107 protein-coding genes (2 of these 107 running past the window's edge) are annotated in these 115,343 nt (G+C 52.8%); 64 read left to right on the top strand and 43 right to left on the bottom strand.

Annotated elements, in window-relative coordinates; genetic code table 11:
* Positions 1–1,128, bottom strand: partial view of a diguanylate cyclase gene (locus OGX66_RS11750; RefSeq protein WP_088902683.1) — the 5' portion only. Its footprint begins 261 nt before the window's first position; 1,128 of the gene's 1,389 nt are visible here — the first part of the coding sequence; it begins with the start codon at positions 1,126–1,128; its stop codon lies off the left edge, out of view.
* 79 nt (positions 1,129–1,207) lie between these two features.
* Positions 1,208–1,840 (bottom strand): LysE family transporter, encoded by a 633-nt coding sequence (locus OGX66_RS11745; RefSeq protein WP_003838673.1) that lies wholly within the window; start codon positions 1,838–1,840, stop codon positions 1,208–1,210.
* Positions 1,841–2,112: 272 nt separating this feature from the next.
* On the opposite strand from OGX66_RS11745, the gene yahO reads away from it, so the two are divergent.
* Positions 2,113–2,388, top strand: a complete 276-nt coding sequence (yahO, locus tag OGX66_RS11740) for a DUF1471 family periplasmic protein YahO (RefSeq protein ID WP_003021310.1) — start codon at positions 2,113–2,115, stop codon at positions 2,386–2,388.
* A 32-nt stretch (positions 2,389–2,420) separates the two neighbouring features.
* Here yahO and prpR read toward each other — a convergent pair whose 3' ends face one another.
* Positions 2,421–4,031, bottom strand: a complete 1,611-nt coding sequence (gene prpR, locus OGX66_RS11735) for a propionate catabolism operon regulatory protein PrpR (RefSeq protein WP_088902682.1) — start codon at positions 4,029–4,031, stop codon at positions 2,421–2,423.
* Between the two features lie 252 nt (positions 4,032–4,283).
* Between prpR and prpB the strand changes: the two genes are divergently transcribed.
* The 4 genes from prpB to prpE all read left to right on the top strand — a co-directional run bounded on the left by prpB (position 4,284) and on the right by prpE (position 9,957).
* On the top strand, positions 4,284–5,165 hold the full coding sequence (gene prpB / locus OGX66_RS11730) for a methylisocitrate lyase (protein WP_003021316.1): 882 nt from the start codon (positions 4,284–4,286) through the stop codon (positions 5,163–5,165).
* 80 nt (positions 5,166–5,245) lie between these two features.
* Positions 5,246–6,415, top strand: a complete 1,170-nt coding sequence (gene prpC, locus OGX66_RS11725; protein WP_003838667.1) for a bifunctional 2-methylcitrate synthase/citrate synthase — start codon at positions 5,246–5,248, stop codon at positions 6,413–6,415.
* Between the two features lie 163 nt (positions 6,416–6,578).
* Positions 6,579–8,030, top strand: a complete 1,452-nt coding sequence (locus OGX66_RS11720) for a bifunctional 2-methylcitrate dehydratase/aconitate hydratase (RefSeq protein ID WP_016149668.1) — start codon at positions 6,579–6,581, stop codon at positions 8,028–8,030.
* Positions 8,031–8,070: 40 nt separating this feature from the next.
* Positions 8,071–9,957, top strand: coding sequence for a propionate--CoA ligase (gene prpE, locus OGX66_RS11715; RefSeq protein ID WP_003847671.1), 1,887 nt, complete (start codon positions 8,071–8,073; stop codon positions 9,955–9,957).
* A 44-nt stretch (positions 9,958–10,001) separates the two neighbouring features.
* Here the strand turns inward: prpE and OGX66_RS11710 are convergent, their stop codons facing one another.
* From OGX66_RS11710 to OGX66_RS11695, 4 genes are all read right to left on the bottom strand, one after another.
* Positions 10,002–10,274 (bottom strand): YceK/YidQ family lipoprotein, encoded by a 273-nt coding sequence (locus OGX66_RS11710; protein ID WP_003838662.1) that lies wholly within the window; start codon positions 10,272–10,274, stop codon positions 10,002–10,004.
* A gap of 154 nt (positions 10,275–10,428) precedes the next feature.
* Positions 10,429–11,682 (bottom strand): MFS transporter, encoded by a 1,254-nt coding sequence (locus OGX66_RS11705; protein WP_174329526.1) that lies wholly within the window; start codon positions 11,680–11,682, stop codon positions 10,429–10,431.
* A 51-nt stretch (positions 11,683–11,733) separates the two neighbouring features.
* Positions 11,734–14,817, bottom strand: coding sequence for a beta-galactosidase (locus OGX66_RS11700; RefSeq protein ID WP_213709158.1), 3,084 nt, complete (start codon positions 14,815–14,817; stop codon positions 11,734–11,736).
* Positions 14,818–14,938: 121 nt separating this feature from the next.
* Entirely contained in the window at positions 14,939–16,021 is a 1,083-nt protein-coding gene (locus OGX66_RS11695; protein WP_057101206.1) for a LacI family DNA-binding transcriptional regulator, read from the bottom strand.
* 164 nt (positions 16,022–16,185) lie between these two features.
* Between OGX66_RS11695 and OGX66_RS11690 the strand changes: the two genes are divergently transcribed.
* Positions 16,186–16,794: a class I SAM-dependent DNA methyltransferase gene (locus OGX66_RS11690; protein ID WP_088902679.1), complete on the top strand. Its 609-nt coding sequence runs from the start codon at positions 16,186–16,188 to the stop codon at positions 16,792–16,794.
* On the opposite strand, the gene OGX66_RS11685 is transcribed toward OGX66_RS11690, so the two are convergent.
* Positions 16,791–17,741: a GlxA family transcriptional regulator gene (locus OGX66_RS11685; RefSeq protein ID WP_087879018.1), complete on the bottom strand. Its 951-nt coding sequence runs from the start codon at positions 17,739–17,741 to the stop codon at positions 16,791–16,793. The genes OGX66_RS11690 and OGX66_RS11685 overlap by 4 nt on opposite strands.
* An 18-nt stretch (positions 17,742–17,759) precedes the next feature.
* Positions 17,760–18,536 (bottom strand): MBL fold metallo-hydrolase, encoded by a 777-nt coding sequence (locus tag OGX66_RS11680; protein WP_200011612.1) that lies wholly within the window; start codon positions 18,534–18,536, stop codon positions 17,760–17,762.
* A gap of 377 nt (positions 18,537–18,913) precedes the next feature.
* On the opposite strand from OGX66_RS11680, the gene OGX66_RS11675 reads away from it, so the two are divergent.
* Positions 18,914–19,159 carry a YmjA family protein gene (locus OGX66_RS11675; protein WP_003021350.1) on the top strand — a complete coding sequence of 82 codons (246 nt, stop codon included), beginning with the start codon at positions 18,914–18,916 and terminating at the stop codon, positions 19,157–19,159.
* 86 nt (positions 19,160–19,245) lie between these two features.
* Positions 19,246–19,722, top strand: a complete 477-nt coding sequence (locus tag OGX66_RS11670) for a cold-shock protein (protein ID WP_003838649.1) — start codon at positions 19,246–19,248, stop codon at positions 19,720–19,722.
* Between the two features lie 136 nt (positions 19,723–19,858).
* On the opposite strand, the gene OGX66_RS11665 is transcribed toward OGX66_RS11670, so the two are convergent.
* Positions 19,859–20,200 (bottom strand): hypothetical protein, encoded by a 342-nt coding sequence (locus OGX66_RS11665; RefSeq protein ID WP_054528128.1) that lies wholly within the window; start codon positions 20,198–20,200, stop codon positions 19,859–19,861.
* A 418-nt stretch (positions 20,201–20,618) separates the two neighbouring features.
* Between OGX66_RS11665 and OGX66_RS11660 the strand changes: the two genes are divergently transcribed.
* Positions 20,619–21,341, top strand: coding sequence for a hypothetical protein (locus OGX66_RS11660; protein WP_032948651.1), 723 nt, complete (start codon positions 20,619–20,621; stop codon positions 21,339–21,341).
* 22 nt (positions 21,342–21,363) lie between these two features.
* A complete protein-coding gene (locus OGX66_RS11655; RefSeq protein WP_088902676.1) occupies positions 21,364–22,437 on the top strand; it encodes a hypothetical protein in 1,074 nt (357 codons plus the stop codon).
* Between the two features lie 165 nt (positions 22,438–22,602).
* On the opposite strand, the gene OGX66_RS11650 is transcribed toward OGX66_RS11655, so the two are convergent.
* Positions 22,603–23,415: a DNA-binding transcriptional regulator gene (locus OGX66_RS11650; RefSeq protein ID WP_003838640.1), complete on the bottom strand. Its 813-nt coding sequence runs from the start codon at positions 23,413–23,415 to the stop codon at positions 22,603–22,605.
* A 191-nt stretch (positions 23,416–23,606) separates the two neighbouring features.
* Between OGX66_RS11650 and OGX66_RS11645 the strand changes: the two genes are divergently transcribed.
* The 9 genes from OGX66_RS11645 to mmuM all read left to right on the top strand — a co-directional run bounded on the left by OGX66_RS11645 (position 23,607) and on the right by mmuM (position 33,768).
* Positions 23,607–25,271: a bifunctional 3-(3-hydroxy-phenyl)propionate/3-hydroxycinnamic acid hydroxylase gene (locus tag OGX66_RS11645; protein ID WP_049002701.1), complete on the top strand. Its 1,665-nt coding sequence runs from the start codon at positions 23,607–23,609 to the stop codon at positions 25,269–25,271.
* A 1-nt stretch (position 25,272) separates the two neighbouring features.
* Positions 25,273–26,217 (top strand): 2,3-dihydroxyphenylpropionate/2,3-dihydroxicinnamic acid 1,2-dioxygenase, encoded by a 945-nt coding sequence (gene mhpB / locus OGX66_RS11640; RefSeq protein WP_071684854.1) that lies wholly within the window; start codon positions 25,273–25,275, stop codon positions 26,215–26,217.
* A 28-nt stretch (positions 26,218–26,245) separates the two neighbouring features.
* On the top strand, positions 26,246–27,112 hold the full coding sequence (gene mhpC, locus OGX66_RS11635; protein ID WP_016149676.1) for a 2-hydroxy-6-oxonona-2,4-dienedioate hydrolase: 867 nt from the start codon (positions 26,246–26,248) through the stop codon (positions 27,110–27,112).
* A gap of 9 nt (positions 27,113–27,121) precedes the next feature.
* Complete coding sequence (gene mhpD, locus OGX66_RS11630) at positions 27,122–27,931, top strand: 2-keto-4-pentenoate hydratase (RefSeq protein ID WP_286511541.1); 810 nt, start codon at positions 27,122–27,124, stop codon at positions 27,929–27,931.
* Positions 27,928–28,878 (top strand): acetaldehyde dehydrogenase, encoded by a 951-nt coding sequence (gene mhpF / locus OGX66_RS11625; protein WP_003838629.1) that lies wholly within the window; start codon positions 27,928–27,930, stop codon positions 28,876–28,878. Before mhpD ends, mhpF begins: the two co-directional genes overlap by 4 nt.
* Positions 28,875–29,888, top strand: coding sequence for a 4-hydroxy-2-oxovalerate aldolase (mhpE, locus tag OGX66_RS11620; RefSeq protein WP_003021379.1), 1,014 nt, complete (start codon positions 28,875–28,877; stop codon positions 29,886–29,888). Before mhpF ends, mhpE begins: the two co-directional genes overlap by 4 nt.
* 68 nt (positions 29,889–29,956) lie before the next feature.
* Complete coding sequence (mhpT, locus tag OGX66_RS11615; RefSeq protein ID WP_088903372.1) at positions 29,957–31,171, top strand: 3-(3-hydroxy-phenyl)propionate transporter MhpT; 1,215 nt, start codon at positions 29,957–29,959, stop codon at positions 31,169–31,171.
* A gap of 274 nt (positions 31,172–31,445) precedes the next feature.
* On the top strand, positions 31,446–32,849 hold the full coding sequence (mmuP, locus tag OGX66_RS11610) for an S-methylmethionine permease (RefSeq protein ID WP_088903371.1): 1,404 nt from the start codon (positions 31,446–31,448) through the stop codon (positions 32,847–32,849).
* Entirely contained in the window at positions 32,836–33,768 is a 933-nt protein-coding gene (mmuM, locus tag OGX66_RS11605; RefSeq protein WP_086550913.1) for a homocysteine S-methyltransferase, read from the top strand. The genes mmuP and mmuM overlap by 14 nt, the downstream gene beginning before the upstream one ends.
* Positions 33,769–33,876: 108 nt before the next feature.
* Here the strand turns inward: mmuM and fbpC are convergent, their stop codons facing one another.
* From fbpC to OGX66_RS11575, 6 genes are all read right to left on the bottom strand, one after another.
* Complete coding sequence (fbpC, locus tag OGX66_RS11600; RefSeq protein WP_003838618.1) at positions 33,877–34,923, bottom strand: ferric ABC transporter ATP-binding protein; 1,047 nt, start codon at positions 34,921–34,923, stop codon at positions 33,877–33,879.
* 11 nt (positions 34,924–34,934) lie between these two features.
* Entirely contained in the window at positions 34,935–37,013 is a 2,079-nt protein-coding gene (locus OGX66_RS11595; RefSeq protein ID WP_048216772.1) for an ABC transporter permease, read from the bottom strand.
* A gap of 69 nt (positions 37,014–37,082) precedes the next feature.
* On the bottom strand, positions 37,083–38,114 hold the full coding sequence (locus OGX66_RS11590) for an ABC transporter substrate-binding protein (protein ID WP_003021397.1): 1,032 nt from the start codon (positions 38,112–38,114) through the stop codon (positions 37,083–37,085).
* Entirely contained in the window at positions 38,111–39,415 is a 1,305-nt protein-coding gene (gene uhpC / locus OGX66_RS11585; RefSeq protein ID WP_044714438.1) for an MFS transporter family glucose-6-phosphate receptor UhpC, read from the bottom strand. Before uhpC ends, OGX66_RS11590 begins: the two co-directional genes overlap by 4 nt.
* Positions 39,416–39,500: 85 nt before the next feature.
* Positions 39,501–41,042, bottom strand: a complete 1,542-nt coding sequence (locus OGX66_RS11580; protein WP_057101214.1) for an MASE1 domain-containing sensor histidine kinase — start codon at positions 41,040–41,042, stop codon at positions 39,501–39,503.
* Complete coding sequence (locus OGX66_RS11575) at positions 41,032–41,670, bottom strand: response regulator transcription factor (RefSeq protein ID WP_270921795.1); 639 nt, start codon at positions 41,668–41,670, stop codon at positions 41,032–41,034. Before OGX66_RS11575 ends, OGX66_RS11580 begins: the two co-directional genes overlap by 11 nt.
* Before the next feature lie 298 nt (positions 41,671–41,968).
* On the opposite strand from OGX66_RS11575, the gene tauA reads away from it, so the two are divergent.
* From tauA to tauD, 4 genes are read left to right on the top strand one after another with little or no spacing between them, the layout of a single operon-like run.
* A complete protein-coding gene (gene tauA, locus OGX66_RS11570; protein ID WP_003021410.1) occupies positions 41,969–42,931 on the top strand; it encodes a taurine ABC transporter substrate-binding protein in 963 nt (320 codons plus the stop codon).
* 14 nt (positions 42,932–42,945) lie between these two features.
* Complete coding sequence (gene tauB / locus OGX66_RS11565) at positions 42,946–43,713, top strand: taurine ABC transporter ATP-binding subunit (protein ID WP_088902673.1); 768 nt, start codon at positions 42,946–42,948, stop codon at positions 43,711–43,713.
* Positions 43,710–44,540, top strand: a complete 831-nt coding sequence (tauC, locus tag OGX66_RS11560) for a taurine ABC transporter permease TauC (protein WP_088902672.1) — start codon at positions 43,710–43,712, stop codon at positions 44,538–44,540. Before tauB ends, tauC begins: the two co-directional genes overlap by 4 nt.
* Positions 44,537–45,385, top strand: coding sequence for a taurine dioxygenase (tauD, locus tag OGX66_RS11555; RefSeq protein WP_088902671.1), 849 nt, complete (start codon positions 44,537–44,539; stop codon positions 45,383–45,385). The genes tauC and tauD overlap by 4 nt, the downstream gene beginning before the upstream one ends.
* 59 nt (positions 45,386–45,444) lie before the next feature.
* Here the strand turns inward: tauD and hemB are convergent, their stop codons facing one another.
* Positions 45,445–46,419, bottom strand: a complete 975-nt coding sequence (hemB, locus tag OGX66_RS11550) for a porphobilinogen synthase (protein ID WP_003021420.1) — start codon at positions 46,417–46,419, stop codon at positions 45,445–45,447.
* A 508-nt stretch (positions 46,420–46,927) separates the two neighbouring features.
* Here hemB and ehaB point away from each other — a divergent pair.
* Both ehaB and iprA read left to right on the top strand, forming a co-directional pair.
* Positions 46,928–49,852, top strand: coding sequence for an autotransporter adhesin EhaB (gene ehaB / locus OGX66_RS11545; protein WP_046669804.1), 2,925 nt, complete (start codon positions 46,928–46,930; stop codon positions 49,850–49,852).
* An 89-nt stretch (positions 49,853–49,941) separates the two neighbouring features.
* Entirely contained in the window at positions 49,942–50,565 is a 624-nt protein-coding gene (gene iprA / locus OGX66_RS11540; protein ID WP_003847633.1) for a hydrogen peroxide resistance inhibitor IprA, read from the top strand.
* 1 nt (position 50,566) lies between these two features.
* Here iprA and ampH read toward each other — a convergent pair whose 3' ends face one another.
* A complete protein-coding gene (gene ampH, locus OGX66_RS11535) occupies positions 50,567–51,724 on the bottom strand; it encodes a D-alanyl-D-alanine-carboxypeptidase/endopeptidase AmpH (RefSeq protein WP_270921562.1) in 1,158 nt (385 codons plus the stop codon).
* A gap of 384 nt (positions 51,725–52,108) precedes the next feature.
* On the opposite strand from ampH, the gene sbmA reads away from it, so the two are divergent.
* Together sbmA and OGX66_RS11525 are read left to right on the top strand one after the other, a co-directional pair.
* Positions 52,109–53,329 carry a peptide antibiotic transporter SbmA gene (gene sbmA / locus OGX66_RS11530; RefSeq protein ID WP_003836023.1) on the top strand — a complete coding sequence of 407 codons (1,221 nt, stop codon included), beginning with the start codon at positions 52,109–52,111 and terminating at the stop codon, positions 53,327–53,329.
* Positions 53,330–53,344: 15 nt separating this feature from the next.
* Positions 53,345–54,448: a DUF1615 domain-containing protein gene (locus OGX66_RS11525; RefSeq protein WP_088902668.1), complete on the top strand. Its 1,104-nt coding sequence runs from the start codon at positions 53,345–53,347 to the stop codon at positions 54,446–54,448.
* On the opposite strand, the gene OGX66_RS11520 is transcribed toward OGX66_RS11525, so the two are convergent.
* Entirely contained in the window at positions 54,433–54,756 is a 324-nt protein-coding gene (locus OGX66_RS11520; RefSeq protein ID WP_003021437.1) for a DUF2755 family protein, read from the bottom strand. The two genes, OGX66_RS11525 and OGX66_RS11520, sit on opposite strands and share 16 nt — an antisense overlap.
* A 263-nt stretch (positions 54,757–55,019) precedes the next feature.
* On the opposite strand from OGX66_RS11520, the gene OGX66_RS11515 reads away from it, so the two are divergent.
* Positions 55,020–55,238: a DUF2754 domain-containing protein gene (locus tag OGX66_RS11515; protein ID WP_003021440.1), complete on the top strand. Its 219-nt coding sequence runs from the start codon at positions 55,020–55,022 to the stop codon at positions 55,236–55,238.
* 23 nt (positions 55,239–55,261) lie between these two features.
* On the opposite strand, the gene ddlA is transcribed toward OGX66_RS11515, so the two are convergent.
* Positions 55,262–56,356, bottom strand: coding sequence for a D-alanine--D-alanine ligase (gene ddlA / locus OGX66_RS11510; protein ID WP_003847629.1), 1,095 nt, complete (start codon positions 56,354–56,356; stop codon positions 55,262–55,264).
* 301 nt (positions 56,357–56,657) lie between these two features.
* Between ddlA and OGX66_RS11505 the strand changes: the two genes are divergently transcribed.
* From OGX66_RS11505 to adrA, 5 genes are all read left to right on the top strand, one after another.
* Positions 56,658–57,854 carry a multidrug efflux MFS transporter gene (locus tag OGX66_RS11505; protein ID WP_003021445.1) on the top strand — a complete coding sequence of 399 codons (1,197 nt, stop codon included), beginning with the start codon at positions 56,658–56,660 and terminating at the stop codon, positions 57,852–57,854.
* A 248-nt stretch (positions 57,855–58,102) separates the two neighbouring features.
* The gene (locus tag OGX66_RS11500; RefSeq protein ID WP_003021448.1) at positions 58,103–58,345 is read left to right on the top strand and encodes a sigma-S stabilization anti-adapter protein IraP; all 243 of its coding nucleotides are present in this window, start codon (positions 58,103–58,105) and stop codon (positions 58,343–58,345) included.
* Between the two features lie 104 nt (positions 58,346–58,449).
* Entirely contained in the window at positions 58,450–59,865 is a 1,416-nt protein-coding gene (gene phoA, locus OGX66_RS11495; protein WP_088902666.1) for an alkaline phosphatase, read from the top strand.
* Between the two features lie 97 nt (positions 59,866–59,962).
* Positions 59,963–60,283, top strand: coding sequence for a phosphate starvation-inducible protein PsiF (psiF, locus tag OGX66_RS11490; protein WP_003021454.1), 321 nt, complete (start codon positions 59,963–59,965; stop codon positions 60,281–60,283).
* Positions 60,284–60,374: 91 nt separating this feature from the next.
* Complete coding sequence (adrA, locus tag OGX66_RS11485) at positions 60,375–61,490, top strand: diguanylate cyclase AdrA (RefSeq protein WP_085954043.1); 1,116 nt, start codon at positions 60,375–60,377, stop codon at positions 61,488–61,490.
* Between the two features lie 17 nt (positions 61,491–61,507).
* Here adrA and proC read toward each other — a convergent pair whose 3' ends face one another.
* Complete coding sequence (proC, locus tag OGX66_RS11480) at positions 61,508–62,317, bottom strand: pyrroline-5-carboxylate reductase (protein ID WP_003021462.1); 810 nt, start codon at positions 62,315–62,317, stop codon at positions 61,508–61,510.
* Positions 62,318–62,506: 189 nt separating this feature from the next.
* On the opposite strand from proC, the gene OGX66_RS11475 reads away from it, so the two are divergent.
* The 5 genes from OGX66_RS11475 to ppnP all read left to right on the top strand — a co-directional run bounded on the left by OGX66_RS11475 (position 62,507) and on the right by ppnP (position 65,192).
* The gene (locus tag OGX66_RS11475; protein WP_003021467.1) at positions 62,507–62,962 is read left to right on the top strand and encodes a YaiI/YqxD family protein; all 456 of its coding nucleotides are present in this window, start codon (positions 62,507–62,509) and stop codon (positions 62,960–62,962) included.
* Positions 62,963–63,148: 186 nt separating this feature from the next.
* Positions 63,149–63,694: a shikimate kinase AroL gene (aroL, locus tag OGX66_RS11470; protein ID WP_032948673.1), complete on the top strand. Its 546-nt coding sequence runs from the start codon at positions 63,149–63,151 to the stop codon at positions 63,692–63,694.
* 26 nt (positions 63,695–63,720) lie between these two features.
* Positions 63,721–63,912, top strand: coding sequence for a protein YaiA (gene yaiA / locus OGX66_RS11465; protein ID WP_003021472.1), 192 nt, complete (start codon positions 63,721–63,723; stop codon positions 63,910–63,912).
* Positions 63,913–64,158: 246 nt separating this feature from the next.
* The gene (locus OGX66_RS11460; RefSeq protein ID WP_088902665.1) at positions 64,159–64,836 is read left to right on the top strand and encodes an AroM family protein; all 678 of its coding nucleotides are present in this window, start codon (positions 64,159–64,161) and stop codon (positions 64,834–64,836) included.
* 71 nt (positions 64,837–64,907) lie between these two features.
* Positions 64,908–65,192 (top strand): pyrimidine/purine nucleoside phosphorylase, encoded by a 285-nt coding sequence (gene ppnP, locus OGX66_RS11455; protein WP_003021477.1) that lies wholly within the window; start codon positions 64,908–64,910, stop codon positions 65,190–65,192.
* A 49-nt stretch (positions 65,193–65,241) separates the two neighbouring features.
* On the opposite strand, the gene rdgC is transcribed toward ppnP, so the two are convergent.
* On the bottom strand, positions 65,242–66,153 hold the full coding sequence (gene rdgC / locus OGX66_RS11450; protein WP_003021479.1) for a recombination-associated protein RdgC: 912 nt from the start codon (positions 66,151–66,153) through the stop codon (positions 65,242–65,244).
* 91 nt (positions 66,154–66,244) lie between these two features.
* Between rdgC and mak the strand changes: the two genes are divergently transcribed.
* Positions 66,245–67,153: a fructokinase gene (gene mak, locus OGX66_RS11445; RefSeq protein ID WP_088902664.1), complete on the top strand. Its 909-nt coding sequence runs from the start codon at positions 66,245–66,247 to the stop codon at positions 67,151–67,153.
* Positions 67,154–67,160: 7 nt separating this feature from the next.
* Here mak and araJ read toward each other — a convergent pair whose 3' ends face one another.
* The 3 genes from araJ to sbcD all read right to left on the bottom strand — a co-directional run bounded on the left by araJ (position 67,161) and on the right by sbcD (position 72,868).
* The gene (gene araJ, locus OGX66_RS11440) at positions 67,161–68,333 is read right to left on the bottom strand and encodes an MFS transporter AraJ (protein ID WP_270921796.1); all 1,173 of its coding nucleotides are present in this window, start codon (positions 68,331–68,333) and stop codon (positions 67,161–67,163) included.
* A 192-nt stretch (positions 68,334–68,525) separates the two neighbouring features.
* The gene (gene sbcC, locus OGX66_RS11435) at positions 68,526–71,669 is read right to left on the bottom strand and encodes an exonuclease subunit SbcC (RefSeq protein WP_270921563.1); all 3,144 of its coding nucleotides are present in this window, start codon (positions 71,667–71,669) and stop codon (positions 68,526–68,528) included.
* On the bottom strand, positions 71,666–72,868 hold the full coding sequence (gene sbcD, locus OGX66_RS11430; RefSeq protein ID WP_286511533.1) for an exonuclease subunit SbcD: 1,203 nt from the start codon (positions 72,866–72,868) through the stop codon (positions 71,666–71,668). Before sbcD ends, sbcC begins: the two co-directional genes overlap by 4 nt.
* Before the next feature lie 190 nt (positions 72,869–73,058).
* Between sbcD and phoB the strand changes: the two genes are divergently transcribed.
* The 5 genes from phoB to malZ all read left to right on the top strand — a co-directional run bounded on the left by phoB (position 73,059) and on the right by malZ (position 80,230).
* Positions 73,059–73,748 (top strand): phosphate response regulator transcription factor PhoB, encoded by a 690-nt coding sequence (phoB, locus tag OGX66_RS11425; protein WP_003021496.1) that lies wholly within the window; start codon positions 73,059–73,061, stop codon positions 73,746–73,748.
* A gap of 50 nt (positions 73,749–73,798) precedes the next feature.
* Positions 73,799–75,094 (top strand): phosphate regulon sensor histidine kinase PhoR, encoded by a 1,296-nt coding sequence (gene phoR / locus OGX66_RS11420; RefSeq protein ID WP_003021498.1) that lies wholly within the window; start codon positions 73,799–73,801, stop codon positions 75,092–75,094.
* A gap of 405 nt (positions 75,095–75,499) precedes the next feature.
* Entirely contained in the window at positions 75,500–76,819 is a 1,320-nt protein-coding gene (gene brnQ / locus OGX66_RS11415) for a branched-chain amino acid transporter carrier protein BrnQ (RefSeq protein ID WP_003021501.1), read from the top strand.
* Between the two features lie 81 nt (positions 76,820–76,900).
* The gene (gene proY / locus OGX66_RS11410; RefSeq protein ID WP_032948680.1) at positions 76,901–78,274 is read left to right on the top strand and encodes a proline-specific permease ProY; all 1,374 of its coding nucleotides are present in this window, start codon (positions 76,901–76,903) and stop codon (positions 78,272–78,274) included.
* A gap of 138 nt (positions 78,275–78,412) precedes the next feature.
* Positions 78,413–80,230: a maltodextrin glucosidase gene (gene malZ / locus OGX66_RS11405; RefSeq protein WP_270921565.1), complete on the top strand. Its 1,818-nt coding sequence runs from the start codon at positions 78,413–78,415 to the stop codon at positions 80,228–80,230.
* Here malZ and OGX66_RS11400 read toward each other — a convergent pair.
* Positions 80,224–81,126 (bottom strand): LysR family transcriptional regulator, encoded by a 903-nt coding sequence (locus OGX66_RS11400; RefSeq protein WP_049002390.1) that lies wholly within the window; start codon positions 81,124–81,126, stop codon positions 80,224–80,226. The genes malZ and OGX66_RS11400 overlap by 7 nt on opposite strands.
* Positions 81,127–81,399: 273 nt before the next feature.
* Between OGX66_RS11400 and OGX66_RS11395 the strand changes: the two genes are divergently transcribed.
* The 5 genes from OGX66_RS11395 (at position 81,400) to OGX66_RS11375 (ending at position 87,034) form a co-directional block, all read left to right on the top strand.
* The gene (locus OGX66_RS11395; RefSeq protein ID WP_003021513.1) at positions 81,400–82,041 is read left to right on the top strand and encodes a hydrolase; all 642 of its coding nucleotides are present in this window, start codon (positions 81,400–81,402) and stop codon (positions 82,039–82,041) included.
* Positions 82,042–82,214: 173 nt separating this feature from the next.
* Positions 82,215–82,760, top strand: a complete 546-nt coding sequence (locus OGX66_RS11390; RefSeq protein ID WP_003021516.1) for an antibiotic biosynthesis monooxygenase — start codon at positions 82,215–82,217, stop codon at positions 82,758–82,760.
* A gap of 21 nt (positions 82,761–82,781) precedes the next feature.
* Complete coding sequence (locus OGX66_RS11385; RefSeq protein ID WP_071684866.1) at positions 82,782–84,650, top strand: amidohydrolase; 1,869 nt, start codon at positions 82,782–82,784, stop codon at positions 84,648–84,650.
* Positions 84,651–85,169: 519 nt separating this feature from the next.
* Positions 85,170–86,006: a hypothetical protein gene (locus OGX66_RS11380; RefSeq protein WP_044712861.1), complete on the top strand. Its 837-nt coding sequence runs from the start codon at positions 85,170–85,172 to the stop codon at positions 86,004–86,006.
* Positions 86,007–86,059: 53 nt separating this feature from the next.
* A complete protein-coding gene (locus OGX66_RS11375) occupies positions 86,060–87,034 on the top strand; it encodes an SEL1-like repeat protein (RefSeq protein ID WP_048233177.1) in 975 nt (324 codons plus the stop codon).
* A 165-nt stretch (positions 87,035–87,199) separates the two neighbouring features.
* Here OGX66_RS11375 and OGX66_RS11370 read toward each other — a convergent pair whose 3' ends face one another.
* Both OGX66_RS11370 and acpH read right to left on the bottom strand, forming a co-directional pair.
* A complete protein-coding gene (locus OGX66_RS11370; RefSeq protein ID WP_003021524.1) occupies positions 87,200–87,802 on the bottom strand; it encodes a peroxiredoxin in 603 nt (200 codons plus the stop codon).
* 168 nt (positions 87,803–87,970) lie between these two features.
* Positions 87,971–88,552, bottom strand: coding sequence for an ACP phosphodiesterase (gene acpH / locus OGX66_RS11365; protein WP_016149694.1), 582 nt, complete (start codon positions 88,550–88,552; stop codon positions 87,971–87,973).
* A 90-nt stretch (positions 88,553–88,642) separates the two neighbouring features.
* On the opposite strand from acpH, the gene queA reads away from it, so the two are divergent.
* The 7 genes from queA (at position 88,643) to OGX66_RS11330 (ending at position 95,358) form a co-directional block, all read left to right on the top strand.
* Positions 88,643–89,713 (top strand): tRNA preQ1(34) S-adenosylmethionine ribosyltransferase-isomerase QueA, encoded by a 1,071-nt coding sequence (queA, locus tag OGX66_RS11360; protein ID WP_003021529.1) that lies wholly within the window; start codon positions 88,643–88,645, stop codon positions 89,711–89,713.
* A 55-nt stretch (positions 89,714–89,768) separates the two neighbouring features.
* Complete coding sequence (gene tgt / locus OGX66_RS11355; RefSeq protein ID WP_103771098.1) at positions 89,769–90,896, top strand: tRNA guanosine(34) transglycosylase Tgt; 1,128 nt, start codon at positions 89,769–89,771, stop codon at positions 90,894–90,896.
* A 22-nt stretch (positions 90,897–90,918) separates the two neighbouring features.
* Positions 90,919–91,251: a preprotein translocase subunit YajC gene (yajC, locus tag OGX66_RS11350; RefSeq protein WP_003021544.1), complete on the top strand. Its 333-nt coding sequence runs from the start codon at positions 90,919–90,921 to the stop codon at positions 91,249–91,251.
* Between the two features lie 27 nt (positions 91,252–91,278).
* On the top strand, positions 91,279–93,126 hold the full coding sequence (gene secD / locus OGX66_RS11345) for a protein translocase subunit SecD (RefSeq protein WP_286511527.1): 1,848 nt from the start codon (positions 91,279–91,281) through the stop codon (positions 93,124–93,126).
* A gap of 10 nt (positions 93,127–93,136) precedes the next feature.
* Positions 93,137–94,108: a protein translocase subunit SecF gene (secF, locus tag OGX66_RS11340; protein ID WP_003021550.1), complete on the top strand. Its 972-nt coding sequence runs from the start codon at positions 93,137–93,139 to the stop codon at positions 94,106–94,108.
* Positions 94,109–94,276: 168 nt separating this feature from the next.
* Positions 94,277–94,642 carry a VOC family protein gene (locus tag OGX66_RS11335; RefSeq protein ID WP_054528147.1) on the top strand — a complete coding sequence of 122 codons (366 nt, stop codon included), beginning with the start codon at positions 94,277–94,279 and terminating at the stop codon, positions 94,640–94,642.
* Positions 94,643–94,665: 23 nt separating this feature from the next.
* Complete coding sequence (locus OGX66_RS11330; RefSeq protein ID WP_003835974.1) at positions 94,666–95,358, top strand: helix-turn-helix transcriptional regulator; 693 nt, start codon at positions 94,666–94,668, stop codon at positions 95,356–95,358.
* 45 nt (positions 95,359–95,403) lie between these two features.
* Here OGX66_RS11330 and OGX66_RS11325 read toward each other — a convergent pair whose 3' ends face one another.
* Positions 95,404–96,267, bottom strand: coding sequence for a nucleoside-specific channel-forming protein Tsx (locus OGX66_RS11325; protein ID WP_003021561.1), 864 nt, complete (start codon positions 96,265–96,267; stop codon positions 95,404–95,406).
* Between the two features lie 298 nt (positions 96,268–96,565).
* A complete protein-coding gene (locus OGX66_RS11320) occupies positions 96,566–97,105 on the bottom strand; it encodes a SadB/YajI family lipoprotein (protein ID WP_088902662.1) in 540 nt (179 codons plus the stop codon).
* 153 nt (positions 97,106–97,258) lie between these two features.
* Between OGX66_RS11320 and nrdR the strand changes: the two genes are divergently transcribed.
* The 6 genes from nrdR to pgpA all read left to right on the top strand — a co-directional run bounded on the left by nrdR (position 97,259) and on the right by pgpA (position 101,366).
* Positions 97,259–97,708, top strand: coding sequence for a transcriptional regulator NrdR (nrdR, locus tag OGX66_RS11315; RefSeq protein WP_003021571.1), 450 nt, complete (start codon positions 97,259–97,261; stop codon positions 97,706–97,708).
* 3 nt (positions 97,709–97,711) lie between these two features.
* The gene (gene ribD, locus OGX66_RS11310; protein ID WP_003021573.1) at positions 97,712–98,815 is read left to right on the top strand and encodes a bifunctional diaminohydroxyphosphoribosylaminopyrimidine deaminase/5-amino-6-(5-phosphoribosylamino)uracil reductase RibD; all 1,104 of its coding nucleotides are present in this window, start codon (positions 97,712–97,714) and stop codon (positions 98,813–98,815) included.
* Between the two features lie 90 nt (positions 98,816–98,905).
* Positions 98,906–99,376, top strand: a complete 471-nt coding sequence (ribH, locus tag OGX66_RS11305; protein WP_003021575.1) for a 6,7-dimethyl-8-ribityllumazine synthase — start codon at positions 98,906–98,908, stop codon at positions 99,374–99,376.
* A 19-nt stretch (positions 99,377–99,395) separates the two neighbouring features.
* Positions 99,396–99,815 (top strand): transcription antitermination factor NusB, encoded by a 420-nt coding sequence (gene nusB / locus OGX66_RS11300; RefSeq protein WP_000801129.1) that lies wholly within the window; start codon positions 99,396–99,398, stop codon positions 99,813–99,815.
* Between the two features lie 77 nt (positions 99,816–99,892).
* Positions 99,893–100,870 (top strand): thiamine-phosphate kinase, encoded by a 978-nt coding sequence (gene thiL / locus OGX66_RS11295; protein WP_003835968.1) that lies wholly within the window; start codon positions 99,893–99,895, stop codon positions 100,868–100,870.
* Positions 100,848–101,366, top strand: a complete 519-nt coding sequence (gene pgpA / locus OGX66_RS11290; protein ID WP_003021578.1) for a phosphatidylglycerophosphatase A — start codon at positions 100,848–100,850, stop codon at positions 101,364–101,366. The genes thiL and pgpA overlap by 23 nt, the downstream gene beginning before the upstream one ends.
* Before the next feature lie 103 nt (positions 101,367–101,469).
* Here the strand turns inward: pgpA and yajO are convergent, their stop codons facing one another.
* The 4 genes from yajO to xseB are packed head-to-tail and all read right to left on the bottom strand — an operon-like array spanning position 101,470 to position 105,530.
* Positions 101,470–102,444 (bottom strand): 1-deoxyxylulose-5-phosphate synthase YajO, encoded by a 975-nt coding sequence (gene yajO, locus OGX66_RS11285; protein WP_088902661.1) that lies wholly within the window; start codon positions 102,442–102,444, stop codon positions 101,470–101,472.
* Between the two features lie 56 nt (positions 102,445–102,500).
* The gene (gene dxs / locus OGX66_RS11280; protein WP_270921573.1) at positions 102,501–104,363 is read right to left on the bottom strand and encodes a 1-deoxy-D-xylulose-5-phosphate synthase; all 1,863 of its coding nucleotides are present in this window, start codon (positions 104,361–104,363) and stop codon (positions 102,501–102,503) included.
* A gap of 24 nt (positions 104,364–104,387) precedes the next feature.
* Complete coding sequence (ispA, locus tag OGX66_RS11275) at positions 104,388–105,287, bottom strand: (2E,6E)-farnesyl diphosphate synthase (RefSeq protein WP_270921574.1); 900 nt, start codon at positions 105,285–105,287, stop codon at positions 104,388–104,390.
* Entirely contained in the window at positions 105,288–105,530 is a 243-nt protein-coding gene (xseB, locus tag OGX66_RS11270; protein ID WP_003021586.1) for an exodeoxyribonuclease VII small subunit, read from the bottom strand.
* A gap of 196 nt (positions 105,531–105,726) precedes the next feature.
* Between xseB and thiI the strand changes: the two genes are divergently transcribed.
* Positions 105,727–107,175, top strand: coding sequence for a tRNA uracil 4-sulfurtransferase ThiI (thiI, locus tag OGX66_RS11265; RefSeq protein WP_003835961.1), 1,449 nt, complete (start codon positions 105,727–105,729; stop codon positions 107,173–107,175).
* Positions 107,176–107,240: 65 nt separating this feature from the next.
* On the opposite strand, the gene OGX66_RS11260 is transcribed toward thiI, so the two are convergent.
* Genes OGX66_RS11260 through panE form a run of 3 tightly spaced genes read right to left on the bottom strand, consistent with a single transcriptional unit; the run spans position 107,241 to position 109,820 of the window.
* Positions 107,241–108,323: a hypothetical protein gene (locus tag OGX66_RS11260; RefSeq protein ID WP_270921575.1), complete on the bottom strand. Its 1,083-nt coding sequence runs from the start codon at positions 108,321–108,323 to the stop codon at positions 107,241–107,243.
* Between the two features lie 32 nt (positions 108,324–108,355).
* A complete protein-coding gene (yajL, locus tag OGX66_RS11255) occupies positions 108,356–108,946 on the bottom strand; it encodes a protein deglycase YajL (protein WP_057063754.1) in 591 nt (196 codons plus the stop codon).
* Positions 108,909–109,820 carry a 2-dehydropantoate 2-reductase gene (panE, locus tag OGX66_RS11250; RefSeq protein WP_003021593.1) on the bottom strand — a complete coding sequence of 304 codons (912 nt, stop codon included), beginning with the start codon at positions 109,818–109,820 and terminating at the stop codon, positions 108,909–108,911. The genes yajL and panE overlap by 38 nt, the downstream gene beginning before the upstream one ends.
* 174 nt (positions 109,821–109,994) lie before the next feature.
* Between panE and OGX66_RS11245 the strand changes: the two genes are divergently transcribed.
* Positions 109,995–110,486, top strand: coding sequence for a YajQ family cyclic di-GMP-binding protein (locus OGX66_RS11245; protein ID WP_003831002.1), 492 nt, complete (start codon positions 109,995–109,997; stop codon positions 110,484–110,486).
* Between the two features lie 80 nt (positions 110,487–110,566).
* Here OGX66_RS11245 and OGX66_RS11240 read toward each other — a convergent pair whose 3' ends face one another.
* The 5 genes from OGX66_RS11240 to cyoB form a co-directional block, all read right to left on the bottom strand.
* Entirely contained in the window at positions 110,567–111,931 is a 1,365-nt protein-coding gene (locus OGX66_RS11240; protein ID WP_139935156.1) for an MFS transporter, read from the bottom strand.
* A gap of 221 nt (positions 111,932–112,152) precedes the next feature.
* Positions 112,153–113,043: a heme o synthase gene (gene cyoE / locus OGX66_RS11235; RefSeq protein WP_003835956.1), complete on the bottom strand. Its 891-nt coding sequence runs from the start codon at positions 113,041–113,043 to the stop codon at positions 112,153–112,155.
* Positions 113,044–113,054: 11 nt separating this feature from the next.
* On the bottom strand, positions 113,055–113,384 hold the full coding sequence (locus OGX66_RS11230; RefSeq protein WP_003021607.1) for a cytochrome o ubiquinol oxidase subunit IV: 330 nt from the start codon (positions 113,382–113,384) through the stop codon (positions 113,055–113,057).
* Positions 113,384–113,998 (bottom strand): cytochrome o ubiquinol oxidase subunit III, encoded by a 615-nt coding sequence (locus tag OGX66_RS11225; RefSeq protein WP_003831007.1) that lies wholly within the window; start codon positions 113,996–113,998, stop codon positions 113,384–113,386. The genes OGX66_RS11230 and OGX66_RS11225 overlap by 1 nt, the downstream gene beginning before the upstream one ends.
* Positions 113,988–115,343: the 3' portion of a cytochrome o ubiquinol oxidase subunit I gene (cyoB, locus tag OGX66_RS11220; protein ID WP_003021610.1), read on the bottom strand. It continues 636 nt past the right edge of the window; the window shows 1,356 of its 1,992 coding nt (coding positions 637–1,992); its start codon lies beyond the right edge, outside the window; it ends in the stop codon at positions 113,988–113,990. The genes OGX66_RS11225 and cyoB overlap by 11 nt, the downstream gene beginning before the upstream one ends.

The following is a 115,343-nucleotide window of genomic DNA, read 5'->3' as shown; positions in this document are numbered from 1 at the left end:
GCGGAACACGTAATCGCTGCTACGGATATGTTCATAAATGACCGCTGCGACATTTTTGAGCGTCAGATCGCCGATATTATGCCCGAAGTTATCGTTAATTTGCTTGAAGTAGTCGATATCCAGCATCGCCAGGCTAAAAGGCTTACACGCATGTAACGCCAGCGAGATTTCACGTCGCATGATGGTCGGAATAAAGCGGCGATTAAGCAACTGGGTCAGCGAATCTTTACCATTTTCCTGCTTAACCAGCGCCTCAAACATTGAAGCGAGCAGGAAATGGATTTTTGCCGACAGCTGGCGAACATCCTGTAATAAGCTCATCCGCTCGGGTTCTGTGGGCTGATGCTGAGGTGACAGGGTTGTCGTCAGACGGGTGTCGATCTCTGCAATCAGTGATTCCATTTCTTTGAGCAAATTGCTGTTGCCAAGAATATGTTTTCCCTTATGTGAGAACCACATACCAAAATCAGAGTTCGCCAGAAACACCATTTCACCGAAAGGCATTCCGGTAGCAATGTTATAGATAAACTGGTTTTCCCAGTCGGTAAACGAACGGATTTGCCGCTCGCGCTCGACGTTAACGTCATCGTAAATAGTCTGCAGACGATACTGCTCTTGTGTATGCAGGGAGTTTTGGTAGCTTGGGGAATAGGAGACGGTCATGGCCTCCAGCGCAGTATCCATTGCCAGACTGCTGAAACAGATAGCATTGCTCAGCAGGGAAGACGAGTCGTCAGCTTTGGTTTTCAACACCCGATACAGCTCATCTTTGAGCTTACGCGCGCCGCGGTTCACCAGATCGATGGGCAGACCGATACGGGCATGCACTACGCCAATTTTGCGTTGTTTGGCCAGCAGCTGTGAGAGATCTTCGTGCGCGCTGCCGAGCACGCTGCGTAACCAGTCAAACATACTGCCGCTGAGGCGGGTACTGACCTGTTCTGTATTGAGGAACAATGCACTCTGGGCATGAGAGAGCATATAGTCATAAAAAACGGTCACTAAATGGTGGATCTCTTCATCGCTTAACGATGTGAGGAGCGTGTGAACGTCAGGCGATGTTTGTCGTATCAGCGCCTGCCATTCTGTAAGGAGTAATGTGTCGTTTACCGGTTCAATCTGTTCCATCTCGCTGCCACTCAACGTGCGATTAAAAATTCAGGCAGTATTACGGACAATTACCTCACGATGGTCAAGTTAAACTCTTTTATCGATGGCTAATACCCTCATAAATAAGCCTGAGCGCGAAGACACCTATTATTGCGCCAATGATTCGGCTGGCAACGCATTGGATGCGACCATACGCCCGTCGCACTGCAGGCAAAGAAAATGCCTGGCTGAGAAAAATACGCCAGATAACGGAAGACAACACAATACCTGCCCAGGCCATCAGTCTGGCCCACGTAGGTGTGTCTGCGCTTAAGGTGACCGAGAAGATACTAATAAAAAACAGTACGGTTTGCGGGTTCGATAAATCCGTTAGTAATCCTCGGCGGAAAAATACATACCAGGGGGCGGAAATCGGCTGCTGTAGCGTGGGCATTTGCGGCGTGGCCTGATGGCGGATGCTGTTCCAGGCAAACCACAGCAGATAGACGCCGCCGACAATCTTAATCAATGAAAATATCTCTTCACACTGGGTGATTAGCGTTGCCATACCAAAAAGCCCAAGGCCGGAGTAAAACGCATCACCTAAGGCGACCCCCAGACCGGTCATCACACCTGCGCGTCGTCCGGATGCCAGGCTAGTTTGTACCACTACGAACAGATTTGCGCCGGGGTTAAAAAAGGTTAAAACAAACAGGCTAACAGTGAGCATGACGGCGTGTAACGGTTCCATAGGCAACCATTCCTCAAATATTCATAAAGTTAACACTATAATTTCAGCGAGCTGGCTGTTCTGAGGATCAACTCACACTGGCTATTGAAACTTTGATCTGGTTGATGTGCTGATACTCGACGGCCGGTTTTTCTGCGCTGCAAAATTTCTATATATTTCTGCTGAGTGTGGATTTTTTATCCAGGCTGGACTAGTTATTAATCATCCTTGAATCGCGTTATCTCATGTTCAGGGATCGATGATGGCGTCATAACAAAACCTGGAGCTGGTCTATGAAAACTGGAATTAAAGTACTTATTGGTGCGTTAGCTTTTGTCGTGACCAACGCATATGCCGCGGAGTTTATGACAAAGCTTGAGTTTGAAAAGGTTGAGTCGCAGTACACAAAAATCGGTGATATCTCAACGAGTAATGAAGTTTCTGTCGCAGATGCCAAAGAAGAACTGCTGAAGAAAGCCGAAGAGAAAGGTGCCGATGTTGTGGTATTAACTTCCGGTCAAACGGATAATAAAATCCATGGCACAGCCAATATCTACAAGAAAAAATAATACGCTGCTGTAAAAATCACGATTCCCGCCGGTCATTGTACCGGCGGGTTTTCTTTTAATCTGCGCCAGAACGTGGTTCTGCTAATTCCGAGATAGCGTGCAGCCGCGGTTTTATCACCATTGCATTGTGCCAACACCTGCTGCGGCGTCAGCAATGACGATGATTGTGGTGAGTTTGCAACAATGGCCAGTTCTGGTAATAGCTGTTGTAAAAAATCCACATTCAGCTCCGGCTGCGGCTCGACGCTTAAAAATAGCGCCAGGCGCTCCATCATATTACGCAGTTCGCGGATATTCCCCGGCCAGCCATAATTCAGTAACGTCGACTGACTTAAACCCAGCCCCTTGCGTACTGGCTCAGAAAACGGCACATCCAGTTCTGCCAGCGACTGTTTTAAAAAACCTTCCGCCAGCGGCAGGATATCGGGCAACCGCTCGCGTAGCGGCGGCAGCTTGAGGCGTAAAATGCTCAGGCGATAAAACAGATCGGTACGAAACTCCCCCTGTTTCATCTCCTGCTCCAGATTACAGTGTGTGGCGCTAATCACCCGGACATCGACCGGAATAGGCTGATGCCCACCGACTCGGGTGACCTCTTTTTCTTCCAGTACGCGCAGCAGCCGGGTTTGTAACGGCAGCGGCATCTCGCCTATCTCATCAAGAAAAAGGGTTCCGCCATGAGCAATTTCAAACAGGCCCGCGCGTCCTCCCCGACGAGAGCCGGTAAAGGCGCCATCTTCATAGCCGAACAGCTCCGCTTCCAGCAATGATTCGGTGATTGCTCCGCAGTTGACGGCAACAAACGGCGGCGAGGGTTTACCGCGCCGATTCTCCTGACGAGTGAAAAACTCACGGTGAATGGCCTGTGCCGCCAGCTCTTTGCCCGTACCGGTTTCACCCTGAATTAGCACCGGTGCACGCGAGCGGGCGTAGAGCATAATGGTGTGTCGCACCTGTTCCATCTGCACAGAGTGACCGCGCATATCACCGAGCGCGTAGCGGGTGCGCAACGTATCGCCAGAAGCATACTGACCGTTTCTACGCAGCGTCAGGCGGGTCATATCAAGCGCATCGACAAAGGCCTGGCGCACGGTGGCCGCCGAATAGATAAAGATGCCGGTCATACCTGCTTCTTCTGCCAGATCGGTAATCAATCCCGCACCAACTACCGCCTGCGTGCCGCCGGCCTTCAGTTCGTTGATTTGCCCGCGGGCATCTTCCTCGGTGATATAGCTGCGCTGTTCAAGCTGCAAATTAAAGGTTTTTTGAAAGGCGAGAAGCGCAGGAATGGTTTCCTGATAGGTAATGACGCCAATCGACGAGGTGAGCTTTCCTGCTTTTGCCAGCGCCTGTAGCACGTCAAATCCGCTGGGTTTAATCAGGATCACCGGGATTGATAAACGGCTTTTCAGATACGCCCCGTTGGAGCCCGCCGCAATAATGGCATCACAACGCTCGGTAGCCAGTTTTTTGCGGATATACGCCACCGCTTTTTCGAAACCAAGCTGAATGGGGGTGATGGTCGCCAGGTGGTCGAACTCCAGGCTGATGTCGCGAAACAGTTCGAACAGGCGCGTGACAGAAACCGTCCAGATAACCGGTTTGTCGTCGTTCACCCGCGGTGGAAGATGCGTATCAGCCATAACTAACCCAAAAAGTAAGGAACCGAGTATTAGGGTTTAGTTGTGTTTCATAAATGTTGCAATGAAACATGAAGGAACGTTTCATGAAACGATAGCTGACACGCTTTTGTGCAATAAAGATACAGTAACTTATATTAATATATTGTTTTTTAAGGGAAATATATAAATTAATTAAAAATTAAGGTCTTTGGCATACCCCTTGCTTTAAGTAAATCAACGAATGCTAACAAGTTGATAACAAGAGGACGGGATATGTCTCTACACTCCCCAGGGCTGGCGTTTCGCGCCGCGCTCAGCAAAGAAAATCCATTACAAATCGTGGGCACCATCAACGCCAATCACGCTCTGCTGGCCCAACGTGCCGGGTATCAGGCGATTTATCTCTCCGGCGGCGGCGTCGCGGCAGGGTCTCTGGGTCTGCCGGATCTTGGTATTTCTACCCTTGATGATGTGCTGACCGATATTCGTCGCATTACTGATGTTTGCCCGCTGCCCTTGCTGGTGGATGCGGATATCGGGTTTGGATCGTCAGCGTTCAACGTGGCGCGTACCGTGAAGTCGATTTCCAAAGCGGGTGCTGCAGCGCTGCATATTGAAGATCAGATCGGCGCTAAGCGCTGCGGCCATCGCCCGAACAAAGCGATCGTCTCTAAAGAAGAGATGGTCGACAGGATCCGCGCCGCGGTGGATGCACGTACCGATCCCAACTTTGTCATCATGGCGCGGACCGATGCGCTGGCGGTGGAAGGGTTAGAGGCAGCCATCGATCGTGCCCAGGCGTACGTCGAAGCAGGCGCGGACATGCTGTTTCCGGAAGCCATCACCGAGCTTGCGATGTACCGCCAGTTTGCCGACGCGGTGCAGGTGCCGATCCTCGCCAACATTACCGAATTTGGCGCTACGCCGCTGTTCACCACCGATGAACTGCGCAGCGCAAACGTCGCGATGGCGCTGTATCCGCTGTCGGCTTTCCGCGCTATGAACCGCGCTGCGGAAAAGGTTTACAACGTGCTGCGTCAGGAAGGAACGCAAAAGAGCGTGATCGACATTATGCAGACGCGTAACGAGCTGTACGAAAGCATCAATTATTACCAGTTCGAAGAGAAACTCGACGCGTTGTATAGCAAAAAGTAACCGTCGTAGGCCGGATAAGGCACAGCCGCCATCCGGCAATAAATTTGTACCCTACATATTATAAAAATGACGAGGACAACATGAGCGACACAACGATCCTGCAAAATAGTACCCATGTCATTAAACCTAAAAAATCGGTTGCGCTGTCAGGTGTTGCCGCCGGAAATACTGCGCTGTGTACCGTAGGCAAAAGCGGTAACGACCTGCACTATCGTGGCTACGATATTCTCGACCTGGCGCAGCAGTGCGAATTTGAAGAAGTCGCGCATCTGCTGATCCACGGGAAATTACCCACCCGCGATGAACTCACCGCCTATAAAAGCAAACTCAAAGCGCTGCGCGGACTGCCCGCTAACGTACGCACCGTGCTGGAAGCGCTGCCTGCTGCCTCGCATCCGATGGATGTGATGCGCACCGGCGTCTCCGCGCTGGGCTGTACGCTGCCGGAAAAAGAAGGTCATACCGTCTCCGGCGCGCGCGATATTGCCGACAAGCTACTGGCATCGCTCAGTTCAATCCTTTTGTACTGGTATCACTACAGCCATAACGGCGAGCGTATTCAGCCGGAAACTGACGATGATTCCATTGGCGGTCACTTCCTGCACCTGCTGCATGGCGAAAAACCGTCGCGAAGCTGGGAAAAAGCGATGCATATTTCGCTGGTGCTGTACGCCGAGCACGAATTTAACGCCTCCACCTTTACCAGCCGCGTGATTGCCGGGACCGGCTCCGATATGTATTCCGCTATTATCGGCGCGATTGGCGCACTGCGTGGACCGAAACACGGCGGGGCGAATGAAGTGTCGCTGGAGATCCAGCAGCGCTACGAAACGCCGGACGAAGCCGAAGCGGATATCCGTAAACGCGTGGAAAACAAAGAAGTGGTGATTGGCTTTGGTCATCCGGTTTACACCATCGCCGACCCGCGCCATCAGGTGATCAAGCGCGTGGCGAAACAGCTTTCTCAGGAAGGTGGTTCGCTGAAAATGTACAACATCGCCGACCGTCTGGAAGACGTAATGTGGGAAACGAAAAAGATGTTCCCCAACCTCGACTGGTTCTCGGCGGTCTCTTACAACATGATGGGCGTTCCCACCGAAATGTTCACCCCGCTGTTTGTCATCGCCCGCGTCACCGGCTGGGCGGCGCACATCATCGAACAGCGCCAGGACAATAAAATTATCCGTCCTTCCGCCAACTATACCGGCCCGGAAGATCGCGAATTTGTCCCGATTGAAAAACGTTGCTAATTCAAAACCTCATACCCTAAATAATTCGAGTTGCATGAAGGCGGCAAGTGAGTGAATCCCCAGGAGCATAGCGAACTATGTGACTGGGGGGAGCGAGCGTAGCCAACGCGCATGCAGCTTGAAGTATGACGGGTATAAAGATAAAAAACAGGAAATGTACCCTATGTCCGCACATATTTCGAACGTCCGCCCCGAATTTGACCGTGAAATCGTTGATATCGTTGATTACGTCATGAACTACGAGATCACCTCGAAGGTGGCGTATGACACTGCGCATTATTGCCTGCTTGATACCTTAGGCTGCGGCCTCGAAGCGCTGGAATATCCGGCCTGTAAAAAACTGCTGGGGCCGGTCGTCCCAGGCACAGTGGTACCGAACGGCGTACGCGTACCAGGCACCCAGTTCCAGCTCGACCCGGTGCAGGCGGCGTTTAACATCGGTGCGATGATCCGCTGGCTGGACTTCAACGATACCTGGCTTGCCGCTGAGTGGGGTCATCCTTCTGATAACCTCGGCGGTATTTTGGCCACGGCTGACTGGCTGTCGCGTAATGCGGTGGCGGTGGGGAAAGCGCCGTTGACCATGAAAACGGTGCTGACCGGGATGATCAAAGCTCATGAGATTCAGGGCTGTATCGCGCTGGAAAACTCGTTTAACCGTGTTGGTCTCGATCACGTCCTGCTGGTAAAAGTGGCCTCCACGGCGGTGGTCGCTGAGATGCTTGGCCTGAACCGGGATGAAATTCTCAACGCCGTATCGCTGGCGTGGGTCGACGGCCAGTCGCTGCGTACTTATCGCCATGCGCCAAATACCGGCACGCGTAAATCCTGGGCCGCAGGCGATGCGACCTCGCGCGCGGTACGTCTGGCATTGATGGCTAAAACCGGTGAGATGGGGTATCCGTCTGCGCTGACGGCGAAAACCTGGGGCTTCTATGACGTCTCTTTCAAAGGCGAATCTTTCCGCTTCCAGCGCCCGTACGGCTCTTATGTGATGGAAAACGTGCTGTTTAAAATCTCCTTCCCGGCCGAGTTCCACTCGCAGACCGCGGTAGAAGCGGCCATGACGCTGTACGAGCAGTTACAGGCCGCAGGTAAGACCGCTGCCGATATCGAAAAAGTGACCATTCGTACGCACGAAGCCTGTATCCGCATCATCGATAAAAAAGGCCCGCTGAATAACCCGGCGGACAGGGATCACTGTATCCAGTATATGGTGGCTATTCCGCTGCTGTTCGGGCGCTTAACGGCGGCAGATTACGAAGACGGCGTGGCGCAGGACAAACGCATTGATGCACTGCGCGAGAAGATCAACTGCTTCGAAGATCCGGCCTTTACCGCCGATTACCACGACCCTGAAAAACGCGCCATCGCCAACGCCATCACTCTGGAATTCACCGACGGCTCACGCTTTGAAGAAGTGGTAGTGGAATACCCAATCGGCCATGCGCGTCGTCGTACTGACGGCATGCCGAAGCTGGTCGAGAAGTTCAAAATCAACCTGGCGCGTCAGTTCCCGACCCGTCAGCAGCAGCGCATCCTGGATGTCTCCCTGGACAGAACTCGCCTGGAGCAGATGCCGGTCAATGAGTATATGGATCTCTTCATTATTTAAACCAGCGTGCAGCAAGGCGTAAGTTCAACAGGAGAGCATTATGTCTTATAGCGAGTTTTATCAACGTTCCATAACGCAACCGGAGTCGTTCTGGGCCGAGCAGGCCCAGCGTATTGACTGGCAGCAGCCGTATACGAAGGCACTGGACCACAGCAACCCGCCGTTTGCCCGCTGGTTTTGCGGCGGCACGACCAATCTGTGCCATAACGCCATCGACCGCTGGCTGGAGAAACAGCCTGACGCGCTGGCGCTGATTGCTGTGTCATCAGAAACTGAAGAAGAACGCACTTTTACCTTTCGTCAGCTGTATGACGAAGTGAACGTCGCGGCGGCGATGCTATTGTCGCTGGGCGTACAGCGTGGCGATCGGGTGCTGGTGTATATGCCGATGATCGCCGAGGCGCACATTACGCTGCTGGCCTGCGCACGCATTGGGGCAATTCATTCGGTGGTGTTCGGTGGTTTCGCCTCGCACAGCGTGGCGGCGCGCATCGACGACGCCAGACCGGTGGTTATCGTCTCGGCGGATGCCGGGGCGCGCGGGGGCAAGATCCTGCCGTATAAAAAGCTGCTCGATGATGCGATCGAACAGGCGCAGCACCGACCGCGTCATGTGGTGCTGGTCGATCGCGGTCTGGCGAAAATGGCGCGGGTCGAGGGACGTGACCTCGACTTTGCCGCCCTGCGCCAACAGCATCTCGGCGCGCGGGTACCAGTTGTCTGGCTGGAATCAAACGAAACATCCTGCATTCTCTATACCTCCGGGACAACCGGTAAACCGAAAGGCGTCCAGCGCGACGTTGGCGGCTATGCGGTCGCGCTGGCGACCTCGATGGACACCATTTTCGGCGGTAAAGCGGGCGGCGTGTTCTTCTGCGCGTCGGATATCGGCTGGGTAGTTGGGCATTCGTATATCGTGTATGCCCCGCTGCTGGCGGGGATGGCGACGGTGGTTTACGAAGGTCTGCCAACGTATCCGGACTGTGGTGTATGGTGGAAAATTGTTGAGAAATATCAGGTCTGCCGGATGTTCTCCGCCCCGACCGCCATCCGCGTGCTGAAGAAATTCCCGACCGCGCAAATCCGTAATCACGATCTCTCCTCGCTGGAGGTGTTGTATCTGGCGGGGGAACCGCTGGACGAACCAACCGCCAGTTGGGTAACAGAAACGCTGGGCGTCCCGGTTATCGATAACTACTGGCAGACCGAATCCGGCTGGCCGATTATGGCAATTGCCCGCGGGCTGGACGACAGGCCGTCGCGTCTGGGCAGTCCCGGCGTGCCGATGTACGGCTACAACGTACAACTGCTCAATGAGGTGACCGGTGAACCTTGTGCGGCGAATGAGAAGGGCATGCTGGTGATTGAAGGGCCGCTGCCGCCGGGCTGTATCCAGACTATCTGGGGGGATGACGCGCGGTTTGTGAATACCTACTGGTCGCTGTTTTCTCGCCAGGTGTACGCCACCTTTGACTGGGGCATTCGTGACGCTGACGGCTATTACTTCATTCTGGGGCGTACGGATGACGTGATAAACGTGGCAGGGCACCGGTTGGGGACGCGCGAGATCGAGGAGAGTATTTCCAGCTATCCGAACGTTGCCGAAGTGGCGGTAGTCGGCGTGAAGGACGCGCTGAAAGGGCAGGTAGCGGTCGCGTTTGTTATTCCGAAACAGAGCGACAGCCTTGAAGATCGCGACATCGCACATTCGGAAGAGAAGGCGATTATGGCGCTGGTGGACAGCCAGATTGGCAACTTTGGCCGTCCGGCACACGTCTGGTTTGTGTCGCAGTTGCCGAAAACACGTTCCGGTAAAATGCTCAGACGGACGATCCAGGCGATCTGCGAAGGCCGCGATCCAGGCGATCTGACGACCATTGACGATCCCGCGTCGTTACAGCAAATCCGTCAGGCGATCGAAGAGTAACATCGTGTGATGCCCGGTGGCGCAATGCTTACCGGGCCTACGTTCTAATCCACTTTCTTATACGGCCCGTGGTAGTAATCAAACGGCGCATAAACCGTATCGGCCACGAACGATAACGGCACATCAACAAACAACAGCGCTAAATCGAAATAGTTATAATCGTAAGCGCCTGGGTTTTTTAGTTTATCAATATCATGATGCATACCCACGTAATAGGTATCTGAATTCTCGCCTGCCGTGCGTGCATCAATGCTGCCACATCCTGAAAGTAGTGCGCTGATAAAGAGCGCCGTTACCGCAATTGTCTTTCTGCTCATGCTATGACCTGGCTTCTCACGCCGTTTTACCATAACGGTAAAAAAGCGGTTTGTTGCCCGCAGAACTTAAACCTCCAGGTCAGGATGGTCATGTGAAGATGACGCGTTGTAGGCCGGATAAACCACGTGAGTGGTGCATCCGGCAAAGATGCTTTTACAGCGCGACGCTTTCGCGACGACGCAGCAGGGAAAACGGCCCCGGCCCACTTAGGGTAAATACGGAAATCAACGTGAAGCTCAGCGCAATAATCCCCAGCACCAGATAAGCTCCCTGGAAACCAATACTTTCATACATTTTCCCGGCCAGAACTGACATGAAAATCATTGCTAACTGTTTGAAGAAGCAGAAACACACCAGATAAATCGTCGCCGAGAAACGCACTTCAAACTGACTGGTGATGTATTTGAAGCAACCGACGATCAGGAACGGTATCTCAAACATATGCAACGTTTTGAGAATAACGACTTCCAGCGCAGTGGTGGCGAATGAGGAGCCAATAATCCTTACCGACATGATCGTACCAGCCAGCAGCAGGGCGTTCTTGCCGCCGATGCGATTCACAATCAGCGGCGCAAAGAACATGATTGAGGCGTTGAGTAATTCTCCCATCGTCGTGACGTAGCCAAACACGCGGGTACCCTGTTCGCCGGTGGCAAAGAACGAGGTAAAGAAGTTGGCGAACTGCTGGTCAAACACATCGTAAGTACAGGAAACGCCAACTACGTACAGGGAAAGGAACCAAAGTTTTGGTTGTTTAAATAACTCCAGCGCCAGCTTCAGGCTGAATGCCGAGTTATTGGCGCCTACCGCATCCGCGACTTTTGCAGAAGAGGGGACATCTGTTTTTGAAAATAACAGCAGCAATGCCAAAATGACCGCGCATCCGGAGCCTAACCAAAAGACAAATTGGTTATTGATGGTGAACATAATGCCGGCAATCGAGGCGCACAGCGCCCAGCCCACGCAACCAAACATGCGCGCGCGACCAAATTCAAAGTTGCTTCGGCGGCTGGCTTTTTCAATATAGGCTTCAATCGCCGGAGCGCCGGCATTGTAAATAAAGCCAAGGTAAATCCCACCGACAATTGAACCCAGTAAAATATTAACTTGTAATAACGGACCAAAAACGTAAATAAAGAATGGGGCAAACATTACCAGCATGCCGGTAATTACCCACAGCAGATGTTTACGCAGGCCAAGCTTATCGGATAGTAGTCCGAAAACTGGCTGAAATAACAAAGAAAACAGTGAGATACAGGCAAATATGATGCCGGTATCGCCTTTGCTGATATGGTTTACCTCGTGTAACCAGATAGGGAAGAAGGGGAAATACGCACCCATAATAAAAAAGTAAAAGAAGAAGAAAAAGCCGAACATCCAAAAGTTAGTGTTTTTTAAATAATACATAACAGACTTCCTATAAATGCGGGCAGGTTTGGGCCTGCCCAACTTATATTATTATTTTTGGCCCCAGACGAACTGGAAGTGGTAGCGTCCGGCGCTCAGCAGAAATTCCGACGACACGGAAGGGCTCCACGAATCATCGCCGCCAACGCCCATATGGAAGCCATCAATATTGAGCCAGGTGCCCGCCTCAGGTTGCAGCAAATGGCGGTGGCTGGTTGCCATCAGTTGCTGCTGGCTAAAGCGGCTGATGTTGAACAGGAAGTCCCCACGCCACTGGTGCGCGCCGTAGTGCAGTTCGCGCGTGCCGCAGCGCAGACCGTTTTCACTTGGGAAAACATACGGGGTGTACATCTCATCAAGCGACAGATCCCAGCGATCAAAACAGGCGGCGCCCAGACGGTCCGGGTAGTTCTCATGTGGACCGAGACCTAACCAGTTCACTCGCTCTGCGACCTGCACTAACTGGCAGCTAAGGCCGATGCGGGCCGGATGCGGCGTACCGCTGGCAACGTCGACATCCACCGTTATCTGCATTTCACCCTTGCCGTCAATGCGGTAGCTTTTTCGGCTGATGAACAGCGTTTCGCCCTGATACTGCCACGCATGTTCAGTGGTGATCAGTACCGCATCGCTCAGCGTATTGGCAGCACAGTGCAGTAACGTTGCTTCAGCCTGATAGTGACCGGCGGCCTTCCAGCGTTCGACCCAGGCGTTAGGGTCGATGCGGGTTGACTCGCTCACGCCGATGTCGTTGTCCAGCGGGGCGCGGGTGAACTGGTCAGTAAGCGGAGTCAACAGTTGGGCTGAATCGCCAATCCAGTACTGTGTCAGCAGGCCAGACTGACGGTCGAATTGCCAGCGCTTGTTGTCGTTCTCAACGGTAAAGACGTTTTCGCTCACATTGAGCTGTGGCGCGGTGTGGGCAGACGGCAGTTGCGTCAGGCTGAGCTTCTCTTGAAGCTTCCATTGCTGCCAGGCGCTGATGTGCCCGGCGTCTGACCACGCGGTTGCCTGAGGTTGTTCTACGCGTACCGTCAGCCACAGCTGACCTGCGGTTTCCGGCATCGGGACATCTGGCAGGGTAATCACCTGGCGACCCTGTGGAGCGATATCCAGAACGATTTCTCCGGCGGCCAGCGGGTTGCCGTCCTGGGCAATAGACCAGTGCAGAACTTCGTTATCGCTGCGGCGGAACAGATATTCGCTGGTCACTTCAATCTGGCGTTCAGTGCCCGGCAGTAACGTGAACTGGAAAAACTGCTGTTCATGTTTGGCCTCGTATAACGCCGGGTGTGGGGTGCGATCGGCGAACACCAGCCCGTTCATGCAAAACTGACGATCGTTAGGTGTGTCGCCAAAATCGCCACCGTAGGCTGACCATGCTTTGCCGTTCTCATCATATTTGGTTAGCGACTGATCCACCCAGTCCCAGACAAATCCGCCCTGCAGGCGCGGATACTGACGGAATGCTTGCCAGTATTTGGCGAAGCCACCGAAACTGTTGCCCATGGCGTGGGCATATTCACAAAGGATCAGCGGACGGTGCTCGCCGGGCATCGACAGCCACTTTTTAATCGACCATTTGGGGACGGCGGGGAAGGGCTGATCTTGATCGACGCGGGCGTACATCGGGCAAATAATATCGGTCGCTGCGGTATTTGCGCCGCCGCCTTCATATTGTACCGGGCGTGACGGGTCTTCTGATTTTATCCAGCGGTAGAGCGCGTCGTGATTGACGCCATGGCCGGATTCATTGCCCAGAGACCAGATAATAATGCTCGGATGGTTGCGATCGCGCTGCACCATGCGCGTGACGCGCTGGCTCATGGCAGGCAACCATGCGGGATCGTCGGTGAGGCGATTCATCGGCACCATGCCGTGGGTTTCAATATTGGCTTCGTCGACGACATACAGGCCGTAACGATCGCACAGGGTGTACCACAGCGAGTGATTTGGGTAATGGGAGCAGCGCACGGCATTGAAGTTATTCTGCTTCATCAGGATGATGTCTTGCACCATCGTCGCCTCATCCATCACCTGACCGTTGATCGGATGGTGCTCATGGCGGTTGGTACCGCGAATCAACAGCGGCTTACCATTGAGTAACAGCAGTCCGTTTTCAATGCAAACCTGACGAAAGCCGACGTCACAGGCCTCCGCTTCTATCAGCGCTCCGTCCGCGGTGCGCAGCTGCACAACGGCGCGGTACAGATTGGGCGTTTCGGCACTCCACAGAGCCGGTTTTTCGACGTTCAGACACAGAGTCACCCGGTCATGATAAGCACCGCGTTCATCAATAATCTCACTGCCGAGTGGGGAATTCGTTTCGGCTGTGAGCGTTTCTCCCTCCCACAATTGCAGGGCTACGCGTAAATCTTCGCTCTCGTTGCTCGCTACTCTGACTTCCACTGCCAGCATGGCGCGGCTGAAGTCGTCGTTAAACCGGGTATTAATGCGCAGGTCGCGAATTTGCGTTGTGGGCTTATGCAGCAAAGATACGTCGCGAAAAATACCGCTCATGCGCCACATATCCTGGTCTTCCAGATAGCTGCCATCGCTCCAGCGCAGCACCATCACCGCCAGACGGTTTTCGCCATGCTGCAGATAATCGCTAAGATCGAATTCAGATGGCAGGCGGCTGTCCTGTCCGTAGCCGACCCAGCGGCCGTTGCACCACAAATGAAATGCGGAGTTCACGCCGTCAAAAATAATGCGCGTCTGACCCTCATCTAACCAGGCATCGTCAATATGAAATGTGAGCGAGTAACATCCCGTCGGGTTCTGTGCCGGAACGTACGGAGGGTTAACCGGGATTGGGTAGGTGACGTTGGTATAAATTGGCGCATCGTAACCGTCCATCTGCCAGTTCGAGGGGACGTTGACAGTATCAGCTTGTGGCAGATCGCTTGTCAGCCAGCTTTCCGGCACAGCCTCCGGCGCGGCAAACCAGGCAAATTGCCACCGGCCATTCAGCGAGCGTAACTGACTTGAACGCTGATTCGTACGTGCGTCATCTGCTGAACGCCAGCTACAGAACGGTGGATGCGCCTCCAGGCGGTTGAGCTGCGTGACGCCGGGATTTTCCCAGTCACGGCGGGCCAGAACAGCGGAGAGTGAATCTGTGTTCAGGTTCATAACGGTATCCTGTTTGAATTTGTTATTCGCTCACAATTTCAATCAAAATACGGATAAGCGATCCCAACTGTAAAGGCTGGGGCGTTCAATGAGTGAACTGACTCACACAATTGTTGTGCGTTCACAATTTGGGTGCGAGCTGAGAAACTTGCCGCGCGAGCTGGATCAATGAATCGGCCAGCGCCTGGGGTGAGGTGGTTTGGGTGTTGGGTGGCAGAACCGTTTTGCGCTTAACCAGGGTGACGGGCAGCAGTTGGTTGCCCACGGTTGATTCGCCACGGGGAAGTTGCAGCAGCCTGTCGACGCTGGTTTCACCCAATAACGGAAAATCTTGCCTGATGGTGGTCAGCGGTGGAATGTAGCAGGCGCTGTCTTCGGTATCATCGTAGCCAATCACCGAGATATCTACCGCCACCCGCAGACCGAACTCGCTGATTGCGCGCATCGCGCCCAGCGCCATTTGATCGTTAGCGACCAGCATGGCGGTAGGGAGGTTACCGTTATTCAGCATATGCATCGTTTGCTGAAAACCAGACATCGCGCTCCAGTCGCCTTCCAGCTCCACAACGGGTTGTAGCTGGTAATGTGCCAGATACTTGTGCCAGCCCGAACGGCGAAGCCTTGCCGAAACGGAAGTGTGCGGTCCGCTCAGCAGGGCGATACGCTGATGTCCGTACTGCACCAGATGTTCAACGCCGAGGCGCGCGCCGTCGTCATGCGAGAAAATCACGCTGTTAATTGGCGTCAGGTCAGAGACATCGAGAAACAGCACCGGCACCGTACCGCAGGCGGCGGCCACGGCAATGGCGTCTTCTTCATCCAGTGGATAGTTGATGATAAGCCCGGTTACGCGCTGAGAAAGCAGGTTGTGGACCGCGGCTTTACATGCCTCAACGCCGCTGCGCTCGACCATGGCGATCACCACGCTGGCACCGGACTGGTCGGCACGGGATTTTATGGCGGCAACGATTTGTGAGGGGGCATGCAGGGCAAGGTTCGCCGTCACAACGCCAATCAGCGGCGTCTGTTTGCCAGCCAGCTGCTGTGCGACGCGGTTAGGGATGTAATTGAGTTCCGCCATCGCGGCCTCAACTTTTTGTCGGGTTTTTGCGGAAACGTGGCTGGCCTGATTAACGACGCGCGAGACGGTCTGGTAAGAGACACCTGCATGGTCTGCCACATCGTATAGCGTTACCGGTTTCACGTTTATCACCCCTGTCATGACGTTATCTGCGCGCTATGATGCCACAGCGGGACGGTTTTGGGGGATTTACGCATAGGTTCTGCGAGGCGCATTCCAGGGTTGCGGATCGTGTGCTGGAGCATTTATCGTCGTTCTTCTTAACAGAAGAAAAAAGTGAGGACATTGTGAGCGACTCTGCGGCAAATAATATTCTGTCCATCTACCGACGTCATGCGGATGCCTTTGCCAGCCAGCGCTCGCGCACCTTGTTCGAGAAAAGCTGGCTCGATAAATTCATTTCCGTGATGGGCGGGCAGGGCAGCATTGTGGATATTGGCTGCGGCAACGGTCAGCCGATTGCCGGTTATTTTATCCAGCAAGGTTTTCAGCTTACCGGCGTTGATGGTTCCCCGGCGATGCTGGCGCGGGCCCGAAACACTTTTCCCGCACAGCGCTGGCTGGAGCAGGATATGCGCGAACTGGCACTCAATGAGACTTTCGATGGTCTGATCGCCTGGGACAGTTTTTTCCATTTAACTCAGCAGGACCAGCAAAAGATGTTCCCGATTTTTGACCGCCTCAGCCATCCCGGCAGCGCGCTGATGTTTACCAGCGGTACGGACAATGGCATCGCGATGGGGCAATTTGAGGGTGAGCCGCTGTTTCACGCCAGCCTCGCGCCGGACGAATACCGCGCATTGCTGTCAGCGCATGGCTTTGCGGTGGTCGAGATGGTGATGGAAGATCCGCACTGCGCTGGGCACACTGTCTGGCTGGCGCAAAAAAGAGGCTAATCGCCGCGAAAGGTTTTACGCCATTCAGCCGGGCTAACACCAAAGTGGGATTTAAAATGCTGACGCCAGGTGACAGGCGACTGAAAACCAACCTGTTCTGCAATGCGTTCAACGGGTAACTGGCTGGACTCCAGCAACGTCTGGCTACGGCGCAGGCGCTCGGCAATCAACCATTCGGCTACGCTTGACCCGGTGGCCTTCATAAAATGACGAGTGAGGGTACGACGGCTCATCATCACTCGCTGCGCCAGCTCGTCGAGATTATGCGGTTCGTGGAGATGCTGGCGCAAATAGTCGAGCAGGGCGTTGATGCGCTGATCCTGGGTATTTTTCGCTACCGGTTGTTCGATAAACTGTGCCTGGCCGCCCTCGCGATGTGGCGGCACAATCATCCGTCGGGCAATCTGATTCGCCACCGTGCTGCCAAAACGCTGGCGGATGACGTACAGGCAGCAATCCAGCGCGGCGGCGGTCCCTGCCGAGGTAATAATACCGTCGTCATCCACGTATAGCGCGTTGATATCCAGACGGGCCGCCGGAAAGCGCGCCTGAAAATCCTGCTCGAACTCCCAGTGCGTAGCTGCCCGTTTGCCATCCAGCAGACCGGCATAGCCGAGAACAAACGCGCCCAGACATAACCCAACAATTTGCGCGCCGTTTTGTCGTGCGCGGTTGAGCGCATCAAGCAGGCTTTGTGGTGGTCGATGTGCCGTGGTACCCCACCAGGGGATCACTACAATGTCGGCGGCCTCAACTGCTTCATAGCCGTAGGCTGCGGTAATGGCGAAGCCATCCTGCGAGGAAACTATGCCCGGCTGTTCGGCGCACAGTTGCACCTCAAAGCGCTTTTTCGACGCCACTTTGTCACTGAAAATAATGCACGGCACTGAGAAGTGAAACGGGCTGAAATCTTCCACGGCGACAATGGCGACGTTAAGCGGTTGCATACGATTCCTCTGTGGAGTTTAAAACGTCAGGGTTTTGCCATCTTCCGGCACGTTAATGAATTGCGCAATCTGGTTGTCGCGGGCGTACTCTTTCAAGGCCGCGCGGGTCAGCAGACAGTGGTTAATCGCCTCCATGTGGGTCGCCACAATTTGTGCCTCAGGTAGTACGAAGTGGGTTTTTAGCACATCTTCCGCGCCCATGATAATTGGGCCAAACCCGATAACGTGGGCAAAGCCTGCGTTCAGAATGACCACGCCTGGTTGAAAAGTCCGCATGTTGGTTTCCACCTCGTCGCGCCAAATGGTGTCCCCGACCAGATACAGCGTTTTTTCCGCCGGATGCTGGAAGATAACCCCGCAGGCATCACCCAGACGCTCAGCCATTTGCGGGATGGCGTAAGCGCGATCCGAACCGTGCTGGCCGCCGGTTTTACGCAGGGTGATATCACCAAGCGCGGTGTTTTGCGTCAGTACGGTCAGTTGCGTGAAACCTTGTTCCCGCAGTACCTGCGCATCGCGATCGTTTTGCACATAAATCGGTTTGTCTTTCGGCACGACACGAGCCGCTGCTTCATCCCAGTGGTCTTCATGCAGATGGGTCACGATCAGCGCATCAACGTTGAGCAGCCTGTCGATATCGACAGGCAGATCAACGGTCGGGTTGCGGATCTCGGCGCGAGCCGTTCCGGCAAAGCCCGGATAAGTACCTTTATCCGCCAGCATCGGATCAATCAGAAAAGTTTTACCGCCAAAGGTGATGTGCTGCGTGGCGTTACGGATTTGTGTGATGTTCATGATGTTTGCTCCACGTGTTGGATCAGTGGTGTCATCGTAGAGTGTTGTCCAGAAGATGAATGTGGGCAAATGGGCGACTAGCGATGGGATTGGGCCAATAGCAGATTACATATATCAATTATGTAATTAAAGTAATTTAATATTTCCTTTGTGACTCGTTATTTAATTTGCTGCCATTATATCGAAATGAATAAGAGTGCTGTTACTTAAATACGGAAAAATTTATTAAATACGAAGCGGTGCCAGAAAACATTATTGATATATGTAATGCATAGTGACCAATAAAACAGATCGCGAACCATGAAATAAGAATGCTATCATTCACATCAGACGCGGCAGGCAACTGCTGGCACACGCATATCCCCCCGGAGCAACTGATGAACAACGACATTCCGCTTAAATATTATGATATCGCCGACGAGTACGCGACCGAGGCCGCAAAGCCGGTGAGCGACACAGAACGTGACGCGCTGGCGCACTACTTCCAGCAGTTGATTACCCGTTTGATGAACAACGAAGAGATCAGCGAAGAAGCGCAGCAGGAGATGGCAACCGTGGCCGGTGTCGACGCTCAGCGTATCGATGATATCGCGGAGTTCCTCAATCGTTGGGGTAACGAGTAGCCAAAGGTATGGCCTGTGTTTTACACTGCGCGCAAATTGAGTCGGTATACTCTACGAGTAATAGGTTTAATCAGGCGGAAACAGCAATGAACGGAACAATCACAACGTGGTTTAAAGATAAAGGCTTTGGATTTATCAAAGATGAAAACGGCGACAATCGCTATTTTCATGTGATTAAGGTTGCTAATCCTGAGCTGATCAAGAAAGACGCGGCGGTGACTTTTGAGCCCACCACCAATAACAAAGGCTTGTCTGCCTACGCGGTAAAAGTCATACCAGACAGCAAGTACATCTATATCGCAGGCGAGCGTCTGAAGCTCACCTCGATCAAGTCATTTCTGGTCTACAGCGAAGAAGTCCCTGCCGAGACCCGTATCGACAAAGAAAATGCAGTGCTGTCTGTCGGCGTGCTGATGAACAGCATCCGACCAAAATCAGACGTGAAGCCTGGTGAAATGCGCACGCTGAAAAAGCTGGCTATCACCACCTTCCAGGGCACGACGCTGATTTTCTCTGAAGATGAAATCGACATTGACGAGACGGTGAAACTGCTTAAGGTCTGAAGCCCTTCAGACTGAATAAAAACCGGAACGCTGCTCTTTTCAGGAGCGGGGTTTCGGTTTTTTTATATTCAGTATGTGATTGCTGTGAGTCTGGAGTAGATATGCGGCGGGTCTGGGCTTCTTTGTTAAACTGTCATTAGCCCGAGGATAAAGGATCGTATTCCCACTGTGATTCGTCATTGTAAATTGTACCATCATCATCCATTACCTGGGCGTTGAGGCTTTTTGCAATCCCCAACATCTTTCTGTAAAGATATGTGTCTGGCCATTTTGTATAAATATTACCTGCGCTCCAGTCAAGCCATGGCTCTGCGTATAACGAGGGGCCTGACCACAAGGCGTGATAATCGCCATTTATAATATATCTGCTTAATTCATTATCGCTATTAATGTAGTGAAGCCATTCATCAGATGTTATCTGCGCATCATCATTATCTGCCCAAAATTCAGCTCTTGTTATATGAAACTCAACACCCATGACATCTCCTTTAATGATAAAATAATCTGTATAAACTAATATAGCGCCTTATGACAACCCACTGCTAAACATCAGCGCTCCTGAAAGAGGCATTGAAATCCGGCTACTTTAACTTCCCTCTTAACCCTCTATAGACATCCAGCACCTAAGGATTTAGATAATCTGGCAAGAGTGAAAGAATGCATTGCGACATATGTAAGAAAATTTCTTCAGCATCTTAAAAATTCTTAATAATTCCAAATATCAACTAAATTTGGTAGTTACTTATAGCCGCTTTGACCCTACAAGCTATTGTAAAAAAATACTAGTAAAGTAACATAGGAAGCAATCTACGTGGATGGTTATATTTAGCTTGAAACAGAATTCATATTACAACTATTCATCTATCAAGTTCAGAATATTAGGGTGATAATTACAAATGGCAAGGAATAACAAACAAAGGCCTCCTCGTTCCAACACATCCAAAAAGAATTCTAAGGATAAGACTGTTCGTATACCATTTCACAAAAAAATTAATGGTTTTATTTTATGGCTTGCAGCTACTGGTTTGCTTGCATTCCTTGGCAACTATATTTTCGATTTTTTGACAGGGGATGTACAAGTTAAATATGTTAAATCCTCGGGTAGGAATTATGAATTTAACTTAACGAATAAAAGTTCGACCGATCAGGTTATAGAACAGTTCAGAATAGTCCCTGATCTGACACAAAAAGTAATATATCGGATTACTAAAGACGTCACGGGAGTGTTCACTAAAAATGGTGTTTCAATACCCGGCGGAAATACATCCTCTATGCCTGCATATGAGTATAAGGAAATGAATGGCTACATATTGGATGCCAGGTCTGAAGTGAATTTTCTTGTTCCTCCATTGGTAGCGAGAGATTATGCAGAACCTGAATATGCTGTGGTATTTGCAGAATATAAAACCAAATCAAATAATAAATATATGGAAAAGCTTGAATCTGTATTAATAAAGTTAAATGTTAGAGATGGAGTTAAACGTCAAAAATATCTAATTGTTAATAATTTCTGGACTCCCATCAGTAATGATAATCTTGTCGATGCTATTAGAATAGCTTGTCGAGATGATGATTTGTTTGCAAGATCTGATGAATGCAGAAATTATATAAATAATTGAATTTATTGTAAAAAAACTTGACATGAATATAGGCTTGATTGTCTATATAACCAGAGCTGATTATATGCTTGGGGATATTATGGGAAACTTAATATTTATTGTGGATGAAGATCTTCAGGATGAACCTTCGACTGAAGAAATAATAACGACGTTAATTTCCGAAGGGGAAGAAATACCGCTTGAAAATACAGTGAAGAAGGGTAAGTCATTTTCGTCTTCTAAGAGTGGAGGTGAACCAGAAAATAGTGACCGTAAAATGATAAATCCCCTGGTGGCAAATATTGCTCTTGAGATGGCTGCAAGATTACTGCCTTTGCCTGTGGCAGTTCTTGTTAATGCAGCCCCTGCCGCCTATTCTTTATATCAATTATTTTCGAAAAAAGATGAAGAAGATGTTTCCGTTGCCAGCTTGAGACAGTCTGCGAGTTCATTTGATAAATATTTAAAACGTATAAGTATGTCCATAGAAACGGCCATCGGGGCAAATTATCGTTTTCAACCTGGCCATCCGCAGATAAACCAGGCTTACATCAGACACCCTCTGTCAGAGGATAATGAGTCTAAAAAGGATCTCTATATTCTCAGTGATAGCTTAGATGATATCCTACTTCAGGAACGAGAAGCTGAGATGATCAGGGTCTTTGTAAATCTGGGGGCGACGAAAATAGAGTTTCGCAAGGAAAATAAGTCGAATTTATTAAGTGCTGCGAAAGCAGAAATAGACGCGGAACTTCCTGTTAGTTCAGTTGAGGCTAACATAAGTTTAAAATCAGCTACGACGAATATCGGTAGTGATAAACGAGTAATTACTTTAGCGGGGCGCGAATGGGTAAAAGGTATGACTCTGGAACGAAAAGAATTCAGTTGGTTACCGTATGAACCATCATGGGAAAGCATTGTATTTGCCAGAGAAATAGGTGGCTGCTTAAGTGCGGAACTGGAACTGAAAAAGAAGAGTGTATTTTCCTCAAACAAAGAGAGTCGTTTAGGATTTGGCATGAATGGGTTTAAAGGCTCAGCTGGCGCGAGTGTGGATCTCAATCGAGAGCAAGATGAAAACTATACGGTTTATGTCGAATTTAATCAGCCTGTGTAATGCATCGTTATGATTTTAATCCCAATGGCAATCCTCGAATGTTTCAACGATGATTGCCGTTTATGTACCAATTGCAGCGTAAACGAACCAGAAATGACCTCAAGCTGATCTTCGTACCAACCCATATCCTGCGCGGATTCTCACCGCCAACAACTGTGATCCACTTCACCTCCCGGCCACCAAAATCTCCTGCGACTCGACGCCGTCCTCTATCTGTTTCGCCACCTTTTGTAAGGCTGGAAGATGCTTTTCCGCGGCCTGTTCGATGGTCATGGCGCTGGCCATATACACCAGATTCAGGCAGCCGATCACTCGCTGTTCGCTGCGGATGGGGACGGCGATAGAAGCGATTTTCTCCTCCTGATCCCAGCCGCGAAAGTTCTGGCCAAAACCGTCTTTTCGCGCCCGGGTTAAAATGGCATTGAGCTTCAGCGGTTCGCGCGCAAGCTGGAACTCTTCTCCTGGTCGGGAGGCCAGCATTTCAATCAGTTCCTGACGTTCATTCTCCGGACAGAATGCCAGCCAGGTCAGGCCGGATGCGGTTTTCAGCAATGGCAAACGACGCCCGACCATCGCCCGGTGAAACGACAGGCGGCTGAAGCGGTGGGTTGTTTCACGTACCACCATCGCGTCCACATCCAGCGTGGAAACGTCGGTCGGCCAGATGACCTCGCGCAGCAAATCCCCCAGCAGCGGGGCGGCGAGTGCGGAAATCCACTGCTCGTCACGAAATCCCTCGCTGAGCTGGCGGACTTTAATGGTTAAGCGAAAGCTGTCATCGGACAGGCTGCGCCGAACATAACCCTCGTCCTGCAGGGTTTCCAGCAGCCGTCTGACCGTGGTGCGATGCAGGCCGCTTAACTCAGCAAGTAAGCCAACACTGGCCCCACCATCGAGCCGGTTTAACATATTTAATAACATTAATCCGCGCGTTAATCCGCGTACGGTTTTGTACTCAGTGCTCTCGTCATTTTTCATATTCATTGACAAATCTACAGGTAAAACAACGTTGTGCACTTAGTGCACATCCAGGCATGTTTTGATTGTAGCGCAAAAACTCACTCCTATACTGACCGCACAACAAAAAATTATTCACATATTTTTAACAAAACAAATTGCGCCTCACCAGGGTCCGCAATTGCGTTTTGTCCGAGTCGTGAGGTTCTGAAATGACAACAAAAAACCCGGATATCCAACCCGCTGTGCAGCACACCGTTCAGGTGGCGATTGCTGGTGCCGGCCCGGTGGGGCTAATGATGGCCAACTATCTTGGCCAGATGGGCATTGACGTGCTGGTGGTGGAGAAGCTCGACACGCTGATCGACTATCCCCGAGCCATCGGCATTGACGATGAAGCGTTGCGCACCATGCAGTCTGTGGGGCTGGTCGAGCGCGTTTTGCCGCACACCACGCCGTGGCACGCGATGCGCTTTCTCACGCCGAAAGGCCGCTGCTTTGCTGATATCCAGCCGATGACCGACGAATTTGGCTGGTCGCGCCGCAATGCTTTTATTCAACCACAGGTGGATGCGGTGATGTTGGAAGGGCTGTCGCGTTTTCCCAACGTGCGCTGCCTGTTCTCCCGCGAACTGGAAGCCTTTAGCCAACAGAACGGTGAAGTAACGCTGAATCTGAAAGCTCCGGACGGCCAGCGCGAAACGGTGAAGGCCCAGTGGCTGGTGGCATGCGACGGCGGCGGCAGCAACGTCAGACGCTCGCTGAATGTGCCGTTTGAAGGCAAAACCGCGCCGAATCAGTGGATTGTGGTGGATATTGCCAACGATCCGCTCAGCACACCGCATGTGTATCTGTGCTGCGATCCGGTGCGCCCGTATGTCTCCGCCGCGCTGCCGCACGCGGTACGCCGCTTTGAATTTATGGTGATGCCGGGAGAAACCGAAGCGCAGCTCAGCGAGCCGCAAAATATGCGCCAGCTTTTGAGCAAAGTGCTGCCGAACCCGGACAACGTCGAACTGATCCGCCAGCGTGTGTATACCCATAACGCCCGTCTGGCCGAACGTTTTCGCATTGACCGCGTGCTGCTGGCGGGCGACGCGGCGCACATTATGCCGGTCTGGCAGGGGCAGGGGTACAACAGCGGCATGCGCGATGCCTTCAATCTGGCGTGGAAACTGGCGCTGGTCATTAAGGGCAAAGCCGGTGATGAGCTGCTGGATACCTACCAGCAGGAACGCCGCGACCACGCCAAAGCGATGATCGATCTCTCCGTGACCGCTGGCAACGTGCTGGCGCCGCCAAAACGCTGGCACGGCGCGGTGCGCGACGGGGTTTCCTGGCTGCTGAATTATATTCCGCCGGTCAAACGCTACTTCCTCGAAATGCGCTTTAAGCCGATGCCGCAATACCATGTTGGAGCACTGGTGCGTGAGGGTGACGCGAGAACGTCTCCGGTCGGCAAGATGTTTATCCAGCCGAAGGTGACGCTGGAATCGGGCGAAGTGACGCTGCTCGACAACGTTATTGGACCGAATTTCGCGGTGATTGGCTGGGGCTGTAACCCGCTATGGGGCATGAGCGAGTCGCAGATCCAACAGTGGCAGGCGCTGGGGACGCGTTTTATCCAGGTCGTGCCGGATACGCAGATACATACCGATCAGGATAACCACGACGGCGTTACCCGCATTGGTGATACGCAAAACCGCCTGCGCGCGTGGTTTGCCCAGCATAACGCCGCGCTGGTGGTAATGCGCCCGGACCGCTTCGTGGCCGCCATCGCCATTCCGCAAACCCTGGGCAGCACCCTGAATAAACTGGCGTCGGTGATGACGCTTACCCGCGCTACTGCCGATATTCCTGTTGAAAAGGTTGCCTGATATGCACGCTTATCTTCACTGTCTTTCCCACTCGCCGCTGGTGGGCTATGTCGACCCGGCTCAGGCTGTGCTTGACGAGGTTAACGGCGTGATCGCCAGCGCCCGGGCGCGTATTGCGGCGTTCGACCCGGAACTTGTAGTGCTGTTTGCCCCCGATCACTACAACGGTTTTTTTTACGATGTGATGCCGCCGTTCTGTTTAGGCGTGAGAGCCACGGCGATCGGCGATTTCGGCAGCGCGGCGGGGGAACTGCCGGTGCCGACAGATCTCGCTGAAGCCTGCGCCCACGCGGTGATGAAAAGCGGCATCGATCTTGCCGTGTCCTACAACATGCAGGTCGATCACGGCTTCGCGCAGCCGCTGGAGTTTTTGCTCGGCGGTCTGGATAAGGTGCCGGTGTTGCCGGTGTTTATTAACGGCGTCGCCACGCCGCTGCCGGGCTTTCAGCGTACCCGCATGCTCGGTGAAGCGATTGGCCGTTTCGCCAGCTCGCTGAATAAGCGCGTGCTGTTTTTAGGCTCCGGTGGTCTATCGCATCAACCGCCGGTCCCGGAGCTGGCGAAGGCTGATGCCCATATGCGTGACCGCCTGCTCGGCAGCGGCAAACAGTTACCTGAAAACGAGCGCGAGCTGCGCCAGCAGCGGGTGATCAGCGCCGCCGAGAAGTTCGTGGCCGATCAAAACACGCTGCACCCGCTGAACCCTGTCTGGGATAACCGCTTTATGAGCCTGCTTGAGCAGGGGCGTTTGCAGGAGCTGGACGCGGTCAGTAACGAAGAGCTGTCCGCGATGGCGGGCAAATCAACGCACGAAGTTAAAACCTGGGTTGCCGCCTTTGCCGCCATTTCTGCCTTTGGTAGTTGGCGCAGCGAAGGTCGTTATTACCGCCCGATCCCGGAGTGGATCGCCGGATTCGGCTCTCTGAGTGCCACTACGCAGAACTAAAACAGAACTGAATATGCAGGAGAACATCATGACTTACCAACCGCAAACCGAAGCCGCTACCAGTCGTTTTCTGGAGGTGCAGGAAGCAGGCGAAACACTACGCGTGCATTTCAATGACTGTGGACAGGGTGAAGAGACCGTCGTGCTGCTGCACGGCTCCGGTCCTGGCGCGACGGGCTGGGCAAACTTCAGCCGCAATATTGATCCGCTGGTACAGGCCGGATACCGGGTGATCCTGCTGGATTGTCCTGGCTGGGGCAAAAGCGATGGGATCGTTAACCGCGGTTCGCGATCTGATCTCAACGCTCGCATTCTGAAAAGCGTAGTCGATCAATTGGATATTCAAACAGTCCACCTGCTGGGTAACTCGATGGGCGGTCACAGTGCTGTGGCGTTTACCCTGAGCTGGCCGGAGCGCGTGGGCAAACTGGTGCTAATGGGTGGCGGAACGGGCGGCATGAGTCTGTTTACCCCGATGCCGACCGAAGGTATCAAGCGCCTGAATCAGCTATACCGCGAGCCGACCATCGAGAACCTGAAGCTGATGATGGAGATCTTTGTCTTCGACACCAGCGACCTGACCGAGGCGTTGTTTGAGGCACGCCTGAATAACATGCTGTCGCGTCGCGATCACCTGGAAAACTTTGTCCAGAGTCTGGAGGCCAACCCGAAACAGTTCCCGGATTTCAGCCCGCGTCTGGGTGAAATCAAAGCCCAGACCCTGATTGTCTGGGGACGCAATGACCGCTTTGTGCCGATGGATGCCGGTTTGCGCCTGCTCTCCGGAATTGCAGGTTCTGAGCTGCATATCTACCGCGACTGCGGACACTGGGCGCAGTGGGAGCATGCGGATGCCTTTAACCAGCTGGTGCTGAACTTCCTCGCACGCCCTTAAGGAACGGACATGACGAATCATAATCTTGAGCAGCTGGCCGCCGATTTACGTCAGGCTGAAGAAAAAGGGGAAGCCATCGCCCCAGTGCGTGAATTGATTGGTGTGGATAACGCCGAAGCGGCCTACGCCATTCAACGCATCAACGTGCAGTATGAAGTGGCGCGCGGGCGTCGCGTGGTCGGGCGCAAAGTAGGGCTGACACACCCGAAAGTGCAGCAGCAGCTTGGCGTCGATCAGCCGGACTTCGGTACGCTGTTTGCCGACATGTGCTACGGCGATAACGACACCATTGCGTTTGAGCGCGTGCTGCAACCGCGTATTGAAGCGGAAATCGCGCTGGTGCTGAACCGCGATCTGCCCAATGCCGACACTACTTTTGACGAGCTGTATAACGCCATCGAGTGGGTGCTGCCCGCGCTGGAAGTGGTCGGCAGCCGTATCCGTGACTGGTCAATCAAGTTTGTTGATACCGTGGCGGATAACGCCTCCTGCGGGGTGTATGTGGTCGGCGGCCCGGCACAGCGTCCGGCAGGATTAGATCTGAAAAACTGCGCGATGAAAATGACGCGCAATACCGAAGAAGTGTCCAGCGGGCGCGGCAGCGAATGCCTGGGACATCCGATCAACGCCGCCGTCTGGCTGGCGCGCAAAATGGCCAGCCTCGGCGAGCCGCTACGTGCCGGAGATATCATTCTCACCGGAGCGTTAGGCCCGATGGTGGCGGTGAATGCGGGCGATCGTTTCGAGGCCCATATCGACGGTATTGGTTCAGTTGCCGCCACTTTTTCAGCGGCGGTTACAAGAGGAAGTCAGTCATGAGTAAGCGTAAAGTCGCCATTATCGGCTCCGGCAACATCGGTACCGATTTGATGATAAAAATTCTGCGTCACGGGAAGCATCTGGAAATGGCGGTGATGGTCGGTATCGATCCAGATTCTGATGGTCTGGCGCGTGCCCGACGCATGGGCGTTGCCACCACCCATGAAGGGGTGACAGGGCTTATCGCCATGCCGGAATTTGCCGACATCGACATTGTTTTTGATGCCACCAGCGCAGGCGCGCATGTGAAAAACGACGCCGCGCTGCGCGCCGTTAAACCAGCGATCCGCCTGATCGACCTGACGCCCGCGGCAATCGGCCCGTACTGCGTGCCTGTGGTGAATCTGGAGGCCAACGTTGATCAGCAGAACGTTAATATGGTGACCTGCGGCGGGCAGGCGACTATCCCGATGGTGGCGGCAGTTTCTCGCGTGGCAAAAGTCCATTACGCCGAAATTATCGCCTCGATAGCCAGTAAATCTGCGGGTCCTGGCACGCGCGCTAATATCGATGAGTTTACCGAAACCACCTCGAAGGCGATTGAAGTGGTTGGCGGGGCGGCAAAAGGTAAAGCGATTATCGTCCTTAACCCGGCCGAGCCGCCGCTGATGATGCGCGACACGGTGTATGTGCTGAGCGAAGCGGCCTCTGAGGTTGAAGTTGAAGCATCGATTAATGAGATGGCGGCGGCGGTGCAGGCTTACGTGCCGGGCTATCGTCTGAAACAGCGTGTCCAGTTTGAAGTCATCCCGCAGGATAAACCGGTCAATCTGCCGGGCATCGGTCAGTTCTCCGGGCTGAAAACCGCGGTGTATCTGGAAGTGGAAGGCGCGGCGCACTATTTACCTGCCTATGCGGGCAACCTCGACATTATGACCTCCAGCGCGCTGGCGACCGCTGAGAAAATGGCGCAGTCACTCACTCGTCAGGCAGGAGAAGCAGCATGAACGGTAAAAAACTCTATATCTCTGACGTGACCCTGCGCGACGGCATGCACGCCATTCGTCATCAATATTCGCTGGAAAACGTGCGCCAGATTGCCAAAGCGCTGGACGACGCGAGGGTGGATTCCATTGAGGTGGCGCACGGCGACGGTCTGCAGGGTTCCAGTTTTAACTATGGCTTTGGCGCGCACAGCGACCTGGAGTGGATTGAAGCGGCGGCGGACGTGGTCAAGCACGCCAAGATCGCCACGCTGCTGTTGCCGGGCATCGGCACGATTCATGACCTGAAAAATGCGTATCAGGCTGGGGCGCGCGTCGTACGCGTGGCGACCCACTGCACCGAAGCGGACGTGTCGGCCCAGCATATTCAGTATGCGCGTGAACTGGGCATGGACACCGTCGGCTTTCTGATGATGAGTCATATGACCACGCCGGAAAACCTCGCACAGCAGGCGAAACTGATGGAAAACTACGGTGCGACCTGTATCTATGTGGTCGATTCAGGCGGGGCGATGAACATGTCTGATATCCGTGACCGCTTCCGCGCCCTGAAAGCGGTGCTGAAGCCGGAAACAGAAACCGGGATGCACGCCCACCACAACCTGAGCCTTGGCGTGGCGAACTCGATTGCTGCGGTAGAAGAGGGTTGTGATCGTATCGATGCCAGTCTGGCCGGTATGGGCGCAGGCGCAGGCAACGCGCCGCTGGAGGTGTTTATCGCCGCGGCGGATAAGCTTGGCTGGCAGCACGGCACCGATCTGTATGCGCTGATGGACGCCGCCGACGATCTGGTGCGTCCGCTGCAGGACCGCCCGGTGCGGGTGGACCGCGAAACGCTGGCGCTGGGCTATGCCGGCGTGTACTCCAGCTTCCTGCGCCACTGCGAAGTGGCGGCGGCGCGTTATGGCCTGAGCGCGGTAGATATTCTGGTTGAACTGGGCAAACGCCGGATGGTGGGCGGCCAGGAAGATATGATCGTCGACGTGGCGTTGGATCTGCGCAACAGAAAATAAAAATGATTACGCGGCTGGCAACGTATCAGCCGCGATTCACCTGCATCGTGACCTCAGAGGTACATCTTATGACTACCCGTACCCCCGCATCCTCATCCCGCCTGACGTTGACCGTCGGGCTGTGTTTTTTAGTCGCCCTGATGGAAGGGCTGGATTTACAGGCCGCCGGGATCGCTGCCGTCGGTATCGCCAATGCGTTTGCATTGGATAAAATGCAGATGGGCTGGATCTTCAGCGCGGGCATTCTTGGGCTGCTGCCCGGCGCGCTGGTGGGCGGCATGCTGGCCGATCGCTATGGCCGCAAACGCATTCTTATTGCCTCCGTGGCGCTGTTCGGCCTGTTCTCACTGGCGACGGCGATATCCTGGGATTTCTCATCGCTGGTGTTTGCTCGCCTGATGACCGGTGTTGGGTTGGGTGCGGCGTTGCCGAATCTGATCGCGCTGACTTCTGAGGCGGCGGGCCCGCGTTTTCGTGGTACGGCGGTGAGCCTGATGTACTGCGGTGTGCCGATTGGCGCGGCGCTGGCGGCAGCGCTCGGGTTTAGCGGTCTGGCCTCTGCCTGGCAAACCGTGTTCTGGGTCGGCGGGGTGATCCCGCTGCTGCTGGTTCCGCTGTTAATACGCTGGCTGCCGGAATCACAGGTTTATACCCAACAAACGCAGGTGGCTGCCGCGCCGCTGCGGGCTCTGTTTGCGCCAACCACCGCGACAGCCACGCTGCTGCTGTGGCTGTGCTATTTCTTTACCCTGCTGGTGGTGTATATGCTGATCAACTGGCTGCCGATGCTGCTGGTCGAGCAGGGTTTTCAGCCCTCGCAGGCGGCAGGCGTGATGTTTGCCCTGCAAATCGGTGCGGCCAGTGGGACGTTAATTCTCGGGGCGTTGATGGACAAACTGCGTCCGGTGGTGATGTCACTTTTGATCTACACCGGGATGCTGGCATCACTGCTGGCGCTGGGCACGGTATCGTCATTGAGCGGCATGCTGATGGCGGGATTTGTGGCGGGGATGTTTGCCACCGGTGGGCAAAGCGTGTTGTATGCGCTGGCACCGTTGTTTTACAGCACGCAGATCCGCGCCACCGGCGTGGGTACCGCTGTCGCCGTCGGGCGTCTGGGTGCAATGAGCGGTCCGTTGTTGGCAGGGAAAATGTTAGCGCTCGGCACCGGAACGGTAGGGGTGATGGCGGCTTCTGCGCCGGGGATATTGCTGGCAGGGCTGGCGGTATTTATCCTGATGAGCCGCAAATCGCAGATGCCGATCCCTGCCAGCGGTGCTTAAGCGCTCATTCGGTAGTATGAGCAGGGAGATACGGTTCCCACTTCCGGGTGAACGCCAGTCGATGAGGACGTTGCCAGAGTTTACATAAAGCCTGGCAACGGAGGCGTTATGAGCTGGCGGCCCTTTTTGTATTTGATTATTAATCCCCACCCGATATTAAGCGCCCGGCGCGGGCATTTGCGCCTGGTGCAGGGTTGACTTTGCATTCTGTTAACAAACACGGTATAACAAACCTTCTTCGGATGTTTAGATGTCCATACGTTTAGAAGGTTATATGCAAACAACACAACAAAATGCGCCACTGAAGCGCACAATGAAAACGCGTCACCTGATAATGCTCTCCTTAGGCGGCGTGATTGGCACAGGGTTATTCTTCAATACCGGGTACATCATCTCCACCACCGGGGCGGCGGGAACGCTACTGGCCTATCTGATTGGCGCGCTGGTGGTCTGGTTGGTTATGCAGTGTCTGGGCGAGCTGTCGGTCGCGATGCCGGAGACCGGGGCGTTTCACGTTTATGCTGCGCGTTATCTCGGCCCCGCAACGGGATATACCGTGGCCTGGCTCTACTGGCTGACCTGGACTGTAGCGCTGGGTTCGAGTTTTACCGCCGCCGGATTCTGTATGCAGTACTGGTTTCCACAGGTGCCGGTTTGGGTCTGGTGTGTGGTGTTCTGCGCGATTATTTTTGGCCTGAACATCATCTCCACGCGCTTTTTTGCCGAAGGGGAGTTCTGGTTCTCGCTGGTAAAAGTGGTCACTATCATCGCCTTTATCATCCTCGGCGGGGCGGCGATTTTTGGTTTTATCCCGATGCAGGATGGCTCACCCGCGCCTGGACTGAGTAATATCACGGCGGAAGGCTGGTTCCCACACGGTGGCTTACCGATCCTGATGACGATGGTGGCGGTGAATTTTGCTTTTTCGGGAACCGAGCTTATCGGCATTGCCGCCGGAGAAACAGAAAACCCGCGCAAGGTCATTCCGGTAGCGATTCGTGCCACTATCGCGCGGCTGATTATTTTCTTTATCGGCACCGTGTTTGTGCTGGCGGCGCTGATCCCGATGCAGCAGGCGGGCGTGGAGAAAAGCCCGTTTGTGCTGGTGTTTGAGAAGGTGGGTATTCCTTACGCCGCCGATATTTTTAACTTCGTGATCCTGACGGCTATTCTATCCGCGGCGAACTCCGGGCTGTATGCCTCCGGGCGCATGCTGTGGTCGCTGTCGAATGAACGTACGCTACCGGCCTGTTTTGCGCGAGTAACGAAAAACGGCGTGCCGCTGACGGCGCTGTCGGTCAGTATGCTCGGTGGTGTACTGGCGCTGTTTTCCAGCGTGGTGGCCCCGGATACGGTATTTGTCGCGCTGTCGGCAATCTCCGGGTTTGCGGTGGTGGCGGTGTGGCTGAGCATTTGCGCTTCACACTTCGTCTTTCGCCGCCGTCATCTGCAGCAGGGTAAGGCATTGAGTGAATTGCATTATCGCGCGCCGTGGTATCCGCTGGTGCCGGTACTGGGATTTGTGCTGTGCCTGGTGGCTTGTGTCGGGCTGGCATTCGATCCAGCGCAGAGAATTGCGCTGTGGTGCGGGTTACCGTTTGTGGCAGTGTGTTATGGTGCTTATTTCCTTACTCAACCGCGTAAAACCAAACAGGAGCCCGAACATGTCGCAGAATAATCCGTTAAGCGCCATCCTCGATAAACAGGATTTCCTGCTGCTCGATGGTGCGATGGCGACGGAGCTGGAAGCGCGTGGCTGTAACTTAGCCGATAGTCTGTGGTCAGCCAAAGTGCTGGTCGAAAATCCGGAGCTTATCCGCGAAGTCCATCTCGATTACTACCGGGCGGGGGCGCAGTGCGCGATCACCGCCAGCTATCAGGCGACGCCGGCGGGCTTTGCCGCGCGAGATCTGGATGAAGCGCAGTCGAAAGCGCTGATTGGCAAAAGCGTGGAGCTGGCGCGTAAAGCCCGCGAAGCGTATCTGGCAGAGAACCCGCAGGCGGGCACGCTGCTGGTAGCAGGATCGGTCGGGCCTTACGGTGCGTATCTGGCGGATGGTTCTGAATACCGTGGTGATTACCAACGTAGCGCTGAAGAGTTTCAGGCGTTTCACCGCCCGCGCGTGGAAGCCTTGCTGGATGCCGGGGCCGATCTTCTGGCCTGTGAAACCCTGCCAAATTTTGCCGAAATTAGCGCGCTGGCTGAGTTATTGACTGCATATCCGCGTGCGCGGGCGTGGTTCTCATTTACCCTGCGCGACAGCGAGCACCTGAGCGACGGTACGCCGCTGCGTGACGTGGTTGCGTTGCTGGCGGATTATCCGCAGGTGGTGGCGCTAGGTATTAACTGCATTGCGCTGGAAAACACCACCGCTGCGTTGCAGCATTTACACAGTTTAACGGCGCTGCCGCTGGTGGTGTATCCGAACTCGGGCGAGCAGTATGATGCCGTGAGCAAAACCTGGCATCATCACGGTGAGCATTGTGCGCATCTGGCGGATTATCTGCCGCAGTGGCAGGCCGCTGGCGCACGGTTGATTGGCGGGTGCTGTCGCACCACGCCTGCGGATATTGCCGCGCTAAAAGCGCGAAGCTGAGAGTTTATCGGGCCTGCATCGTTCAATGTAGGCCTGATAAGCGCAGCGCATCAGGCATTGCCGGATGGTGGCACAAGCGCCTTATCCGGCCTACAAAGCCACAAAACGTTATGCTGCATCCGCCAGAACAAACATGCCGTACGGATGGATTTCGAGATAATACTGCTCGCCGACGTCCGGCTGTAAACGCGTAGCGTTGACCTGCAATAAGATCTCCTGCCCGTGCCATTCCACCGTGACTTCATACTGGGGGCCCATATAGGCCACGTGGCGGATCACGCAGCGCTGACTCTCTTCGCCGCGATCGCTGAGCGTGATCGCTTCCGGGCGCACGCCGACCATGCCTTCGCCTTGCGTATCAAAGTGCAGCGGGCGCGGCAGGTGGTAGCCGTAGATATCAACGTATTGGTCACTGAAGGTGGCCGGGAACAGGTTGGCGTCACCCATAAAACTTGCCATAAAGCGCGAGGCGGGCTGGCGGTAAAGATCCTGCGGTGAACCGATCTGCATGATGTGTCCCTTGTTCATCACCAGCACGGTATCGGAAACCGCAAAGGCTTCGCTTTGATCGTGGGTGACGTACAGCGAGGTGATATCAAACTGCTTTTGCAGTTCGCGGATCTTGTCGCGCATGCTGCGACGCAGGTTGGCGTCGAGGTTACTTAACGGCTCATCAAACAGCAGCACTTTCGGCTTGAGGATCAATGCGCGGGCCAGCGCTACGCGCTGCTGCTGACCGCCGGAGATCTGATCGACATAGCGCTCTTCGAATCCTTCCAGATCGACCATCGCCAGTGCCTCTTTGACACGGGCTTTCACCTCAGCGCGGGATACGCCGAGCATCTTCAGACCGTAACCCACGTTCTCTCCCAGCGACATATGCGGGAACAGGGCATAGGACTGAAACACCATACAGATATCACGCTGCTGAATTGAGCGATGGGTGACGTCTTCGCCATCAATGAAAATCTGCCCTTCGCTCGGTTTTTCCAGCCCGGCGACCAGGCGCAAAATGGTGGTTTTGCCACAACCGGACGGGCCGAGCAGCGTCACCATTTGCCCCTGCGGGATGGTGAGGTTGATATTGTCGATTACCGTATTACTGCCAAATCGTTTGGTGACGTTGCGCAGTTCAACGAAATTTTTCTGAGTCATAGTGCGCTCCATTACGCCTGGTTTTTGGCTTTTGAACGGGAGGTACGTGATTCACCGATCAGCCAGTCAAAGATGAAAATAATCGCCAGCATCACCACGATCAGAATGGAACCGTAGGCAATCGCCACACCGTATTCGCCGTCTTCCACTCGGTTAAGGATGTAGGCCGTCGCTACGCGGGTATCCGGCGTGACGAGGAACACAATGGCGCTGACGGTGGTAATGGCGCGCACAAAGCTGTAAATCAGCGCCGAAAGGATCGCCGGGCGTAGCAGCGGCAGCAGGATATGCGTAATGGTACGCAGCGAACCGGCGCGCAGGCTGAGCGAGGCTTCATCCAGTGATTTATCGATCTGGCCTAAGCCCGCGATACCCGCGCGAATACCGACCGGGACGTTACGCATTACCATCGAGATAATGACAATCGCCGCCGTACCAGTGAGGTAAACCGGGGCGCTGTTAAAGGCCAGAATGTACGATACGCCCGCGACGGTGCCTGGAACGGCAAAGCACAGCATGGTGGTGAACTCGATGGTCTTCTTGCCCTTAAACTGTTGGCGCACGACTACCCAGGCGATCAGCAGACCGAAGATGGCGGTGATCGGCGCGGCAATACCGGCGTAGAGCAGGGTGTCGAGCAGTGAAGGCCATGCGCCGTCGCTCATCCCCTGACCGAACAGTTTGGTAAAGTTCGCTAACGTCAGGGTGTAGTCCACGCCCCAGTTAACGGTGAAACTGCCGTAGAAAATGCTGCCGTACAACAGGGCGTTAAAGGCAATCCACACCGCCAGCAGCGCGACCACGCTCCATACCAACGTCACAGGTAACGGTTGCACGTCGCCCCGGTAGGATTTACCGGAAACGGTGACGTATGAGCGTTTACCAATCCACATATATTGCACGCAGAACACCAGCAGCGAGAACAGCAGCAGGAAGGCACCCAGCGTACTGGCGGCCTGGTAGTCGAGCTGCGAACCGGTGATGTAGAAGTAGATTTGCGTTGCCAGCACGTCGAAGTTACCGCCGAGCACCAGCGGGTTACTAAAGTCAGCCAGCGACTGCACAACCACAATCAAAAAGGCGTTCGCCAGCGCTGGTTTCAGCAGCGGGACAAACACGCCGTTAAAGGTCTGCCAGCGGCTGGCACGCAGGGTGTACGACGCTTCTTCCAGCGATGGATGAATGGTTTTGATTGCTCCGTCGAGGATCATAAACGCCATCGGGGTGAAGGCCAGCACCTGCGCCAGCCAGATGCCGGTAAAACCGTACAGCCAGTTGGTGTTGGTTAAGCCAAACCATTCGACCATAAATTCGGTGATGTAGCCGGAGCGTCCCATCATCAGCGTGACGCCTAAACCCACGACAAACGGCGGGGTGACGATCGGCAGAATCGAGAAAATTCGTCCGATAATAGCGCTGCGTCTGGCGATACGGGTGGTATAGATAGCCAGTACCAGACCAAAGAAGGTACAGCCGACGCCGACGGCAATCGACAGCATAATCGAGTTGAGGATCACCTGAATGATATGTGCCTGCGACAGCACATTCATAAACGCCAGCGGGGCAAATTCCCCGGCGTCGTTGGTGAACATCGGAATAAAAATAGCGATACTTGGCCAGACGATAAAAATACCGATCAAGGCGACAATCGCGGTGAGCGAGCCGATGACGAAACGGTCGCCGCCCAGCCATTCCAGACGGGTGAGCGCCAGGGTCATGATCGCGCCAAGTGCCACAAACAACACTATGGTGGCATAGCCTAAGCCGCGCCCCTCAAGAGTCGCGCTGGCGACGATAAACGCCATACAGAAAAAAGCCCAGCCCGCATCAAGATAATGGCGGCCGCGCTGTTCGCGCCTGGCCTCATGGAACGGGCGCACCAGTAGCAGGCTCGGCAGCAGATACCATAACCAACTGATATTGAACTGTGACCAGCCGTAGGCGGCGAGTATTTCCTCGCCTGTCGACTCCAGCAGACCGTAGTCCAGGCTCCAGCTTGGCAACAGGGCAAACGCCAGCCAGCCAAGCAAAACCCAAAGAAATATCGCATCCCGTTTTTTCACGGGATGGAGTGCAAGTGTGTGTGACATAGCGGTTCCGGTATTCCAGGCCGGATGCAGTATTTACGCCGCACCCGGCAAATGATCGCCGATGTAGGCTTATTTACCCATCTTCACTTCGCTGACCCACTTATTGATCAACGCTTTACGCACGTCGGTCGAGCCGTACTTATCCATGTCGTAATTGATAAGTTTCAGGTCGTCGAGCTTCAGCGAGTTAGGAGACGTCTCGGCGGTGGTGTTGGTCAGAATCTGATAGGACTTACCTTTCTTCCACGCCAGTTCCTGGGCATCTTTTGACAGTACCCAGTCAACGAACAGTTTGGCGTTATCGAGGTTGCGCGCGCCTTTCAGAATGCTAACGCCGCCGATCTCATAGCCAGTACCTTCGCACGGTGAAATTAGCTCCAGCGGTGCGCCCTGTTCTTTTTCCAGCGAGTAGTCGTGCAGGAAGCCAATGCCAATCGCCGTTTCGCCACGGGCGGCGTTACGCGCTGGGGCAATGCCTGATTTAGTGTATTGAGAGACGTTGGCGTTGAGCTGTTTCAGGTAGTCAAAGGCCTGATCTTCACCCCACAACTGGGCAAAAGTCGCCAGCGCGGTATAGGCGGTACCGGAACTTTGCGGGTCAGCAATCTGGATTTCACCTTTGTATTCCGGTTTGGTCAGATCCTTCCAGCATTTTGGCACAGGCAGGTTTTTCTCTTTCAGGCGCTGGGTATTGACGCCAAAGCCCAGAATACCGACGTAAACCGCCGAGGACAGGTTGCCTTTCACCTTCGCGGGATCGCGGAATTTCTCCATGATCTGTTCGAGATTGGGTGATTTATACGGCTGCAGCAGGCCCATTTCACCGGCCTGGGACTGCGGATCCAGCGTACCGCCGTACCAGACATCCGCCTGCGGATTTTTCTTCTCGGCATCCACTTTCGCCAGCGTACTGCCCGAGCCGTTGCGAATGAATGAGGTTTTCACATCATATTTTTCACCGAAGGCTTTGGTTTCGGTTTCGCACATCTCGTTAGTGGCGCTGCAATACACCACCAGACGGCCCTGCGCCTGAGCTGCATTGCTGAAGGCTGCCAGCGTCAGAGCGGAGGCAATTAGTGTAGAGGTAAGCGTCAGTTTCATTGTTTTATCCTTTGACTGAGAGAAGGGGTAATGCCTGCAATGAGCAGTGGCATCAGCAATAAACCCATAAAGACAGCGGCGACCGAGAGCAAACTGAACATTCCCGACCAGCCGTAGTGTTCTATGACCAGCGACAGCGGCCAACCCGCCAGCGCGGCCCCCAGATAGGCGAACAGCCCGAGAAAACCGGTAATTGAACCTGCTGCCGCTTTGTGTCCGCACTCCACTGCCGCGAGGCCAATCAGCATCTGTGGGCCAAACACAAAAAAGCCCACCGTAAAGAAACACATTGCCAGTAGCGCGTAGTGGTGCACTGGCGCCAGCCACAGCGCGGCGACGGAGACCATCAGCCCCAGCGTGAACAGCAAAATCATCGGCGCACGCTGACCGCTGAACAGCAGATCCGATCCCCATCCGGCAAACAGCGCCCCCAGCAAACCGCCAACTTCAAACAGCATCACCGTGGCATTGGCGCTGAGCAGATTCACGCCGTGGCTTTCCGTCAGCCAGATGTTGCCCCAGTCGTTGAGCGCAATGCGGATCAAATAGACCAATACATACGACACGCCTAGCAGCCAGATCATCGGGTTTTTCAGCATGGTGGTACGTAACATTTGCCACAGCCCCATCGGCGGACTTTGCTGTTCCTGACGCAGCTCCAGCGGGTCATGCCGCCATTCCCCAACCGTCGGTAATCCCTCTTCCCGGGGCGTGCCTTTCAGTTGCAGAGTGAGCCAAATGCCTAACGCCATGCTGATAATCCCCGGTGCCAGCATCGCTGCCTGCCAGCCCCACCAGTGGGCGGCAAAGGCGCTAATCAGTGGGATAACTGCCCCACCAATGTTGATCGACATATTCCAGCAGCCCCACCAGAATCCGCGTTCGTTGCGCGAGTACCAGTGGGTCAGTAGTCGGGCGCAGGGCGGCCAGCCCCAGCCCTGAAAAAATCCGTTCAGCGTCCAGACCACCAGCAGTAGCGTCAGCGATTCACCAAAGGCGAACAGCACATTCAAAACACCGGTGGCGAAAAGGCCAATGCCCATAAATGCGCGTTGTCCGTGGCTGTCGTGCCACAGGCCGGCGGTAAATTTCGACAGACCATAGGTCAGGTAAAACAGCGACCCCAACAGACCGATATCGCCTTTATCCAGACCGAGGTCCGTTTGTAGCGCCGGGAGGACGTAGTTAACGCTTTTGCGCGTCAGATAAAACGCTGCGTAACCAATGACCATACACATCAGCAGCCGAGGGCGTAGCGCCCGGTATTGTTGGTCTGTTTCGCTGGCTGGGCGTGCGTGCATGGCTGTCTCCGTTTGTGCTGACTATAGGAAAGTGAAAGCAAAAGAGGATGAGAGAAAGTCCAGAGTGGCTAAGACTTTTTCCTGGTTAGCGGCTGATTTGTTGCAAATTTGTGGGCAGGTTAACAATTACCCGCGTGCCGCCGTTTGATTCGAGCGTCAGTTCGCCGCCAAGAGCGCTGACCCGCTCACGCATTCCCTGGATACCGAAACCGGGAATTTTTTCCGGCAGAATACCCACGCCGTTGTCAGCGACGTCCAGAAACAAGCTATGTTCCTGCTGGCGCAGCGTAATCGACACATCGCTGGCATCGGCATGTTTACAGACGTTATTGAGTAACTCCTGCAACAGGCGATACAGCGTGAAGCGCACCGTTTCGTTTTCTGGCGTATTCTCTAGCTGATAATCAAAGCGACAGCGAATGCCCCGTTCAGCAAAAGCAAATTCATTCACCAGATGATGTAGTGCATCTTTAAAAGACAGTTCATCGAGCGCGGGTGGACGCAGCTGGCGCAGCAGCTGGCGGGTGGAGTGGTGAATACGCCGGGCCAGGTCGTTGATCTGATTTGCCGCTTCAAGCGTTTGCTCGCGACCCGGTGCGCGTTTGACCAGTTGTGATTGAATTTGAATGGCGGTGATGTTCTGACCAATTTCGTCGTGCAGTTCCCGCGCCAGGCTTTTGCGCGTGTTTTCTTCGGTGCGGATCAGCTGTTCGGTCAGCGCGCGACGCGCCGCCAGTTCAGTTTCCAGACGCTGGCGATAATGGTGCAGGTTTTGCGCCAGATGCTGCTGGCGGCTGATGGCGATCCCCAGCCCTATGCCGAGCAGCGCCTGGGTGGCGAGGAAAATCTCCAGCTCCAGTAAATTACTGAACCCGACGCCGATTTGCCGGGCGATGGTGATCATCATACTGCCGAGCAATCCGGACAACACGCCGCCCTGCCAGCCAAATTTCCACGCCATCACCACGTTCGGTAAGAACACCACGATCAGCAACAGGCGCTCGATCTCCGGCGACAACACCATCTGGGTGCCGATGCCAATAATAAAAAACAGGCTGCACCAGATGATAAGCGAGGTGCGCAGCGGGGGATTGGTGGTATCCAGCCCGAGCAAATGATAGCGGTGCTGCTGGCGCAAAAATTCATAGATCAGATAGACAAACGGCGTCAGCAGCACGCCGCCGGTAAACGACGCCAGGCCAATTAACGTTGCCGGACTTTGGATAAACGGTGAAAGCAGGGCGGTATTGAGCAATGAGGTGAGCGTCACCGCGGCCAGCAGCAGCGTTAAGCGCTGCCAGTAAAGGGGGAAACGGTGCCAGTATGACTGGCCGATGCTCGCCGGAATTAGGCTAATAAACGGCGCGGCCAGCAGGATATAGCCATTCAATAATTGCTCACTGTGCAGCCAGAACAACATCAGCACCGGCGGCAATACCAGCGCGGGCCAGTAACGGCGAGAAAGCAGGATGAGCAGCGCGAGATAGACGCCGTGTGGCAGGAACAGCGCCGCCTGCTGGCCGTTGTGGGTCAGGTAAAACCCCAGCGTCCACAGCATCAACCAGCCCGATCCCCAGGCCAGCAGAATAAACAGAGAAATAACCCAATGCCGAAGGCTACGCGACATTAATGCCCCGTAATAGCTGGTGGTCGAGGGCAAAATGCACCAGATCGATGGTGCTGTGGCATTGCAGTTTGCCCAGCACGTTCGCCCGATGAACGTGTACCGTCTTGTGGCTGAGGTCGAGCTTGAAGGCGATCTCTTTTACGCTGTCGCCTTTGACCAACAGCTCAAACACTTCGCGCTCGCGTGGGGTCAGTACTTCCAGTACCTGCGCGGGCTGTTCGCCGCCGCGTAGCGCCCGCAGCGCATCGGCGCACAGGTAATGCCCGCCCATACCGACCGATCGTACCGCCTGCACCAGTTCTTCTGGTCCACAGCGTTTGGTCAGGTAGCCACTGGCGCCGGCATCCAGCGCACTTTGCACAAACGTGGGTGAGTCATAGATGCTGAGAATGATGGCGCGAAAACCGGGCTTCTGTGCCCGCAGTCGTTTTAACAGGCTCAGACCATTTTCATCCGGCATGGCGATATCCATCACCGCAACGTTGACGTCATCATGCAGAAGTGCAGGCCAGGCCTCCGCTGCGCTGCTGTACTGACCGGTAACGTTGAGATCGTCTTCGAGACTGAGTAATTGCGCAAAGCCGGAACGCACCACCACATGGTCATCCACCAGCACAACATGAATCATGATTTTACTCTCTTGCCTGATAATGGCGTCTATGATGCCGGTCAGCGCCGCGCTGGCAATCATCCAGGTGTAGTTATGTAACGAATGTAACAAAATCGCAATAATTTGCCGGGTGCTGTAGGCCTGATGGCGCTGCGCTTATCAGGCCTACGAATTCCATCTGTAATGAGCAAAATCACTAACTATTGCCGCTTTTTTTCTAAAAACGCTTTGTTCTTAGCCAGAATTTTTAATTCCTTTATCAAATTGTGCCGCAACGAAATACTGCCTCCATAACAAGACAGGGGAGCAGACAATCATGGCTATTTCATCGCGTAACGCACTTCTCGGTGCACTGGCATTCATCGCATTTCAGGCGCAGGCGGTGAACGTAACCGTCGCTTATCAGACCTCCGCCGAACCCGCCAAAGTGGCGCAGGCGGATAATACTTTTGCCAAAGAGAGCGGCGCTACCGTTGACTGGCGCAAATTCGACAGCGGCGCGAGCATCGTCCGGGCGCTAGCCTCCGGCGACGTGCAGATCGGTAATCTTGGCTCCAGCCCGCTGGCGGTCGCCGCCAGTCAGCAAGTACCCATTGAAGTTTTTCTGCTGGCGTCAAAGCTTGGTAACTCAGAGGCACTAGTGGTGAAGAAAAACATCAGTAAACCGGAAGATTTGATTGGCAAACGCATTGCGGTGCCGTTTATCTCCACCACCCATTACAGCCTGCTGGCGGCGTTGAAACACTGGGGGATTAAACCCGGTCAGGTGGAGATTGTGAACCTGCAACCACCTGCGATTATTGCCGCATGGCAGCGCGGGGATATTGACGGCGCGTACGTCTGGGCTCCTGCGGTCAATGCACTGGAAAAAGACGGCAAGGTGTTAACCGACTCATCGCAGGTTGGTGAGTGGGGCGCACCGACGCTGGACGTGTGGGTGGTACGCAAAGATTTTGCCGAGAAGCATCCTGAGGTGGTGAAAGCCTTTGCCAAAAGCGCTATCGATGCGCAGCAACCTTATATCGCTAATCCCGATGAGTGGCTGAAGCAGCCGGAGAATATCAGCAAATTGTCGCGTTTAAGCGGCGTGCCGGAAGCGGATGTGCCGGGACTGGTGAAAGGTAACACTTACCTGACGCCGCAACAGCAGACTGCCGAACTGACCGGACCGGTGAACAAAGCCATTATCGACACCGCGCAGTTCCTCAAAGAGCAGGGCAAAGTCCCCGCTGTTGCGACGGATTACAGCCAGTATGTGACCGATCGCTTCGTGCAATAAATAAGGAGGCGCTGATGCTGCAAATCTCTCATCTTGCCGCCAGCTACGGTGGAAAACCGGCGCTGGAGGATATCAACCTGATGCTCGATAGCGGTGAGCTGCTGGTGGTACTTGGACCTTCCGGTTGCGGGAAAACCACATTGTTAAATCTGATTGCCGGATTTGTGCCGTATCAGCATGGCAGCATCACGCTGGCGGGTAACAGGGTTGATGGTCCGGGGGCAGATCGCGGGGTCGTGTTCCAGAATGAAGGTCTGCTGCCCTGGCGTAACGTGCAGGACAACGTGGCTTTTGGTCTGCAGCTGGCGGGGGGGGATAAACCACAGCGTCAGCGTATTGCCCTGGAGATGTTGCAGAAAGTCGGGCTGGAGGACGCGGGCAAACGCTTTATCTGGCAGCTTTCCGGTGGACAGCGGCAGCGCGTCGGCATTGCGCGGGCGCTGGCGGCCAATCCACAGTTGTTGTTGCTGGATGAACCTTTTGGCGCGCTCGACGCCTTTACTCGTGAGCAGATGCAAACCCTGCTGCTGAAGCTGTGGCATGAGACTGGCAAACAGGTGCTGTTGATTACGCACGATATTGAAGAAGCGGTGTTTATGGCGACAGAGCTGGTATTGCTGTCGCCAGGCCCTGGCCGGGTACTGGAGCGTCTGCCGCTGAATTTCGCCCGTCGCTTTGTGGCTGGAGAGTCGAGTCGCAGCATTAAGTCCGATCCGCAGTTTATCGCCATGCGCGAGTACGTGTTAGGTCGAGTCTTTGAACAACGGGAGGCATTTTCATGAGCGTGGTGATTAATGATAAACCCCGTCGCCAGCGCGCGCTCAACTGGCGCTGGCCGTTCTCGCGGCAGATTACCTTAAGCCTTGGTACGTTGGCCGTCATTTTGGCGTTGTGGTGGACGGTGGCGGCGCTGCAGTTAGTCAGTCCGCTGTTTTTACCGCCACCGGGACAGGTTTTACAAAAGCTGATCGTTATTGCCGGTCCGCAGGGATTTATGGACGCCACGCTGTGGCAGCATCTGGCGGCGAGTCTGACACGTATTGTTATCGCGCTGCTGGCGGCGGTGCTGCTGGGCGTTCCGGTTGGAATCGCTATGGGGCTGAGTCCGACGATGCGCGGCATTCTCGATCCGATCATTGAGCTGTATCGTCCGGTTCCGCCCCTGGCCTATCTACCGCTGATGGTCATTTGGTTTGGCATCGGTGAAACGTCCAAGATCTTGCTTATCTATCTGGCGATTTTTGCCCCTGTAGCGATGTCGGCGCTGGCGGGAGTGAAAAGTGCGCAGCAGGTGAGAGTGCGCGCCGCGCAATCGCTGGGAGCCAGCCGTGCGCAGGTGCTGTGGTTTGTTATTTTGCCGGGGGCATTACCTGAGATCCTCACCGGATTACGTATCGGACTTGGGGTGGGCTGGTCGACGCTGGTGGCCGCAGAGCTGATTGCCGCCACGCGAGGCTTAGGATTTATGGTCCAGTCTGCCAGTGAGTTTCTGGCAACGGATGTGGTGCTGGCGGGGATCGCGGTGATTGCCGTTATCGCGTTTATTTTAGAACTGGGTCTGCGTGCGCTTCAGCGCCGTCTGACGCCCTGGCATGGAGAAGTACAATGAGTGAACGTCTGAGCATAACCCCGCTGGGGCCGTATATTGGCGCACAAATTTCTGGTGCGGATTTGGCGCGTCCGCTGAGCGATAATCAGTTTGAACAGCTTTATCATGCGGTATTGCGCCACCAGGTGGTGTTTCTGCGCGAGCAGGTTATTACGCCGCAACAACAGCGGGCGCTGGCGCTGCGTTTTGGCGATCTGCATATTCACCCGGTCTATCCGCATGCCGAAGGAGTAGAAGAAATTATCGTGCTGGATACCCATAACGATAATCCGCCGGATAACGACAACTGGCACACCGATGTCACCTTTATCGACACGCCGCCTGCCGGGGCGATTTTAGCGGCGAAAGAGCTGCCATCAACCGGGGGCGACACTCTGTGGACCAGTGGGATTGCCGCTTATGAAGCATTGTCTGAGCCGTTCCGTCAGTTGCTGAGTGGCCTGCGGGCAGAGCATGATTTCCGTAAATCATTTCAGGAATATAAATATCGCAAGACCCCAGAGGAGCACCTGCGCTGGCTGGAGGCCGTCGCTAAACATCCACCGTTGCTGCATCCGGTGGTGCGCACGCATCCGGTGAGCGGGAAGCAGGCGCTGTTCGTGAATGAAGGATTTACCACGCGAATTGTTGATGTCACGGAAAAAGAGAGCGAGGCGTTACTGAGCTTTTTGTTCGCGCATATCACCAAACCGGAGTTTAAGGTGCGCTGGCGCTGGCAGCCCAACGATGTGGCGATTTGGGATAATCGCGTGACGCAGCATTATGCGAATGCGGATTATCTGCCGCAGCGGCGCATTATGCATCGGGCAACGATTCTGGGAGATAAGCCGTTTTATCGGGCGTGATGATTACCGGAGACGCTTCACTTGCCGGGCCTACGACCTGTAGGCCCGGTTAGGCGTTATTAACGCAGAATTTTTTTCTCAGCCAGATCCAGTGCGAAGTAGCTGAAGATCAGATCCGCGCCAGCGCGTTTGATCGACCCTAAGCTTTCCAGCACCACTTTCTCTTCATCTATAGCCCCCGCCAGCGCCGCGAATTTGATCATCGCGTATTCACCGCTGACCTGATAAGCGCCAATCGGCAGCTCGGTGCGCTCGCGGATATCACGCAGAATATCGAGGTATGCGCCAGCCGGTTTGACCATCAGGCAGTCTGCGCCCTGGGCTTCATCCAGCAGCGATTCGCGAATCGCTTCCCGACGGTTCATCGGGTTCATCTGATAGGTTTTACGATCGCCTTTCAGCGCGGTGCCCGCGGCTTCACGGAATGGGCCGTAAAAAGATGAGGCAAACTTAGTGGAGTAGGACATGATAGCGGTATCGGTGAAGCCCGCGGCGTCCAGCGCCTGGCGAATCGCCTGTACCTGACCATCCATTGCGGCGGAAGGTGCGATGAAGTCCGCACCCGCTGCGGCGGCAACCACCGCCTGCTTGCCGAGGTTGGTAAGGGTTAAATCGTTATCCACGCCGTGATCGCATAACACGCCGCAGTGGCCGTGTGAGGTGTATTCGCAGAAGCAGGTGTCGGACATGACGATCATTTCCGGCACGGTCTGTTTGCAGATACGCGACATGCGCGCCACCAGGCCGTCTTCTTTCCAGGCATCGCTACCAGTGTCATCCGTATGGTGGGAAATGCCGAAAGTCATCACCGAGCGGATGCCAGCATTAGCAATGCGTTCAATTTCGCGCGCCAGGTGCTTCTCTGGAATACGCATCACGCCTGGCATGGCGTCGATAGCTTTGTAATCGTCGAGTTCTTCTTCAACAAAGATCGGCAACACCAGGTCATTTAAGCTGAGTGTTGTCTCTTCAAACATAGCGCGCAGCGCGGGAGATTTGCGCAGGCGGCGAGGGCGTTGGATTAGGTCTGTCATGGTATGCCTGATGTTTGTGGAATCGAAGGCCGTAGTATACCCGAACCTGAGGGCGTGTGGTTTACGAAAGTTGGCGTTATATCTGGATTTCCTGTAACGAAGGGATGAATCATTAGCGCAATTTATTCACAAGCATAGCAATTTATTCATATTCATTATTTTGTTTGTTGTTTTTTTTATTATTTTAAATATCTATATGTTTGCTTTTATAGCGTGGCGTATAGATTGGGTTTATTTATTGGTTATTTATTTGTTTGCGTTCTGATTCATTGGTAAATTGTATATTTTGAATATTGATTCTTTTTAATTGATTGAAAATATTGGTTTTTATATTTCTTAAATGGCGTGAATTGAATTTATTACGTTGTCCGGTTTCGGACAACGGGCAAAGAATAATTGAACCTTTCCTTAATGAAACCGCATAATCGTCCCTGCGAAACATAAAATGTTTTCTTTGCATTGATAATTGATGGATCAACTATATTACGTCCCTGAGGAGGGATGACAAATGCACATTTGGAAAAAGAAACTTGTAGTATCACAATTAGCATTAGCCTGCACTTTGGCAATCACTTCTCAGGCGAATGCTTCTACTGATATCTCTGGGACCGCCTACACAACGTTTACCCATTATAATGATGCATCTTATGCTGATGGCGTCTATTACGATGGATATGTCGGGTGGAACAATTACGACACCGATAGTATTTATAACGGTGATATTTATCCGGTAATCAATAACGCTACTGTCAACGGCGTTATTTCTACTTATTATCTGGATGATGGGCTGTCTACTAACACCAATAACAACAGCCTGACGATTAAAAACAGTACCATTCATGGTATGGTGACATCCGAATGTATGACCACGGATTGTACTAACCGTACAGGTACCGACTACTACTACGATCGCCTGGCGATGAACGTTATCAACTCAACGATTGATGACAACTACGAACATTATACCTACAACGGTACGTATAATGACGCGGCTGACACGCACGTTGTCGACGTTTATAACCTGGGGACGGCTATCACGCTGGATCAAGAAGTTGATCTGTCTATCTCCAACAACTCTCACGTTGCGGGTATTACGCTGACTCAGGGTTATGAGTGGGAAGATATTGACGATAATACCGTCAGCACTGGCGTAAATAGCGGCGAAGTGTTTAACAACACCATTGTTGTTACCGATTCTACCTTGACCTCTGGCTCATGGTCTGATGAAGGTACCTCCGGTTGGTTTGGCAACACCAGCAATGCGAGCGACTACAACGGTAACGGCTGGAACGCTAATGATGTCGCATTAGCGGTTATTGCTCATCCGAATGCTGATAACGCGATGCAGACCAGCGCCACGTTTAATAATTCCACGCTGATGGGCGATGTGCTGTTCTCCAGCAACTTTGACGAGAACTTCTTCCCGAACGGTGCTGATACTTATCGTGATACCGATGCCGATCTGGATACCAACGGATGGGATGGTACTGACCGTCTGGATCTGACTCTGAACAACGGCAGCAAGTGGGTTGGTGCGGCCATGTCCGTACATCAGGTTGATGTTGATGGTGACGGTGTTTATGACAGCTACGCTGCGGGTACTGAAGCCACCGCTACGCTGATCGACATCACCGCTAACAGCCTGTGGCCAAATTCAACCTACGGTATTGATAGCGACACGACCTCTTATGACGAAAATGGTCATGTGGTTGGCAACGCTGTTTACCAGAGCGGTCTGTTCAACGTCACGCTGAACGGCGCTTCACAGTGGGATACCACCAAAACTTCTCTGATTGATACCCTGAGCATCAACAGCGGTTCCGTCGTCAACGTGGGTGATTCTACCCTGATCTCCGACACTATTGGCCTGACCGGTGGTTCTGCACTGAACATCAACGAAGATGGTCATGTTGCGACCGATACCCTGTCTATTGACAACAGTACCGTCACAATTGCTGATGATGTTGCTGCTGGCTGGAGTGTAGGAAGTGCTGCACTGTATGCCAACACCATCAACGTTACCAACAACGGTGTTCTGGATGTGGGTAACAGCACAGGTGATGCACTGCAGGTTGATACGCTGAATCTGACCAGCTACACCGACGCTTACAACCATGTTAATGCGGGTGTTTTCGACATCAACAGCACTAACTATGTACTGAATGCTGACCTGACCAACGATCGTACCAACGATACGACCCAGGCTAACTACGGTTATGGCGTGATCGCGATGAACTCTGATGGTCATCTGACTATCAACGGTAACGGCGATTCCGACACCTCAGGCGATCAGTCTGAAGTTGATAACTACGGTGACCATGTCGCGGCAGCAACCGGTAACTATAAAGTGCGTATCGACAACGCGACCGGCGCAGGCTCTGTTGCTGATTACAAAGGTAACGAGCTGATCTACGTTAATGACACGAACAGCAACGCGACCTTCTCTGCAGCCAACAAAGCTGACCTCGGTGCTTACACCTATCAGGCACAGCAGCAGGGTAACACCGTTGTTCTGCAGCAGATGGAACTGACAGACTACGCGAACATGGCGCTGAGCATCCCGTCTGCTAACACCAATATCTGGAACCTGGAACAAGACACCGTTGGTACTCGTCTGACTAACGCACGTCATGGTCTGGTTGATAACGGTGGTGCATGGGTAAGCTACTTCGGTGGTAGCTTCGATGCAGATAACGGCACCATTAACTACGATCAGGATGTTAACGGCATCATGGTTGGTGTTGATTCCAAAATTGATGGTAACAACGCTAAGTGGATTGTCGGTGCTGCAGCAGGCTTCGCGAAAGGTGATATGAGCGACCGTACCGGTCAGGTGGATCAGGATAGCCAGACTGCCTACATCTACTCTTCTGCTCGCTTTGACAACAACATCTTTGTTGACGGTAACTTAAGCTACTCCCACTTCAACAACGATCTGTCTGCTAACATGAGCAACGGTCAGTATGTTGATGGCAGCACCTCTTCTGATGCCTGGGGCTTTGGCTTGAAACTGGGTTATGACCTGAAGCTGGGTGACGCAGGCTACGTAACGCCATACGGCAGCGTATCCGGTCTGTTCCAGTCTGGTGATGATTATAAGCTGAGCAACGACATGAAAGTTGACGGTCAGTCTTATGACAGCATGCGCTATGAACTCGGTGTAGATGCAGGTTATACCTTCGCCTATAGCGAAGATCAGGCGCTGACTCCGTACTTCAAACTGGCCTACGTTTACGACGACTCTAACAACGATTCTGACGTAAACGGCGATTCTATCGACAACGGTGTAGAAGGTTCTGCGGTACGTGTTGGACTGGGTACTCAGTTCAGCTTTACCAAAAACTTCAGCGCCTACACCGATGCTAACTATCTTGGTGGTGGTGATGTAGATCAAGACTGGTCTGCAAATGTTGGCGTTAAATATACCTGGTAAGACATCTCTCGTTGTTAAAGAAAAGATAATCTAACTCAGAAAAATGCCCGTCACGGATTTGACGGGCATTTATTGCAAGGAATGCTCAGATGTTGTCTGCAAATAAACCGCTTGTGGAATTTGGTAAGCTTGATAAATGTTTGTCGAAATATGGCAAACACTTTGAGTGTGATAACGATAAAGAAATAATTTATTCCAGTGATATAAACAGTGACGATACCTTTATCATTTTAAATGGTGTAATTTCCCTGAGGCGAGGGGAGAATGTGCTGGTCGGTATTGCACAGGCGCCATTTATTATGGGGCTTTCAGATGGCGTGATGAAAACAGATATACAATACAGATTAATCACGGAAAGCGATTGTACGGGATACCATCTACCTGCCTCACAAACAATTAATATAATTGAAGAGTGCCAGCTTTGGCGTGAAGCTTTTTGTTGGTTGGCATGGCAAAATTCCATGCTTGAATTGCGAGATCTGCAGTTGATCGGCAATAACTCCTACGATCAGATTCGCGCGACGCTGATATCCATGATGAAATGGGACGACGTACTGCGTTCGCGTATCGGCGTCATGAACTATATTCACCAACGCACGCGAATTTCCCGCTCGGTTGTCGCTGAGGTTCTCGCGGCTTTGCGTAAAGGTGGTTACATTGAAATGAATAAAGGCAAACTGGTGAGCATTAACCGTTTGCCTTTTGAGTATTAACTCAGGATGCGGGAATAACCTGCGGTTTGTTCCCGCTCAACTCTGCAACCAGATTGTTGATACCGTCACTCATATTGGTAAAACGGGTTAGCGGAGAACGGGTCACCACGATAAACGCCCCGACGTTTTGTTGTGGGATCATCGCCATATAGGTGATGAAACCACCACCGCCGCCGGTTTTTTGAATAATTCCCGGTCGGCCATTCTTCGGCGCCATGTAGACCCAGCCCAAACCAAGCGCATCGGCTCTGCCTGGAACATCCATTCCCACCACTTTAGTTAACTGCGTACGCTGATAAATCAGCGTCTGCATCCGGTCGGCCTGCTGGCTACGATGATAAAAGTCAGAAGAGAGATACTGCTGCATCCAGCGCATCATATCGCCGGGCGTAGAATAGACGCCGCCGCTGCCCATTGCCGCCAGCGTATTGTTACAGGGGCTGGCGCCTTTTTCCGCGACCATCAGGCGTCGGCATTGATCGGGGGACGGGGTAAAGGTGGTGTCTTTCATCCCCAGCGGACGGGTGATTTTTTCTTCAAACAGCTGCGGATAAGGCTTACCAGAGGCCGCTCCCAGCGCATCGGCCAGCAGGTCAAACGCCAGGTTGGAATAAGATGCCTGTGAACCCGGTGCGGCTTTCAACGTGGCAGTAGAGAGATAGCTCCAGCGCTGCTCGCGGGTTGGCCAGACAAACACCGGGCGCTTTGCCGCGCCGCCAGGCTGCTCGCGCGGCAGCGCGCTGGTATGCGTCGCCAGATTCACAAGCGTAATCGGCGTGCCCTGATAAGTCGGCACGCGTGCACCTGGAGGTGCATATTTACTCAATGGATCGTTGAGTTTGACCGTGCCCTGATCGAGCAATTTCACCAGCATTTCGCTGGTCATTAATTTAGTGATTGAGGCAATTCGAATCACGGAATCAAGCTGTGGATGGACGTTGTTACCGGGACGCGTTTCGCCAAAGCTGCGAAATACGCGCTGATTACCATCAATCACCACGAGCGCCATCCCCGTAGCACCACTGCCGTAAAATATATGGTCGGCATAACGATCGACGATATCGGAGGCGAAAACCGGATCGGTTATAGGCTGTGCCGCCTGGACTGATGTCAATGACGCCGCACACAGCGCGGCAGAAAAAAGCAGACTACGTTTCAACGGTGGTGTCCATGAGTTAGAGAAAGTGAAAAAGGATGTCGTGCGTATGCGTATTTATACTACTCATCGGCGTATTGCAAAGCGCTTATCAACCAATGATAGTGGGAAAAACGTAACGATGAGTAAACGTAGGAGTTTCCTGGATTGCGGATGTTCGCTTTTGTGATCTTACGCTGTGATAATCTGCACATACTGGAACGTTGTCGAGTGTGAAAACCACAGAAACAATTCTTCATAACCGAGGTGCGAACTAAGTGCCTCGGTTTTGGTCACAATTGTCGGTTTCAGCTTGTGTTTTTGGGCGTAAGCCGTCTGGCCTCCGCACTCCACGGTGGCAAATGCACAGCAGTCGTCATAACGATAAGAAGTTAGCAGGAGAGCACTATGTTTAAGTCTTTTTTCCCAAAGCCGGGGCCGTTCTTTATTTCGGCATTTATTTGGGCACTTGTCGCCGTTGTATTCTGGCAAGCAGGTGGGGGAGCCTGGGTTGCACATATTACCGGAGCGTCGGGAGACGTACCTATTAGCGCAGCGCGTTTCTGGTCGTTGGATTATCTGATTTTTTATGCGTACTACATTCTTTGTGTCGGGGTGTTCGCGCTGTTCTGGTTTCTCTACAGCCCACACCGCTGGCAGTACTGGTCTATTCTGGGCACATCGCTGATTATTTTTGTGACCTGGTTTCTGGTTGAAGTCGGCGTCGCTGTCAACGCCTGGTACGCGCCATTTTATGACCTAATTCAAACTGCGCTCAGCACACCACACAAGGTGAAGATTGAGCAGTTCTATCATGAGGTTGGCATTTTTCTCGGCATTGCGCTGATAGCCGTGGTCATTGGCGTGATGAACAACTTCTTCGTCAGCCACTACGTATTCCGCTGGCGTACCGCGATGAACGAACACTATATGGCGCACTGGCAGCATTTGCGTCACATCGAAGGCGCAGCGCAGCGTGTGCAGGAAGACACCATGCGTTTTGCTTCTACGCTGGAAGATATGGGCGTCAGCTTTATCAACGCGATTATGACGCTGATTGCCTTCCTGCCTGTACTGGTTACGCTCTCTGCCCATGTTCCTGACCTGCCGATTGTTGGACATGTGCCTTATGGCCTGGTGATTGCCGCGATTGTCTGGTCGCTGATGGGAACCGGTTTGCTGGCCGTGGTCGGGATAAAACTTCCAGGGCTGGAGTTTAAAAACCAGCGCGTGGAAGCGGCCTATCGTAAAGAACTGGTCTATGGCGAAGATGATGGCAACCGTGCGACGCCACCGACGGTGCGTGAACTGTTTCATGCGGTACGCCAAAATTACTTCCGTCTCTATTTTCACTATATGTACTTCAATATCGCCCGTATTCTTTACCTGCAGGTTGATAACGTTTTCGGTTTGTTCCTGCTGTTTCCGTCGATTGTTGCCGGTACGATTACGCTCGGCCTGATGACGCAAATCACCAACGTGTTTGGCCAGGTGCGCGGCTCGTTCCAGTATCTGATTAACTCCTGGACAACGTTAGTGGAACTGATGTCTATTTATAAGCGTCTGCGCAGCTTTGAACGAGAGCTTGATGGTCAGGATATTCAGGAAGTTACCCATACACTGAGTTAATAATAAGGAGATGTTATGTCGACGGTTTCCCGTCTTTACCCCTTGTCTGGTCTTGCTGCACTGGTGCTGGTGGGATGTAGTAGCCAACCCGCGCAGCCGCTAAAAAAGGGGGAGAAAGCCGTCGATGTGGCGAGCGTGGTGCGCCAGAAAATGCCCGCCAGCGTGAAAGACCGGGACGCATGGGCGCAGGATTTGGCAAAGACTTTTGAAAGCCAGAAGCTGGCGCCGACGGTTGAAAACATCTGTTCGGTGCTGGCGGTCGCGCAACAGGAGTCAAATTACCAGGCGGATCCAGCCGTGCCGAACTTAAGTAAAATCGCCTGGAAAGAGATCGATCGTCGTGCCGAGCGTATGCACATCCCGCTATTTGTGGTGCATACCGCGCTGAAGATTAACTCGCCAACGGGGAAAAGCTACAGCGAGCGCCTGGATACGGTGAAAACCGAAAAACAGCTTAGCGCGATCTTTGATGATTTTATCAACATGGTACCGATGGGGCAGACGTTATTTGGTTCGCTTAATCCGGTGCATACCGGTGGGCCGATGCAGGTTAGCATCGCCTTTGCTGAGCAGCATGCCAGCGGCTACCCGTGGAAAATGGCGGGAACCGTGCGCCAGGAAGTATTTAGCCGCCGCGGTGGGCTGTGGTTCGGTACGTATCATCTGCTTAACTACCCGGCGAATTACAGTGCGCCAATTTTCCGCTTCGCCGATTTCAATGCCGGGTGGTATGCCAGCCGCAATGCAGCTTTCCAGAATGCGGTCAGTAAAGCCAGCGGCGTGAAGCTGGCGATGGACGGTGATTTAATTCTCTATGGCAGCAGCGAGCCGGGCAAAACCGAGCTGGCGGTACGTAAACTGGCCGGGAAGCTAGGGATGAGCGAGAGTGAGATCCGCCGTCAACTGCAAAAAGGTGACAGCCAGGCCTTTGAAGAGACCGCGCTGTACGAGAAAGTCTATAAGCTGGCGGAAGCGAAGGCGGGGAAAACGCTTCCCCGTGAAATGCTGCCTGGCATTCAACTGGAAAGCCCGAAGATCACACGTAACCTGACTACCGCGTGGTTTGCTAAACGCGTGGACGATCGTCGGGCGAAATGTATGGGTCAGTCATCGTTATGATGACGGCGGCGCCAACGCGCGAATGCCGCGATGGCGCCAAGAATCAGGCTTCCGGCGAGAAAAGGGACCAGTCCAAAAAGGGTTCCGACGCCCAGGCCGATTTCAACTCGCGGGCGCCCTGTCTCTTGCATTTGCAACTGCATCAACTGCTCATAGATGCCGGGAGCGTGGGCCAACAGATTTAAAATCTGCGCGCCCGCCCAGAAGCAAAACAGCACAAATACGGCATACGCAATGTTGCCGGGCAGGGAGGAGGGATCCCGATGCTTGCCCTTAAACAGGGATTTTGAGAGCGTAAAATCAGCCATAAAGACCTCCGGAAATAACCTGCTTTTTTGACGTAATGCCTGTAACTGAAAGTGAGTCTGACAGGTGATCGGCAATGTCAATATCAGAATGATGGTAATTTCAGGTAGAGATTATTCCTGGATTTCGGTTTTTTGTTGGTGGTCACAATTATGTAACCTTAAGTGAAATTGAGTTACATTTAAGAAATTCCGCACAGGCCACAGACGCCCACGGGGAAATGTGCGAGGATGCCTCCCTGTGTTGTATTTCCACCGGAGCTGTTATGAATCTGCCTGTAAAAATCCGCCGAGACTGGCACTATTATGCCTTCGCTATTGGGCTTATCTTTATTCTGAATGGCGTGGTGGGCTTACTCGGTTTTGAAGCGCAGGGGTGGCAAACCTATGCGGTAGGGCTGGTCACCTGGGTGATTAGCTTTTGGCTGGCCGGATTAATCATCCGTCGCCGCGTTGAAGATGATGAAGTAAAGGATGCCCAATAGCTATATCAGGCATCCTGGCGGGTTTACATACTGGTTTTCAGCGCGCTATCCGCAGCATGGCGTTCCAGCGCCAGTTCGATCAGGCGAGTGATCAAATCGGTATAGCCTAAACCGCTCGCCTGCCACAGCTTCGGGTACATACTGATGTTGGTAAAACCTGGCAGCGTGTTGATCTCATTGATCACAACGTCGTTTTCAGCAGTTAAGAAAACGTCCACGCGCGCCATGCCGGCACAGCCCAGTGTCTGGTAGGCCTGAATGGCGATTTCGCGGATCTTGTCGTTAATCTCTGGTGCAATTGCTGCCGGAACGACAACTGTGGCACCGTTATCGTCAATGTATTTAGTGTCGTAAGCGTAAAAATCGCTGTTCAGCACAATCTCTCCACAAGTACTGGCCTGCGGATGATCGTTGCCCAGTACCGCACATTCGATCTCGCGGCCTTTGATCCCTTGCTCCACCACGACTTTATGATCGAATTCAAATGCCAGCGCAACGGCCTGATCGTATTGGGCTTCGCTGGTTACTTTGCTGACGCCAACGGACGATCCCTGGTTGGCCGGTTTTACAAACAACGGCAGACCCAGGCGGGATTCCACTTCGCTAAAGCTGATGCTGTTGCGATTGGCGCGAGTGAGCGTAATAAATGGCGCGATGTTTAATCCGGCATCACGCAGCAGACGTTTGGTCACGTCTTTATCCATACAGGCCGCAGAACCCAGCACATCAGAACCTACGAACGGTAGGTTTGCCACGCGCAGCATGCCCTGCAGAGAGCCATCTTCACCCAGAGTGCCATGTACGATCGGGAAAATAACATCGACCGTCGGCAGCGGTTGACCGTTTTGTGCATCGATCAACTGGTGCGCTTGTTTACCCGGTACCTGCGCCAGGCTGGTCTCAGAAGGTCGCAACGCAATATGCGCCGGGTCGTCTGAATTGAGCAGATAATTACTGGCATCGCTGACGTGCCATTGCCCTTGTTTATCAATACCTAACAGCACAACGTCAAAGCGAGTCTTGTCGATGGCATCGACAATATTTTTTGCCGATTGCAATGACACTTCATGTTCCGCTGATTTACCACCAAATACGATTCCTACCCGCAACTTTGCCATCTTAAAAACCCATTCCATGAATGCAAAGCACATACATTACCACGACAAAACGCAGGTTTCCTCGGCTTCTGGCAGATTGTTTTGGCTGACGACAGGGGAATAGAACACAACAAACAAGCGGCTCGCACGCGAAGCATAATCCCCTGCTTATATTATGGGTTTGATGTGAGCTGTATCACAAATATGATGAGCGGGAAGATAAAATACTAAACTGTGATTTATCGCACCTGTGGACCCTTATTCAGCTAAGTAATTTGTTAAGCTGCTCGCAGTTTTCAGCTACTTATCGTTATGAGTCCTTATGGAATCCTGGAGAGTTAACCTTATTTCCGTTTGGTTCGGGTGCTTTTTTACCGGACTGGCGATTAGCCAAATCTTGCCTTTTTTACCACTCTATATCTCCCAACTGGGCGTGACCTCGCATGAAGCGCTCTCAATGTGGTCCGGATTAACGTTCAGCGTCACCTTCCTGATTTCAGCTATTGTCTCTCCAATGTGGGGCAGTTTAGCCGACCGCAAAGGACGCAAGCTAATGCTGCTGCGGGCCTCACTGGGTATGGCCATTGCGATTTTGCTACAGGCATTTGCTACTAACGTCTGGCAACTTTTTCTGCTGCGCGGGGTGATGGGGTTAACCTCCGGTTATATTCCTAATGCGATGGCGCTGGTCGCGTCACAGGTTCCGCGTGAACGCAGCGGTTGGGCGCTGAGTACGCTGTCGACGGCGCAAATTAGCGGTGTCATTGGTGGACCGTTAATGGGGGGCTTTATTGCCGATCACGTTGGCTTACGGGCGGTATTCTGTATTACCGCCGCTTTGCTGGTGGTGAGTTTTCTGGTCACACTGTTCTTGATCAAAGAGGGCGTTCGTCCGACGATTAAAAAAAGCGAACGTCTGAGTGGGAAGGCCGTATTTGCCTCGCTTTCACATCCGGCGCTGGTGATCAGCCTGTTTTTTACCACCATGGTGATTCAACTTTGTAACGGTTCAATTGGGCCAATTCTGGCGCTGTTTATTAAATCAATGGTCCCAGATAGTTCGAATATTGCCTTTCTCAGCGGGCTGATAGCCTCAGTACCGGGCATTTCTGCTCTGATTTCCGCGCCTCGACTTGGTAAATTAGGCGACCGTATTGGTACTGAGCGGATTTTAATGGCGACGTTAATCTTCGCGGTGGTGCTGTTTTTCGCTATGTCGTGGGTCACCACGCCGTTGCAGTTGGGAGTTCTCCGTTTTCTGCTTGGCTTTGCCGACGGTGCGATGTTGCCGGCGGTGCAGACGCTGTTAGTGAAATACTCCAGCGATCAGATAACCGGGCGCATCTTTGGTTATAACCAGTCATTTATGTATCTCGGCAACGTCGCCGGGCCATTAATGGGGGCGACGGTTTCGGCAATGGCGGGGTTCCGTTGGGTGTTCATTGCTACAGCAAGCATTGTGCTTATCAATATCTGGCAATTGGCTATTGCGTTGCGACGTCGGCGCGGGGGGCGTTGAGCTCCTGATTAACAACGCTGCCTGTCAGCGTTGTTAATCCATAATTGTGTATTGTATATTTGTGTGATTATTAATTTTCTTACCTTTTTATATTGAATCATTCTGCGTCAAGACGCATTTACCCTTATTTTGTGTTGTGATTGTTTTCGCAAATCGTTTTATTACTTATAAAAATACAACTTTCATCCTCTAGGCAGTCGTGAGCCTTAATGATAACGTGACCCATATTTTGTTAAGGGAATAGGCAAATGAAAAACCTCGTCACTGAGTTGTTACTTAAACTCGCGCAAAAAGAAGAAGAGTCGCAAGATCTGGCGGTACAGGTCGAAACGTTAGAGCGAGTAATCATCGAAATGCTGCGCAATATGGCGTGGAACGATCGGCAAATATTTATTCGTCAAATTGAGGGGGCGCTGGCTGATGTAAACCGCATGCCCGCGTTTCTGACGAACATACATAACGCTTGCGAGATCGTACCAAAAGCGTTTTGAACCATCTGTGGCGGGGCACCCACAAATTATCATAAAAGTGTCACATCAAATACTTATAGTCGCTTTGTTTTAATTTTACCGTATTTATACATGGAGAATATAAAGTGAAACAAAGCGCACTCGCTATTGCCCTGTTACCTTTGCTGTTTACCCCGGTTATTAATGCAGAAACATCTACTGTAGCGGTTTTGGATAATCGTGCCGCTCAAGGTGATATCTCCACGCCGGGTGGCGCTCGCCGATTGTCTGCCGACCAAACCGCGGCTCTGCGCGAATCGCTGAACGACAAACCGGCCAAAAATATTATTTTACTGATTGGCGATGGGATGGGGGATTCCGAAATAACGGCAGCGCGAAATTATGCTGAAGGCGCGGGCGGCTTTTTTAAAGGTATTGATGCTTTACCGTTGACCGGACAATACACACATTATGCGTTGGATAAGAAAACCGGCAAGCCCGATTATGTGACAGATTCTGCAGCATCGGCGACGGCGTGGACGACCGGTGTTAAAACTTACAATGGTGCTCTGGGCGTTGATATTCATGAGAAAAATCACGCTACTATTCTGGAAATGGCCAAAGCGGCGGGTCTGGCGACAGGTAACGTTTCCACGGCTGAATTGCAGGATGCCACGCCTGCCGCACTGGTTGCCCATGTCACTTCGCGTAAATGCTATGGCCCGAGCGTGACGGCTGAAAAATGCCCGACGAACGCGCTGGAAAAAGGCGGTAAAGGGTCGATTACCGAACAATTATTAAAGGCCCGTGCGGATGTTACGTTAGGTGGCGGGGCAAAAACTTTTACTGAAACAGCTACGGCAGGTGAGTGGCAGGGTAAAACGCTGCGTGAACAAGCACAGGCCCGTGGTTACCAGATGGTGAGTGATACCGCGACGCTGGCGGCGATTACCGAAGCGAATCAGGATAAACCGCTGTTGGGTCTGTTCTCTGACGGTAATATGCCAGTGCGTTGGGAAGGCCCGAAAGCGTCTTATCACGGAAATCTGGATAAGCCGGTAGTGACCTGCACGCCAAATCCAAAACGTAACGACAGCGTGCCGACTCTGGCACAGATGACGGATAAAGCGATTGAGCTGTTAAGCAAAAATGAGAAAGGCTTCTTCCTGCAAGTGGAAGGCGCGTCAATCGACAAACAAGATCACGCCGCTAACCCGTGTGGACAAATTGGTGAAACTGTCGATCTGGATGAAGCGGTGCAGCGTGCGCTTGCTTTTGCGAAGAAAGATGGCAACACCCTGGTCGTGGTAACCGCTGACCACGCGCATGCCAGCCAGATAGTCGCACCGGATACTAAAGCACCCGGTTTAACGCAAGCGCTGAACACCAAAGATGGTGCGGTGATGGTCATTAGCTATGGCAACTCTGAAGAAGAGTCCCAGGAGCACACCGGCAGCCAACTGCGTATTGCAGCCTATGGCCCTCATGCGGCGAATGTGGTTGGCCTGACCGATCAAACCGACCTGTTCTACACCATGAAAGCGGCGTTAGGACTGAAATAACCCGACGCCCGGCGGCAATACTTTTGCCGTCGGGTGGTTTTTTTATCGTTAGCAGCCAAACTTACCTGTGTGTCGTCGTTCAGAAAAGGATGGTGCTATGAAAATTACATTATTAATGACGTTGCTTTTTGGTCTTATTTTTTTAACTACCGTCGGTGCTGCCGAGAAGACATTAACCCCGCAACAACAACGTATGACCACCTGCAATCAGCAGGCAACGGCGCAAACCTTAAAAGGGGATGCGCGTAAGACGTATATGAGTGATTGCCTGAAAAACAGTAAATCTGGGCCTGAGGAAAAGAGTCTGACGCCGCAGCAGCAGAAAATGCGTGAATGCAACGTCAAGGCGACGGAGCAGTCTCTGAAAGGCGATGATCGTAATAAGTTTATGAGTGCTTGCCTGAAAAAATCTGCTTAGCACTTCCGGGTGAGCAGATAAAATCGCTCACCCGAAATATCATACTTCCGCCGCCAGACCCCTTCCTATAATTTGGGAAATTTGTTTCAGAATATTCCCAAATACGATGAATGATGAAAATTTTTATCAAAAGAAGGTCGTCTCAAATGAAGCATTTATATTGCTTCATCAAAATGACCACCAACGTTCCGGTCTGCGATTTGCCCGACGAATCAGGCTGCCGCGAGCAGTGGGATTGGGGGGAATGTTTTTCCCTATCGCGTCGGTATTAGTTTCTCAGCCAATAACCGGAGGCTGGTGGCTTTTGCTGGTGGGATGGGCATTTGTCTGGCCACATCTGGCATGGCAATTGGCAAGTAAAGCTGTCGATCCACTGCATAGCGAATATACCAACTTAAAAGCCGATGCCATCCTCGCCGGGATGTGGATGGGGATTATGGGGATAAACTTGCTGCCATCCACGGCGCTGTTGATGATTATCTGTATCAACCTGATGGGCGCAGGAGGTATGCGAGTCTTCATCGCAGGCGCCGTGTTGATGGTGGTTTCCTGCCTGGTGACGTTACAGTTAACGGATATCCCCATGGCTTTTAGCAGTACGCAGCTGAGCGTGCTGCTGTCACTGCCAGTGTTAGTGGTTTACCCGTTGCTGTTTGCCTGGGTGAGTTATAAGACGCTCATCCGGCTGGCAGAACATAAACGTCGCTTACAGGTTATGAGTACGCGAGATGGGATGACCGGGGTGTATAACCGACGTCATTGGGAACTGTTGCTGCGTAATGAATTTGATAATTGCCGCCGCCATCAGCGTGATGCCACGCTTCTTATCATCGATATCGACCATTTTAAGAGTATCAATGATACCTGGGGCCATGACGTAGGGGATCAGGCCATTGTTGCACTGACCCGCCAGTTACAGATGACCTTACGCGGTAGCGATGTGATTGGGCGTTTTGGCGGTGATGAGTTTGCGGTAATCATGTGTGGCACGTCGGCGAGCAGCGCGATTGCAGCGATGTCTCGTGTTCACGAACGGCTTACCCAACTGCGTTTATCTTGCGCGCCGCAGGTTGACCTGCGCATTAGCGTGGGCGTTGCGCCGCTGACATCTGAAACTGAACACTATAGAGAATGGTTAAAATCAGCAGATATGGCGCTCTATAAAGCAAAGAATTCCGGACGTAACCGCACTGAAGCGGCGGCATGACGTCCGGCGGTGTTAACTCAGGAGCGGCTGAGTTTTTCCGATTGCTCCATGCACTTAATCATCGCTTCAATTACTGATGAACGGAAACCGCGTTCTTCCAGGACGCGTACCGCCTCAATGGTGGTTCCACCTGGCGAGCACACCATATCCTTTAATTCGCCAGGATGTTTACCCGTTTCCAGTACCATCTTCGCCGAACCCATTACCGCTTGTGCCGCAAATTTATAAGCCTGCGCGCGGGGCATTCCCCCCTGAACGGCGGCATCTGCCATTGCTTCGATAAACATAAATACATAGGCCGGTGCTGAACCGCTGACACCAACGACCGGATGAATCATTGCCTCCGCAATGACTTCAGCTTCGCCAAAGCAGCGGAAGATATTCAGCACGTCAGCCGTATCTTCCGGCGTGACTAAGGCGTTTGGCGTGACGGAGGTCATTCCGGCGTTCACCAGCGACGGCGTGTTTGGCATCGCGCGAATGATTTTACGGTCGTGACCCAGCGCGCGGGCAAGCTGATCGAGGGTGACGCCTGCGGCAATTGAGACGACCAGGGAGTCTTTGTTCAGGCTGGAGGTAATTTCGCTCAGCACCTTAATCATAATGCCTGGCTTTACAGCCCCAAAAACAATATCAGCGATCTGCGCGACTTCTTGTGCAGACTGCGCCGCATTAATGCCGTACTGGTCGTGTAGCGCGGCGACCTTATCGGGGGAAGGGGTATAGACCCAGATTTGTCCGGGGAGAACCTGACCGCTGGCGATCATGCCGCCAAGAATGGCTTTGCCCATATTACCGCAGCCGATAAAACCAATTTTCTTGTCCATCTTGTCACTCCCTATGGATGATATTCATTGTTTTATACCCTAATTAGTTTAAGTAACTTGAATTATTTAGGGTAAATCTGGGAAAGCTAAGCTTAGCGCGGAATGAATATGTTCAGAAGGAGAAACAGCACTTTGCCTGAAAGTAAAAGCACGCGACAATGTGCGGCAGCACACCAGTGAGGAGAAGTTATGACAATATGGGTAGATGCCGATGCGTGTCCGAATGTGATTAAAGACATTTTGTACCGCGCTTCTGAGCGCATGCAAATGCCGCTTGTTTTGGTGGCCAACCAAAGCCTGCGCGTCCCGCCTTCGCGTTTCATCAGCACATTACGTGTGCCTGCGGGCTTTGACGTGGCTGATAACGAGATTGTGCGTCAGTGCAGTGCTGGTGATTTAGTGATAACGGCAGATATTCCGCTGGCGGCTGAAGTGATTGAAAAAGGTGCGGCGGCGCTTAACCCGCGTGGCGAACGTTATACCGAAGCCACGATCCGCGAGCGTCTGATGATGCGTGATTTTATGGATACGCTACGCGCTAGCGGTATTCAGACCGGGGGGCCGGACAGCCTTTCGTCCCGCGACAGACAGCATTTTGCAGCTGAACTGGATAAGTGGTGGCTGGAAGTTCAGCGTAGAAAATAGTGTGTGTAATTTATTATTTACACTTTATTCGTTGTGAATTCTTGTTATAGTAGGGGTTAACTCATCTCGCCATTCTTTATGTAATTTTTTCTTTACGGTTTTGGCTGTGTACTAGTTTGATGATATGATTATATTTTTAACCGCATCAGATCCCGCTTGTTGGCGGCTCTCTGGGGAAATTCTGTGATGACGCAACCTCTTTTTCTTGTTGGCCCCCGGGGGTGTGGTAAGACGACAACCGGTATGGCGCTGGCAAAGGCTATTGATTTCCAGTTCGTTGATACCGATCGCTGGTTGCAATCGCACGTGCAAATGACCGTGGCGGAAATCGTCGAAAGAGAAGGGTGGGAAGGGTTTCGTGCCCAGGAAACGACCGCTCTGCAGGCTGTCACAGCACCAGCAACGGTTGTTGCGACCGGCGGCGGTATTATTCTTACCGAATTTAACCGTCACTACATGCGCAGCCACGGCGTGGTTATCTATTTAAGCGCACCGGTATCGGTACTGGTTGATCGTCTGGAGGCGACGCCTGAAGAAGGATTACGACCGACCTTAACCGGCAAGCCGTTGACTGAAGAAGTGCAGGAAGTGCTCGCCCAGCGAGATGTTTTGTATCGCGAAGCCGCGCACTATATCGTTGATGCCACCAATGCGCCTGCGCAGGTGGTGGAAGACATTCTTGGGAGACTGGCGCAGGCAGCGCCACGGTTGCAGGGCGGTGTCTATACTTAATGTTCATCCAGTGAAAAGGAAGAACTATGCCGACACAACCACCTTACCCACGTCAAGCAACCATTGTTACGGTTGAAAAAGGGACGCCAGGCCAGACGGTAACCTGGTATCAACTTCGTGCCGATCACCCTAAACCGAATTCGTTGATCAGTGAGCATCCTTCGGCTCAGGAAGCGATGGATGCTAAAAAACGCTACGAAGACCCCGATAAAACCTGATATGAAGACCGCCCTGGCACGAGTCTTAAAAGTGCCAGTCCGGGCGTGCATCACATTTTTTTAAATTTCGCTGTATACAGTAAAAATTGAAAATTAAACAATAACAATCCAGTACTGGAATGATCTGGAATCTTTACACAATACACCGCCGATCTACTGCTACGCTTTTGAGCATTTGTAGCACAGGTTAGCGTCCGGCACGTGTCCGGGATTTCACAGCAAAGTAAGAAAACGGTGGAGCAACAAATGAGTACGTCGTTGGCTATCCTCACGATTGGCGTTGTGCCGATGTGTGAGGTGTTACCGCTCCTGACGGAATATATTGATGAACAGCACATTACTCACCACAGTCTGCTGGGGCAGATGCAGCGAGAAGATGTGATGGCTGAGTACGGAGCTTCACCCGGTGATGAGCTGTTATTAACGCTGCTTAGCGACCATCAGCTTGCACATGTCTCGCGCCTGAAGGTAGAACGCTCGCTACAAAGTATCGTGGAGGTGCTGGATAATCAGGGCTTTGACGTGATCCTGCTGATGAGTACCGCTTCAATCACCCGTCTGACCGCCCGCAATAGCATCTTGTTGGAACCCATGCGCATTATTCCCCCGTTAGTGGCTTCGATTGTCGAAGGGCATCAGGTTGGGGTCATAGTACCTGTTGCTGAATTGCTCAAAGCCCAGACACAAAAGTGGCAGGTGTTACAAACGCCGCCAGTGTATGCCGTAGCGAATCCAGTAGAAGGTTCTGAACAACAGCTGATTGATGCCGGAAAATATCTCCTTGAGCAAGGCGCTGATGTTCTCATGCTGGACTGCCTGGGTTTTCATCAACGCCATCGTGATTTACTGCAAAAGTCGCTGGATGTCCCGGTTTTGCTGTCCAATGTGTTGATTGCCCGACTAGCTTCGGAATTGCTGGCGTAATTTTGCGTGACAGGTGGAACGTCAGCCCCCTATATTGGTTCCTAACTTAATCACGAGATAGGGCCAGTTGTATGCTTCAAAGTAATGAATACTTTTCCGGCAAAGTAAAATCGATCGGTTTTACCAGCAGCAGTACTGGCCGCGCCAGTGTAGGCGTGATGGCTGAAGGTGAATATACCTTTGGTACTGCGGCGCCTGAAGAGATGACGGTGGTTAGTGGCGCACTGAACGTGCTGCTGCCAGGGGAAACCGAGTGGAAAGTCTATGCCGCAGGAGACGTGTTTAACGTACCGGGCAACAGTGAGTTTCATCTGCAGGTAGCAGAGCCAACATCCTATCTTTGCCGCTATTTGTAAGCGTAAAAATGACGAATGGCGATATTGTGTCGCCATTCGCTAAACAGGGCTAACGTTGCGCTTCGCCGCCTAATCCTTCCACCAGACTTTTAATCAGCGCCGCCAGTTCACCTGTCATCAGGATGAAATCGGCATCAAAACGCTGAGCATAATCTTCACGGTCGATATCTTCGTTCTGATCGCGCAGCTCATCGCTGAACTTCAGACGCTTAATGGAGCCGTCGTCACACATAACGAACTGAATACGCTGCTGCCAGTCGAGGGCCAACTTGGTGACCAGTTTGCCCGCCTCGATATGCACGGCGATTTCGTCGCAGACCAGATCCTGCTTTTTCGCGCGGATCACACCGCCGTCTTCAAGGATCGCTTTCAGTTCAGCTTCATCCAGTAACTGGAACCCTTGTGCTGTTGTGCCGGAGCGAACCCATTCGGTCAGCGTCAGCTCAATAGGGTTTTCCATCGTCAGCGGAACGACCGGCAGCGAACCGAGGCTTTTACGCAGCAGCGCCAGCGTATCTTCCGCTTTTTTCGCGCTTGCACAGTCGACCATGATCAGATCGTTGACGGTGTCGATCCACATCATTGTCTGGCTGAAGCGGCTAAAGGCGCGCGGCAGCAATGAGTGCAGAACTTCATCTTTCAGTGAGTCTTTTTCGGTCTTCTTGAGTTTGCGACCTTGCTCAGCTTCCAGTTTGAATATTTTGGCTTCCAGCGCCTGTTTGATAACCGGCGACGGCAGAATTTTTTCTTCTTTGCGGGCGCAGATAATAATTTGGCCATTGGCGGTATGCGTTAATGCATCGCTGTGCGATCCCATCGGCGGAACCCAGCCCATTTTTGCCATATCCTGGCTACCGCAAGGGGTGAACGTCATTGATGCCAGCTGTTTTTCCATCTCTTCGGCACGCAAAGAAACATCGCGGCTAAGACGGTAAACCATTAAATTTTTGAACCACAGCATGATAATTTCCACGGCCTTGTCGTTAAATCCAGCGGGCATGATAGCGAATTGTCGCTATGCTTGCATTGTTAATCGGGAAGAGGAGCAAACAGTGCGTATAGGTATCGATTTGGGCGGTACGAAAACGGAAGTTATTGCGCTTGGCGATGCGGGCGAACAGCTTTTTCGCCATCGCCTGCCCACGCCGCGTGATGATTATTGGCAAACGATAGAAACCATCGCCATGCTGGTGGAGATGGCGGAAAACGCTACCGGGCAGACGGGAACCGTGGGAATGGGCATTCCCGGTTCAATCTCGCCCTACACCGGGGTAGTAAAGAATGCCAACTCGACCTGGCTTAACGGGCAACCTTTTGACAAAGACCTGAGTTCGCGTCTGAATCGCGAAGTGCGGTTGGCAAATGATGCCAACTGTCTGGCGGTTTCTGAAGCGGTGGATGGTGCGGCGGCGGGGGCGCAAACCGTGTTTGCGGTGATTATCGGCACCGGATGTGGCGCAGGCGTGGCGCTGAATGGTCGGGCGCACACGGGCGGTAACGGTACCGCGGGCGAGTGGGGGCATAATCCGCTGCCGTGGATGGACGAAGATGAGCTGCGTTTTCGACAGGAAGTACCTTGTTATTGCGGCAAGCAAGGCTGCATTGAAACCTTCATTTCCGGGACCGGTTTTGCCACCGACTACCAGCGCCTGAGCGGTAAGCCGCTCAAAGGCAGTGAAATTATCAGCCTTGTTAATGCGCAGGATACTCTTGCGGAGCAAGCGTTGAGCCGCTATGAGCTTCGTCTGGCGAAATCACTGGCACATGTGGTGAATATTCTCGATCCGGACGTCATTGTGCTGGGTGGCGGAATGAGCAATGTCGATCGACTGTATCAAAACGTTCCGACGTTGATGCAGCAATTTGTTTTTGGTGGCGAGTGTGAAACGCCTCTACGCAAGGCGTTGCACGGTGACTCCAGCGGCGTGCGCGGCGCGGCCTGGCTGTGGCCGCACGTATAAACGGTTGTTATGTCGCGGGTGCAACCTGTTGTTGCACGCCGCGCTTCAGGCGACCATAGAGCAGCAGCGAGGACATCGCAGAAAACGACAGCAGCGCAGCCGGCAGCGTCACGTAGTTGTAGGCAAATCCCAGCGTCAGCATCATGCCACCGCAGTACGCGCCAATCGCGCTGCCGAGATTGAAGGCAATTTGCCCGCCAGCCGCGCCCAGTAGTTCTCCCCCTTTAGCATTTTGCAGCAGCAAAATTTGCAACGGCGCCGACAGAGCAAACAGACCCGCGCAGCAAATGAAAGCGAAGGTCAGCGACGCGGCTTTGATGCCGCCAAAGGCAAAGAGCAGCAGCAGAGCCAGCACAATCACGAAGTCGGTTATTACCGCAATTCGCAGCGGCGTATAACGGCCTGACAGCCTACCGCTTAGCAGATTTCCTAACACCATTCCCAATCCCACCAGCATCATGATGAAGGTCATTAGCGCCTCGGAGAAGCCGGAGATATACATCATGTACGGTTTGACGTAGCTGAACCAGGCGAAAACCCCGGCGTTCCCAAACATGGTGGCGGAAAAAATGAACCACGGGGCGGGGCTTTTCAAAAAGTGAAATTGTTCGCGCAGTTTCCCTTTTACCGCATCGCTAATGTTGGGGACCCAAAAAGCGACCGAGACTATTACGGCGATATTAAAGACGGCTATCAGCAGAAACGTGTAGCGCCAGCTAAATTCCTGGCTCAGCCAGGTGCCGACGGGAATGCCAACCAGATTGGCAACGGTCATCCCCGAAATCATGCCCGCGACGGCGGCGGTGACTTTTCCTGGACGGGCCAGCTTCGACAGGATAATCGCGCCCACGCCGAAAAATGCGCCATGAGGGAAGCCGGAAACCAGCCTGCCCACCGCCAGCATAAAATACGAGGAAGAGAGGGTGAAGATGGCGTTGCCAATCACGCACAGGGTGACCAGAAACAGCAAAATATGTTTGAGCGAAAAGCGATTGGAAAAGAGCGCAATAATGGGCGCGCCAAACACTACGCCAAAGGCGTAAAACGAAATCATATGGCCAGCGGCAGGAATGGAAATTCCCACGTCCCGCGCCAGCTCAGTGAGGACACCCATGATGCCAAACTCGGCCATGCCCAGCCCAAATGTTCCGAGCGCTAAAGAGAAAATGACTTTTTTCATACCACCTGCCAACAAGAAAGACGCAGGATTTGCGTCATAGCGACGAACGTTCGCCGCCAATAGCGATAGCTTGCGGATAAGCGAAGTGGAATGCCATTTCATATCCGTCCCTGAGTATGCAATATTGTGCTACATAGCGTGCCGGATAGCGTTAGCGCTTATCCGGCCTGTGACACCATATCCGCTGGCCGATTACTCCACCGCAAACATTTTGTCGAGTTTGCTGTAGCCCAGACCGTTGATTTTTTTCACCTTGATCTGCACCGGAATGCGTTCTTTCATTGCTTCGACGTGGCTGATCACGCCAATGGTTTTACCGGTAGCGTTGAGCGCATCAAGCGCGTCCAGGGCGGTATCCAACGTTTCACTGTCCAGCGTGCCGAAACCTTCGTCGAGGAACAGGGAGTCAATTCGGGTTTTGTGGCTGACCAGATCGGATAATGCCAGCGCCAGCGCCAGACTCACGAGGAAGCTCTCGCCGCCGGAAAGCGTACGCGTATCACGTACGGCATCGGCCTGCCAGGTATCAACCACTTCCAGCTCTAACGCTTCGCTGGCCTTGCGCTGCAACAAATAGCGACCGTGCAGACGGGTTAACTGGTTGTTGGCAAGCCAGACGAGGTTATCCAGCGTCAGCCCCTGGGCAAATTTGCGGAACTTATCTCCCTCTTTCGAGCCGATCAGTGCATTCAAATACCCCCAGTCTTCGACCTGCTGCGCGACTTTTTCAATCTCCTGCATCAGCGCCTGCTGCTGCTGGCGGTTTTCAGCATCTTGTTTGAGCTGCTGGCGAATTTCGCCCTGACGAGTAGTGTTATCGCGTAGCAGTTGGGTGAGCTGCGCCAGCGCGTCGTGCAGATGCTGCGCCGTCAGCGTGAGATCCACTTCTGTTGGTTGCTGCTGTTGATGAGCCGCCAGTGCCTGCTGGGCCTGATTAACCAGCGTTTGGGCCTGCTGTCGCTGGCCTTCCAGTGATTGCTTCAACTGCTCCAGGCGATTAAAGGTCTCTTCGTCCAGCAGGGCGGCAATAAAGGCGTCGCGATCGGCAAAGATGCTGGCCTGCAATGCGGCATCAAACTGCGCCTGGATTTCCGCGGCGCGCTGAACGTCCTGCGCCTCCTGCTGTTGCAAGGTTTGCCACTGTCCCTGTAAAGAGAGGCAATCGTCGTGCACCTGCCGCCAGTTTTCCAGCGACAAATCCTCAATGTTTTCAGAAAGCGCCTCGGTTTCAGGCAACGTTTCCAGCAGCGGCGCAAGCTGGGCAATCCGGGCCTGTAACTCGGTCAGTTCATTCTGACGCTGTTGCCACATTTGTGCTTCGTTCGCCCGTTCGCTTAGCCATGAGGCGACGTCATCCTCGGGCGGAAGGGCCAGACCATAACGGGAAAGCTCGGCGGTTAGCGTCGCCTGGCGCTGGTCAATATGCAGCTGGAGCTGGGTAATCTGCTCGGTATGCGCGGTGATTTGCGCCTGCAGGGTATGACGCAGGCTCAACTGGTGAAGCTGTTGTTCGTGCTCTTCCTGAGCGGCCAGCCACGGGGCAATGTCATCCTGCGGTTGTAGCGTGACGTTGAGGCTGGCGGTGACGGTCAGCCACTCTTGAGTAAGTGCTTGCTCCTCCTGAGAAAGCGTCTGTGCTTCGCGTTCATCCCGCTGAAGTTGCTGGGTTATCGCCTCAAGCTGGCCGCGTAGCGTTGAACCCTCATCGGCCAGCGTTTTGACCTCTTTTTCCAGTGCCTCACGCCGCGTCTGATTCACGCTCAGTTCGAGCGTTTGATAGCGTTCAATCGCCGGATGTGCGGTGGAGCCGCATAGCGGGCAAGGCATGCCGGATTGCAACAATGCCCGTTGGCTTTCCAGATCTTTGATGCGGGCTTCTTGCTCGCAAATGACTCTCACATCGGTAAGTTGCTGATTTTTATCTTTATAGCGCTGACGTTTTTCGGCAAGCACCGCGTTGCGCTGGGTCAACTCTTGTTGACGCTGTACAAGCGTGGTGCGTAACTGTGCCAGTTGTTTTTGCTTCGGGGTGATTTGCCCGTGTAAATTGCTCAGCCGCTGGCGTAATGGACGAAGCTGCACATGTTGCGCCAGCGCATCCGTTACCTCCTGCGGCGAAAGGGTCAGTGCGGGAAGCGTTAGTGCATTGAGCTTACGCGTGTCGTTCTCTCGCAGCTGCTGCCATTGGCGTAGCTGGGCGCTGGCGTCGGACTGTTGGGCCAGCAGCGCTTTCCATCCTGCCAGTTCGCTACTCCATAAGCGGAAGCGATCATGCTCATTAAGCCAGTCGGTTAACGTCTGTTGTTCGGCTAGTATCAAGGTCGACTGCATTTGCGCCTGCTGACGAATACGCCCGCGTAGCGTTAAGCTGCTTTGTAAGCGAGCATTCACTTCCTGAATCTTCTGGCGTGTACGCTCGATAGTAGCCGTTTGTTCCTGAATTCGCTCCCAGTGTGGGCGTAACGCCCTGGCCGGCAGTGCCAGACTCAGTGCCGCCAACTGCGGCTGCGCGTCTTCTTGCGCCTGAAGCGCTGCCTGTAATGCCTGCTGGTGACGGTTTATATCCGTTTGTAGCTCATTTTGCCGAATGAGCCAGTTGAGGTACTGTTGCTGGGTTTGTTGGCTGGTAAGGTATTGTTTTTCTTCGTCAGTAAGTACCTGCAAACTTTCTGTCAGGGATTGCACCTGCTCTGGCGCTAACAGCGCCACGCCGCTGGCCTGGGCCTGCAGTTTTTCCAGCTCCGTACGCGCTGATTTGTGCTTTTCAAACACCATAGCGGAGATTTGACCGTAAATCTCTGTGCCGGTCAGCTCTTCCAGCAGTTCGGCGCGCTCTTTTGGTTTGGCATTAAGAAATGCGGCAAACTGGCCCTGAGAGAGCAGCATCGAGCGGGTAAAACGACCGTAATCCAGCCCGGTAAGCTCGGCGGTCATCTCCAGCTTGTCTTTGACTTTATCGGCGAGGATTTTACCGTCGGCGCAGCGGGCCAGCTCTACGCGCGGGACCTGCAGGTTGCCCTCAGGCTGGTTGCGTGCCCGGTTCTGGCTCCAGAATGCGCGGTAGGCTTCGCCCCGCACCTCAAATTCCACCTCGGCCAGACACTCCGCTGTGTCGCGGGTCATCAGGTCGTTTTGCGACTGTGACACAGTATTCAGGCGCGGCGTTTCGTGGTACAGCGCAAGGCAAATTGCGTCCAGCAGGGTGGTTTTCCCCGCGCCTGTGGGCCCGGTGATGGCGAACAGCCCGTTGCTGGCAAAAGGTTCTGCCGTGAAATCGACTTTCCATTCTCCCTTCAGGGAGTTGAGGTTTTTCAGGCGCAGGCTGAGAATTTTCATGCTTCAGCCTCCCCGGCAAGCGTCTGTACGGTTGCGCTAAACAGCTGATTAAGCCGCTCGCGCTGCGGTTCTTCGAGTTCTTCCAGCGCCAGGCGGCGGTCAAAAACCTCCGCCACGCTCAGCTCGCTTAATGTTTCACGACGTTCATTGGCCATAATACGTTCGCGCTGTTCCCGACTGCGGCGCACCAATAACACCTCTACCGGTAAATCTTCGGTCAAGGCCTGGATTTTACGCTGCATATCATGCAGATAGTCATCGGTGGTAATTTCAATATCCAGCCACACCGGCGGCTCTTGCTGTACGTTGCGCCACTGCTCAAGCTGGGCGGTAATGGCGGCGAGATCGCCTTTCAGTACTGCAAGCGGCTGGGTGACCGGTACGGCGAGATTCTCGACGGCGTTGAGTTTCCCTGCTTCAAAGCTCACCAGATGCACGCATTTGTTTTTGCCGCACTCGTCAAAACTGAGAGCGATCGGCGAGCCGCAGTAGCGAATATGCTCCGTGCCGCCGATAACCTGCGCCCGGTGAATATGGCCCAGCGCGATGTAGTCCGCCGGAGGGAAGTTTTGTGCAGGGAAGGCGTCCAGCGTACCGATATAAATGTCACGGACGGCGTCACTTTTACTGGCGCCGACGGTGGTCAAATGCCCGGTCGCGATGATGGGCAAATTCTGATCACCACGCAGCGTGCAGGCATCCTGATACTGCTGCTGGTAATAGTCGGTGATGGCTGACAGCAAATGTTGCTGTTTTTCTTGCCCGGTTAGCCCGGCCTGGCTGGTAATGATGTCGCGTGGACGTAAAAAAGGAACCGGGCACAGAATTGCCCCCGGCGTGCTGTCGCGTTGCGGCAGTACCTGCGGAGCATGGCCGGCGCTGGCAACGACCGTGGTGTTGAGAAACGCCAGTATATCGCGGGATTCATTGAGTGTGGCGACGGAGTCGTGGTTGCCTGCCAGCACCACCAGATGACAGCCAGTTTGCTGTAAATTAACGACAAAACGGTTATACAGCTCACGGGCGTAGCTTGGCGGTGAGCCGGTATCGAAAATATCACCCGCCACAATAATGGCATCCACCTGATGGGATTGTGCCGTTTCCAGCAGCCAGTCGAGAAAGGCCTGATGTTCAGCGGCGCGGCTCTTGCTGTAGAAATTTTGGCCCAGATGCCAGTCAGACGTGTGAAGGATGCGCATAAGAGTTCCATGACGATAAAACAGTGGTGGGGATTATAACCTTTCAAGGACGGTAATATCTTGTCTCCGGGCTGTCATAATTCGCCGGGCTGCGTTAAACCTGGGCTATCTTTTCATAAATCTGTCATAAAACTGACGCATAATGGCACCGTATTGATGGCAAACGATTTAATTATAAACAGGGCAAATCATGGCGAGACGTATTCTGGTCGTAGAAGATGAAGCTCCAATTCGTGAAATGGTCTGCTTCGTGCTCGAGCAAAACGGTTTTCAACCCGTAGAAGCCGAAGACTATGACAGTGCTGTGAACCAACTCAATGAACCCTGGCCGGATCTCGTCCTGCTTGACTGGATGCTTCCCGGCGGCTCGGGTCTGCAGTTTATTAAACATCTCAAGCGCGAAGCCATGACGCGGGATATCCCCGTGATGATGCTGACGGCGAGAGGTGAAGAGGAAGACCGCGTCCGGGGTCTGGAAACCGGTGCGGATGATTATATTACCAAGCCGTTTTCTCCCAAGGAGCTGGTGGCGCGTATTAAAGCGGTTCTGCGTCGTATTTCACCGATGGCGGTGGAAGAGGTTATTGAGATGCAGGGGCTAAGCCTTGATCCGACCTCGCATCGCGTGATGACCGGCGAGGATCCGCTGGATATGGGGCCGACCGAATTCAAACTGTTGCACTTCTTTATGACCCACCCTGAGCGCGTCTACAGCCGTGAACAACTCCTCAATCATGTCTGGGGAACCAATGTCTACGTGGAAGACCGGACAGTGGATGTGCATATCCGCCGCTTACGTAAAGCGCTGGAGCACAGCGGACATGATCGAATGGTGCAGACAGTTCGCGGGACGGGATATCGTTTTTCGACCCGCTTCTGACTGACAAGAATCAGGGCCTGATGGATTAGGCCGTTTATGGAGTAAGACGTTTGCTAGAACGATTGTCATGGAAAAGGTTGGTACTGGAGCTGATCCTGTGCTGCATACCGGCATTTATCCTTAGCGCTTTTTTCGGTTACCTGCCCTGGTTTTTACTGGCGTCGGTAACGGGCCTGCTTATCTGGCATTTCTGGAATCTATTACGTTTGTCCTGGTGGCTATGGGTCGACAGAAGCATGACGCCGCCGCCGGGGCGAGGCAGTTGGGAGCCGTTGTTATATGGGCTGCATCAAATGCAGTTGCGCAACAAAAAACGCCGTCGAGAACTGGGTAACCTGATCAAACGTTTTCGCAGCGGGGCGGAATCACTACCCGACGCGGTGGTATTGACCACCGAAGAAGGCGGTATCTTCTGGTGTAACGGACTGGCTCAGCAGGTTCTGGGACTGCGCTGGCCGGACGATAGCGGGCAAAATATTCTTAACCTGCTGCGATACCCGGAATTCACACAATATCTGAAAACGCGCGACTTTAGCCGGCCTATCAATCTGGTGCTCAATACCGGACGGCATCTGGAAATTCGCGTGATGCCCTACACGGATAAGCAACTGCTGATGGTGGCGCGCGACGTTACCCAGATGCACCAACTGGAAGGTTCACGGCGAAACTTTTTCGCCAACGCCAGCCATGAGCTGCGCACACCGCTGACGGTGCTGCAAGGTTATCTGGAAATGATGCAGGAGCATCCGCTGGAAGGGACAACGCGCGAAAAAGCGCTGCATACCATGCGCGAACAAACGTACCGTATGGAAGGCCTGGTGAAGCAGTTGCTGACGCTGTCAAAAATTGAAGCTGCTCCGACGTTGCAACTGAATGAGAAAGTCGATGTGCCCATGATGCTGCGCGTGATCGAGCACGAAGCGCAAACCCTGAGCCAGCATAAACATACGTTTACCTTTGATGTCGATAACAGCCTGAACGTGCGGGGCAACGAGGAGCAGTTGCGTAGCGCTATCTCGAATCTCGTCTATAACGCGGTGAACCACACACCAGCGGGAACGCACATTACCGTACGCTGGCAGCATGTGGTCTCGGGGGCGGAATTTTGTGTGGAAGACAACGGTCCAGGCATTGCCGCCGAGCATATTCCACGTTTGACCGAGCGTTTTTATCGGGTAGATAAGGCGCGATCGCGGCAAACGGGCGGTAGCGGGTTGGGCCTTGCCATCGTGAAACATGCGCTGCATCATCACGACAGCCGTTTGAATATCGAAAGCGAACCAGGCAAAGGGACGCGATTTAGTTTCGTGATCCCGGAACGTTTGATTGCCAAAAGTAACGGTTAAAGCACATTCGTAAGATTATCTTTCCAAAAGCCAGCACAAGCTGGCTTTTTCTATACGGTCAATATATGACTCCTGAATTTTACGACGTTTGATTGTTTTTTGTTCGAACTATTACCCATACCTTTTTCCATGAAATGGTGTTTTGTGCTAACCAAATTTTTCATATCGCTATATTGTTCTGGTTTTTGGATCCCACCTTGCTTTAAAACGTTATAAGCGTTTAAATTGCGCTCCAGGTGCTGTCATACCGACTGCATTTACGCGGTAAATCGAAAAACTATTCTTCGCCGCGCCAGGTCGGGAGTGTTTCCCGCTGGAATTGAGCAAAAATGCCGCTGTATTGTCCCCCAGGGAAAGGCAAAAATTTACTATTTTCAACACCACATCCACAGGCAGTAAGACTTTATGACCCATCAGTTAAAATCGCGCGATATTATCGCTTTGGGATTTATGACATTTGCACTGTTCGTTGGTGCAGGTAACATCATCTTCCCCCCAATGGTTGGTTTGCAGGCAGGTGAACACGTCTGGACTGCGGCTTTTGGCTTTTTGATTACCGCCGTTGGCCTGCCGGTACTTACCGTTGTCGCGCTGGCGAAAGTCGGTGGTGGTGTGGACCGACTGAGCACACCTATCGGTAAAGTTGCTGGTCTGCTACTGGCGACTGTTTGCTATCTGGCCGTTGGGCCGTTATTTGCTACCCCGCGTACCGCGACGGTCTCTTTCGAAGTCGGGATTGCACCGCTGACCGGTGACTCTGCGCTGCCGCTGTTTATCTATAGCGTTATCTATTTCGCGATTGTGATTCTGGTTTCGCTGTATCCGGGCAAACTGCTGGATACGGTGGGTAATTTCCTGGCGCCGCTGAAAATCCTGGCGCTGGTTGTTCTGTCTGTCGCCGCAATCGTCTGGCCAGCAGGCCCGATCAGTAATGCGATGGAAGCCTACCAAACTGCGGCATTTTCTAATGGCTTCGTGAACGGGTATCTGACCATGGATACGCTGGGCGCGATGGTGTTTGGTATTGTTATCGTTAACGCCGCTCGCTCGCGTGGTGTTACTGAAGCGCGTCTGCTGACCCGTTACACCGTTTGGGCGGGTTTAATGGCGGGTGTGGGCTTAACGCTGCTGTATCTCGCGCTGTTCCGTCTGGGTTCAGATAGCGCGATTCTGGTCGATCAGTCTGCTAACGGCGCGGCGATTCTGCATGCGTATGTTCAGCACACCTTTGGCGGTGCAGGAAGCTTCCTGCTGGCGGCGCTGATTTTCATCGCCTGTCTGGTCACCGCGGTTGGCTTGACCTGTGCGTGCGCAGAGTTCTTTGCCCAGTACGTTCCACTGTCTTATCGTACGCTGGTATTTATCCTCGGCGGCTTCTCGATGGTGGTTTCTAACCTGGGTCTGAGCCATCTGATTCAGATCTCTATTCCGGTGCTGACGGCTATCTATCCGCCATGTATCGCACTGGTTGTATTAAGCTTTACCCGCTCATGGTGGCATAATTCTTCCCGCGTCATTGCACCTGCGATGTTTATCAGCCTGATTTTTGGTATCCTTGATGGCATTAAAGCTTCTGCAATTGGCGACGTGTTACCGGCCTGGACCCAGCGTTTACCGCTGGCGGAGCAGGGGCTGGCGTGGTTGATGCCAACAGTCGTGATGGTGGTCCTGGCAGTTATCTGGGATCGCGCCGCGGGTCGACAAGTGACCTCCAGCGCACACTAATATCACTGACAATAAGTTTTAACCACGGGGCTATTAACATGGCCCCGTGGTTTTTTTATTGTGTTAACAGGTTAGGAATCGATGGAAAGTAATAACAAGCTAAAGCGTGGGCTGAGCACCCGGCACATCCGCTTTATGGCATTAGGTTCAGCAATTGGTACCGGGCTGTTCTATGGCTCGGCCGATGCCATCAAAATGGCGGGGCCAAGCGTGTTGCTGGCCTATATTATCGGCGGCGTAGCGGCGTATATTATTATGCGCGCGCTGGGCGAAATGTCTGTTCATAACCCTGCAGCCAGCTCCTTCTCGCGCTATGCGCAGGAAAACCTCGGACCGCTGGCAGGCTATATCACCGGCTGGACCTATTGTTTTGAAATCCTGATTGTCGCCATTGCCGATGTGACTGCCTTTGGTATTTACATGGGCGTCTGGTTCCCGGCCGTACCGCACTGGATTTGGGTACTCAGCGTAGTGCTGATTATCTGCGCCATCAACCTGATGAGCGTGAAGGTGTTTGGCGAGCTGGAGTTCTGGTTCTCGTTCTTTAAAGTCGCCACCATTATCATCATGATTGTCGCCGGTTTCGGTATCATCATTTGGGGGATTGGCAACGGCGGGCAACCGACCGGTATCCATAACTTATGGAGCAACGGTGGCTTCTTCAGCAACGGCTGGCTCGGCATGGTGATGTCGCTGCAAATGGTGATGTTCGCTTACGGCGGGATTGAGATTATCGGGATTACCGCAGGCGAAGCCAAAGACCCGGAAAAATCTATTCCGCGCGCTATCAATTCCGTACCAATGCGTATCCTGGTGTTTTATGTGGGGACGTTGTTCGTCATTATGTCTATCTACCCGTGGAACCAGGTGGGTACCGACGGTAGCCCGTTCGTTATGACGTTCCAGCATATGGGCATTACCTTTGCTGCCGGGATCCTCAACTTTGTGGTTCTGACTGCGTCGCTGTCGGCAATTAACTCTGACGTCTTCGGTGTGGGACGTATGCTACACGGCATGGCGGAGCAGGGCAGTGCCCCAAAAATGTTTGCCAAGACGTCGCGTCGTGGCGTGCCTTGGGTTACGGTGATGGTGATGACCATCGCGCTGCTGTTTGCGGTTTATCTTAACTACATCATGCCGGAAAACGTCTTCCTGGTGATCGCCTCTTTGGCAACGTTCGCCACGGTTTGGGTGTGGATTATGATCCTGCTGTCGCAGATTGCTTTCCGTCGTCGTCTGCCGCCAGAAGAGGTCAAAGCGCTGAAATTTAAAGTACCGGGTGGGGTAACGACGACCATTGTTGGCCTGATTTTCCTGGTCTTTATCATCGCGCTTATCGGCTATCATCCGGATACCCGCATTTCGCTGTACGTCGGCTTTGCGTGGATTGTCCTGCTGCTGGTCGGCTGGGGATTCAAGCGCCGTCGCGAGCGCCAACTGGCTGAAGCACAGTAATATTTTTGCCGGGTAACTTTGCGTTACCCGGCAATTTTCTCCTCCCCCGAACTCCTCCCCCAATAAACGTTAAGATGATGAGTGATCCTGCACTTCGCTATGGCAAGGTGACGTCATTATCATCAAAGGGGATACGTGATGTTGAACGCCTGGCACCTTCCGGTTGCCCCATTTGTTAAGCAAAACAAAGATCAACTGACGATTACATTATGGCTGGCGGGGGAAAATCCACCCCAGCGGGTGACGCTACGCGCAGAAAACGATAACGAAGAGATTTCGCTAGCTATGCACAAGCAGCGCAGCCAGCCGCAGCCGGGTGTGACCGCGTGGCGAGCGGCGATTGATCTCTCCAGCGGGCAGCCTCGTCGACGCTATAGCTTTAAATTACTTTGGCTCGATCGTCAGTTGTGGTTCACCCCACAGGGATTCAGCCGTTTTCCGCCTGCGCGTCTGGAGCAGTTTGCCGTCGATGTGCCGGATAACGGTCCGCAGTGGGTCGCTGACCAGGTCTTTTACCAAATTTTCCCGGACCGTTTTGCCCGCAGCCAGTCGCGTGAAGCGGGCCAGGATAACGTCTATTACCATCACGCGGCCGGGCACGACATCGTGCGGCGCGAATGGGACGAACCGCTTACGGCTCAGGCCGGTGGCTCCACGTTCTATGGCGGTGATTTAGACGGCATCAGCGAAAAGCTACCGTACCTGAAAACGTTAGGTGTCACGGCGCTGTACCTGAATCCTGTGTTTACCGCGCCGAGCGTGCATAAATACGATACCGAAGATTACCGTCATGTTGATCCGCAATTTGGCGGCGACACGGCGCTGCTACGCCTGCGGCACAACACCCAACAGCAGGGCATGCGCTTGATTCTGGACGGTGTTTTTAACCATAGCGGCGATTCGCACGCCTGGTTTGACCGGCATAGTAGGGGAACGGATGGGGCGTGCCATAACCCAGAATCCCCCTGGCGCGACTGGTATCATTTCTCAGCCGACGGCGTTGCGCTCGACTGGCTGGGGTATTCCAGCCTGCCCAAGCTGGACTTTTCTTCGGAAAGCCTGGTAAATGAAATTTATCGCGGCGAAGACAGTATCGTCCGTCACTGGCTGAAAGCGCCGTGGAGGATGGACGGCTGGCGTCTTGATGTGGTGCACATGCTGGGAGAAGCAGGAGGCGCACGTAACAACCTACAACACGTGGCCGGCATTACGCAGGCGGCAAAAGAAACCCAGCCAGAGGCGTATGTGGTGGGTGAACATTTTGGCGATGCTCGCCAGTGGTTGCAGGCCGACGCGGAAGATGCCGCCATGAACTATCGCGGCTTTACTTTCCCTCTCTGGGGATTCCTCGCCAATACCGATATTTCATACGACCCACAATCTATTGACGCTCAGACCTGTATGGCCTGGATGGATAACTACCGCGCGGGGTTGTCGCATCAACAGCAATTGCGCATGTTTAACCAGCTCGACAGCCACGATACCGCTCGCTTTAAGTCTCTGCTCGGTAAAGACGTCGCACGTTTACCGCTGGCGGTGGTGTGGCTATTTACCTGGCCTGGCGTGCCCTGTATTTACTACGGCGACGAAGTGGGGCTGGATGGCAACAACGATCCGTTTTGCCGCAAACCTTTCCCATGGCAGCCTGAAAAACAGGACGCTAACCTGCTGGCGTTGTACCAGCGGCTGGCAAAATTACGCCACCAGAGCCAGGCGCTACGCCACGGTGGTTGTCAGGTGATTTACGCCGAGGATAACGTGGTGGTGTTTGTACGGGTGCTAAACCGCCAGCGCGTGTTAGTGGCGATTAACCGTGGCCAGGCTTGTGAAGTGGTCCTGCCAGCCTCGCCATTACTGAGCGTGAGTCATTGGCAGCACAAAGAAGGCAAAGGTGTGCTTGCCGACGATATCCTGACGTTGCCGGCGATTTCCGCCTCTGTATGGTCAGGTCATTGATATAAGTGCGCAATCGCCGGGCTTGCCAGCAGCGCGTCTCGCCACCAGCGCTGCGCCAGCCCATCACGGTTATTACGCCATGCCATATAGGCCACGTCTTTTTGGCGAAATGAGATAACTGTTTTTTCCACCAGCTCGCCCGTAGCAAGCCACGGGCTGGCAATATGGCGGGGGAGAAATCCGCAGCCCATGCCGGCTCGCAGTAGCATCACTTTACTGTGGAAGTCATCGACACGGATCTGCGCCTGCTCCTCCAGCAGATTGGTTTGTAACGGATGGCAGAAGCGGGCGCTGTCGCTGATAACAATCGCCCGATGCAGGCACAACTGCTCGTTGGTCAGGCCATCAGGTGCTGCGGCCAGCGGATGCTCAGGTGCCACGACAAATACATTGTCCAATGTACCGAGCATTTTGTAGGACCAGGCCGCTGACGTTGGTGGTTCATTAATCGCCCCCAGAATAATATCTGCTCCATTATGGGTCAGCTCCTCCCAGGAACCCGCCAGCGTATGATGGGTAAAACTGAGGCGGGTTTGCTTATTCAGCGCGTGAAATTCATCGATAATGGGTAACAGCGAGGCGAAAGGAAAGGAGTCGTCCAGCGCAATCGCCAGCTCTTTTTCCCAGCCTGAACTCAGCTGTACCGCCTGTTTTTCGAGATCTTTTGCCGCACTTAGCAATAAACGTCCCTTTTCCAGCATCATCTGTCCGGTGTCGGTAAATTTAGCCCGGTGTCCGGAACGGTCAAGCAACTCGATATTCAGGTCGCTTTCCAGCTTTTGAATCATATAGCTGAGTGCCGCAGGCGTTTTAAACAGCGATTCGGCCGCCGCGGCAAATGAACCCTGTTTGTCGAGTGCGTCGAGAATAAGCAAAACATCCAGATTAATGCGCATAGCCAGAAAAGATCCTGAAAATTAAACCCTTCTGTTGTACCGAATGAAGAAAAACAATGCCAGTGAATAAATTAGATGAATCATGCGCATTTTTTTGATGTTGTTTAGGATATATCGCAACACAGAATTAATAGTTTCACAGGATGGTAAGTTTTCTTTAATAACTCGTTAGAAATTTCTCGCTATACTCAACAAGCTTTCTGATTCAGGATCCTGCTGCTGACGGCAGATACAGACCGTTGCCTTTTAACTTATTGATTAAGAAGGTGTGATATGTCTATTCGGGAACTGATTGACCCTCAAAACTCTACGCTTATTTTTATTGATCATCAGCCGCAAATGTCATTTGGTGTAGCGAATATCGATCGCCAGACTTTAAAAAATAATACCGTGGCATTAGCGAAAGCCGGGAAAATATTCAATGTTCCGGTGATTTATACTTCTGTAGAAACGAAAAGTTTTAGCGGATATATCTGGCCAGAACTGTTAGCGGTTCATCCTGATGTAAAACCCATTGAACGCACCTCAATGAACTCCTGGGAAGATGCGGCGTTTGTGAAGGCCGTGGAAGCGACTGGGCGTAAAAAACTGATTATCTCCGCGCTGTGGACCGAAGTCTGCCTGACTTTCCCGGCACTGATGGCGCTGGAAGCGGGTTATGAAGTATATGTGGTGACCGACACTTCCGGCGGCACGTCCGTGGATGCCCATGAGCGTTCTATCGACCGCATGGTACAGGCTGGTGCCGTACCCGTAACCTGGCAACAGGTTCTTCTTGAGTATCAGCGCGACTGGTCTCGCAAAGAAACCTACGACGCCGTCATGGATCTGGTACGCGAGCACAGCGGTGCCTACGGTATGGGCGTGGATTATGCCTATACCATGGTGCATGGCGCGCCAGAACGTAAAGCCTAAATACACGTCATCCTTCATGTTGCATCTTTGTTGGCTTCGCTTGCGTACCCCAGTCACTGACTTATGTAAGCTCCCGGGGATCCACAACCTTGCCGCCTCGATGCACCATGAATGATTTTGTGTATTGCTTTCCTGGCCTAAGCGGCCTGTTTCCTCTCAACAAGGAATCCTTCATGGCGCAGAACAAACATGTGACGTTGGTGATTACCCACACCCTGCTGCCTGAGCAGGCGCAGCGGTATGAGCAATGGCTGGGGAAAATTATGCCGGTGGCGGCCGAGTTTCCCGGTCATCTCGGGGCGAACGTGATTCGCCCTGCGGATGGCGACAACCTGTGGAATATCATTATTCGCTTCGACACGCTTGAGCATCTGTATAACTGGACCCAGTCTGATACGCGCCGCGTGCTGGTGGAAGAGATCGTCCCACTGCTGGCGGAAGGTGATAAAACCGAAATTCGTACCGAAGCGGCATTCTGGTTTACGCCACCAGCGCCCCATGTACGCCAGCCCAAACGCTGGAAACAGTTTCTGATAACCCTGCTGGTGATATTTCCTAGCACCAATCTGGTGCCGTGGTTGACCGGCATTGTGCTGCCTGCAATGAAGGGCTCGTTACTCCTGCATCTCATCAATGATGCCTGTGTGGTTGCGCTGGTGGTCTGGTTCTGGATGCCCATCGTAACCCGTCTGTTTGCCGGATGGCTGAAAAAAGCCTGACCGGTATCTCAGGAGATTGTTATGTCTCAAACTGCCACACTGATTCTGACTCACGGAAAAATTCATACTCTCGATAGGCAACGCCCGCAGGTCGAGGCGGTGGCGATTGCCAACGGAAAGATCCTGGCGACCGGTAGCCACGAGCGGGTAATGAGCTTTGCTGCCGAAGGGACGCAGGTTGTCGATCTGCAAGGACATACGGTGATCCCGGGCCTGAACGATTCGCACCTGCACCTTATTCGTGGTGGACTGAATTACAACCTGGAATTACGTTGGGAAGGCGTGCCGTCGCTGGCGGACGCCCTACGTATGCTCAAAGACCAGGCGGACAGAACGCCGTCGCCGCAATGGGTACGCGTGGTGGGCGGCTGGAGCGAATTCCAGTTTGCCGAACGTCGCATGCCTACCCTGGAAGAACTGAATGAAGCTGCTCCGGATACCCCGGTTTTTGTTCTGCATCTCTACGACCGGGCTTTGCTGAACCGCGCTGCGCTGAAAGCCGTCGGCTACACCAAAGCGACGCCGGATCCGGCGGGCGGTGAGATTGTGCGTGATAGCAACGGCAACCCGACCGGGATGTTGATCGCTAAACCAAACGCCATGATCCTTTATTCGACGCTGGCAAAAGGACCCAAACTGCCGCTAGAAATGCAGGTTAACTCGACCCGCCAGTTTATGCGTGAACTGAACCGTCTGGGGCTGACCAGTGCCATCGATGCGGGCGGCGGCTTCCAGAACTATCCGGAAGATTACGAGATCATTGAGCAGTTACACGCCAACAAGCAGATGACTGTGCGTATTGCCTACAACTTGTTTACCCAGCGTCCAAAACAGGAACTGGAAGACTTTGAACGTTGGACCGATATGCTCAAACCGGGGCAGGGAACCGACTTCTACCGCGCCAATGGGGCCGGGGAAATGCTGGTCTTTTCGGCAGCGGATTTTGAAGATTTTCTCCAGCCGCGCCCGGACCTGCCGGAGGGTATGGAAGATGAGCTGGAGCGCGTGGTGCGACACCTGGTGGAGCACCGCTGGCCGTTCCGCCTGCACGCCACCTACGATGAATCTATCAGCCGCATGTTGGACGTGTTTGAGAAGGTGAATCGTGATATCCCGTTCAATGGCCTGCACTGGTTCTTCGATCATGCCGAAACCATTACTGAACGGAATATCGAGCGCGTTAAAGCGCTGGGCGGCGGGATTGCTGTTCAGCACCGAATGGCGTTCCAGGGCGAATATTTTGTCGAGCGTTATGGCAAAGATGCGGTCAAACACACGCCGCCGGTGGCGAAAATGCTGGCGGCTGAAGTTCCGGTAGGGCTGGGGACTGACGCCACCCGTGTGGCTAGCTACAACCCGTGGACCGCGCTCTATTGGCTGGTTTCGGGCCGCACCGTTGGCGGTATGGCGATGTACGATGATAACAACCGCTTGCCGCGCGACGTGGCGCTGGAACTGTGGACCGCTGGCAGCGCCTGGTTCTCCAGTGAGCAGGGTAAGAAAGGGCGAATCGAGAAAGATCAACTGGCCGACCTGGTGGTGCTGTCTAAAGATTACTTCAACGTGGCGGAAGAAGAGATCAAAGGCATTGAGTCAGTGATGACCATTGTCGATGGCAAAGTCGTGTATGCGGCAGGGCATTTCACCCCGCTGGCACCACCAGCCATCCCGGTTGTGCCGGACTGGTCGCCGGTGGTGAAGGTGCCGGGGCACTATCGCTCAGCGCCGCCTGCTGCGGCTAAAATTGGCGCAATGGTGCAGATGCATCAGTGCTGTGGTAGCTGTGGCGTACACGGTCATCAGCATGATATTGCGCGTCAATCAGGCATTCCGGTGTCAGATGACCGGGCTTTCTGGGGGGCGCTTGGCTGTTCCTGTTTCGCGTTCTGACTGTAACGTTTTTAATGCCGGATGGTGACGCTTTGCGTCTTATCCGGCCAACAAAGAATCGCAACTTCTAATCCTTGTAAGCCTGCTATGCTGAGTGCCATCAGGCAATGGGGTTCATACATCTGCATTTCGCTTTGCTACAGCCAATTGTCTACGGTTGCCACAAAACCATCTTCCTAAAGGTCGCTATGCCATTCTTACTACGGCGTAAAGCCGGGGCCGTGTAATCTTCTCTATCCGCACCAACATAGTTATATTTTCAATGTAAGAATGTAGTTCTTATGATTATTTGTATTGTTTGTAAAGTGTAAATTTTATTTTTTATTATTGGCTATCAAAGCTTGATTGCATAATTAAATCAATCAAAATATGAAGGTAGCTCACACAATATTACTAACCATAAGTTAAAATAATGCGTGATTAATTACAATAATGAGTTGTTATTAATTAAATGAATATTATTGGTGACGCGTTTAGTTGGGTAGTAAAGCATTTGTAATTGTAATTGTAGGAGCTGAAATGCCAGTAAATGATATATCTTTAGGAAAAACCAGAAGATCAAATGATAATGGTGAACCCAATGTTGTTCATGTTGCAATTTCACGACCTATTCGATATGACGTGATGATAGCCTATGGTGGACACGGTGGTGCCGAGATGTTGAAAGCGGCGGAATTCAAGAAAAAGCGGCTTGAATCTAAGTATCCCAAAGGTGAAGTAAAAGGACCGATGATCTTCAAGAGTTTGGCCGACTTCGAAAAAATTTGGACCGCGATATTCTATGATATTTGCAAGCTAAATAAATCAGGTCAACCTAAATATGATTTGTGTGAAATTCATATTTTTGCTCACAGCAATCCAGATAGGATATCAATTAAGAAGGGGGAGCATATTACGGCTGAGGTGGTTGAATCTCTTGAAAATTTAATCTGGAATCCTGAAAAGGGTTATTTGGTATTACATAGTTGCCGATCTGGTCGATATGAAAGTGATGATTTAGATCAGCGTAGTGGTGGGGAGTGTATTGCTCGCGCATTTTCCAGACATGAATCATCAGCATATGTTATTGGCCAAATGGTTTATGCGTCATTTAACTATGGCCCCGGATTGGAAGACTGCAAATATAGAAAAACAGTGAATGATTATGTAGCAATAGATTTGTTTGGAAAGCAAGAGCTATTATTATGGGGCTATAAATCCGGAAGTAAAGTGAAGAAACGATTTTCAAATGATAGAGAGTATGAAAGCTTAGTTGATGGTCAGATCTGGCCATGCAGAAAATATCGAAATGGTGAGAAGTTAGATAGGACCGTTACCAGTGATGTGTTTAACTATGATGATTTGAATTTTGTTTGAATGTTCTGGATGTTGATAAATTATATCATTCATAGCGACTAAAGGAAATTTATATGGATTATGTCATCGCGGCCGCATTACTTCCGCAAGATAAGTTATGGACAGTTGAGTATTCATGGAAAATGGTAGAGGCTATAACACCAGAAATACCACAAATTGAGGATGAAACAGAACTTATTGAATTGATTCGTCATGCCTGGTTGTGGGATAAAAATGCTATGATTCAGTATGCCAGAATTCAGAAAGAAGTTGGTGACGATGATGTTTTAGATGATTTCATCAGGAGCAATGCTCACAGATTAGTGAGTTATGATGGTTTGTCTCTTCGACGGCCTGATGTATTTAATATGAATTATAGTGAATTTATCACCCGACTAGCTGATTTACAGTATCCCTTGGCGAGCAGGCTTGCTGCTAATGGCCTTTTATGGAGTGCGGGTGAGACAAATTCGACCTTCAACCCGTTAGCACAAGATGTACGAAAAAGGTTGATTCGTTATACTCGTTACGCCATAAAGGGAGGCTATCATATCCATTCTTATCTGGCTGATTGCATTTTATTTCCTTCCGGTTTTTCGTATAAAGATAGTAATAATAAGCAGCTAAATTCTCTGGAAAACAGAATAGATAATTTAACAAGAGAAGAGCTTGAAGATAGTTTTTCTGCTTATAAGGTGAGTGGAATTCACGGTTCTCAGTATGCACAAATAAGATTGAGTGAGTTTTATTTTTATGGTGTTAGCGTTAAACGAGATATTGAAATGGCATATGCATGGTCTATGATTGCTAACGATTCCTTTATCTATTTTAATAAAGAAGGTTACAAAAGACATGCTTCGGAAAGATATAAAGAAAATATTCTGAATGAATATAACAACGTTAACTTAAAAAATCTGATTCCGCTACAAATGACGAAAATAGAGATAGAGAGAAGTGTCGCGCTGGCGTCAAAAATCAAAGAAACGTTGGTTGAGGATGACTACTATTCCTGGGAGGTTCAAATGGATGCGGTTCCGCCGGCGCCTTGATGTTCAACGTTTGGTTTGTACCTGTATGCGATTATTCATCGGCCGTATAATGAGACAACAAGTGTCTGCTCGCGTAGGGCCAATACGCGCAGCGCCATCGGGCATTCCGAGTTCTGACATCAGAAAAAGGCCCGCACTAGCGGGCCTTTTGTCGATTCATGCCAATTACAGGCTGGAAACGTTCTCGGTCAGGTATTTTGCTACGCCGTCCGGAGAAGCGTTCATACCTTCTTTACCTTTTTCCCACTGTGCCGGGCATACGTCGCCGTGCTCTTCGTGGAACTGCAGCGCGTCAACCATGCGCAGCATTTCGTCGATGTTACGACCCAGCGGCAGATCGTTAACCACCTGGTGGCGAACAACGCCGTTAGCGTCGATCAGGAAAGAACCGCGCAGAGCAACGCCAGCTTCCGGGTGCTCGATGCCGTAGGCTTTCTGGATTTCGCGTTTAATGTCAGCAACCATTGCGTATTTCACTGCACCGATGCCGCCTTTGTCGACAGGGGTGTTACGCCATGCGTTGTGGACAAATTCAGAGTCGAAGGAAACGCCAACAACTTCAACGCCGCGTTTCTGGAATTCTTCGTAACGTTTGTCGAATGCGATCAGTTCAGACGGGCAAACGAAGGTGAAGTCCATCGGCCAGAAGAACAGAACGGTAGTTTTACCGTTGGTATGCTGTTTGAAGTTGAAGTTTTCAACGATCTCACCGCTACCCAGTACCGCAGCTGCTGTGAAATCCGGAGCCTGACGAGTTACCAGTACCATATAATTCTCCTGCAATGTTAAGGGGTTTTTGGAACGCAACGCGGGCCAGTATAGAGAGTGTTCGTGAATAAGACAAAGAGGCGTTGGCAATCAATGAGACAGGTTTTGTCTATCAATCTTTTGCCGGATGACGGCTACGGCTTATCCGGCGGGGAATGCGGGTTGCAATCAAAGGGTTTTACGCCGCGCCTGGTCCATCATTTGCGGATAAAACTGCCAGAATCGCTCTTCTAACGCATCGTAATGCGTATTGAGGTCATACCATGAGTCGCGTAGGGCATCGAGCCGTGGACGGCGGCTGGCCATGCCGTTCAGGACGTTCTGGATAAAATCCATGTCCCGGTAGCGCTCAAGCCATTTCTCTGACCATATATAGTTATTCAGATTGATAAAGCGTGGCGGCGATTCCGGCAAAATAGTGGTTACCTGGGTACGGGCATAGCGCACAAAGTCCGTCAGCGGGAAGTCAGGGGAGATCTCCGACCAGTGGCGCGACAGAAAATGATCCCACATGACATCCAGCGTAATCGGCGCGACGCGGCGCGTTTCGCTACGAAACCATTCTTTGGCTTCACGCACCTGCGGCAGGTTATCTGTCATCACGTCGATACGACGATGCATGAAGATGCCTTCTACCACATCAGGCGAGTAGTGCGTTTCCGGATTACCCCGGACAAAATCGGCCAGCAGATTGCCGGAAAGCGAACTGTCGGCAAGGTGAGCGAGATGCAAATGTGCAAGAAAATTCATCGTTAAATGTTTATCCAGAGGGGTAAAGGTTGCAGGGAGAACGCCCCGGCACTAGACTACCCGCCTCTTATTTTAGTCTGAGTCAGTGTCATGCGCGTTACCGATTTCACCTTTGAACTACCCGAATCCCTGATTGCCCACTATCCGCAAGCTGAGCGCAGTAGCTGTCGCTTGCTGTCTTTGGACGGGCCGACGGGCGCGCTGACGCACGGTACTTTCACCGATTTGCTCGATAAGCTCAACCCTGGCGATTTGCTGGTCTTTAACAACACCCGCGTCATTCCTGCGCGTCTGTTTGGTCGTAAAGCCAGCGGCGGTAAAATTGAAGTGCTGGTCGAGCGTATGCTGGATGACAAACGTATTCTGGCGCATATTCGTGCCTCGAAAGCGCCGAAACCGGGCGCCGAGCTGCTGCTGGGCGATGACGAAAGCATTAAAGCAACGATGGTGGCGCGCCATGACGCGCTGTTTGAAGTTGAGTTTAACGACGAACGCAGCGTGCTGGATATCCTCAACGCGATTGGCCATATGCCGTTGCCGCCGTATATCGACCGTCCGGATGAAGACGCCGACCGCGAGCTGTACCAGACCGTGTACAGCGAAAAACCGGGTGCCGTCGCTGCGCCGACCGCGGGTCTGCATTTTGACGATCCGCTGCTGGCTAAACTGCGCGATAAAGGCATTGAAATGGCGTTCGTCACCCTGCACGTTGGAGCGGGCACTTTCCAGCCGGTGCGCGTAGACACTATTGAAGACCACATTATGCACTCCGAATATGCGGAAGTGCCGCAGGATGTGGTGGACGCGGTGCTGGCGGCGAAAGCGCGCGGTAACCGCGTGATTGCGGTGGGCACCACCTCCGTACGTTCACTGGAAAGTGCGGCGCAGGCGGCCAAAAACGATCTAATCGAGCCGTTCTTCGGCGATACACAAATCTTTATTTATCCAGGCTATAAATATCAGGTGATTGATGCTCTGGTCACCAACTTCCACCTGCCGGAATCGACACTGATTATGCTGGTTTCCGCATTTGCTGGTTATAAAAACACCATGCACGCCTATCATGAAGCGGTAAAAGCGGAATATCGCTTTTTTAGTTACGGGGATGCGATGTTTATCACGTACAATCCGCAGGCTATTTCTGAGCGTGTCGGGGAATAAGTTTCCGGCATGAGTGTTTAAAACGTCGGACTGTTTTTCTGACGCAGGAGTGAAGATGAAATTTGAACTGGATACCACAGACGGTCGCGCTCGCCGCGGCCGCCTGGTTTTTGATCGTGGCGTAGTAGAAACGCCTGCTTTTATGCCGGTCGGTACTTACGGCACAGTAAAAGGCATGACGCCGGAAGAAGTTGAAGCGACCGGCGCACAGATCATCCTCGGCAACACTTTCCACCTGTGGCTACGCCCGGGGCAGGAAATCATGAAACTGCACGGCGATCTGCACGATTTTATGCAGTGGAAAGGGCCGATCCTCACCGATTCCGGCGGCTTCCAGGTGTTCAGCCTGGGCGATATCCGGAAGATAACCGAACAAGGCGTGCATTTCCGTAACCCGATCAACGGCGATCCGATTTTCCTCGATCCCGAGAAGTCGATGGAGATTCAATACGATCTCGGTTCCGATATCGTGATGATCTTCGACGAATGTACACCGTATCCGGCCGACTGGGACTATGCTAAACGCTCGATGGAGATGTCTCTGCGTTGGGCGAAGCGCAGCCGTGACCGTTTTGATAGCCTCGGCAACAAAAATGCGCTTTTTGGCATCATTCAGGGCAGTGTTTACGAAGATTTACGTGATATCTCCGTCAAAGGTCTGGTAGATATCGGCTTTGATGGCTACGCTGTCGGCGGTTTGGCTGTCGGTGAGCCGAAGGAAGATATGCACCGCATTCTGGAACATGTTTGCCCGCAGATTCCGGCAGATAAACCGCGTTACCTGATGGGCGTCGGTAAACCAGAAGATCTGGTTGAAGGCGTGCGTCGCGGTATCGATATGTTTGACTGTGTGATGCCAACGCGAAATGCCCGTAATGGTCATTTGTTTGTGACTGACGGCGTGGTAAAAATTCGTAACGCGAAACATAAAAGCGACACCAGTCCGCTCGATTCTGAGTGTGATTGCTACACCTGTCGCAATTATTCGCGCGCTTACTTGCATCATCTCGACCGTTGCAACGAAATATTGGGCGCGCGTCTCAACACGATTCATAACCTTCGCTACTACCAGCGTTTGATGGCGGGTTTACGCAAGGCTATTGAAGAGGGTAAATTAGAGAGCTTCGTGACCGATTTTTACCAACGTCAGGGTAGACCAGTTCCACCTGTGAACGTTGATTAATTTTAATAATGAGGGAATTTGAATGAGCTTTTTTATTTCTGATGCGGTAGCGGCAACAGGTGCTCCGGCGCAGGGCAGCCCGATGTCTCTGATTCTGATGCTGGTGGTGTTTGGTCTGATTTTCTACTTCATGATCCTGCGCCCGCAGCAAAAGCGTACCAAAGAACACAAAAATCTGATGAACTCCATTGCGAAAGGCGATGAAGTGCTGACTAACGGTGGTCTGGTGGGTCGCGTGACCAAAGTAGCAGAATCTGGCTACATCGCTATCGCGCTGAACGACACCACTGAAGTGGTTATTAAACGTGATTTCGTAGCTGCCGTTCTGCCGAAAGGCACCATGAAGGCGCTGTAATTTATTGTTTTCCCAAAGGGAACTGCCGTGTTAAACCGTTATCCTTTGTGGAAGTATGTCATGCTGATCGTCGTGATTGTCGTCGGTCTGCTCTATGCGCTTCCCAACCTGTATGGTGAGGATCCGGCTGTTCAAATCACTGGCGTGCGCGGTGCCGCCGCCAGTGAGCAAACGCTGATCCAGGTCCAGAAAACGTTACAAGAAGATAAAATCACACCTAAGTCTGTGGCTCTGGAAGAGGGTGCTATTCTCGCGCGCTTCGACTCCACTGATACCCAACTGCGCGCACGTGAAGTATTAATGGGCGTACTGGGCGATCAGTACGTCGTGGCGCTTAACCTTGCTCCGGCAACCCCGCGCTGGCTGGCTGCCATTCATGCAGAACCGATGAAACTCGGCCTTGACCTGCGTGGCGGTGTTCACTTCCTGATGGAAGTGGATATGGATACCGCGCTGAGTAAGTTGCAGGAACAAAATATCGATAGCCTGCGCAGCGATCTGCGTGAAAAAGGCATTCCTTATACTACCGTTCGCAAAGAAGATAACTACGGTCTGAGCATCACTTTCCGTGATAGCAGCGCCCGTGATGAAGCTATCTCTTACTTGAGCAAACGTCACCAGGATCTGGTTATTTCCAGCCAGGGCAGCAATGCACTGCGTGCTGTAATGACCGATGCGCGCCTGAGCGAAGCCCGTGAGTACGCGGTACAGCAGAACATCAACATTCTGCGTAATCGTGTTAACCAACTGGGTGTTGCTGAGCCGGTGGTACAACGTCAGGGCGCTGACCGCATCGTGGTCGAACTGCCGGGTATTCAGGATACCGCGCGTGCGAAAGAAATTCTGGGCGCAACCGCGACGCTGGAGTTCCGTCTGGTAAACACCAACGTTGACCAGTCCGCTGCAGCATCGGGTCGTGTTCCGGGTGATTCGGAAGTGAAACAGTCTCGTGAAGGTCAGCCTGTTGTGCTGTACAAGCGCGTGATCCTGACCGGTGACCATATCACCGATTCTACTTCCAGCCAGGACGAATACAATCAGCCGCAGGTTAACATCTCGCTGGATAGCGCGGGTGGTAACATCATGTCCAACTTCACCAAGGACAACATCGGTAAGCCGATGGCGGCCCTGTTCGTGGAGTACAAAGACAGCGGTAAGAAAGATGCTAACGGTCGTGCAGTACTGGTGAAACAGGAAGAGGTGATTAACATTGCCAATATCCAGTCTCGCCTGGGTAACAGCTTCCGTATCACCGGTATCAACAACCCGAACGAAGCGCGTCAGCTTTCTCTGCTGTTACGTGCCGGTGCGTTGATTGCGCCGATTCAGATTGTGGAAGAACGTACCATCGGCCCAACCCTGGGTATGCAGAACATTAAACAGGGTCTGGAAGCGTGTCTGGCCGGTCTGGTGGTGTCTATCCTGTTCATGATCTTCTTCTATAAGAAGTTCGGTCTGATTGCGACCAGTGCGCTGATTGCTAACCTGGTATTGATTGTCGGTATTATGTCGTTGCTGCCGGGCGCTACGCTAAGTATGCCGGGGATTGCGGGGATTGTCTTAACCCTTGCCGTCGCGGTCGATGCGAACGTACTGATCAACGAACGTATCAAAGAAGAGTTGAGTAACGGGCGTTCGGTGCAGCAGGCCATCAACGAAGGTTATGCGGGCGCATTTAGCTCCATCTTTGATGCGAACATTACGACGCTGATCAAGGTCATCATCCTGTACGCAGTTGGCACCGGGGCAATTAAAGGGTTCGCGATTACTACCGGTATTGGTGTGGCGACGTCGATGTTTACCGCGATTGTCGGTACACGTGCCATCGTAAACCTGTTGTATGGCGGCAAGCGCGTCAAAAAGCTGTCAATCTGAGGAGTGCGAAGTGGCACAGGAATATACTGTTGAACAATTAAACCACGGCCGTAAAGTCTGGGACTTTATGCGCTGGGACTACTGGGCTTTCGGCATTTCAGGTTTCCTGCTGATTGCGGCCATCGTGGTGATGGGCGTACGCGGGTTTAACTGGGGGCTCGATTTCACCGGTGGTACGGTTATTGAAATCACGCTGGAAAAACCGGCCGATATGGACGTGATGCGCGATGCGCTGGAGAAAGCGGGCTTCGTTGATCCGCTTCTGCAGAACTTCGGCAGCAGCCACGACATTATGGTACGTATGCCGCCAACTGAAGGTGCGGACGGCGGCCAGGTGCTGGGCAGCAAAGTGTTGAGTGTGATTAACGAATCCACCAACCAAAACGCCGCGGTGAAGCGAATTGAATTCGTGGGTCCGAGCGTGGGGGCTGATCTGGCGCAAACCGGTGCGATGGCGCTGATGGCGGCGCTGATCTCCATCCTGGTGTACGTCGGTTTCCGCTTTGAGTGGCGACTGGCGGCGGGGGTGGTTATCGCTCTGGCGCACGACGTGATTATCACACTTGGGATCCTGTCGTTGTTCCATATCGAGATTGACCTGACTATCGTCGCATCACTGATGTCGGTAATCGGTTACTCGCTGAACGATAGTATCGTTGTATCTGACCGTATTCGTGAAAACTTCCGCAAAATTCGTCGCGGTACGCCTTACGAAATCTTTAACGTGTCACTGACTCAAACGCTGCACCGTACGTTGATTACGTCCGGTACAACGTTGATGGTTATTCTGATGCTGTTCCTGTTCGGTGGTCCGGTACTGGAAGGCTTCTCGCTGACGATGCTGATCGGTGTTTCCATCGGTACCGCATCCTCTATCTACGTGGCATCGGCGCTGGCGCTGAAGCTGGGTATGAAGCGTGAGCACATGCTGCAGCAGAAGGTCGAGAAAGAAGGGGCGGATCAACCGTCGATTCTTCCTTAACCATTAAGAGTGAAGATACTGGAATCCCGATCATAAGGTCGGGATTTTTTTTGCCTGTGAATTAGCGACAGGCAATTATCTTTTCCTGTCGCCATACTACTGACAGTATGCTGTCAGTAGTCCTGTCTTATAGTCCTTCTGAGATTACCCACACAGGCAGGAGGAAGTATGAGCAACGTAATTAATTGGTTTGAAATCCCTGTAGCACAAATGGATCGCGCCATCGCTTTTTATGAACCAGTGATGCAGGTTTCTTTGCGTCGGGAGAACATGGACTGCGCTGAGCTGGCCGTATTTCCGCATCAGGATCCCGCTCCCGGCGGGGCGCTGGCTAAATTTGAAGGTATTACTCCTTCAGCGCAGGGCGCTATTATTTATCTGCATACGGACGATTTGACTGCAACGCTTGAACGCGTCGCCACTGCTGGCGGTCAGTGTGTGTTTGGCCCACTCGAACTGGGGCAGGACATTGGTACGATTGCGCTATTTACTGACAGCGAAGGCAATCGTGTTGGTTTACATCAACCCGCGTAATATTTTCAGCACTGAGGATTAAAATGAGCAGACGCGCCGACCGCTTGTTTCAGATTGTACAAATCCTGCGTGGCAGGCGAGTGACAACGGCGGCGCTGCTGGCAGAACGTCTTGAAGTTTCTGAACGGACGATTTATCGCGATATCCGCGATCTCTCTTTATCCGGCGTGCCCATTGAAGGCGAAGTGGGCAGTGGATACCGCTTAATGGCGGGGTTTGATCTGCCGCCGTTGATGTTAACTCAGCACGAATCAGAAGCGTTGATGGTAGCGATTCGGTTGCTGAAAACATGGGGCGGGGATTCACTCTCACAGGCGCTGGAATCAGCACAGGAAAAAGTGTTGGCGATATTGCCGCCAGAGAGTCGGCGCAGAGCCGAGCAAACGCGGATTTTCGCGCCAGATTTTGGTAATCAGCCGCATTCACGCAGTGCGTTCGATCTCATACATCGCGCGGTTTCAGCTCAGCAGGTGCTGGCGCTGCATTATCGCGATGAGTCCGGGAACCTCTCGTGGCGCGACGTTCAGCCGCTGGGTTTATTTTTCTGGGGCGAGCACTGGCTGCTGGTTGGCTGGTGCGAGAAGCGTGATGATTATCGTTGCTTTCGCGTTGATCGATGTCTGAAGATCACGCCACTCGACAGGCACTTTCGCGAATCTGCGGAGCGTTCGCTAAGTGACTTTTTACGTAAAGTACGCTGTGAAGACCAGCCATAAAAAAGCCAGCGGTTAAGCTGGCTTGTTTTCGATAAATTGTCTGGATTAGAAGTTGTAACCTACGACCAGGTAACCACCCCAACCGGTAGATTTCGCGCTGAAATCGCCTTCGCCCCAGTTCAGAGTATCCCCACCTTTCCACTGACCGCCGTTATGGAAGTAACGCGCTACGACAGAGTAGTGCCAGTGATCGTAGTTCAGCGCCAGGACGTGGCTGGAAGCGATAGAGTTGCTGGTGCGGTTCGGGTCATCACCCAAATCTGAGCCCCAGTCGAAGTTGGTGAAGCCGATGTAGGTCAGTTGGCCGCCCCAAACCTGGGTGATCGGCACAAAGTATTTCACTTTGAAACGGTAGCCATCCCACTCGTTTTCGTTGGATGCGCCATAGTTCTGCCACTGGTATTTAGCATAGACGTTCAGGGACAGACCCATCGGCAGACCGGTATCGATATCGGTACCCAGACCCATATACCAGGTGCTCTGGCGGCTGGCTTTGTTATCACCCATGTCGTAGATGTAGTTGTTGGCGAAGTACCATTCTTTGAACGGACCAAAGCTCAGGTCAGCGCCGGTCAGTTTGTCGATGGAGAAACGCGGTTCGATTTCCATAAACAACGGGGAACCGTCAGACCAGATACCTTTATCGTTGCCGTTACCCCAGTCGAAGGTTTTCGGAATATCGATGTAGCCATAGAAATCAAACCAGTCTTTTTTGGCAAATGCTTCGTATTCCAGATACACGTCGTTGTTCAGTTTCGGAGAGAAACGGGTGTGATAGCTACCCACCACGTTAACGCTCTGGTGCCACCAGTCGGACAGATATTGCGGTTTGTCATTTTCTGCTGCGTTGGCAGTAAAAGACGAGGAGAGCGCCAGCACTGCACCGGCTGCAAGTAATGTTTTTTTCATATGTATGCCACTGTTTGAAATCCCTTTCGGGAGTGAAAAATGCGCAATTTGCGTTTCTAAATATTTCGTAATTCTTCGGAGCCTATTATAAAAATCATTGTTCACAAAAATATGTCTTGTTTCACAGTTCTATCATTTACGTAATCGATTGCGTTCACGTTTGCGTACTTTAGGCGGCGAATTGTACTGGCTCTCATGAATGTTGCCAAGTTTTACCAGAAATATCGGTTATGTCAGGGGAGTAACAAAATGGAGCGGAGTGATGTTGCGGAACGCACAAAACGTTCCGCAAAAAAGTTTATTGGCTAACAGGCTGGATGTCGTGGATGCGAACAAATCCTAACCTCTCTGGAGTGAGGCCATTTATCTGCAACGGAATGTCTACGTCGCTGGGAGCAAGAATACTCGCCGGAGCGTTGACCAACTGGTTGTGAACGTTCACTTCCTGATAGTTGTCCGTGGTGCCCTGAATTTGCCCGTATTCGACGGTGGCGCTAAAGGCGGGTAAAGGCGTGTTGGATTCACCCTGAATCCGTAGCGTCAGGCGCGAACCATCCGCGTTAGGCGCAATGTTTACCAGCGACATGCGTAAAGTGCCAATCTGGCTGTCCAGTCGTGCCGGGGTTTTGGAACCCGGTAGCAGATAGACGCCGCTGGTTGATTTTGCATTCAACATATTTTGCTGCGTAATTTTTACTGTTTCCTGATTAAGCTGCGCCATCTCTTTATTCAATGTGCTAACGCTTTGATGCATCTGGCGTACTTCGCTTTGCTGTGCGCAGGCACTAAGACTAAAGAGACTTCCCACCAGGAGAATTCTTAGGTAACGTCTTGTCATTGTGATTACTTCCTTCATTGTCGCGATAGCATAATGGTAGTGTGGACTGAGCACGAAGGCATCGATCCTTTGTCTCAAAAGCGCAGTGCCTTTGTTGTCACGGCAGTTCAGGGTAAAATAGATTCTGTTAACCACTGAGGTACAGGACGCCGTATGCATTGCCCATTCTGTTTCGCCGTAGACACTAAGGTAATTGACTCTCGTCTTGTAGGCGAGGGCTCCTCGGTACGCCGCCGTCGGCAGTGTCTGGTCTGTAACGAACGTTTCACCACTTTTGAAGTGGCTGAACTTGTCATGCCGCGCGTTGTGAAAAGCAACGACGTGCGTGAACCCTTTAATGAAGAAAAGCTGCGTAGCGGCATGCTCAGAGCGCTTGAGAAACGGCCTGTTAGCGCGGATGACGTCGAAATGGCGTTAAACCATATCAAATCACAGCTGCGTGCGACTGGTGAGCGTGAGGTGCCGAGCAAGATGATTGGCAACCTGGTGATGGAGCAGTTGAAAAAGCTCGATAAAGTCGCCTACATCCGCTTTGCCTCTGTCTACCGGAGTTTCGAAGATATCAAAGAATTTGGCGAAGAGATTGCTCGCCTACAGGACTAAGCCATGCAGGATGAATTGTACATGGCGCGTGCGCTGAAGCTTGCTGCGCGCGGACGTTTTACCACTCACCCCAACCCCAACGTAGGCTGCGTGATTGTGAAGGATGGGGAGATCGTCGGTGAAGGATATCATCACCGTGCGGGCGAACCGCATGCCGAAGTTCATGCTCTGCGGATGGCTGGAGAAAAAGCGCAAGGGGCAACGGCCTATGTGACGCTTGAACCCTGTAGTCATCATGGTCGCACGCCGCCGTGTTGCGATGCGCTGATTGCGGCGGGTGTATCGCGAGTGGTTGCGGCGATGCAGGATCCCAATCCGCAGGTCGCAGGACGTGGGCTCTACCGTTTGCAGCAGGCGGGCATCGACGTCAGCCACGGGCTGATGATGAGCGAAGTTGAGCAACTGAATAAAGGCTTTCTCAAGCGCATGCGTACGGGATTCCCGTATCTGCAGCTTAAGCTTGGCGCGTCGCTTGATGGCCGTACGGCGATGGCCAGCGGTGAAAGCCAGTGGATTACCTCACCACAGGCGCGCCGCGATGTGCAACGCTTGCGCGCGCAAAGCCATGCCATTTTAACCAGCAGTGCTACGGTGCTGGCAGACGACCCTCAGCTTACCGTGCGTTGGTCGGAGCTTGGGGAGTCAACTCAGGCGAGTTACCCGCAGGAAGAGCTGCGCCAGCCAATCCGCATTGTTCTGGATAGCCAGAATCAGGTCACGCCGGAGCATCGTATTGTGCAACAGCCGGGAGAAACCTGGATTGTCCGGACTGAAGACGACCCTCGTAGCTGGCCGGAGACGGTTCGTAGCCTGAAGGTGCCGGAACATAACGGGCATCTGGATCTGGTGGTGCTGATGATGCAACTGGGCAAACAGCAAATTAACAGCATTTGGGTTGAAGCAGGTCCAACGCTCGCGGGGGCATTATTACAGGCCGGTTTGGTCGATGAGCTAATCGTGTATGTTGCGCCTAAACTGTTAGGCAGCGATGCGCGAGGATTATGTGTGCTTCCAGGCCTTGAGAAACTGGCTGACGCACCCCATTTTAAATTCAATGAGATACGCCAGGTGGGCCCGGACGTTTGCCTGCATTTAACGACTGCGTGAGGCTTTCTGATTTAGAGGAAGCAGCGCACAGAATATTATGATAAAATCCGCCCCCCTTACGGGGCCATAAATCGAACCCGAAGGAAGAATATGAACATTATTGAAGCTAACGTTGCTACCCCGGACGCTCGCGTCGCCATCACCATTGCGCGTTTCAACAACTTTATCAATGACAGCCTGCTGGAAGGGGCTATCGACGCCCTGAAACGTATTGGCCAGGTTAAAGATGAAAACATTACCGTTGTTTGGGTTCCAGGTGCATATGAGCTGCCGCTGGCCGCTGACGCACTGGCAAAAACCGGTAAATACGACGCGGTAATTGCGCTTGGTACGGTGATCCGTGGCGGTACCGCGCACTTCGAATATGTGGCTGGCGGTGCAAGCAATGGCCTGGCGCATGTCGCTCAGGACAGTGGCATTCCGGTAGCCTTCGGTGTTCTGACCACCGAAAGTATTGAACAAGCCATCGAACGTGCTGGCACTAAAGCCGGCAACAAAGGCGCAGAAGCTGCACTGACTGCGCTTGAAATGATTAATGTATTGAAAGCCATTAAGGCCTGATTTTTGTAAGGGGAAATCCGTGAAACCTGCTGCTCGTCGCCGCGCCCGTGAGTGTGCCGTCCAGGCGCTCTACTCCTGGCAGTTGTCCCAGAACGACATCGCTGATGTTGAATACCAGTTCCTGGCGGAACAGGACGTTAAAGATGTCGACGTTCTGTATTTCCGTGAACTGCTGTCCGGGGTGGCGACTAACAGCGCGTACCTGGATGGATTAATGAAGCCTTACCTGTCTCGTCTGTTAGAAGAGCTGGGTCAGGTAGAAAAAGCCGTACTGCGTATTGCGCTGTTTGAACTGTCTAAACGTAGTGATGTGCCGTACAAAGTGGCCATCAACGAAGCGATTGAACTGGCGAAAACCTTCGGCGCTGAAGATAGCCATAAATTCGTGAACGGCGTACTGGATAAAGCAGCACCTGTGATTCGCCCCAACAAAAAGTAATCCCGAGGCCGGCTGGATGGTGGAACCTGTTTCCGCTGTCCCCGGCTTTTTCTTTTTTTTCTGCTGAGGCATAACGTATGGCATGCGGCGAGTTTTCCCTGATTGCCCGTTATTTTGACCGCGTAAGAACGTCTCGTCTTGATGTCGAAACCGGTATTGGTGACGACTGCGCACTCCTGAATATCCCTGAAAAACAGACGCTGGCGATCAGTACCGATACGCTGGTGGCAGGCAATCACTTCCTCCCCGACATTGATCCCACCGATCTCGCCTGGAAAGCACTGGCGGTGAATTTGAGCGATCTGGCGGCGATGGGGGCCGATCCTGCGTGGTTGACGCTGGCACTCACGTTACCTGACGTTGATGAAGCCTGGCTTGAAGCCTTCAGTGATGGCCTGTTTGAACTGCTTAATTACTATGATATGCAGCTGATTGGCGGTGACACCACGCGTGGGCCACTGTCGATGACGTTGGGTATCCATGGCTACGTTCCTGTAGGACGGGCCTTAAAACGCTCTGGTGCGAAGCCGGGGGACTGGATTTATGTTACCGGTACGCCGGGAGACAGCGCGGCGGGGCTGGCGATTTTACAGAATCGGTTGCAGGTTGGAGATGCAAAAGACGCAGACTATCTGCTTAAACGCCATCTGCGTCCCACGCCGCGTATTTTGCAGGGACAAGCCCTGCGCGATCTGGCCAGTGCGGCTATCGATATCTCCGATGGCCTGATTTCCGATCTGGGGCATATCGTTAATGCCAGCGGCTGTGGCGCGCGGGTTAACGTCGATGCGCTGCCTTACTCCACGGCATTCGCCCGGCACGTTGAGCCGGAACAGGCCCTACGCTGGGCGCTCTCGGGCGGTGAAGATTATGAGTTATGCTTTACCGTACCGGAAATTAACCGTGGTGCGCTGGATGTGGCGCTGGGAAATCTCGGCGCAGCGTTTACCTGCATTGGGCAGATGAGCGCAGACGTGGAAGGCATTCACTTTACGCGCGATGGAAAATCCGTCACGTTTGACTGGAAAGGATATGACCATTTTGCCGCGCCTTAAAAAAGATGTCGCCAAAAGCCGCCTGAGTATGCGCAATCCGTGGCACCTGCTAGCCACCGGTTTTGGCAGCGGGTTGAGCCCAATTGTTCCTGGCACGATGGGATCGCTGGCGGCGATCCCTTTTTGGTATTTAATGACCTTTCTACCGTGGCAGCTGTATTCACTGGTGGTGATGTTATCTATCTGTATCGGCGTTTATCTGTGCCATCAAACGGCGAAAGATATGGGTGTGCACGATCACGGTAGCATTGTCTGGGACGAGTTTGTCGGGATGTGGATTACCCTGATGGCGCTGCCGACCAATGACTGGCAGTGGGTTGCCGCCGGATTTGTGATTTTCCGTATTCTGGATATGTGGAAGCCGTGGCCGATTCGTTGGTTCGATCGCAACGTGCATGGCGGGACGGGGATCATGATCGACGATATTGTGGCCGGAATACTCTCTGCCGGAATTTTGTATTTTATCGGTCATCACTGGCCGGTAGGTATCATTTAACCCTTTTGGGGGGCTGTTGTAGGCCCGATAAGCGTCGCGCCATCGGGCAATCAGTGCCGGATGCGCTATGCTTATCGGGCCTACAATTAGTCATCGCTAATACTTATTTAAATCCCACCACCGGATGCTGTTTGTACGGCGTTTCCAGCTCGGCAATCTGCTCCGGCTTCAGCGTTAAATCCACCGCATTGAGCAACTCATCCAGCTGTTCCTCGCGCGATGTGCCGATAATCGGCGCTGCCACCCCCGGTTTGCTCAGCAGCCAGGCCAGCGCAACCTGCGCGCGCGTTACGCCCAGTTCCTCACTGACGCCGGTCAGCCGTGCGGCAATTTGCGCGTCGTTTTCATCGCTCTCGTTGTACAAATTTTTACCGACTTCATCGGAAACCAGGCGTGCTGTCGTTTCTCCCCATGGGCGCGTCAGGCGTCCACGTGCCAGCGGACTCCAGGGGATCACTGCCACGCCTTCCTGATAGCACAGTGGCAGCATTTCGCGTTCTTCTTCGCGGTAGATCAGATTGTAGTGATCCTGCATGCTAACGAACTGTGCCCAACCGTGTTGCTTCTGTAAGGCCAGCGCCTGAGCAAACTGCGAAGCGTGCATGGATGAGGCGCCGATATAGCGCGCTTTACCGGCTTTCACGACGTCGTTCAGCGCTTCCAGGGTTTCTTCAATAGGTGTGTTGTAATCCCAGCGGTGAATTTGCAGGATGTCGACATAGTCCATACCCAGACGTCGGAGGCTGTCGTCGATTGAGCGCAGGATTTGTGCGCGGGATAATCCTTCTGCTAAATCATCAACCTGGTGAAAAACCTTGGTAGCGACCACGACATCTTCGCGGCGGGCGAAATAACGCAGCGCGCGACCGACAATCTCTTCGCTACTGCCAGCGGAGTAGCTGTTGGCGGTATCGAAAAAGTTAATGCCGCCCTCAAGGGCGTGTTTGATTATCGGGCGGCTGCTTTCTTCAGGTAGCGTCCAGGCGTGATTGCCGCGATTAGGCTCGCCAAACGTCATGCAGCCCAGGCAAAGGCGGGAGACCCGTAGGTCGGTTTTTCCTAAAATGTTGTATTTCATCAATCCACTCCTGCTTAGCTCGTGATGAATTAAGCATAGCAGGAGCGGGGAGGGGTTTATGCCAGCCAGGCCTTGATTTTGGCCTCAATTCCGACGGCATTCAGACCCAGATCGGCGCGAGCTTCATCCTGAGTTCCCTGCGGGATGAAGAAGTCTGGCAGGCCAATGTTCAGCACCGGGACGGGCTTACGATGGGCCATCAGCACTTCGTTTACACCGCTGCCAGCACCACCCATAATGGCGTTCTCTTCAATGGTAACCAGCACCTCGTGTTGGGCAGCCATTTCAAGGATCAACGTTTCATCCAGGGGTTTCACAAAACGCATATCGACCAGCGTGGCGTTCATCGACTCTGCGACCTGAGCGGCTTCCGGCATCAGGGTACCGAAGTTGAGAATTGCCACTTTCTCCCCGTGACGTTTCACTATACCTTTCCCGATAGGCAGTTGTTCCAGCGGGGTCAACTCTACGCCCACCGCGTTACCGCGCGGGTAGCGCACGACTGTTGGACCGTCGTTGTAGTGATAGCCGGTGAACAGCATCTGGCGGCATTCGTTTTCATCACTCGGGGTCATAATGACCATTTCCGGGATGCAGCGCAGGAAGGAAAGATCGAACGCCCCTTGATGGGTTTGGCCATCTGCGCCAACAATTCCTGCCCGGTCAACGGCGAACAGAACTGGCAGTTTCTGGATGGCGACATCATGCAGCACCTGATCGTAGGCGCGCTGCAGGAAGGTCGAGTAAATAGCCACGACCGGCTTATAGCCGCCAATCGCCAGACCGGCAGCAAACGTCACCGCGTGCTGTTCGGCGATCGCCACATCGAAGTAGCGGTCCGGAAACTTACGTGAAAATTCCACCATACCGGAGCCTTCGCGCATCGCCGGGGTGATTGCCATCAGCTTATTGTCTTTCGCCGCGGTTTCGCACAGCCAGTCACCGAAGATTTTTGAATAGCTCGGCAGGCCGCCGCTGCTTTTCGGCAGGCATCCGCTGGATGGATCGAATTTTGGTACCGCGTGGAAGGTGATTGGATCTTTTTCTGCCGGCTCGTAACCACGACCTTTTTTGGTCATGATGTGCAGGAACTGCGGGCCTTTCAGATCGCGCATGTTCTTCAGTGTGGTGATAAGCCCCAGCACGTCGTGACCGTCCACCGGACCGATATAGTTAAATCCCAGTTCTTCAAACAGCGTACCCGGCACAACCATGCCTTTGATGTGTTCTTCGGTACGTTTGAGCAGCTCTTTAATCGGCGGTACGCCGGAGAAGACTTTTTTCCCTCCTTCGCGTAGCGAGGAGTAGAGTTTGCCAGAGAGTAGTTGCGCCAGATGATTGTTCAGCGCGCCAACGTTCTCTGAAATCGACATTTCATTGTCGTTGAGGATAACCAGCATGTCGGGCTTAATATCGCCTGCGTGGTTCATCGCTTCAAACGCCATCCCGGCGGTGATAGCGCCGTCGCCAATCACACATACGGTATGACGTTCTTTGCCTTCTTTCTCAGCGGCAACCGCAATACCGATACCTGCGCTGATGGAGGTTGAAGAGTGCCCAACGCTCAGTACGTCATACTCGCTCTCACCGCGCCACGGGAACGGATGCAAACCGCCTTTCTGACGAATGGTGCCGATTTTATCACGGCGTCCGGTCAGTATTTTGTGCGGGTAAGCCTGATGTCCTACATCCCAGATTAACTGGTCAAACGGGGTATTGTAGACATAGTGCAGCGCGACGGTGAGTTCCACCGTGCCCAGACCAGAGGCGAAGTGCCCGCTGGAACGGCTTACGCTGTCGAGCAAATAGCGGCGCAGTTCGTCGCAAAGCTTTGGCAGGCTCTCTTTTGGCAGCAGACGTAACTCCTGGGTGGAGTCGACCAGCGCCAGGGTCGGGTATTTGGCTATATCAAAACTCATCGCAAGCTCATGGGATATGTTGGTTTATTTATCACGCTGGATTATGTAGTCCGCTAGCGCTTCCAGTGCCGAGGTATCGAGTGACTGTGCGGCCAGCAAACTTAGCGACTGGCGGGCATCCTCGATTAAATCCCGGGCTTTATTCTGGGCTTGCTCAAGACCCAGAAGTGCAGGATAGGTACTTTTGCCAAGCTGCTGGTCAGCACCCTGACGTTTACCCAATGTTGCAGTATCGCCTACCACATCCAGGATGTCATCCTGAACCTGGAAGGCCAGACCGATGCTTTCTGCGTATTTGTCGAGTATTGCCAAGCATTCTCGCCCTTTATCGCCTGCGCTTAATGCCCCCAGACGTACGGCGGCGCGAATCAATGCCCCGGTTTTATGGCGGTGAATACGCTCCAGCGCATCCAGCTCAACCTGATGACCTTCAGCTTCCAGATCCAGTGCCTGACCGCCGCACATACCGGCGATACCGCTGGCCTGAGCCAGTTCAGAGATCATCGCGATGCGGTCACGGTCAGATACTTCCGGCATTGGAGCGTCGCTGATAATGGAGAATGCCAGCGTTTGCAGTGCATCTCCGGCCAGGATCGCGTTTGCCTCACCAAATTTTACGTGGCAAGTCGGCAGACCGCGGCGCAGGTCGTCGTCGTCCATCGCGGGTAAATCATCGTGCATCAGCGAATAGGCGTGAATGCATTCGACGGCGGCAGCGGGAGCATCAAGCGTACTCAGGCTGACACCAAACATCTGACCGGTCGCATACACCAGAAACGGGCGCAGGCGTTTACCGCCTAATAATGCGCCATATTGCATGGTTTCGACCACGGGAGTGTTCTGAAAGGGCAGTGGCGCGATAAAACGGCTCAGTGCCAGGTTGGCCTGCTCAACGCAAGCCTGTAACTGCTGCGTAAAATCCATTTACTCATTATCCGGTGTAAAAGGCGTAAGGGCCGCGTCTTCAGTATCTGACAGCAGGATTTGTACGCGCTGTTCAGCCTGTTGCAATTTGACCTGTCCCTGACGCGCCAACTGTACGCCACGTTCGAATTCGTTCAACGCTTCTTCTAACGGCAGGTCGCCGCCTTCCAGACGGGTAACAATTTGTTCCAGCTCGCTCAGCGCGGTTTCAAAACTGGCGGGCGCTTCATTTTTCTTCGGCATAATGAATGTCTGACTCTCTGTATTGGCAGCACAAGACTATGGTAACGGACTCGCACTGATAAGCAAATAACGCGCAATGTGCACAGTAGCCGCGTGATGGTGGTATACTTGCGCGCCTGGATGCAGTCGCGGGTATGGGCTGCTGTATTTTTTTCCATTACAAGTCATTCAGACTTGCCTAAGAACCATTGCCGCCATGAAGTTTATCATTAAATTGTTCCCAGAAATCACCATCAAAAGCCAATCTGTGCGTTTGCGCTTTATAAAAATTCTGACAGGGAACATTCGTAACGTTTTAAAGCACTATGATGAAGACCTTGCCGTTGTCCGTCACTGGGATCACGTTGAGGTTCGCGCTAAAGATGAAAGCCAGCGCCTGGACATTCGCGACGCGCTGACCCGTATTCCGGGGATCCACCACATTCTTGAAGTAGAAGACGTGCCGTTTACCGATATGCACGATATTTTCGAGAAAGCACTGGTGCAGTATCGCGATCAACTGGAAGGTAAAACCTTCTGCGTACGCGTTAAGCGTCGTGGTAAGCATGAGTTTAGCTCCATTGAGGTGGAACGTTATGTTGGCGGTGGACTGAACCAGCATATTGAATCCGCGCGCGTGAAGCTGACGAAGCCGGACGTGACGGTTAATCTTGAAATCGAAAACGACCGTCTGTTGCTGGTTAAAGGCCGCTATGAAGGTATTGGCGGTTTCCCAATTGGTACGCAGGAAGACGTACTGTCGCTGATCTCCGGTGGTTTCGACTCCGGCGTGTCCAGCTACATGCTGATGCGTCGCGGCTGCCGCGTGCACTACTGCTTCTTCAACCTTGGCGGGGCAGCGCATGAAATCGGTGTTCGCCAGGTGGCGCATTACCTGTGGAATCGCTTCGGTAGTTCGCATCGCGTGCGTTTTGTTGCTATCAACTTTGAACCGGTGGTTGGTGAGATCCTGGAGAAAGTTGATGACGGCCAGATGGGCGTGGTTCTCAAGCGTATGATGGTTCGCGCGGCGTCGAAAGTCGCTGAGCGCTACGGCGTACAGGCGCTGGTAACCGGTGAAGCACTGGGCCAGGTGTCCAGTCAGACGCTGACCAACCTGCGTTTGATCGATAACGTATCAGACACCCTGATCCTGCGCCCACTTATCTCCCATGATAAAGAGCACATCATCAATCTGGCGCGTGAAATTGGCACCGAGGATTTTGCTCGTACCATGCCGGAATACTGCGGTGTAATTTCAAAAAGCCCGACGGTGAAAGCGATCAAATCGAAGATTGAGGCCGAAGAAGAAAACTTCGATTTCTCTATCCTCGATAAAGTGGTTGAAGAAGCGAATAATATTGATATTCGCGATATCGCCCAGCAGACGCAGCAAACCGTGGTAGAAGTGGAAACCGTGAGCGGTTTCGGCCCGAACGATGTGATCCTGGATATCCGTTCTGTGGATGAACAGGATGATAAACCGCTGAAGGTTGACGGCGTGGACGTCGTTTCTCTGCCGTTCTACAAGCTGAGCACCAAATTCGGCGATCTGGACCAGAGCAAAACCTGGCTGCTGTGGTGTGAACGCGGGGTGATGAGCCGCCTGCAGGCGCTTTATCTGCGCGAGCAGGGCTTTGAGAACGTGAAGGTGTATCGCCCGTAATTGAGTAAACACCGTGTTGTAGGCCGGATAAGGCGGTTACGCCGCCATCCGGCAATGCAACGATATTATTCAAAACGCACAGGAAGCGTCTTCCCGTTCGACTCCCAGACGCCTTGATAGACACCGTCTTTTAACTCCAGCGTTATCTTCTCTTGCGCTTGTTCAGCAGCAGATGTCTTCAGTTCATAATGTTGATTGTCGGCTGTATCGCATTTGCCGGTTAATTCAATCGGTGCGCCAAATTTCTGGTAAAAGTAAGCCCCTTCAAAAAAATCACCGTATTTGCAGTCCACCTTCAACACAATACGCATGCTTTTTCCCAGCGTGCCGTACATGACTTTGCCGTCAATGCCGGGCGCTGGGGAAACCTGTGTTGTACTCTTTGCGCCAGTCAGATACTGGCCGTATGGCGTGAGCTGATTATGCAGTTCTGCGGTTGGGATTTTCGTGGTGAAATCACCCAACTCGTCGAGTGCGCGGCTGGCGTGGTTGCTACAGCGTCCGTTCAGGAAGGCCAGATGGTCTTTTTGCAGGGAGAATTTGTCGATGTAGTACAAACCGTCGGTGTAGGTTGCGCACGATGCGTAGAATTCGGCGTAGTTAAAAACTTCACCTTTCTCTTCTTTTATTTGTTCTGGTGTTTGCGATTTATGCGCATCAACAAATGTGTCGATTTGGCCACGGATATCTTTTCTGATGCGAGTATTTAATTCGGCCATCGTAGAACGGGAAAAGAGGTCGTTGAGGGTAATTGCCGCGCCGTTGGCTAAATCGAAGCTGAGCGGTACATTGTACGATTCGCAATACGCTCCGCAGCCTTCGACAAACATATTCATGGTCAGGATTTTTTCGTCGCGAAATTCAACCGTGTAGTTAAGGTTTGCGGTGGGATTCATGGCTGATTTCGCAAACTGGTTTACTGTGGCCTGCGGAGTATTACCCGGTAGCTGATTGATAAAGGTTGCGAAAATATAATCGTTAATACGTTTCGCAACCTTGGGGTTATCCGTCGAGGAAAACCATGGCACGCGATATTGCATTTCAGTGCTTCCGGGATAGCGATACTCAATACTCTTTATGTCGAGTTGCGTCGCAGTGGCATAACCGGAAAGGAGCAGTAAAGCCACTCCACTTAGATATCCTTTCATTATGATTCCTTATAAGGGAGTGGCCTGAAGATTTATTCGTAGTAGTTATAGATTCCCGCTGCCATCACCAGTTGTGACGCAACTTCGTAAGCCTTTTCACGACTGACCAGAAGATCAATGATTTTCAAACCGAAATCGATTGAGGTTCCCGGTCCCTGGCTGGTTAACAAGTTGACGCGTGGATCCCACACGACACGCTTGTCCTGCCATTGATCCGCGGGGATCTTGTCTTTCAGCGCCGGGTAGCCGGTCATGTTACCGATGGGAAAAATGTCGTGTGGGACGAGGACGGTCGCGGCAGCGGCGCAGATTGCCGCGACAATGCGTCCGGAGCGATGAAACTGCTTCACGGTTTCGACCAGCAGAGGGCTGTCGCGAAAGCACTCGGCGCCTTTGACACCACCGGGCAGTACGATAATGTCGAAATCGCCGTCAGCTACTTCGACTAATGGCGCATCCGCCAGCAGTTTCACACCGCGCGAGCACACGATCGTCAGGTTGCCATCGCTGGCGACGCTGGCGGTTGTGACCTTAATTCCGCCGCGAACCAGTAGATCGATAGTAGTAACCGCTTCGGTTTCTTCACTACCAGGGGCGAGACATACCAGTGCTTGAGCGCTCATACTCACTTTCCTTTCTTTTAACCATTTCAAACAGGCGGGCATTTTCCGGAACGGCGATGCCGTGCGCGCGTGCACGTTTTAACAAATAACCGGTAATGTAGTCGATCTCGGTATGACGCATGGCGCGAATGTCCTGCAGCATAGATGAGATATTTTCCGCCGTACTGTCAATCACTTGCTCGACATAATAGCGTAAATCATCCGCTGATGTGTGGTGGCCTTCGCGTTCGATCACCGCTGCCACTTCCTCACAGATGAGCGCTATTTTTTCGGGATGATGGCGTAGCTCACCGTTTGGGCAATCCCATAATGCGGTCAGCGGGTTAATGACGCAGTTGACGGCCAGCTTGCGCCACAGCTCGGCGCGAATGGTGTTGTGCCAGGCGACGTCCGGCAGCACCTCTTGCAGGGTTTCAGCCAGATAGCTGAAATCGCCGTCTTGCTCACGCGCCGGCCCAATACGCGTTGTTCCCTGAGCGACATGAATGATGACGTTCCCGTCACGGCGTGCTGCGTGGGTGGTGGTTCCCATCAGCAAGGGTTGCTTAATGTTATGTAACTCTTCAATCGTCCCCATGCCGTTGTGAATAAGCAGAATGGGCGTGGTTTCAGGCAGAATTGCAGACAGGCCTTTTACCGCATCAGAAACTTGCCAGGCCTTCAGAGTGACCAGCAGCAGGTCGCTTTTTGCCAAAAAGTCGGGATCATTTGCCGTCAGGGATTCATTAAAAACTGAGCCATCCGTGTCGATCAGGTTTACGCTGCAGTAGGGTTGCGGTACGCGCAGCCACCCTTGCACCTCATGTCCATGTTTGCACAGCGCTGTAAGCCATAGCTGTCCTAACGCTCCACATCCCAGTACGGTAATTTTCATTCTTCCTCCTCACCTGCAACAGCACCAGGTGTTAATCCATATCGACCGCACCCTATTATTGTTCGCAGATGTCGCTACCACGTACAATGAAAGGATACAGCCTAGTATAGCGCTGTCTGTTGAGTAACTTTGCAGGTATTATGCTTCGCATCAAAAATGAAGGGAGAGGAAAAGATGCCATCTTTCGATATTGTCTCTGAAGTTGATCTTCAGGAAGCCCGTAACGCGGTGGATAACGCTAGCCGTGAAGTCGAGTCACGCTTTGATTTTCGTGGCGTTGAAGCCACTTTTGAGCTGAATGAGTCAAATAAGACGATTAAGGTGCTGAGCGAGTCTGATTTTCAGGTTAATCAGCTGCTGGATATTTTGCGTGCCAAGCTGCTCAAACGCGGTATTGAAGGCACGTCGCTGGACGTACCAGAGACCTTCGTGCACAGTGGTAAAACCTGGTTTGTTGAAGCTAAGCTGAAGCAGGGCATTGAAAGCGCAGTGCAAAAGAAAATCGTTAAGCTGATCAAAGACAGCAAGCTGAAGGTGCAGGCGCAGATTCAGGGCGAAGAAATTCGTGTGACCGGTAAGGCGCGTGACGATCTGCAATCCGTCATGGCGCTGGTTCGCGGTGGTGATCTCGGCCAGCCGTTCCAGTTTAAAAACTTCCGTGATTAAGTCGTAATGCCTGATCCGGCCTACAGGTCGCACACGCTATTTGTAGGCCAGACGAGACGTTAGTTACCATCCGGTAATCATCACGTCTGGCTGATGGTCTGCTCAACCTCAAATCGATTGGTGACTTTGCTGTCGATTTTCACGTAGGCCGAATGCTCTTTCGCCACAATTAACACTTCGCTTATTCCTTCTTTTGCCAGCAGGCGCTGCTTTAACGTGTCATCTGCGGCAATTTCTGGTGGAATTTCCACACGCAGGCTGCTGACATACGGCGGCTCTTTCATTGTGCTTGCCACAATCAACCAAACTGCCGCCAGCAGCGCACCGGCCAGAAATACGGCCTGACCATCAAACATTTCAACCACCCAACCGCCGAGCGAACCGCCAATCGCCACGCCAAGAAACTGGCTGGTGGAGTAAACACCCATTGCCGTGCCTTTGTAACCCGCAGGCGATTCTTTGCTGATAAGCGAGGGGAGGAGAGCTTCCATCAGGTTGAAGGCGAGGAAGAAAATCTGCACCCCCGCAATCAGGCCCCAGAAACGCACGTTAGCGCTCCACAATACAATCTCTGCAATAAGGATTAGTAACACGCAGGCGAGGAACACGCGTTTCATCTTGCGCTTCACTTCGGCGTAAATGATGAACGGCACCACGGAAACAAAGGATAGCAGCATCGTCACCAGATAAATTTTCCAGTGTTCTGCGGCGGGGAAACCGGCTTTCGCCAGTTGTCCTGGTAACGCGACGAAAGTGGACATCAGCAAAATGTGCAGGCACATAATGCCGAAATTGAGCTTCAGCAGTTTGGGCTCCGCCAGCACTTTGCTGAAGCTATCTTTTACCATGCCCGATTCACGGTTTAGTACGTGGCTGGTGCTATTGGGAACGACCCAAATGGTCAGCACGATACCCGTGGTAGCAAGGGCGGCAATCATCCAGAACAGCGCGTGGAGCCCCAGCGCATGGGTAACGATTGGCCCCAGCACCATCGCAATGGCAAAGGTGATACCAAAGCTGACGCCGATAAACGCCATCGCTTTGGTGCGGTTTTGCTCGCGGGTTAAGTCGGAAAGCAGCGCCATCACGGCCGCGGCAATTGCTCCGGAACCTTGCAATGCGCGACCAAGAATAATGCCCCAGATTGAATCGGAGAGCGCGGCAATCACGCTGCCGAGAACGAATACCGCCAGTCCGCCGACAATAAGCGGCTTACGACCAATGCGGTCAGAGAGCAGACCAAAGGGGATCTGGAAGACGGCTTGCGCCAGGCCGTAAATGCCGATGGCAAGGCCAATCAACGCTTCGCTGGCGCCCTGTAGCGCCATACCGTACGTGGTCAGAACCGGTAGAACCATAAACATGCCAAGCATGCGCAACGAGAATACGGTCCCTAAACCCCAGGTGGCGCGCAACTCACCGGGCGTCATTTTGTAATCGTTCATTCCCACCTCTGTATTAATTTCGCGCCTAGTGTAAAGCGCTAAGCAGGCTGGGTAAATATGCGCTTTATTAACAAATGTTGGGGTTGTGAGGGGAGTCGGCTGGAAACGAAAATGCCGGATGACGATACTCACGTATCTTATCCGGCCTACAAGCAATGTGCTTTTTTGTAGGCCGGATAAGGCGTCAGCCGCCATCCGGCATAGAAGATGTGACGATTAACTTACCAGACGTAAGTCAGCAGGTTCTGCGAGTTTGGCACCATAAAGTCGACGGACATCATCACGGAAAGCGCGGTAATGGCGATGATGGAGAAACCGAACAGCTTGCGCGCCCAGACTTTGTCATCTTCCACTTTATAACCGCGCAGCGCCATGCCCAACCACCAGACGCTCACCGCCGCAGCAACAATCAGGTATTTATAACCTGCATAGCCGCCCAGGGTTAGCATCAGCGTGGCGATAGCAAATGCGATGATATACAGCGTGATATGGTTTTTCGCGACGGAAATACCTTTCACCACCGGCAGTACTGGGATGTTGGCAGCCTGATAATCCTTAAAGCGGAAAATCGCAATCGCGTAAGAGTGCGGCATCTGCCACAGGCTGAAAATAGCCAGCAGAATCAGCGCACCGCTATCGAACTCACCGGTTACGGCGCAGTAGCCAATCACCGGCGGCGCAGCGCCGGAGAGTGAGCCAATCAGCGTGCCATAAACGGAATGGCGCTTCATGTACAGGCTATAGACGCCCACATAGACCACGAAGCCCATTACCCCCAGCCAGCAGGCCAGAGGGTTCGCGCCAAACCACAGCAGCATAAAGCCAGCAATACCCAGCAGGGTGGCGTATACCAGTGAGACCGCAGGGGAAATCAGACCTTTAACCAGCACGCGGTTTTTGGTCCTCTCCATCTTCCTGTCGATATCCCTGTCGATGTAGTTGTTAAATACACAACCTGACGCCACAACCAGTGACACCCCAACCAGCGTGTAGATAAACAGGGGATAATCAATGCTGCCTTTCGAGGCCAGCAGGAACCCCCCAATCACCGAGATCAGGTTGCCAAAGATGATGCCTGGTTTCGTTACTTGCAGGTATTGCTTAAACATCATAATCGCCGCTCTTAGTGCATCATCATGTTGTAGTTAAGGTTCCACATAATCCAGATGGAGCCCACAACCAGGATGGCGATGATTAGCACAGTAAAGACAAAGGCCGTCATGTTCCAACCTTCATCAGATTTGCTATTCATGTGCAGGAAGCACACCAGGTGCACCAGAATCTGTACCACTGCCATTGCCAGAATAGTTCCCAGAATGACGGCCGGAGAGGCAGAACCTGTCATCACCATCCAGAACGGAATGACCGTCAGGATGATCGACAGGATAAAACCTGTCATGTAGGTTTTTACGCTGCCATGGGATGCGCCGCCGCTCTCGTTAGCATGACTCATTACATCGCCCCCATCAGATAAACAACAGTGAACACACAGATCCATACCACATCCAGGAAGTGCCAGAACAGGCTCAGGCACATGATGCGGGTACGGTTAGTACTGGTCAGGCCGCGACGAGCGACTTGCACCATCAGAACCGCCATCCAGATAAGACCGGAGGTGACGTGCAGACCGTGCGTGCCGACCAGCGCGAAGAACGCAGACAGGAAACCGCTACGATCCGGGCCCATGCCGTTAACAATCAGGTGATGGAATTCATAGAGTTCCATCCCGATGAATCCGGCACCGAACAAGAAGGTCAACGCCAGCCAGGAGATAACCTGGCTCTTGTTGTTCTTGTACATGGCAATCGCTGCCATGCCGTAAGTAATGGAGCTGAATAACAGCAGGAATGTTTCAACCAGAACGAACGGCAGTTCAAAAATGTCTTTACCTGTTGGGCCACCTGCGGTGCCGTTCACCAGAACGGCATAGGTTGCAAACAGAATAGAGAACAGAATGCAGTCGCTCATCAGGTAGACCCAGAATCCGAAGATCTTGGTCTGGCCTGCATCGTGGTGCCCGTGTTCGTGCGCGTGGGCAGTCGCGTGCGTTAAAGTATCAGTTGCCATTTTTCAGCCCTGCCTTAGTAATCTCATCGAAATGCTGGTTTTCCAGTTTTTCGACTTCCGGGACCGGCACGTAGTAATCGACGTCTTCATCAAAGCTTTTCACAATCCAGCTGATGATCATGCCTGCGAAGCTTGCAATTGCCAGCCACCAGATATGCCAGATCATGGCGAAACCAAACAGTGTTGCGAAGGCGGTAATGACGATACCGGCACCGCTGTTCTTCGGCATATGAATTTCTTCATAGTGCGCAGGCTGCTTGTACGCTTCACCTTTTTCTTTCATTTCCCAGAAGGCATCACGCTCGTGAACGTGCGGCACAACGGCAAAGTTATAGAACGGAGGCGGGGAAGAGGTTGCCCACTCCAGCGTACGACCACCCCATGGGTCACCGGTCAGGTCACGGTTCTGCTCGCGGTCGCGAATAGAAACGTAGATCTGAATCAGCTGGCACAGGATACCCAATGCAATCAGCGCGGCACCGCAGGCGGCAACGACCAGCATCGGATGGAACTGTGGGTCAATCTGCTGGCTGAGACGACGGGTCATACCCATGAAGCCCAGCACGTACAGCGGCATAAATGCCACGAAGAAGCCGATGATCCAGAACCAGAATGCGCGTTTACCCCAGGTTTCGTTCAGCGTGAAGCCAAACGCTTTTGGCCACCAGTAGGTCATACCTGCGAAGCAGCCAAATACGACGCCGCCGATAATAACGTTATGGAAGTGCGCAATCAGGAACAGACTGTTGTGCAGTACGAAGTCTGCGCCCGGAACCGCCAACAGTACGCCAGTCATGCCGCCGACTGAGAAGGTCACGATAAAGCCAATCGTCCACAGCATCGCTGAGTGGAATACGATACGGCCCTGATACATGGTGAACAGCCAGTTGAAGATCTTCACCCCGGTCGGGATGGCGATAATCATGGTGGTAATACCGAAGAAGGCGTTTACGTTAGCGCCTGCACCCATGGTGAAGAAGTGGTGCAGCCAAACAACGAACGACAGAACGGTGATACACACGGTTGCCCACACCAGCGAGGTGTAACCAAACAGACGTTTACGTGAGAAGGTTGCTGCGATTTCGGAGAACACCCCGAAGACCGGCAGAACCAGGATATACACTTCCGGATGGCCCCAGGCCCAAATCAGGTTGATGTACATCATCATGTTGCCGCCCATATCGTTGGTAAAGAAATGGGTACCCAGATAGCGATCCAGGGTCAGCAACGCGACGGTAACCGTCAGGATTGGGAAAGAGGCGATAATCAGGATGTTCGCGCACAGAGACGCCCAACTGAATACCGGCATCTTGAACATGGTCATTCCTGGCGCACGCATCTTAAT

Source organism: Citrobacter sp. Cf072 (genome assembly GCF_030334485.1).
GTDB lineage: Bacteria > Pseudomonadota > Gammaproteobacteria > Enterobacterales > Enterobacteriaceae > Citrobacter > Citrobacter freundii.
The sequence above is the reverse complement of the archived record's forward strand: the minus strand, read 5'-3'. Positions and strand labels throughout refer to the sequence as shown.

Coding starts and splice junctions, on each gene's coding strand:
- OGX66_RS11700 (WP_213709158.1), bottom strand. CDS start 14,817: ATGAACCTGAACACAGATTCACTCTCCGCTGTTCTGGCCCGCCGTGAC.
- mhpF (WP_003838629.1), top strand. CDS start 27,928: ATGAGTAAGCGTAAAGTCGCCATTATCGGCTCCGGCAACATCGGTACC.
- OGX66_RS11720 (WP_016149668.1), top strand. CDS start 6,579: ATGTCCGCACATATTTCGAACGTCCGCCCCGAATTTGACCGTGAAATC.
- ribH (WP_003021575.1), top strand. CDS start 98,906: ATGAACATTATTGAAGCTAACGTTGCTACCCCGGACGCTCGCGTCGCC.
- araJ (WP_270921796.1), bottom strand. CDS start 68,333: ATGAAAAAAGTCATTTTCTCTTTAGCGCTCGGAACATTTGGGCTGGGC.
- OGX66_RS11375 (WP_048233177.1), top strand. CDS start 86,060: ATGGATTATGTCATCGCGGCCGCATTACTTCCGCAAGATAAGTTATGG.
- OGX66_RS11515 (WP_003021440.1), top strand. CDS start 55,020: ATGAATCTGCCTGTAAAAATCCGCCGAGACTGGCACTATTATGCCTTC.
- tauD (WP_088902671.1), top strand. CDS start 44,537: ATGAGTGAACGTCTGAGCATAACCCCGCTGGGGCCGTATATTGGCGCA.
- OGX66_RS11390 (WP_003021516.1), top strand. CDS start 82,215: ATGGCGCAGAACAAACATGTGACGTTGGTGATTACCCACACCCTGCTG.
- mhpE (WP_003021379.1), top strand. CDS start 28,875: ATGAACGGTAAAAAACTCTATATCTCTGACGTGACCCTGCGCGACGGC.
- OGX66_RS11500 (WP_003021448.1), top strand. CDS start 58,103: ATGAAAAACCTCGTCACTGAGTTGTTACTTAAACTCGCGCAAAAAGAA.
- cyoE (WP_003835956.1), bottom strand. CDS start 113,043: ATGATGTTTAAGCAATACCTGCAAGTAACGAAACCAGGCATCATCTTT.
- thiL (WP_003835968.1), top strand. CDS start 99,893: ATGGCATGCGGCGAGTTTTCCCTGATTGCCCGTTATTTTGACCGCGTA.
- mhpD (WP_286511541.1), top strand. CDS start 27,122: ATGACGAATCATAATCTTGAGCAGCTGGCCGCCGATTTACGTCAGGCT.
- queA (WP_003021529.1), top strand. CDS start 88,643: ATGCGCGTTACCGATTTCACCTTTGAACTACCCGAATCCCTGATTGCC.
- malZ (WP_270921565.1), top strand. CDS start 78,413: ATGTTGAACGCCTGGCACCTTCCGGTTGCCCCATTTGTTAAGCAAAAC.
- prpB (WP_003021316.1), top strand. CDS start 4,284: ATGTCTCTACACTCCCCAGGGCTGGCGTTTCGCGCCGCGCTCAGCAAA.
- OGX66_RS11225 (WP_003831007.1), bottom strand. CDS start 113,998: ATGGCAACTGATACTTTAACGCACGCGACTGCCCACGCGCACGAACAC.
- OGX66_RS11395 (WP_003021513.1), top strand. CDS start 81,400: ATGTCTATTCGGGAACTGATTGACCCTCAAAACTCTACGCTTATTTTT.
- prpC (WP_003838667.1), top strand. CDS start 5,246: ATGAGCGACACAACGATCCTGCAAAATAGTACCCATGTCATTAAACCT.
- tauB (WP_088902673.1), top strand. CDS start 42,946: ATGCTGCAAATCTCTCATCTTGCCGCCAGCTACGGTGGAAAACCGGCG.
- hemB (WP_003021420.1), bottom strand. CDS start 46,419: ATGACAGACCTAATCCAACGCCCTCGCCGCCTGCGCAAATCTCCCGCG.
- tauA (WP_003021410.1), top strand. CDS start 41,969: ATGGCTATTTCATCGCGTAACGCACTTCTCGGTGCACTGGCATTCATC.
- psiF (WP_003021454.1), top strand. CDS start 59,963: ATGAAAATTACATTATTAATGACGTTGCTTTTTGGTCTTATTTTTTTA.
- OGX66_RS11650 (WP_003838640.1), bottom strand. CDS start 23,415: ATGAAAAATGACGAGAGCACTGAGTACAAAACCGTACGCGGATTAACG.
- OGX66_RS11590 (WP_003021397.1), bottom strand. CDS start 38,114: ATGAAACTGACGCTTACCTCTACACTAATTGCCTCCGCTCTGACGCTG.
- tgt (WP_103771098.1), top strand. CDS start 89,769: ATGAAATTTGAACTGGATACCACAGACGGTCGCGCTCGCCGCGGCCGC.
- prpR (WP_088902682.1), bottom strand. CDS start 4,031: ATGGCTGATACGCATCTTCCACCGCGGGTGAACGACGACAAACCGGTT.
- pgpA (WP_003021578.1), top strand. CDS start 100,848: ATGACCATTTTGCCGCGCCTTAAAAAAGATGTCGCCAAAAGCCGCCTG.
- ispA (WP_270921574.1), bottom strand. CDS start 105,287: ATGGATTTTACGCAGCAGTTACAGGCTTGCGTTGAGCAGGCCAACCTG.
- yajO (WP_088902661.1), bottom strand. CDS start 102,444: ATGAAATACAACATTTTAGGAAAAACCGACCTACGGGTCTCCCGCCTT.
- prpE (WP_003847671.1), top strand. CDS start 8,071: ATGTCTTATAGCGAGTTTTATCAACGTTCCATAACGCAACCGGAGTCG.
- OGX66_RS11320 (WP_088902662.1), bottom strand. CDS start 97,105: ATGACAAGACGTTACCTAAGAATTCTCCTGGTGGGAAGTCTCTTTAGT.
- OGX66_RS11260 (WP_270921575.1), bottom strand. CDS start 108,323: ATGAAAGGATATCTAAGTGGAGTGGCTTTACTGCTCCTTTCCGGTTAT.
- OGX66_RS11240 (WP_139935156.1), bottom strand. CDS start 111,931: ATGAACGATTACAAAATGACGCCCGGTGAGTTGCGCGCCACCTGGGGT.
- OGX66_RS11680 (WP_200011612.1), bottom strand. CDS start 18,536: ATGAACATCACACAAATCCGTAACGCCACGCAGCACATCACCTTTGGC.
- thiI (WP_003835961.1), top strand. CDS start 105,727: ATGAAGTTTATCATTAAATTGTTCCCAGAAATCACCATCAAAAGCCAA.
- OGX66_RS11685 (WP_087879018.1), bottom strand. CDS start 17,741: ATGCAACCGCTTAACGTCGCCATTGTCGCCGTGGAAGATTTCAGCCCG.
- phoB (WP_003021496.1), top strand. CDS start 73,059: ATGGCGAGACGTATTCTGGTCGTAGAAGATGAAGCTCCAATTCGTGAA.
- OGX66_RS11705 (WP_174329526.1), bottom strand. CDS start 11,682: ATGTATTATTTAAAAAACACTAACTTTTGGATGTTCGGCTTTTTCTTC.
- yahO (WP_003021310.1), top strand. CDS start 2,113: ATGAAAACTGGAATTAAAGTACTTATTGGTGCGTTAGCTTTTGTCGTG.
- OGX66_RS11325 (WP_003021561.1), bottom strand. CDS start 96,267: ATGAAAAAAACATTACTTGCAGCCGGTGCAGTGCTGGCGCTCTCCTCG.
- dxs (WP_270921573.1), bottom strand. CDS start 104,363: ATGAGTTTTGATATAGCCAAATACCCGACCCTGGCGCTGGTCGACTCC.
- OGX66_RS11505 (WP_003021445.1), top strand. CDS start 56,658: ATGGAATCCTGGAGAGTTAACCTTATTTCCGTTTGGTTCGGGTGCTTT.
- ppnP (WP_003021477.1), top strand. CDS start 64,908: ATGCTTCAAAGTAATGAATACTTTTCCGGCAAAGTAAAATCGATCGGT.
- OGX66_RS11665 (WP_054528128.1), bottom strand. CDS start 20,200: ATGGGTGTTGAGTTTCATATAACAAGAGCTGAATTTTGGGCAGATAAT.
- OGX66_RS11330 (WP_003835974.1), top strand. CDS start 94,666: ATGAGCAGACGCGCCGACCGCTTGTTTCAGATTGTACAAATCCTGCGT.
- tauC (WP_088902672.1), top strand. CDS start 43,710: ATGAGCGTGGTGATTAATGATAAACCCCGTCGCCAGCGCGCGCTCAAC.
- OGX66_RS11380 (WP_044712861.1), top strand. CDS start 85,170: ATGCCAGTAAATGATATATCTTTAGGAAAAACCAGAAGATCAAATGAT.
- rdgC (WP_003021479.1), bottom strand. CDS start 66,153: ATGCTGTGGTTCAAAAATTTAATGGTTTACCGTCTTAGCCGCGATGTT.
- yajC (WP_003021544.1), top strand. CDS start 90,919: ATGAGCTTTTTTATTTCTGATGCGGTAGCGGCAACAGGTGCTCCGGCG.
- nrdR (WP_003021571.1), top strand. CDS start 97,259: ATGCATTGCCCATTCTGTTTCGCCGTAGACACTAAGGTAATTGACTCT.
- mmuM (WP_086550913.1), top strand. CDS start 32,836: ATGTCGCAGAATAATCCGTTAAGCGCCATCCTCGATAAACAGGATTTC.
- yaiA (WP_003021472.1), top strand. CDS start 63,721: ATGCCGACACAACCACCTTACCCACGTCAAGCAACCATTGTTACGGTT.
- OGX66_RS11655 (WP_088902676.1), top strand. CDS start 21,364: ATGAATATAGGCTTGATTGTCTATATAACCAGAGCTGATTATATGCTT.
- proC (WP_003021462.1), bottom strand. CDS start 62,317: ATGGACAAGAAAATTGGTTTTATCGGCTGCGGTAATATGGGCAAAGCC.
- mhpT (WP_088903372.1), top strand. CDS start 29,957: ATGACTACCCGTACCCCCGCATCCTCATCCCGCCTGACGTTGACCGTC.
- OGX66_RS11525 (WP_088902668.1), top strand. CDS start 53,345: ATGTCGACGGTTTCCCGTCTTTACCCCTTGTCTGGTCTTGCTGCACTG.
- OGX66_RS11745 (WP_003838673.1), bottom strand. CDS start 1,840: ATGGAACCGTTACACGCCGTCATGCTCACTGTTAGCCTGTTTGTTTTA.
- OGX66_RS11460 (WP_088902665.1), top strand. CDS start 64,159: ATGAGTACGTCGTTGGCTATCCTCACGATTGGCGTTGTGCCGATGTGT.
- iprA (WP_003847633.1), top strand. CDS start 49,942: ATGTTGTCTGCAAATAAACCGCTTGTGGAATTTGGTAAGCTTGATAAA.
- OGX66_RS11660 (WP_032948651.1), top strand. CDS start 20,619: ATGGCAAGGAATAACAAACAAAGGCCTCCTCGTTCCAACACATCCAAA.
- OGX66_RS11335 (WP_054528147.1), top strand. CDS start 94,277: ATGAGCAACGTAATTAATTGGTTTGAAATCCCTGTAGCACAAATGGAT.
- OGX66_RS11385 (WP_071684866.1), top strand. CDS start 82,782: ATGTCTCAAACTGCCACACTGATTCTGACTCACGGAAAAATTCATACT.
- ehaB (WP_046669804.1), top strand. CDS start 46,928: ATGCACATTTGGAAAAAGAAACTTGTAGTATCACAATTAGCATTAGCC.
- OGX66_RS11675 (WP_003021350.1), top strand. CDS start 18,914: ATGAACAACGACATTCCGCTTAAATATTATGATATCGCCGACGAGTAC.
- OGX66_RS11230 (WP_003021607.1), bottom strand. CDS start 113,384: ATGAGTCATGCTAACGAGAGCGGCGGCGCATCCCATGGCAGCGTAAAA.
- fbpC (WP_003838618.1), bottom strand. CDS start 34,923: ATGACTCAGAAAAATTTCGTTGAACTGCGCAACGTCACCAAACGATTT.
- mhpB (WP_071684854.1), top strand. CDS start 25,273: ATGCACGCTTATCTTCACTGTCTTTCCCACTCGCCGCTGGTGGGCTAT.
- OGX66_RS11245 (WP_003831002.1), top strand. CDS start 109,995: ATGCCATCTTTCGATATTGTCTCTGAAGTTGATCTTCAGGAAGCCCGT.
- OGX66_RS11400 (WP_049002390.1), bottom strand. CDS start 81,126: ATGCGCATTAATCTGGATGTTTTGCTTATTCTCGACGCACTCGACAAA.
- OGX66_RS11520 (WP_003021437.1), bottom strand. CDS start 54,756: ATGGCTGATTTTACGCTCTCAAAATCCCTGTTTAAGGGCAAGCATCGG.
- sbmA (WP_003836023.1), top strand. CDS start 52,109: ATGTTTAAGTCTTTTTTCCCAAAGCCGGGGCCGTTCTTTATTTCGGCA.
- aroL (WP_032948673.1), top strand. CDS start 63,149: ATGACGCAACCTCTTTTTCTTGTTGGCCCCCGGGGGTGTGGTAAGACG.
- ribD (WP_003021573.1), top strand. CDS start 97,712: ATGCAGGATGAATTGTACATGGCGCGTGCGCTGAAGCTTGCTGCGCGC.
- ddlA (WP_003847629.1), bottom strand. CDS start 56,356: ATGGCAAAGTTGCGGGTAGGAATCGTATTTGGTGGTAAATCAGCGGAA.
- panE (WP_003021593.1), bottom strand. CDS start 109,820: ATGAAAATTACCGTACTGGGATGTGGAGCGTTAGGACAGCTATGGCTT.
- OGX66_RS11370 (WP_003021524.1), bottom strand. CDS start 87,802: ATGGTACTGGTAACTCGTCAGGCTCCGGATTTCACAGCAGCTGCGGTA.
- brnQ (WP_003021501.1), top strand. CDS start 75,500: ATGACCCATCAGTTAAAATCGCGCGATATTATCGCTTTGGGATTTATG.
- sbcD (WP_286511533.1), bottom strand. CDS start 72,868: ATGCGCATCCTTCACACGTCTGACTGGCATCTGGGCCAAAATTTCTAC.
- sbcC (WP_270921563.1), bottom strand. CDS start 71,669: ATGAAAATTCTCAGCCTGCGCCTGAAAAACCTCAACTCCCTGAAGGGA.
- xseB (WP_003021586.1), bottom strand. CDS start 105,530: ATGCCGAAGAAAAATGAAGCGCCCGCCAGTTTTGAAACCGCGCTGAGC.
- OGX66_RS11475 (WP_003021467.1), top strand. CDS start 62,507: ATGACAATATGGGTAGATGCCGATGCGTGTCCGAATGTGATTAAAGAC.
- yajL (WP_057063754.1), bottom strand. CDS start 108,946: ATGAGCGCTCAAGCACTGGTATGTCTCGCCCCTGGTAGTGAAGAAACC.
- mmuP (WP_088903371.1), top strand. CDS start 31,446: ATGCAAACAACACAACAAAATGCGCCACTGAAGCGCACAATGAAAACG.
- OGX66_RS11595 (WP_048216772.1), bottom strand. CDS start 37,013: ATGTCACACACACTTGCACTCCATCCCGTGAAAAAACGGGATGCGATA.
- OGX66_RS11580 (WP_057101214.1), bottom strand. CDS start 41,042: ATGTCGCGTAGCCTTCGGCATTGGGTTATTTCTCTGTTTATTCTGCTG.
- OGX66_RS11575 (WP_270921795.1), bottom strand. CDS start 41,670: ATGATTCATGTTGTGCTGGTGGATGACCATGTGGTGGTGCGTTCCGGC.
- OGX66_RS11670 (WP_003838649.1), top strand. CDS start 19,246: ATGAACGGAACAATCACAACGTGGTTTAAAGATAAAGGCTTTGGATTT.
- OGX66_RS11710 (WP_003838662.1), bottom strand. CDS start 10,274: ATGAGCAGAAAGACAATTGCGGTAACGGCGCTCTTTATCAGCGCACTA.
- mhpC (WP_016149676.1), top strand. CDS start 26,246: ATGACTTACCAACCGCAAACCGAAGCCGCTACCAGTCGTTTTCTGGAG.
- OGX66_RS11645 (WP_049002701.1), top strand. CDS start 23,607: ATGACAACAAAAAACCCGGATATCCAACCCGCTGTGCAGCACACCGTT.
- uhpC (WP_044714438.1), bottom strand. CDS start 39,415: ATGCACGCACGCCCAGCCAGCGAAACAGACCAACAATACCGGGCGCTA.
- acpH (WP_016149694.1), bottom strand. CDS start 88,552: ATGAATTTTCTTGCACATTTGCATCTCGCTCACCTTGCCGACAGTTCG.
- proY (WP_032948680.1), top strand. CDS start 76,901: ATGGAAAGTAATAACAAGCTAAAGCGTGGGCTGAGCACCCGGCACATC.